This window comes from Mucilaginibacter sp. P2_A4 (assembly GCF_056405015.1).
In genome coordinates this window covers 115344-230686 of sequence record NZ_JBFUCX010000008.1, presented here as the reverse complement: position 1 = coordinate 230686, position 115343 = coordinate 115344, and the positions used below count along the sequence as shown (strand labels likewise).

Below are 115343 nucleotides of genomic sequence, written 5' to 3'. Positions count from 1 at the left end.
GGTTCTCCGGCAAAAACAATCATTTGTTCTATGAATTTTGTCCATTTTGTTTTGTCGGGTGCTACTGCGTCATAGGCCACTTGCAGAGGAGTATTGTTAAAAAATTCAGGCTTAAAACCTTTAAACCCGTTATTTACAACGGGCAGCCAGCCACTGGTTTTGTAGGTAGAAGAAATGATCACTAATTTTTTTACCCGTTTAGGGCTTTTTACTACCAACTGGTAGGCCACCGAGCCACCCATGCTATATCCTGCAACATCGGCACTGTCAATTTTTAAGTGGTTCATTACTCCTTCCACATCACTTGCCAGGGTAGCAATGTCCAATTTTCTGTCCGAAAACGGGGTGTGCCCATGTCCCTGCAATTCAATAGCAATCACCTTTCTTGTTTTTGATAATTCGGGTATTAATTGTCCCCAATTCATCTCAATGGTCATAAAAGCACCATGCAGCAAAACGAGGGGTTTACCCTCGCCATATACCTCATAGTAAACTTTGATGCCATTAACAGGCGCATAGCCACTGTTTGCAGGTTTAAGCTGTTGGCCTTTAGACTGAAACACCGTAAAAAATAGAGTAGCGATTAATAGTCCCGGTTTGAGGATATTAAGCCCTTTAATTGCTCTTTTCATAATGCGTTATTTAAATTGTTTTGATTTTATTGACAATACAAATATCGAAGGAATAAGAGGATTATAGGCGGTGTAAAAACGACATTTTGGAGGCGGATTATGACAGTAAACTGAAAAGGAAGTCATCCCGAACTTGTTTCGGGATCCCACAGGACAGGTAATCCGCATGAAGTACACTTAGCATGTGGGGTGCCGAAACAAGTTCGGCATGACATTGGGGATTAAATCGATGGCATTCCCCCTTCAGAATCAGCTTCTAAGATATAGGCAAAGTAATAATAATCCCGGAAATACTCATAAAAAAAAGGACCGCTCGATTAAGCAGTCCTTTTATAATTAAAAACGAATAGTATCTTTTAGTCAACCTTATTTACTCTTCCAGATCCTGCGTAGTGTGTAGTTCCAGTTGTAGCATTGCCGGAATATAGTACACTGCCCGAGCCTGCAATACTGGCTGAAACGGTTTTATCAGCAATTATATTTACACTGCCCGAGCCTGAAATTCTGGCTTCAACGGTTTGTGTTTTCAAATCTTTCCCGTTCACTTCGCCCGAGCCTGCAATATGTATATCGGCCGTGCTGGCGCTTCCTTTAATATCAATTGAACCCGATCCGCTGATGCTTAAATCAAGCGTGCTGGATTTAACCGCTGTTTTGATATTGCCCGATCCACTTAAGGCTACCCTGGCGTTTTGAGCGCTCATTACACCATCAACCGTAGTATTGCCCGATCCGCTGTTGCCCAGGTACGCTAATGTTTTTGCAGTAATATAGATATTGGCCCTTTGAATATTACGGTGATTTCTCCAGTGATCTTTAAACTCCACCTTCAACACACCGTTTTCTACTTCTGTTTTAATATCGTTTACCACATTGGCGTCTACATCAAGCTTAATGCTTTCTGTACCATCTATCTTTATAAATACATTAAATGGGCCGCCACAACTAACGCCGGTATAACCCGAAACATTTCTTGTAACTGTTTGTGCCGATGAATCAAAAGCCATGGACACTGTAAGCAGCAATGCCATTCCAGAGAAGATAAGTTTTTTCATGATCACCTTTTTTCTTTATAAGACGCAGCTGCTTATAAAACGTTGCAGGCTATATCATTTTCCCTTTTCTTCCCCAGTTCATCAACACTATTTATCTTTTACCGTTGATCCGTCCCTGATCTCGTCGCTGGCAACTTTTACCAGTTTTTCATCAGGACTAAGATTGCCGTAGATCTCTATCATATCACCAGAGGTAAATCCTTTTTTTACATCAACCCATTGCGCTTTGTGGTTTACCACCTTCACTACAAACACCTTTTCGGTGGAAGTTACTACAGCTGTTTTAGGTACCACAAAAGTACTATCGCCGGCAGGCAGGGGTACATTAACCTCGGCAAACATGTGCGGCAGCAGTTTTTTATCTTTATTGTAAACATCCATTTCCAAACGCTCGGCTCTTAGTTTTTCGTCAAGGGCGCCGGCCATACGTTTTACCTGGGCGGTAAATTTCTGGTTAGGTAATGCTTTTACTGTAAAATTCACTTCACTTTTATTGCTTAAAAAGCCGGTAGAGTTTTCTGGGATAGACACCACTAAACGGAGTCTTTTTTGATCCTGTAAGGTAAACAATGGGTCAGATCCTTTACCTCCGGGGCCAACATAAGCACCCAGGTTTACATTGCGGCTGGTGATCACGCCATCAAAAGGCGCCCTGATTTCCAGGTAAGCCAAATTAGCCGAAACTTCTTTCAATGCTGATTTAGCCGATTCCACGTTTGCCATATCGGCATTTTTCTTGGCTTCGGCCTGTTCCAGATCATTAAGCGAAATGGTGCCGGGGGTTTTGCTGGTATTTACCAACCGGTCATAAGTAGCTTTACTGGCATAATAAACAGCCTCGTATTGCTTGATGCGTGATTGTGCACCGGCTAATTGTGAGTTAATTTCCGGGGCCTCCAATACTACCAGCAATTGCCCGGCGTGTACTTCTGATCCTATATCAACAAGCAATTTTTTCACGTAGCTGTTAACCTTTGCATATAGGTCAACCTGCTGGTAAGGAATCAGCTCGCCCGGAATGGCAATACTGTTGCTCAGCTTGCCTTTGGTTACAGGTACAAGATCAACCGTTGGTGTTTCAACCGCCTGTTCTTGTTGTTCCTCTTCGGAGGGCTGCTCTTTTTCTTTAGCGCCCGACTGGCATGAGCTCAAGGAGCTGATGGTTATGGCTAACCCTGCAAGGATTAGTAATGATGTATTTTTAAATTTGTTCATGATGATGCAAAGGGACATAAAATTTACTTTCTTTATCTTCAGGGTCTAACGAAACAGATTGGGTGGTGGCATTGCCCTGTACCCAGGCAAAAACCAAAGGTAGTATTAACAAAGCCGCAAACGTAGAGGCTACTAAACCGCCAATAACAGCGCGGCCAAGTGGCGATGTCTGGTCTCCGCCTTCGCCTAAACCTGATGCCATCGGGATCATTCCCACAATCATGGCCAAACTGGTCATTAATATTGGGCGTATACGTAACGCAACTGCTTCGCGGGCTGATTTTAAGGCGTCGCCATTGTGCTTGCGTAACTCTTCGGCATTGGTTATCAGCAATACCGCGTTTGATATAGATACACCTACCGACATGATCATACCCATGTATGATTGAAGGTTGAGCGTAGCGCCTGTAATTTTAACCAGTAACAACGATCCAAACAATACAGCCGGAACAGTTGATAATACAACCAACGACATTTTGAAGGATTGGAAGTTGGCCGCCAGCATCAGGAAGATCACCAAAATGGCTACCATTAATCCCGATTGCAGGCTATCAAGGGTATCAGTTAAGGTTTGGCTCATACCGCGCATCTCTACAGTTAAACCACGGGGTGGCTTACCTAATGAGTTAATTGCTTTTTGCACATCGGTTGTGGCGGTACCTAAATCCTTGTTAAACAGGTTGGCTGTTACTGATAACGTAGGTATGGCACCTATATTATCATTTTCGCCATTGGTTACACCGGTTTTAATATCGGCCACATCACTTAACACCGGGCGGCTCTGGTTGTTTAATACAGGGATCTCGCGCACATCATTCAGGCTCGACATTTGGTATTCCGGTATTTGTACCTGTACCTGGTAGCTTAAGCCTATCTTTTGATCAAGCCACACATTCTTCTCGGTAAACCTTGATGATGACGTAGAGGCCACAAGTGAGCGGGAAATATCACTTAACCCAACACCTAACTGCGCCGCCCGTTGCCTGTCTATATTGATATCTATAGATGGGTAATTGAACGACTGGGCAATCTGCGCATCGCGTAAATAGTTGATGTCTTTTAATTTATCCAGTATTTTAAAGGCATACTCCTGGTTTTGTTTTTTGTTTTTGCCTGATAGTGCAATTTCAATAGGCGTTGGCGATCCCTGGCTTAAAATTTTATCGGTAAGTTCAATAGGCTCAAAAGAAAGCTTAATACCAGGTAGTTCTTTGTGAATCGCGATCCTGAATCTTTCTTTCAGATTATCAAGGTTGGGTACTTTATAATCTTCTGTTAAGCTTATCTGCATTACAGCCTCCTGTGGGCCCGCCATAAACAAATAAATAGGGTTAGTTGAAAACGACGAAGGGTGCGATCCTACAAAGGTAGAGGTTATGGCAATGTGGTTTTTACCCACCAGGTTGGCCAATATATGCTCGGCTTTAATTGCAATTACTTCTGTACGTTCTAAACGTGTACCATCCGGGGCGCGTAAACGTACCTGGAAAGTGCCGGAGTTAACCTTAGGCAATACATCGCGGCCAATAATGTTGAATAGGAAAAAGGCAAGTCCGAATGCTGTAATAACATATAGGGTTACCAGTAATTTGCGGTTGGGCAGCATCTTATCCATCAGGCGCATAAAGCTGTCCCGGAATTTATCAAAGCGGGTTGCTTTTTCGCCCGGATGTTCAAGTGCTATTTTCATGGCCTTTTCTTTCTGCTCCCATGGTTCACCTTCATCCTCCAGTGCAAATCCATCCGGATGGCTGTGATCTTCATGCTTGTTCACCATGATCCAGTTGGCCATGATGGGCACAAAGGTTTGGGCCAAAAAGTACGATATGATCATGGAGAAACCAATAGCCAAAGCCAGTGGCAGGAATAATGCGCCCGGTATACCTGTCATGGTGAAAGCTGGTGCAAATACCGCCAGGATACAAAACAGGATAAGCAATTTGGGGAACGCTATCTCTTTACAGGCATCCCATATAGCCAGTGCTTTGGGTTTGCCCATATCAAAGTGCTGGTGAATATTCTCGATGGTTACTGTTGATTCATCTACCAGGATACCAATGGCCAGCGAAAGACCGCTCAGCGTCATGATGTTAATGGTTTGATGAAACAAGGCCAGGAAGAATATGGCAGATATGATACAGGTTGGGATAGTTAATATTACAATTAACGCGCCGCGCTTATCGCCCAGGAACAGTAATACCATTAAACCGGTAAGTACCGCGCCTATAGCGCCTTCTTCGGCCAAACTTTTTACGGCGTTAATTACGTATACCGATTGATCAAACACAAACGACAGCTTAACATCAGGAGGGAGCAAAGCCTGGAAACGCGGAAGCGCTTTTTTTAGATTTTGAACTACTTCCCAGGTAGATGCCGTTGCCGATTTGGTGATAGGCAGGTAAACCGAACGTTTGCCATTAATAAGCGCGTAACCGTTTGTAATATCCGCGCCATCTTCAACGTTGGCTACATCACGCATAAATACGGTTTGGATACCGTTTTTATACAGTGGGATATCACCAAAATCCTTAATCTCCTTAATAGTAGTGTTGGATGGGGTGAGGTAATTGATATCGCCTATGCGTACGTTACCGGCTGGGGTGTTCAGGTTGTTTTCGCGCAGGGCGGCCACAATCTGGTCGGGCGTTAAATTATGCGAGCGTAACAAACCGGGATCAACCTTGATCACTACAGACCGCTGGTTACCACCAAATGGGGCAGGGGCAACCAAACCGGGTATAGATGTAAAGGACGACCGCACATATACCAGGGCATAATCAAGCAGTTCATTATTGCTCCGTTTGGGGCTGCTCAATACCAGCTGCCCAACAGGCAGGGTAGAAGCATCAAACCTTAAGATAAACGGTGGCTGCGACCCTGGCGGAAAGCTGGCCTGGGCCCGGTTGGTATAACTCGTGACCTCGGCCGCGGCCTGCGCCATGTTGGTTCCCTCGTAAAAAGTAACTTTTATTAATGTTAAACCCTGTATGTTTTTTGTTTCGATGCTTTTAACGCCCGAAACAAACAACAGCAGGTTAACATATTGCTTACCAAAGTAAGCCTCCATCTGGTTTGGGGTAAAACCGCCGTAAGGATGGGATACATAGATAACCGGCAGGTTAAGATCAGGAAAAATGTCGATCTTAATGGTACGTACCGCATTTATCCCGAAAAAAAACAACCCGGCTACTATAACCAATATGGTAATTGGTTTTTGAAGCGCCCCTTTTATCATTCCCATTATATATGTGTATCTGTTATTAAAAATTATTTATAAATAAGCCAAAGTCGCCGGTAGCGGCAGCTTTGTAAAGCAGCGCCTGCCATACGTTGTTTGATGCGATGTACTTGTCAATTTCGGCGCGGTTAAGGGTATAAAGAGCCTGCGTAAAATCAACAATGTTTGATAGCCCGTTTTTATACAAGGCATACTTTTGGGTATAGGCATCACTGGCGGCCCTAACTTCAACAGGTACTTCCTGGTAATTTTTAAGCGCGTTGCCGATGCGGGTTTCTGCTAATACCTGCTGGGCCTGTAGTTGCTGGGCAACCAGGTCGTAGTCATTTCTGTATTGTGCCGAAGTGTATTTTTGCGATTGCACCTGGTAATGTGTTCTGAATATGGTAGTTAAATTCCAGGCCATAGCCACACCTACAAGGTAATTGTAACGGGTTGGGTTGGCCCCAGCTCCGTAACTGCTGCTGAAACTTGACTGATCAGTGCCGTAATCAGAATTAAAGCCCGATCCCCGGCCCTGGTAAACACCAAACAGGCTAAAGGTTGGCAGTGCAAAGGTTTTTAAATATTTAACCTGCTCATCGCTCACCCCCAGGCGGTTCTGGAAATAACGTAACGACGGATGATCTGTAATGGCAACAGCGCTTTGCGCAGCCAGGTTCGCAGGTGCTTTGGTAATAAAAGCGCTATCGAGTACAAACTCCTGGGCGGGTATGCCCAGGTAAATAGACAGCTGGTTACTTTGTTCCTGCTCGGTTTGCTGGGTATTGGTTAACGCTATCCTCGCGTTGGATACCTCGGCGTTAGCTAAAGATGAATCAACGCCTGCGTTAAGGCCATTTTTTACCCGGGCAACAACAACCGCTTGCAGATCAATTGCCCGCTTAAGGTTATCCTGCTGTGCCTTTGCCAGCTGCTGAGCTGCCAATAAGTTAAGATAGGTGCTTGCTACACGTATTTGATGCTGGAATTGCTCCTGCGATAAGTCGCTTTCTTCGCGGGTTACTACAGAGCGCTGTACTTTCACTTTCTCTTTGGCTTTACCAAAGCTGAAAAAATCCCAGCTTACGTTGCTGAGGTAAAGTGAGCCAAAAGCCGAGTTCCAGTTCTGCTTAGGTAGTGCAGGGCCTGATGAGGCAACTGATAAACCATGGTAACCAAACAGCGGACCATTTTGTCCGTTTGCGGTTCCGTAGTCTTGTTGGGCCGAGATGCTTACATCTGGTAGATATTCTGTACGTGTTTCTTTTAAGTATGCCTTCGCAGCGTTTAGCTGGTTTGCTTTCGACTTAATGGTACCGTAATTAGCGAGTGCCATTTGTTCAGCGTCTTTAATATTGAGAACCTTTTGCTGAGCCTGAGCGTGTATGACATAAAAAACACCTAAAAACAGAAGTAGTTGTTTTGAAGGTATCTGTAACATTGTGGTGTAATTTGTACACCGCAAATGTAGATGTATAGCATATATTAGAAAAATGAATTAATTTTGTCATAATCATTAGAAAAACTAATATATGAATATTGCGCTACATCATTTTCGTTTGGTTGATACCATTTCGAAGGAGGGATCGCTCACCAAAGCGGCCGCAACTTTGCATCTTACACAGTCGGCATTGAGCCATCAATTGAAAGAATTGGAGCGCGAAATGGACATCGAAGTTTTTCATCGGCAGGGGAAAAAACTGCACCTTTCTGAGCACGGTTATCGCTTCCTGAGAAGCGCCGAAAAGATCCTCGCCGAGATCAATTCTTTGGAAGAAGATATCCAGAATTACAAGAACGGGAAGACCGGAAAACTGACCATCAGCATGCAATGTTACACCGCTTATCATTGGCTGCCCGGCATCATCAAATATTACAAAAACCGCTGGCCTGATATCAATATCCACATTTTATCGGATGCAACGCGCCGTCCGTTGGAGTATTTGATGCGTGGAGAATTGGATATTGGCATCGTGCGCACGCAGATGATCAACCCCAAAATAACCTACGAACACATCTTCGAAGATCACCTGGTAGCCATCATTTGTAAGGACCATCCGCTGGCAAAAAAGGACGTAATAAACGTGGCAGATTTTCAGGGTGAAGAGCTTATTTTGCCCCTCTATGATCCCTCTTACCAGGACACCCCGGTGATAGAATCATTGATCCAGGCGCAGCAGGTAAAGCCCAAAACTTTGCATCGGATCCATTACACCGACGCCACCATTGAGATGGTAAATGCCGGCCTTGGAATCAGCGTTATGGCCGACTGGATTGTGAAACCATACCTCAATGGTCGTAATATTGTTACAAAACCATTGCATCACAGCGTTGCAAAACGGGCATGGTACGCCGCAACTATTAAGCAAACACCCGCCATTCAAAACTTTTTAGAGTGTTTGAAAATGCATTTTTCTATCAATGGCATGATAGGGAAAGACGAAAAAGCTTTTGCGCCAATGGCAGAAGTGGTGTAAAACAACGGAAGGTTTTATCAACGTTTTTTAATTCCCTCCCAACGGGAGGGGTGCGGCTGAAATGCGCGCAATGGCAGGGAGGGGTTTCGCCGACGTGCCATCTGCAACGGTATTTGAATGCGTGATCTAACCCCTTCCTCCTCCTTCCCCGAGGAAGGAATCRCACATTGCCGCGCTTTTTTATATCAACGTTTTTTTAATTCCCTCCCAACGGGAGGGGGGCGGCTGAAATGCGCGCAATGGCAGGGAGGGGTTTCGCCGACATGCCATCTGCAGCAGTATTTGAATGCGTGATCTAACCCCTTACTCCTCCTTCCCCGAGGAAGGAATCGCACATTGCCCCCGCTTTTTTATATCAACGTTTTTTTTAATTCCCTCCCAACGGGAGGGGTGCGGCTGAAATGCGCGTAATGGCGGGGAGGGGTTTCACCGACATGCCGTCTGCAACGGTATTTGAAAGCGTGATCTAACTCCTTCCTCCTCCTTCCCCGAGGAAGGAATCACACATTGCCCCCGCTTTTTTATATCAACGTTTTTTAATTCCCTCCCAACGGGAGGGGKGCGGCTGWAATGCGCRCAATGGCAGGGAGGGGTTTCGCCGACATACCATCTGAGGCACAGCAAGCCTTAAGTGGGCTATTGAGTATTGCCCCAGGTTTTACTATACAGATATTTATACGTTCTTCACAGGCTCCAATCCGTGATGTTTCATAATGGCTAAAATCCTTGTAATGTCTGGCGGACCGCCGGTATTGATCACATCGGCAATTTCACGAAAATAGGCCGGGCCTATGGAAGCTGGTGACAATGCGCAAAGGACACGCGCTGTTTCGGTATGCGGGTTGCTAAAGCCATGCACGGTACCCCGTTTTATAAACAATTTATCACCTGCCTTTAGTTCAAGGGTTTCTGTGCCGTAAAGCTGGGTCAGGGTCCCTTCCATAATGTAGAGGGTTTCATCCACTTCCACGTGAAAGTGTGGCGCTGGTATTTTGGCCTGTGGGGGAACCAACATCTCAAATAATACAAGTGTTCCGTCGGTATCCTCACCGTCGACCAGGAAATTCAGTTGTAAACTACCTATAGTGATCTTTTCTTTAAATGAAGGAAACATAGTTTATTAGGTTTAACAGGCCAGGGACAGCCATGCACGTTTAAAATTAAAAATTTCAGCGGCATCTAACAAACCGCTGCCTCACCTTATTTTTTCAACCCTGCCAGCTTCGCTATCTTTAAAAGATCGTTCAACATCATTACATAAAAGGTTTTATCGCCGGTTGTTTTCTTTTGTATTATAAAACGCAGATCCCCCTTTGCAAAAAGCGTTTTTCCCGACTCGGGGCTTGTAGCTTCGCCTGGTGTGAATCCCAAATCCTTAATTATTTTTAAAGCTTGCGTATAATCATCTTCGTTGTAGGTAATAATTCCCGACCCGGCCACGCTGCCTGTTATAACTGTTAATAAATAACTATTCTTCAACTTATACTTATACAAATCCATTGTATAAGTGGCTTGGGGTATGCTTTGCTTGCTCAACAAAGTGTAACCCTGATCTGTAAAATATTTGCCTGCTTCGTCGGAGGTGAGGTTGTTTAATCCGAATAGGCGGGTTATTAAATTAGTTTCGTCAATCTTGTTTTGTGCATTTGCGCCGGTTTTTAAAACAAGGCAAAAAAGCAAAATGAGGCCAGCGCGTATAATTATTTTCATTTGGGAATGCTTATGAAAGTGTTTAAGGTTTGTCGAGGTAATATAGCGAATATCTAAATAATTTAACCTGCATAAATAAACTTTGCCTGGCATTTATTTAGCACGGGCGATTGCTTTAATTTTTTTTAAAAAACATTTATGGAATGTTTTTAATCCTTGCATCCTACAGGAAATAAGCAGTCCATGAAAAAACTAAATTCATTCCTTTTATCGGTATTTATACTCTTTACGTTACAGCTATCAACCGCCTTCGCCCAAACGCCGCAGCTTACTGTTGATGGTAAAAGTAATAATGGCGTAAAGCTGCAGCAGCTAAAAATTGATGTTGCTATTTACGGTAATATCAGCCGTACTACCTGGCAAATGACTTTCTTTAATTCTACTTCGCGTATTTTGGAAGGGACGCTCACCTTTCCGCTTAAGGATGGTGTAAGCATCAGCCGGTATGCTTTAGATATTAATGGAAAAATGCGCGAGGCCGTTCCGGTTGACAGGGGGAAGGGTACCGTAGTTTTTGAAGCTATTGAACGGCGGCGGGTTGATCCTGGATTGCTTGAAAAAGTAGAGGGTAATACTTTTCGTACCCGCATCTATCCCATTAATCCGCACAGTACCCGTACGGTAATTATTGGTTACGAAGAAGAGATGCCACTGGCAGATAATGGCAATCTTAAATTTACCTTACCGCTCAACGTAAAAGATACGGTAGATAAATTTTCACTAAGCGCGGCTGTAATTCAAAGCGTAACAGCCCCGGTTGCCGATAACTCCAACGATGATAACCTGCAGTTTGATAACCATCAAAATACCTACACGGCTTCTATAGAGAAGACTAACTATACTCCAAATCATCCCATTTCATTTTTGATCCCCAAACCATTGGATGCAAACGAGGTGATGATACAGGCACAAGGTAATAAATATTATTATTTCATCAATACTACCCTGCAATCGCAAACCATAAATAAGCCTGCTCCCCACCGTATAGGTTTATTGTGGGATGCATCCTTAAGTGGTGCCAATCGCGATAGCAAAAAGGAATTTGCGTTGCTGGAAGCCTATTTCAGAAAGATAAACAATGCCGAAATTACCCTGGTAACCTTTAGCAATACCATTTTAAGTACTAAAGCGTATACCGTAAGCAATGGTGACTGGGCGGCACTTAAAAACCAACTGGAGCATACCACTTATGATGGGGCTACCAATTTAGGGAACATCAATTTAACGCAATACCCCGCGGATGAGTTTTTACTAATGAGCGATGGGCATCAAACCTTTGGCGAAAAGACCATTAAATTGAATAATAAGCCCGTTTATTGTATTAATTCATCAGCAACAGCCGATTATAGTAACCTTAAACTGATTGCCCTGAAAACACATGGCGAATTGATTGACCTTACCGGGGATGATAACGCCAGGGCCTTAAAAAGTTTAACTACGCAGCCCCTGCATTTTTTAGGGATTAAGGCCGGGGCGTCGGTCGAAGAAAATTACCCTTCCTTACCGGTTGCAGTTGGTGGCACATTTTCAATAGCTGGGATTACCCGCAATCCTAACCAAAGCATTACTTTACAATATGGCTATGGCGATAAGGTAAGTTATGAAAAAGTGATTGCGCTTGACCTGGCAAAAAATACGGTTGATGATGTTAATGTGGCCAAACTATGGGCGCAAAAAAAGATAAGCGAACTGGATATTAACTATAACGCCAACCGGCAGGACATTGAATCATTAGGCAAACGTTTTGGTATAGTTACCCGTAACACCTCCCTCATTGTTTTAGAAACCGTGTACGATTACATCCAATACGATATTGAGCCACCAGCCGAATTGCGCGAACAGTATGATGCCATTATGAAACAAAGGGCACCCAATAATGTGCAAGCCCGGCAAAAAGACCTCAGCATAGCAGAATCCACACTCAAGGAATTAACCCAATGGTGGAATGCCGATATCAAGCTTGCGGTTAAACCCAAACCTAAGAGCAAGCAAAGAGTTCATCAAAGTGCACCTGCCGTGGTTGCATCTTTACAAATAGCTGAACCGGTAGGAAACTCAGACGTAAGGCTGGTAGCCTCAGACGATGCAGTAGAATATAAGGCAAACGCGGCTTCGTCAAATTCTAGTCAGCTTAATGAAGTTGTTGTAGTGGGGTATGGAGCACAAAGAAAAACTGCGGTTACAGGGTCTGCGTCAACTGTACAACCGGGCTTTTTACAAGGAAAGGTAGCGGGGCTTGGTGTCGGAAACTCAGGTGCTCCGGGCGCAAATGCAGAAGTACGTATCCGCGGGGCAGCAACAATGGGTAACGGCCAACCATTATACGTTGTAGATGGGGTGGCAAGCAGCACTCCGCCAAATATAGATCCTAACTATATTTCATCGATAAATGTAGTAAAGAATGCCAATACAACTGCTATTTACGGAGCCAGGGCAAGTAATGGTGTCATTATAGTAACTACAAAAAAGGGTAGAGCAGCCCATGCGGATTCTACGATTAGCCGTACAGATAAAAATGGAGGGATTAATATAGCCTATAACCCCGCTGCCGCCGATTACTTAAAAACTATCCAAAAAACAGACAAAGCTGGCCAATACCAGAAATACCTGGAGTTGCGGCAAGCCTTTAGCGGAAACCCCGTTTACTATTTTGATGTGGCCGGCTATTTTATGAACGCCGGGAACAAGGAACTGGGCGAGCGCATATTAAGCAATTTGGCCGAGTTGGACCTGGGGAGCTATGAGCTTTATAAAATGCTGGGTTATAAATTGAAGCAACTGGGCGATGTGGAGGGTGAGCTATTCGCGTTTAAAAAAGTTATGGAATTACGCCCTTTAGATCCGCAAAGTTACCGCGACTACGGGCTGGCCTTAGAAGATGCCGGCGAACATCAAAAAGCTTTAGATGTACTTTATGCCGCCATGAAAAGGACCTATACCCCCGAAGCAGAACGCCTTTACAATGGCATAGAGGAAGTGTTTTTGCCAGAGATAAACAGAATTATTGCCCTAAATAAAGCGGACCTTAAGCTTTCTGCAGTTTCAAAAACAGTGATAAAATCATTGCCGGCAGATATTCGCATTGTGATGGACTGGAACATGAACAACACCGATATTGACCTGTGGGTAACCGACCCTAATAACGAAAAATGTTATTACGGCCATAACCGCACCGAAATTGGCGGGCGCATCTCGCAGGATATGACCCAGGGTTTTGGTCCCGAACAGTTCCTGTTGAAAAAGGCGATCAAAGGAACTTACAAAATTGAGATCAATTACTATGGCGACAGGCAGGCAACCATTGCCGGCCCTACAACTATCATGGCCGAGCTGTTTACCCATTATGGAACCCCACAGGAAAAAAAGGAACTTATTGTATTGCAAATGAAAAAAGACGCCAAAGGGGCGGTATATATTGGGGACCTGGATTTTAAATAAATGAGTTTTGCTTTTCGTGGAGGGTTTTTAACCACAAGTGTTCCGAAGAGCCTTATTCGTTAAAATAACAAATAGTCGTGCTGAATTTATTTCAGCATCCCATCAGTAAGGTTGACGCTTTACGAGGCCATCATGCCGATGCAGATCGGCATGATGGCCTTTTTTAATTTTTTAGAACACATCAATATTATACTTTTAAATAAACCAGTGGCGTAGCCACGGCTAATATTGTAACAACGGATTTTAATCCGTTGAAAAGAAGCAGCCTATAAAAAGAACCATAGGTTCGGCCCATATACCCGGTTAACTGTTATTTAGCATCCCCTAAATGAAAATGTCGGTATCCTCTTAAAGCAAGATACGCCGTGCCTACGGCACTCATTTTTCATTTTGGTTTATGATCAACGGATTAAAATCCGTTGCTATAATATGTTCGAGCCTATGGCTCTATAAAAAATGATAATTAGCCTGACCCTTCAAATCGAGTATTGACCTAATGAAAAGGTGTGTCCTCAAGGCAGGTGCTCAACCGCCCGGTAGTTATTCATAGTGACGATTGAATGTTTTGAATATAAATATATATTATTTAGCCTAAACAGCTGTTTATTTGATATTTACATTTGCAGTTTAGTCTTTTTGTATATAGCTTTAGTTAATAAATAAGCCAGGCCTCTACCATCTTAACAATTATTGCGTGAACCCATTTGAAATTAGATTATCCAACAAGATGATAATAACCAGGATATAAAATATTGCTGTACTATCCCTTGCCGTAGCACTGTTCCCCTTTACAGTCCCAATTGGCCGGCAGGAAGGTACAATATCGAAATATCCTGCGTGATGTGGCTAAGCTGAACTTGATTTAAAAAGGTATTAAATAGCTGTTTTAAGCACGATAAAATGGCAACTGTTAATTTTATTATAAAACAATTAACACAGATACTAATAACAACAAGCTTTAAACTTTGCATCCTATGGAACAACAAGTAATTGACATCCACTGTCATCCGGCTTTAAAAACCTGGCTGTTTCCCTCGCACCATGTTTATGACGAAGTGAATCCTACAAATTATGAGTTTAGCGAAAATTGTTTTGTAAACATTGATCAGATGCAGCGGGGCAATGTGGGTATAGCGGTATCTGTTTATTACCTGCCCGAAGCCGAGCTGGAATCAGATCAAATGCGAAACGTGTTGTTTACGTTGCTGCGCGGTTTATTGCGGATTGTATGCAGCAGGCTGCCACAAATTATCGAAGATAAATCAACCCCCACGGCTTCGTTTGAGCAAATGAAATCCTATATCAACATGTTTGCGGAGGATATTAATGTTGCTATCAGGAGCGGTAAAAATGTAGCCATTGCAACCAGTTATAGTGATATACTGAATAAAATAAATAATGGGACAACTATTTTTCTGCATAGTATTGAGGGGGCGCATTGTTTAGGTAATAACCCAATTGCTTATGTTACTGTTGAAAATAACCTCGAGTATTTTTTTAACATAGGCGTTTGCCAGATAACATTAGGGCACTTTTTTGAAAATATATTGGTATCCTCATCAGGGGGTGTACCGCCCAAACTGGCCTTTGAACTGGATTATGAACCCGATAAGTATAACACCTACCCGCTGGGGTATAACGGTGATTTAGCGATTGGCATTATTGACAAAATGCTGGAACTGGGGATTATTATTGACCTTGTGCATTGCCACCCTAAAGCCAAGCAAATGATTTACGACAGAAATAATTTACGGCTTGATAAAAAGCGGCCATTGGTATTTGCACATACGGGGGTTAGGGAGGTAGCAAAAAAACATAATCCGGATATGCCCGATAATTATGCCGCATTTCTGCCCGATGCAAGCGATATCAGGGCCATAAAAGATTGCGGGGGTGTTTTGGGCGTAATTTTTATGGATTACTGGCTTACCGGCGATGACGATTTCAGGCCTGGTATACAAGCCGTAATTGAAACCATGGTATTTATACGCGATGTGCCCGATAGTAATGGCGTTAAAGGAACCTATGATCATATTGCTATTGGGTCTGATCTGGATGGATTTACCACCATTCCGAGTGACCTTGGCGGGGCAAGAATGATGAAGGACCTGGTAAATGCCATTAGTCATATCCCCGGTATTAGCCGCGATGATATCGACAAAATTGGCTGGGCAAATTATATGAGGGTATTAAAGAACGGCTGGGGTAAAAAATAATTAATATAACCACAGGCCCTTAACGGCATATATAAAAATGGAACTGAACTAAGGAAATTGCGTAGCCGGTATTACTTCCTTTTACAACCTGGCTGTCCATATATAACGGTGATACGTAAAGCACATTAATATGAGAGATAAAAACGAACTTTTAGGGTTAAGCGGTACAACACCGCTGGCCAATAATTTGCGGTCTATCAAGGAAAGCGTTGTAAAGGCGCCGCCGGCATACAACATGGATGGACTTATAGCAGAAAATAAATGGGCGTGGATAAAAAAGAATGTTAGCAGCATTGGCAAAAACAAGTTTAAGCCCTATCCTTATTACCATGATCCCGAAAGTAATAATGGCATCTTTAAAATTCAAAAGCCCTCTGCAGATCCGGTTACCGTTGCACTGCTGAGCGATTGGGCCGCAGATACCGCCGAAGCGCAGCTGATTGCACAGCAGGCGGGCATCCAGGATTACAGCATCCACCTGGGAGATACTTATTATGTAGGCAACGAAAAGGAGATTGCCGAAAATTTTAATACCGATGAGGGCGGTACCTGGCCTTACGGCACCCTGGGCAGTTTTGCTATGGTTGGTAATCATGAAATGTACTCAAACGGGCAAAGTTATTTTACCCAATTGCTACCCTATATGGGCACCTATGTAGAAAATCAGGATTTGCCGGTGCAGGTACAGCAAGCGAGTTTCTTTTGCCTTGAAAATGACCACTGGCGCATTATAGGGCTTGATACAGGTTATGATTCACTAACCGGGTTCCTGGGCCTTAGCCCAAATAAAAAGCTTGATCTTACTCCGGAACAGAAGGATTGGCTGCAGAATACGGTTAAACTTAACGAGGATAAAAGAGGGATCATCATCCTGTCTCATCACCAGTGTTTTTCGGCATTTGAAGATGAATTTCCAAATCCGGCTAAATTTATTTCGTCCCTGATGTCGCCCGGCCGGGATATACTGTGGTTGTGGGGGCACGAACACTGGTTTTCGGTATATGGCCCCAACAAGCTTGATAATGGCTCAAACATTTTTGCCCGCTGTATAGGCAACGGTGGCATGCCGGTTGAACTTTATAATCCCGATGGGGGCATCAAAAAACCACGGAATAATGTTCCAGCCAGTCACGAAAACCGTAACCTCGTTCTTTATGATCAGCGTAAACGCCAGGTAGTTAAAGGCAATATCGCTTTGGGGCACAATGGTTATGTCATCCTAACCCTACAGGCCAACCAATTAACCATCGGCTATTTTGATGATAACGGGGGCAGTGGCGCCGGCCGAAAAGTACTTGACGAAACCTGGACAATAGATACCACCACCGGAATCCTGAAAGGAACCAGCATTACAGATCATACCATCAACGGTAATCAACCGGCAGCATTGCAGTTGTCTCTTTTTGGCGCATGGCTAAAGGATGCTATCGGTGGTTGATAATGGAGGTTTGTGCTTAGTATGTTAACTGTTTTTTAATGCCGATAAGTCGCATTGAAGGTTTTTGTCCCAGTTACCGGTTTTGGCTGCCGCGTCATAAGTGGATTGCATAAATTTCAGCAATGTTTCTTCTGGTTTGGCAGATCGCTGTACAGATTCATAGGTTAATAAAAATTCACCCATTTCGGCGCTATAAAATGCTTCGGGTGGTGCTATCTGCTGGTTTTTAAAATCATCAGGAGTAGGATAGCAGTATGCATAAAACACAGCATGAGGAAATTCGGCCGAGCCGGGCCAAAAGCCACATGAGCTTACCTCCTGCGAATAAGCTTCCTGCATAACAGCCTTGGGTATATTGGGCATTCCTCCGGGATGTTGAGGGGCCGGTCTGCCAGAAAACCGGGTAACAGCCAGGTCAAACGCGCCCCAAAAAAAGTGTACCGGGCTGTTCTTCCCCTGAAACCCTGCCCTGAAATCAGTAAACACATTATGGATCCTGACCAGCGCCTGCCAAAAATTATGCATTAAGGCAGCATTGTAACCGCAGGGTGTATGATTTTCTGCAAAAGGCACGGCAGGGTCAACCTCGTTGGGCACGGGGTAAATAGCTACATTTACGCCGGCTTTTTGTATATTATCCATCAGTTGGCCATAAAAGCCGGCTACCGTTTGGGTGCCAAGTGCAAAATGGAGTTTTATTCCCGTACTGGTGATGATCTGCACCTCATGACTGATAAAATCCAGATCGATCTGGAAAACGCCGCCATCATATGGCATACTACCCGTAGTTAAACCTGTGGGGCTTACATACAGCGTTACCTGCCACGAATGGTTTATCCAGGGCATCTTCTGCAGCCTTATTTTGCCAACTATTTGAGTATACATGTGTACCGTAGCAATGGTGTCTTTAATGGCATGAAAATCCAAAGCTGGCCAGGTTGAGGTGGTATGATCTGTCATGAGAAATAGTTTAAAGGTAAACAGTGGGATGGGGTATTATGTTTTTGTCTTTTGGCTTGTGTTTCATGGTGTTGTGGCTGCGTTTGTTAAATAAAAGTATTTATTAACACCCTTGCAAATATCCACCAAAAACCTATATTTTGGTACATATATTACATGATCAGTGTAGGAGGTTTTTATGAATAAAATTTTTACCAACTTTTTACTGTTTTTAGTTAATATAATTTTCTTCTTTGATACCTATGCGCAGTCACCAGATAAAAATTACCTGTATTTACAAAGCTACAGTGTTAATAATAAAGCCCAATTATCGCCTAAAATAAATGCTGCGATAGCCAGCATTAAAGGCAATGCATTACCAACTGTTTTGGCCCCCGACATTAAATATCAAAGTCCCCAGGCTTATGTTATTAATAACCCCATTGTACCTTTGCTGCCTGTAAATACTGGTGGTCCGGTGCTGCCGGGAGTTTATGGACAGGTAAGCACATTTGCAGGCGGGGGGGCGCCCGTTACTCATGATGCTCAGGGCTTGGATGCCGGTTTTAATTTACCATCGGGAATTGGCGCCGACGCGGCAGGTTATATCTATGTTTCAGATTATGGCAGCGGAGCTATCAGGCAAATTTCGCAGGGGGCTGTTGTACATACCATTTCGCACACCCGTAACCCATCGGCATTAATAGTTGATGACCAGGGCTATATTTACGTTTCTGATTTCGCCAGTAATGATATTCTCAAAATTACTCCGGCTGGAGTGGTATCGGTTTTTGCAGGTAGCGGCACTGCGGGTAATACGGATGGAACCGGCACTGCTGCTTCATTTAATTCGCCGGGCGGCCTGGTAATTGATAAGTCCGGGAATATTTATGTTGCCGATCAGCTAAATAACAGCATCCGTATGATCACTCCTGCCGGCGTGGTTAAAACAATTGCGGGCAGCGGCATTGCCGGGTCAAATAACGGACCCGGCATGACAGCCAGCTTTAATAATCCCGATGGTTTGACAATTGATAAGCAGGGCAATGGGTATATAGCCGATACCAAAAACAACCTGATCAGGAAAGTAGCCCCCGATGGTACTGTTACAACATTTGCGGGCAGTGGTGCGGCAGGTAAAAGTGATGGTTTTAAAACAGCTGCAAGCTTTAATTACCCCACAGGCATAGCGATTGATGCAACCGATAATTTGTTTGTAGTCGATAATAAAAATCATTCCATCAGAAAAATTACCCCGGCCGGCGATGTAACAACCTTTGCAGGTACCGGAAGCCCAGGCTATGCAGACGGAATAGGTCCTGCGGCAAGCTTTAATTTTCCAGTAGGATTGACTTTTGATGTAAACGGGAATTTATTTATAACGGATTACGCCAATTATCAAATCAGAAAAATAACTTTAACGGGGTATAGCATTGATAAGCCTGTGCCCGCCGGCTTAGTATTTAACCCCCAAACGGGAGCTATCACCGGCACGCCTACTGCAATATCACCTGCTACCGATTATACCATTACCGCGCATAATGCAGGGGGGAGCAGCAGCACTGTGGTAAACATACAGGTAAGTTTAACCACACTTAAACCATCAATAATTACTTTTCCTCCGCTTGGCGACGCTGTTCAAAATTTGATAACCCTAAATGCCAGTAGTACCAATAAAGAAACCCCGCTTATTTATACCAGCAGTAATCCCGCTGCGGCGATAATTACTGCCGATGGGCACATCCAGTTGATAGGTGTAGGTTATTCAACCATTACCGTTAGCCAGGCGGGTAATGGTAATTATAGCACAGCCGCTCCTGTATCCCGAATACTTACGGTTTACCAGAAGGAAGAGATCGCCTTTGTAGCACCACCAGTTAAACACCTGAACGATGGCGATTTCAGTCCCGGGGCAACCAGCAATGTTTCTGCTTTTCCGGTTACTTATACAAGCAGCAATCCGCAGGTAGCAACCATTGTTAACGGGAAGGTCCATATTACCGGGATCGGCACTACACTTATTACTGCTTCGCAGGCGGGTGATGCATTGCATGTTGCGGCAGCTCCTGTTACGCAGGAGTTTACAGTAACTCCCTTATTGGCATTTGGCGGCATCCCATTAAAATTAACCTGCGATAATGATTTTGATCCCGGTGCAACAAGTACCAAATCAATTGCCTATGTAAGCGGCAATACCGCCGTGGCAACCATCATCAACGGTAAAATTCATATAGTTGCCCCGGGTACAGCAACTATAACTGCAACCAGTAATGGCGAGGTGCTTACCCAGGAGTTAACTGTGGGCGCGGTGCCACAGCCTGCCATAACCATAAGTGCTTCAATACCTACCCCCAATTGCGCGGGCACCCCGGTTTTGTTTACAGCGTTACAAACAGATGCAGGAACAAATCCAACTTACCAATGGCGGGTAAACGGTTTAGATGCCGGTACAAATACGGCAACTTTTACAAGTAATACCCTTGCCGATGGCGACCAGGTATCCTGCACACTCACTAATAACAGTAGCTGCGCCGGTCCGGTGCCGGCAAAATCGAATGTTATAACTGTGGGGGTATTATCAGCGCTTGATCCGGCACCAACTGTGGCAATAGCAGCATCTGCTAATGATGTTTACTCGGGCACAGCCATTACTTTAACGGCTACTACTCAAAATGCGCCATCGGTTACGGCCTATCAATGGAAAGTGAATGGCGTCAATGCAGGTTCAAACCAAAGTACATTCACCAGTACAATCTTTAAAAACGGGGACGAAGTTACCTGCACCATTACGGTAAGTAATGCCTGCACGCTGCCTGCTACGAGCAATATTGTAACAATTAACGTATTGCCGCCGCTTGCCATAACCGTTGCCAATATTTTTACGCCCAACGGCGATGGCGTTAATGATACCTGGAGTATTCCAAATCTTTCTTATTATCCGGATTGCCTCGTAAGTGTTTTTAACCGCTATGGCAACAGGATCATGCAATCCACAGGCTATGCTAAACCCTGGGATGGTACTTATGGCGGTAAACCATTACCACCAGGCGTTTATTATTACATCATTAATATTAAAGATGGCAACCAAAAACTATCCGGCAATGTTACTATTTTAAGATAGCCGTTTTAGCACTTGGTACCGGGTGTTGGCTTTTACCGCTTTTGGAGACGGTATGGTTTTGTGTAGATAACAGACTAAGTGAATTTGGGTAGATACTGAAAAGTACTCCGCAGGGTTCCCTCAATGAGAAGCCTGCGGAGATGAAGCTTTTTAAACCTGCTTGTGTTGCTTAAAACAATTTTTCCTGTGGTGGTTTAACACCGGCCAGGCGTAAGTAAACGGTAGTTTGTCCCCTGTGATGCGTTTGGTGCTCAAAAGCTTTGGTAAACGCCATTCTCCTTGTAAGATCCATACTGCCGAAAAGTTTAATTTGCTCATCCAATTGTTGGGGCGTTAACTTTTTAAGCGCGTTTATGGCAAAATCATAACTTTCCATCACGGCTTTAGTAACAGCTGCTTTTGATTTGTCGGTTGATTTTTCCAACGCGCCGGGGGCATAAGGGCTTTTTTCGCCTGATGCACCTGAAGCAAATCCAAAGTTGGCATCGCTAAGGTGAAGCATCTGCTCGGCAAATGAACGCATTTCGGGCGTGGGCTTTAAGGCATAACCAGTTTCGGTCATGGCATCCAGGTACTCTTTGGTGTAGGTTTTTGCCCGTTCCCATTCTTTCACCAAATCGGCGGTGCTTGTTTGTGCTTTAGCAAAGCCCGTGAAGCCTAAAATAAGGCACAACGTAGTTAGTAGTTTTAAAGTTCTCATAATCATGGTGGTTTATGAAAACAAAGTTCGACTATTTAATGTAAAACAACCAAATAGGCAGGTTAATAAATCATAAAAGATTGACCTGCGGGCAGCTTGGGGGACTTTGGCAGGTGAGGCAGAAAATTGATTGGTCAACATTTCGTCTCCTCGGGGTCTCTCGCAGAGGACCCTGAGGGATCCAAATGGTTGTATATTTACGCATGGACATCAGAACTAAACATGAGCATGAACACGATACCTGGTTTATTTCATTTACCTGTTTTCGTCCCCTCGGGGTCTCTCGCAGAGGACCCTGAGGTATCCGAATGTTTGTATATTTACGTATGGCCATCAGAACTAAACATGAGCATGAACACGATACCTGGTTTATTTCATTTACCTGTTTCAACTGGATTCCGCTGTTTGAAATAACAAAATCGTACGATATGGTATATAAGTGGATTAAACTCATTCAGGATAAATACAAGGTACAAACCCATGCATTTGTGATAATGCCTAATCATGTGCATATCATTGTGCGAACTCCTGATACAGGTGTCGATCTTAACAAGATGATGGGGAATGGTAAACGTTTTATGGCTTATGAACTTGTGGAACGACTAAAATTGACCAATAATTTAATCATCCTTGATCGCCTTGCTTCCGCCTGTACCGACCGCGAGAAAGCGAAGGGACAAATACACAAAGCATTTGAACCCTCGTTTGATGCTAAGCCTATTTTTACTACGGCTTTTTTATATCAGAAGATTGATTATATCCATCATAACCCGGTAAGTGGTAAATGGAGTTTATGCCCCGATTTTACAACCTATCCGCACAGCAGCGCCGCCTTTTACCACCTGGAGAAACCACATGATTTTGTGGGGATAACAGACTACCGGAACTTCTGGGTAGATACGGCTTTAGTGCTACCGCAGGGTCCTCTTTGAGAGACCCCGCGGGGACGGTGAATGATTGACCTGCGGGCAGCTTGGGAGACTTTGGCAGGTGAGGCAGAAAATTGATTGGTCAATATTCGAAACGTTAACTCTTCCCCGCGGTGGCTGCATCAAACACACGGCAGAAGTTACCGCCGCCTACTTTACCTATTTCATCGGCAGTAAAGCCGGTTTTTAACATGGCATCAACCACGGTGTAATAGAAACCGGATTTCTGATCTGCCCAGACCTGGTTTGTGCGCTCGCCGATCCTGCCGCCATTTTGACCGTTGCCGCCTGTACCGTCGTGACCTTTATCCATGGGCGGCCCATCATGGTGATCATCAGGATCAACACCAGGTTTAGGGCCTAAGTTACTGGCTGGCCTATATGGCGAGGTCAATTTGGTATCGGTGCCGATGCAAACATGGTCGATACCTGCAACATGTACCAGGGCACGAATATTTTGAGCGTATTCCAATGCGGAGTCGGCTAAATGTGTCCATACACCAATCACGCCGCCCGTGTCTGCCACAATTTTAGCCTGCTCCTTGCTGATGAGCCTTGGCTTCATCATTCGGGCCATATTTGGGTTTTGTCCCAGCTGGGTATCAAGTCCTGTATGGGAGATGATCACCGGATGTTTCGCCACTTTGAGCGCGGCGGCCACCGTCTCTGTGCTGGCGTGCCCAAGGTCTACAAGAATGCCCAGGCGGTTACATTCCCTAATCACGCTGGCACCGAAAGTGGTGAGGCCGCCCCAACGCGCGGGGTTGGTGAAAACATCGCCCAGTGGTGCTGATGCATCGCTGTCATGAAGCAGTGTGAGGTGGCGTAATCCCCGGTCATAAGCTTCGCTAAGGCGCTCCAGCTGGCCTTCAAGAAAGTGACCGCCCTCTACTGATTGGATCACGGTGGGTTGGTGTTTTTTGTGGGCCGCAAGGAGATCGGCAAGGTTCAGAGCGCGCTTCATGCCGTTGCGGGCCAGCTGCTGGTCCATAGAAGCCAGGCCATTCTTAAACCGTTCGTAGGCTTCTCCGGGGTTTTGTAATTTTTTATAATCTACAGCGAATGTCATGCAGATGGCCGATAAACCCGAACGCTTCATCTCACCGGTAAGGTCGATATCCGGACCGGGAACTTCAGCCGCGGTGAGCGGTACGTCGATATGATTGTGTGCGTCGATGCCGATGGTGGCGGCTACAATTCTGGCTACCTCCGGGTCTGATCCGCTGATGGCCCATGCTGCCAATGGATTCATTAATGTAGTGCCTGCCCCGGCTATAGTGATAGCGGCCAGGAACTCCCGTCGAGACCATTTTGGTTGAAAGTTCATCATAATTTACAATTAAGGGAATTGCCGGCAGGTTGCTATCCCGCCGGCCCGCATTATATTTTCTTTGATCTGTATAGCTTAAAGGTAGTAACAGTTGGGGATATCACTTTGTGTAATCGTCGTTGAGCCGCAATCAATAGACGAATTGGCGAATACAGCCGATAAGGGAACGGTAAATATTTTACTTCATTTTAGCGCAGGCGTTGCAGATGGCTTTTTTGGCGATGGCTAACCTGTGCTCTACAATATAATGCGCTTCGCTAAAGGAAGGGCGTATACTTAGCATGCGGTCGACAAGCCGGGGAGGCTTGCGCCAAAGGAGAGGACCGCACTTTGTAGTTTTAATGGTTTTTATTTTACGGTGATCTGATTGGAAAATAATGATAAAGTCTCGCCGCTGCCGCGGCTGGCTGTAACTTCGAGCGTTGTTGTGCCGCTTCCCTTTGCGGTAAACGTCCAGATATCCTTACCAAAATCGCCAATATTATTTGTACCATTTTGGTGTGTATGGCTCTGCAATGTTAATACCGAACTTTTATACTGAGGGGTGTTAAACTGGTAGCCGCCATCACCGGGGTTTCCTAAAATTAATGAAATACTTTGCCCCATGGTAACCGAAGCTGTGCTGCCTGCGTCGGCTGCGGTTAATTGCTTAACGGTAGTTTTATCTCCGGTGTTTTTATCTTTATGGCAACTCATTATGAACAGGCAAGTTATGATACAGGTACAGTTGTAAATTAACTTCATGACAAGTTTAGTTTATTGGTTTATAAATTTAAGCGTATTTATTGAATAACCGCTACATATCATATAACGTAGGGGCACTGGTAAACGCTACAATTGTTTAAAAAATAAAGATCGTTGTGAAAAATCTACAATTAATTATTTTCAACCTCATTGTCTAATCCGGGGGGCTTTTATTTTTAGCCAAGTTTTTTTCGCAGCCATTTACGAACCGGCTCATCGTACCATTTCAAAGCGATATACGCCAGGATAATTGCACCAATCAAAATAGCTAACGCATAAGGCCAGGCCTGTACAATAGTTACGCCTTTGTGATTGCTGATCCATGCCACATAAAAATAAACCAGCGGATAATGTACCAGGTAAAGAGGATAGGATATATCGCTGAGAAACCTGCATATCCTACTCTCCGTTTGGGTATGAACCTCACCGCTGGCGCCAATGTAAACGATAAGCGGAAAAATGATAATGATGCAAACAGATTCGTATATCCCGTTCATCCAAAGATGGTGAGCACCGCCGATGCGCGGCATATACAATACCATCGCTAATAAAACGCTGCACCATAAAAAGGCATTCCTGATGCGGGCGGGCTTAGCAATACGCGAAAGCAACAGGCCGGCAAAGAACGGGTATATCGTACGGGTAATGCCCACGCGCACCTGCTCCACGTTAAATGTCCAGCCTCCGCTCACATCCCCATTGGTGATCGCCAGGTGCGCAAGTGCTACAGCTGCAACGCATACCAATACAGCCAATGTTGTTTTTGAAAATTTTCTTATCCAAACCGCATAAAGGATGTTGGCGATGTATTCAAAAAATAAAGACCATCCTACGCTGTTAAGCGGATGCATTTCCTGCCAGCCGCGTATATCCAGGGATAGCGGTATAGGCAGAATAGTGTAACCGATGAGCATAACCAGCAGCATTTTCCAAACTGGCACGGTATGGATAAGCGGCCAAAGCGTTGAATCTGTGAAGTAAAAGCCGATAGCACCCAATGTCATGCCCAGAACCACGAGCGGCTGAAGGCGCTCGATACGGCGTTTAAAAAAGCTGCCAATCGTCATTTTATGCCAGCGGTCGTCATAAGCATAGCCGATAACAAAACCCGACAGCAGGAAAAAGAAATCGACAGCCAGGTATCCGTGATTAACTATGATATCCAGATGACCACTCCCCAGCGGTTCGGTTAAGTGAAAGGTAACTACGATGATGGCTGCAACACCGCGTAAACCATCCAGTATCTGGTAATGCGGTTTGGTGATCAGTTTATTATTGTCCATGTATAGGATTAGAGTTGTTGAGTTGGCCGGTATTTGACCAGATGCTAAAGTAGATGTTGTGGGTGATCAGCGGGTAAGCAGGTGCTTATCTATCCTGTGCATGCGCAGGATAGGTCAAACATGTATAGGCCAGTAAGACCGATGACTTAAGTCGGTTAGATTGGTTCATGGATGGTATATAATTATTTATTCAGATCGTAAAAGTAAGTAAAAGCGTTGCCGGGATATCTTCATATTGTATCAAAGTCCACGCATATCGTCTCATTTTTGCGTGTTTTTGCCTTCCGGTGCTCGCGCGTGTTATGTTCAGATAGCAAAAAAGCCGCTTTACTTTTGTAGAGCGGCTTCGTAACCCATAGTGGAATCGGACTCCTAATCTAAGGCACCTTGAAGAAAGCTAATTCCTTATGTCCCCTCAGGGTCTCTCGTAGAGGACCCTGAGGACAAAACAAGCATTACGCTACCGCAGGGTCCTCGTTGAGAGACCCCGCGGGGACTGAATTTTTCATCCTTAATTAACCTTAGCTAAGGTGATAGTTCCCGATCCGGTAGGATCAGGCGAATTTTTCCAGGTGCCATGTAACCCGCCGGTTTTGTCAACAACAGCTACGGCAACTTCCGTTACGCCAACGTTACTGGCAATGCCGTAAACGCAGGTGTAGGTACAGGTAAGGGTATCGGCTTTTAAAGCCCAGGTGCCTGGCGCTAAATGCTGCTGACCAGCCCCCTTCGTATCGGCAATCATGGTACCGTCGGGCTTAATGATGAGACTGAAATATTGCTTACCAAGGCTGGCGTTGGCATTATCGGTATAGGTGCCAATCCACAAACCATGTATGGATGACACTTGTGGTACATCGGCAATGGCCCCTTTCTGACAACTTATTTGAAACAACATCATCGATAGTGCGAAAACGGTTAATACAACCGCGCTCATTAAAATTTTTTTCATGATAATTTTTTTAACAGTTTAGGCGTGGTTTTGGGCCTCATTAAAGTTAAGCGGAATCATAATAAAAAGCAAGAGGTAGCAAATATCAGGTAGTTAGTGCCAGGTTGCAATGCTTTTTGCAGGCAGACCGCAATACACAAAGCATTGGCCGCTGCGGTGAAAACACCAACCAGCGGCCAAACTTTTTTACTTATTCATTTTATAACTTTCCTTAATAACGGCCTCATTAACTTCTTTTATCCTTTGAAGTTCCATTTTTTCAACGGCGCGGTCATAGGTAAGTACACCGTTCACTTCATGTTCCACGTCGGTGGTTTGGGTATATATGGCTACGCTGAGGCCCTTGTATTTCATGAGCTGTTCTACCTGATCAAGCAATAAAACGTAACGGTCGGTAAGCGAGCTTTTGGTGGGTTGTAAATCATAGGCATTGTTTTCTACCGGCCACATATGTCCACGCACAAACAGGCCAACACCACCAAATTCTCCTAATGATGCTGCACGGTGGGCATCCGGTTCCGAAGCACCGTTAGGGCCTATGTAAATATGGGTATCTACATAATCGCCGTTGCCCGGGTCGCCGTAAGCTTTCTGATAGCCGGGGTTATTGTTAAAACCCGAGTTGCCGTTCACCAACCGCGACGGGTCATATTGCTTTACCCAATTGGTGATATTTTTAACATCAAAAGCTCCCCAATTTTCATTAAAGGGTACCCATGTTATTATTGATGGCGAATTGTAATGATCGTCCATAATGGCTTTCAACTCCTGGCGGTACACGCGCCTGTTTTTGGTGGTGTCTTCATGCTGATACCAGATGGCAGGCATATCCTGCCAAACCAACAAACCCATTTTATCGGCCCAGTAGTAAAAGCGCTGCGGCTCGGTTTTCATGTGTTTACGGATGAGGTTGTACCCGGCCTTTTTGGTGTACTCCATATCATATTTCAGGGCTTCTTCTGTTGGGGCAGTTAAAACACCGTCGGGCCAGTAACCCTGATCAAGCAGGCCAAGCTGCATCATAAATTTACCGTTTATCAGCGGCCTTACCACACCGTTAAGTTTGCCCAGCTTAATATTGCGCATTCCGAAATAGCTTTTAACTTCATCGGCCTCACTGCCGTCTGCATTATAAAGGGTTAATTTAAGATCATATAAAAAAGGCGCGTCCGGCGACCACAACATAGGTTTATCTATCGGCAGATAAAAGGTTGTCCCCCCGGTTGCATCAGCTTTTGAAACTATTTTTCCGTTATTGAGCGCAACAGCCGAGATCCTGGCGTTGCCATCTGTATTAACCAAAACTTTTAGGCGACTATTGTCCAAATCGGGCAGCAGGCGAATACTTTTTATGTAGGATTTACTCACCGGCTCCAACCAAACTGTTTGCCAGATGCCCGAGGAAAAAGTGTAATCGCCGCGCGGACCGTTTTTACCGGATGGTGTTCTGCCATCATTTAAATCATGTGCTGCAACAACAAGGCTGTTTGACCCTTTTTTTAGATATGGGGTGATGTTGAAGCTGAATGAATCATATCCGCCCGCGTGCGTACCCGCTTTTTTACCATTTACAAAAATGGTGGCATCATGATCTACCGCTTCAAAATGAATAATTACCTGCTTACTCTGCCATTTTGCAGGCACATCAAAAGTACGACGATACCACATATTAATCTCCTGTTTCCGCTGCACACCCGATAGTACAGATTCGGGACAGTAGGGCACCAGGATCTTATCGGGCGTAGCGTTAAAAGATGCCGGTTTTTCGGGGCTCAACGCATCTGGAGCGGTTTTGCCACCTAAATAATCCCACTTACCATTAAGGCATAGCCAATCGTTACGCTGCAACTGCGGTCTCGGATATTCGGATAGTGGAACAGCGGCTTGCATGGCAGCGGTTGTCCACTGCGTAGGCAGTTTCGCCTCCTGGGCAAATAAGCTACAGCAGCTAACAACAAACAGAAAAAATGCAGGAATAGTCTTTTTATAAGGATTCATAATACGTGTTATTATTCACAGGGTTATTATCGCCTAAAATAGGTATTTGATATAGATTATGACAATTTATTAAGATGGGGGAGGGTTACGCCATGGTAATTGTGTGCCTAACAGTTCCATAAACCCCTGCCTTCCCTTCCCCGGGGAAGGAATCGCACGTAGGCCGGGCTTTTGGATGGTGGGGATGCGTGGTTTTTACGAAATTACCCAGTGCAAGTCTCAAAAATCGAAGTCGTCCCGAACTTGTTTCGGGATCCCACAGGACAGGTGGCCTGCATGATGTATACTTACCTTATGGTCAATGTTTAGCTTATGGTCGGTGTTTTCACCGCACTATTCTGTCGAAAGGTATCGGTTTTCCGAAAAAACCTGATCACTGCTATTCGGTACATATGCATGTCTTACTTTGTATGGAGTAAGCCAATTGCATTAGCTGGTGCGGTGAAAACGCCGAACAGAGATTGAACGGTGGTAACCAGGAACAGCCTAAATTACTTACCAGTTAATTGTTCAGTTTGCCAGCCAAATGCCACGAAAACTTCTTTCATCACATTGATTTCATCTGCAGTATATGGTTCGTTGAGCATTGAATAACCAAAAGTAAAGGATTCGGTGGTACGTGACATACCCAGAGCGCCTACTTCTTTACATTTGAAGTTATGCAAGAAGTGATGATGGTGAAGACTCATATCCACAATTTCTGTTAACTGGTTTCTTGGATAATCATCATCATGATAGATAAAAACCATATTAATAAAAGGAAGCACCACATGGCTGCGATTTAGTTTGATGTGTACATCGCCCATGACGTAACCTTCGTGATAGTTCAAAAATGCTCGTGCAAACTCTGCCCTCTGTATGCGGTTAAGACGAAAAAACATAGCCGCTAAATGATTTCCGTTCTGCGTAAGGATAAGAAATTCTTTAACCAGCCTATCAATAAAATAGCTTTCTTTTTCGTAGTGGTCTTTTTGACTTGCTATTTTTGACTTTAAAAATTTATCCCATTCGCCGTCAAGTTTAAGCAGCAAACTATCTACTTCGTTGTGATTCAAACTGTCTGGGAATTTATAAGCATGAAGTATGTATTGAGCAATCAAATCAAGCTCTGATCCAAGAACCATAGTAACTTTGCCACCGGATTTAGCAACTTCTTCAATTTCGTTTTGGGCACTGATTTTGTCGTTGGTAGAAAAATCATACTCTGCACGTGGGAACATAAACGCCGGATAACAATTAAATAGTTTACATCTTGCTGTAAGATATGCAGTAATGTCGGGCAAGGTATTGAGTTCTTCCATTGCAGTGTACCAAGCAGCCGCATCCATAATAGTATAATTTTTTCCTTGATCGAAGTGCGAAGTCTGATAATACTTTACATCCTCGTTTAGATTGATAATTATTCTATATATCTCCGTTACTCTATCCTTTTCAAAGAGTTCCGCATCACGGTCAGGATGTTTTAAAAGTAAAGGAATATTGCGAAAAAGCTTACGCTCAGCCCCATCGATCTGCCGGATCGCTTTGTTCACTGTCTTTTTAAAATATCGCCCATAGTCGCCTTTAAATGTATAATTCTTTACTGAAATAATCATGCAGATATGATCAAAAACAACCAGTAAATCACAAATTTCCTTATTATCTCCTGTAATATCCAGAGGGCTGGGGAAACACCAATATTTTATAAAAGATTTAAAGGCGATGTGATTTACAAAATCCTCTCCCGACTTCCCTTTAGCATCTGCATTTTCCATAAAATAGCTTCAATTCGCCAGGGCTATGAAGTTTTTCTTTTCAATACCTCATTATATTTTACCTTTAGAAAGCGGTTTCCCTTAGTAAACCTGGCGCGTATGTGTTCCTCCACATTGAAATTTAATGATTGCTTTTCTTCCAAAGATTCAATCATGTCCCGATTGATCGTTAAGATATATTGAAATTCCTCGCCTCGGTTTTGTTCTTGTTGATATACATAGTTTAAGCTTTTTTCAAGGGAATCATTATCAACGTTAAATAGATTATCATGAACTAAGAATTGAGGATGATACAGACGTGTGTAATCATTGAACATTAAAGCCATATCGTAAATAAAGACTTTTATGCGTTCTGTGCTCCAACTGTGGTCATCGTCAGTTCGCAAATCAAACATTATGAACTCTTTAGCTTGATTGCTGGTCTTCGTATTGATCTCGAAATGCGATTGTTTATTACCAAAAATTTTATCGTGAATATCTAAAATAGATTGCTCAAAGCTGTCAATCACAGCTTCATGCTCGGCGACCTGCTGGTCAAATTCAGATATCTTTAGGTTTTTTTGGTTATTAAGGTATTTCTTCTCCCGCTCAGCCTGATTGTATTGGCTGATTAAAGAACGTAGCGTACTTAGCTCTTGATTCTTTTCGTTAAAAATTCGAATTGCTGTTTTTAGGTTTCCTAGTAATTCTCCGTTATCGAGAATAGCGATCTTTTCTGAATACTGGTCATCAAGTTTCCGTGAACGTTCATTTAAAACCTGCAAATCAGCTTTCAATTTTACCAGATTATTATTAACGATAGTATTTCGAAAATTATCTATTTTGCTTTTAAATTCAACTACGTCATCAAGCGATTTTTTTATCATATCACCCAAGCCAGACTTGAACTGATTAAATAAAATGGTAATATCCCTTTCACTAATGTTCTCTGGCTGCGGTAAAATGTCTATTTGCTTAATCTTGTATTTAATCGACTTTTGCTGATCGCGTACCTCCTTCAGTTGAGCATCAAGGGTAACCAGTTCATTTTGCACAATTTCAAACGAATCATTGTTTCGTAATTGCTCAATTGATGCATTAACACGGCTAACTTCACTTTCCAGTTCGTTCAATTTAGCCTTGGCATCACTGACCTTGATCTCGCTATTGTTCGTTAATAGCTTAGTCGTTTCACTTAAGTATTTTGTTTTTTTATGCAATTCATCAATCAACTTGACCAAGTCATTATAAAGGCCCAACCCAAACCCAAGGAAAAATAAGTGCGGCTTAAAATCACGGGGGATGTTTTTATCAGTGTCAAAACACTTAATGATGTCTTTAAACTCTGATCGCTCGTCGCGAATTATAGGTGCCAGCAGATTTCTGAAACTGATACGTTCGGTATAGGCGGGGTATTGCTCAAAATAGAGATTGCCTAAATAATCCGACGCGGCATCCAGACTGTCAAAATCAATAACTTCACTACCCTTTATTATTACAACGCTGTCAGGTGTTTTAATGCCTCTTGAAATAATTACTAATATTCCATTAATTGTTAGGTTCAGAGATATTACAGCGCTCTGATCAATCAAATTGGCAGGTATGAATGAAACACGGCTTTCAGCTGTTTTTTTCAACAAGCAATAATTTAGAAACTCTATACAAATCGACTTACCAACCCCATTGGTTTTATTGCTGTCATCAGATTTTTCACCCACAATAAGGTTTAATCCCGCTTCAAAAGTAACCGGATCAAAAATTTCAGGAGTGCTATGTAATTTTAACAGCCTAATCATTTAATACATAAACATATGGTTCACTAAACTCAACAATTCCGGTACTGTATAAAAACGCCAAGCCGAAAAATAGTTGGCGGTATTGCTGAATATTTTGTTTTTTCAATGCTGCGGCCAGCTGAAATATGGTTAAGCGACTGCCCTTTTGGTTCTTAAACTCCTTAAGAATCAAGGAGGCTACGTACACCGATGAGGTCTTTATATTTTCGTCTTTATTAATCAGCATACTCAATTTGGAAATACGTTACACTTTATCATTTCATCTAATAAGTAAAAACGAATCGCTTGCTTGTCAAACCTCACAAACCCATTAGTTGACAACTTATTGTAAAAATATTCAACCAGTTCGCTTAAAGCTAATTTGGGGTCATTATTATTTTTAGTTAACAAGACATCGCTTTCATCTTTCAGGTAGCTGGAAATTATAACAGACATTACACCATCCATTTTTTCACCGGCTGTTGTCAAAGCTGTATTATATACTGAAAAAAGCGTACCATATTGACCGGTTAGATAGTTGGCGTGATCAGCAAAACGATTATATATTTTAAAATCAGGATCAACGTTATCCTTTTTCTCTGTAAGCTGCCTGTTTTCCTCTTTACTTAAAAAATCAATCAATGACATAATTGTTTCGACCTCTGTAGATTCGGTCGAAGATCTTTCTTCCAATATTTCACTTTCTAAAAAGTCTGCAACGGTTGCGATCCTTTCTGTTTCAAAATTATTTACGATTGCCAGTAAGCGCTTCACATCCAGAACATCTTTTTCATGGTCAAAATTGTGACCAAAGGTAGTAGTATAATCTTTAGCGTCCTTCCCTATTAAAAGCACTTGTAATTTATAATCCTTGTAGTCTTCATTTTTGTAGAAGCCATCCAACGCCTCTTTAATTTTAGTACTATCGTTTTGTGAGGTAATTTGAATAGACTGCTTGTTGGCAGTATCTATCAAATCTATATGAGCAGTATTTTGTGCGTTGAAATTGGTATTGGTAAACGTAAAGCCTAATTTATTAAATAAATCCCTGTAAAAATTCTCCGCATGAATATTTACGTCAGTCAAATTTAGAGAGTTCGCTAAGGTAACCCTCGTTTTTATGTAACTGAGCCACTTTTCAACGATATTATATTTTATATTCCGACGATCCATAAGGCAAGGTACAAATCTACTGATTCAGCACAGGTTAAATGTAATAATTATACGGATACCTTAAACTATATTGTAGAATAACTATGGCATAATTGATTATAATATCCCCATCGCTGGCGCCCGCGTGTCGCGGGTGCCCCGCTGATAGGTGAACGCTCTGCTAAGTAATGAATTTGTAAATCCCGGACGTTTAACCGCGCACTTGAAGCGCCAATTATATACCCAGATTAATTAGAAGCCCCCTGCGTAAGGGATAGCAACGAATACCGGCCTCGCGCTTAATGCCTGAAGCCGTATAAGTGAATAGCCCGGCCCGACCTAAGGAGGGTTACGCCATAATTAATTTTGTACCTAAAAAGTTCCATAAACCCCTACCTTCCCTTCCCCGAGGAAGGAATCGCACGTGGGCCGTGCTTTAAAAATTATTGGGGTAAGGTAATGCAAGTACAAAAGTCAGTTTTTATGAAGATTTATTTTATGATTAAAAACCAAATTTCAATAGCGTTTTCTACCTGTATGGAGAATAATGTAGGAAATTTATAAACTTTTATGGAGTAATTAAAACTATAAGTTGATGGACTATATAAATTAAGATTGTGTTCTCTATTTATTTCTTCACATTCAGTTTTTAATTTATTTAAACCTGCAATGCCAATTACCGAGATTAGTTGTTTATATGATTTAATATGAATAGGAAATACTTTCATTTGATAACTTTTAAGTTAATATGAATAGTAAGGTAAAGGGTGAAAAACAATGGTTCTACACCTTAACTTAAATTAAGGTGGGTGACGCTGATCTGATCAGAATAGGTGGGAAGATTTTAAATGCTACTTCGAAATGGGCTAATAACTACCATGACAACAACGACTAATGGTTTATGTTTTTTTATTTATGTAGGTGTTGAAAGTTCACTCCTTTAACGGTACTATTTTTTACTAAAAGATAAACCCCTTCCCTCCGTTTCCCGGGGAAGGAATCGCAGTGGCTGGGGCTTTAAAAATATTGCGGTAAAAGTAATTAATTAGCCCATTTGATCATTGTGGTATCAATTTCGAATATTTTAGGATCGACAGGTTGTTCCTTAACAGATATAACATCGTATATTTTGGCTGACAAAGCATTTTTGTGCGTACTATCAAAATGGACGGCTTTTAATCTCAAATAAAAGACGCCAGTTTCATCTGCAATTTTGTTAAAAAAGCCAAGGTTCCAGTTTTTAAAGTGTTGTTTATCTATTTTTAAATATCCCCTTGAAATTATAAAGTTGAAATCGGTGTACGTGGTAGAATCCTTTTGGGGATAACTAACGTTGACCTCGATATTTTCGCAGTCTCTTGAAAGTATTTTGTCGTTTATTTTTTTCACTTTAAAACCGTCGAGCTTTTGAACAGGGAAGTTTAAATTCAATTGGTGCAAAGTATCCGAGGTATTATAAAGAAACAATCGTAAAGGTTTACTTTCAAGGTAATAATCTTTAACTACGTGAAATTTTGCAGATTTCTCGGAATGTATGCCAACGTAATTGCCATGAGAGTAAAAAAGCTGCACCGTGTCGTTTAAAAAAGATTTGCCATCGGGGTAATTAATAAATTCAACTTCATGGTAAGTGATCACACCTTCAAACTCCTTTTGGGATGTTTCTTTAGGTTTTGCTGCGGATTTACACCCAAACTGGGAGATAGAAAATATTGCTGAAAGTATGATGGTTAAGGTTTTAAGCATAGGTTTAATTGGTGTTTGTGGTATCTGCATTGTTTAAACCCCTACCTTCCCTTCCCCGAGGAAGGAATCGCACGTGGGCCTTTGCTTGTATGGTGGTGAGGCATGGTTTTTATGAAATTAGCTATTACAATTCTCAAAAACTGAAGTCGTCCCGTCCGTCAGCCGACGGATCGGGATCCCATGGGACAGGTGGTCTGCATGATGTATACTTAGCATGTGGGGTGCCGAAACAAGTTCGGCATGACTGTTTGGGGGGGCGTCGACGCTCTTTGCCCTCCCTTGCTCTATCGAAATGACAATTTTTTTTTGGGCTTTCAGCCTTAAGCCTTCGGCTTTCCGCTTAAATTCCCAATACTTGTTTCAACTTTACATAGCCTGTTTTACTCACCGGTATTTTGGCGCCGGATTTTAGGATGGCCAGGTGGGCGTCTTTTTCGTAGGGATCTATACGGGTGATTTGTTGTATGGCGATGATGTAGGAGCGGTGCACGCGGACGAATTGGCGTGGATCGAGCGTTTGCTCAAAGAAGCTCATGGTTTTGTTTTTGAGGTAGGAGCCTTCTTTGGTGATTACGCTTACGTAGTCGTCGTCGGCCATCAGGTAGTCAACATCGGCAACGGGGATGATTTTTACTTTGGTGCCGGTTTTAACTACAATACGCTCGTGCTGTGCAGGCGAATGGGCGGCAACGGCTTCCAACAAATCTTCGGTATGTTTTTGAGCCTGTTTCTCGGGCGCGGCAGCCAGGAATTTTTCAACGGCTTTGTTAAAACGCTCCTTGCTGAAAGGTTTCATGAGGTAATCAACTGCGTGAGCTTCAAATGCTTTAATGGCATATTCGTCAAAAGCGGTAGTAAATATTACTGCAGGAGGGTTCTCCACCAGTTCAAGCATCTCAAAACCATTGATCTTGGGCATCTGCACATCTAAAAAGATCAGGTCGGGCTGGTGCTGCTGAATGGCTTTTAGGCCTTCAAAGCCATCATTACATTCCTGTATCAGTTCAATCTCTTTAAAATTTTGCAGGTATTCCATTACAACCATGCGTGCTAATGGTTCGTCATCAATAATTAAGGCTCGCCTCATAACTGTGGTACTTTTATTATGGTTGTAAATATATTATCATTTGCGTGAGTTTCCATCAGATCGTTACGGGCAAATAATAAATAAAGGCGTCGTTGTACTCCCCGTAAGCCAAAACCGGTGCCTTTTTTAGGGCGCGAGGTTTGCGGATCATACGGGTTTTGTACCATGATGACCAGGTAATGCTCTTCAATTTCGCCGCGGATGCTTACGGTTACGTCGCCGGTGGTATCATATAAGCCAAATTTAATGGCGTTTTCTACCAGGGGCTGCAGTAGCATGGAGGGCAGCAGGGCCGCGCCGCATTTGGTATCGCAGCTAATTTCGGTTTGCAGGCGATGACCAAAACGCACCTTTTCAATATCGAGGTACAGGTTTAAATGGGCCAGTTCTTCTGATAGGGGTACCTGTTGTTTATCGTCCTTTTTTAAAGTGCCGCGTAAAAAATCAGATAACTGGTGAATCATCCTGCGGGCCTCATCGGGTTTAAAGCCGATAAGGGCGTTTATGGAGTTAAGGCTGTTGAATAAAAAGTGGGGTTGTAATTGCTGACGCAGGTTGTACAGCTCGGCATCGCGGGCCAGTTGTTCGGCTTCGTTTTTGCGTTTCTGGGTTTCTTTTTGATCAAGCTGCGAGTACCACAGCAGGCTGAGCATGGCCATCCAGCCTACGGCTAAAAAGTTGATGAAAAACCTGATGGTGAGGGATTGAATTACAAAGTTGATAAAAACTTTATCGGTATTGAGCAGGGGTAACAGGTAGCGGCAACCGGCGGCGCAGATGCCCGCCAGGGCTACAACCCAGATAAACAGGTTGATATAACTGCCCTTGCCGGGCTGGTAATAGCGCAGGTTATTGTTGATGAGCCAGCAGGCGCCCGACAATAAAACGGCGCTCAACATACCATCTACCGAGGCGGTGAACCATAAAAAGCCAAAACTATGGATGATATAGGTTTGCAACGCGGCCCATAAAAAGCCGCATGCAACTAATGCACCGTATAATTTTGAAGTAGATGAAGGTATGGCCAATGTTGTTTTTGTTTACTTTATAATCTTTTGTCATTTGGAACGAGGTACGGGCGCTCATGCTTACCATGTGCATTGTGGCTTAGCGGGGCGTATAAGGTTTCTCTTTCGCCTCCACCGCTCATTGCCCTCTCCGGCTCTATCGAAATGACATTTACTTTTATTTATTTTATTCTTCCACTCACCATTCACTCCTCACCACCACTCAATTCCTAATCCCCAGCAATGCCGCTTTATGGTGCGCCCAGGCAATGTAAAGGTCGGCATCGGGAGTTTCGTGAATGTTGTAATACAGTTCGGCTCCATCGGTAGGTTCATTAATGCGGTTTAGTTCGGCCACATCAATAAACTGCCATTTAACGGTTTGTTTTTCTATGTTTTTAAAGCTATCCTGGTTGGCATGGCCAATCTTGTTAGCTTTTTCAAAGGCATTTAGTTCGGTTTCGGCACTTATAAGTCGTAATTGCTCATCAAATTGCGCCTGATGATCTCCATCACCGCTTATTACCCTGAAAACTAATTTTGCTACGTACCAGTTCATGATTGTTTTGTTGTTTATTATTAATAACTGCGGATATCAACTCCCGCAAAAATGGAAACTCCTTTTAGCACCAGTATTTTACCGTTTACGCTTGATGCGGTGCTTTTTATCCTTTTATCATCCACACTGGCAAAAACCGCTGCCAGGTCTGATACCACCTGCCAGTTGGATGGCACAATAATTTTGGTGCCGCCAAATATTTGGGTAATATCAAGGTATACACGCCCGTCAATATCGGCCTGGGTAAAATCAAGTTCGGCACCGCCAAAAATGTTTACTATATCGCCGCCCTTAAAATCTTTACTCAATATGGTTTTGTTAACGCCGCCAAATATGGAAACGGTATCCAGGTAATCGTCGCCATTATGGTGACCAAATGGGGGAGTGTACGGCGGTGTATTAGGCTCAGTTGGCGGCACATCATCACCTTCTTTTACCACGTAATCAACTTCGGCGTCGGTGGCTTTTTCAAAGTTAAATTTGGGTTTTTCTGCCTTGCCCCAATTTTGGGGATCGGCATAATTTTTTTCCCATTTTGTTTTGTATTTGCCTTCCCATTGCTGGTCGCCGTGTTTGCCACGCTTCACTATCAGCCACATACCGAAAGCGATAATGGCAATAGGCCATACCACCCTGCCAGCATCGGGAATGTTATTATTGAATAAAAACAAGACACCTAAAAACACCAGGATAGCCCATGATGAATTTTTGTAATTGTGTTTGGCGCCGATGTACAATCCCCAGCCAATAAGCCACATTGGCCAGCTGAACAGCCAGCCGGGGATAAGAAAAGATGCAAACTGCCTCAAAAGCAGTACCCCACCAACGGCAAGCAAAATGATGCCGGCCATTGCTTTGCCTTTATTTGGGTTTTGCGGAGAATTTATATCGTTGTTCATTTGTTATATGCCTTTTAAATCATATTCAAAACTAAGGTAACATTATAGTTGAGCCAAACAAAAACTGGCGATATATTTAAAGAAATCGGTAAGAGTGGAAGTTTTGTCGGTGAAAAAGTTTGGGGGTTTTAAGTAATTGCTAATTATTAGATTAAAGTTGAGCGAAAGCTGTTAAATCCTCGAATAAATTATCATATTTTTAGGCTCCTTATTACATTAAATTGAACAGAGAATATCCTATAAGCCCTGGCTGGAAAATAGTTATTTATATAACTATTGTTGCAGTATTTGCAGGGGGGATTTACCTATATACTACAGTACCACCTACAGGTAAATTACTTCATTTTTTAGTGGCAACTTTATTGGTTAGCTGGGCTGTTTACCTGGGAGTTTATGTTAAAAGAAAAAGGGTGATCATTACCCCGAACAGCATAATAGATCAGGCGGTTTTTACAAAGAGGGAGCTCTTAAAAAACGAGATAAACGGCTATAAGATTGTGAAGGATAATCTTATTTTAGAAGTTGATAAGCCTGCTAAGTCGCTATATATCAGTAATTATACAACCCTTGTTAATAGTGGTGAAATTTTGGTTTGGGCTTGTCAGTTTAAAGATATTTTTGCCAAAAAATACCAAAACGAATTTGATGCGATGCTGCATGACGAGGCTATTGGCAGCACACCAAAGGAAAGAAAATTAAATATTGCCCGGGCTAAAAAACTGAGCGCGTATGCCAATTACATAGGGATAGCTATAGCAATATGGGTGTTTGCTTATCCACATCCTTATAAGTACGCTATGGTATCCGGATTGGTATATCCGTTACTGGTGATAGGCCTGTTTTACGCAAAGCGCAATATCATGATATTTGGCAGCGACATATCTGGTAGCAGCGGAGGTAAAGAGTCGGTTTATCCTAATTTAACAAGAGCGCTGATAGCCACTCCGTTCGCCTTATTGTTAAGGGTTATTTATGACTGGGACCTGCTAAGCTATATGGCCATCTTTTTACCGACCCTGGTCATCGCGGTTGTTTTATGTGTTGTTTTTGTGTTTATATTAAATGATGCCAATATTAAAACCCGGAGCAATGAATTTACAAAATTCAATCTCGTTTGTTTTGTTTTATTATATAGTGGCGTAGCAACGGTAACAACAAATTGCGAGTTCGATAACGCCCCGGCCCGGATTTATAAAACTACAATATTAGATAAAAGATATACCACTGGTAAGCACTCGGCCTATTACCTAACCCTTGATAAATGGGGGGCAAAGCAAAATTCGGGGGAGATTACGGTGGCTAAGGATTTCTACAACAAGGTGTCAACAGGGCAGGCAGTTAAGGTAAATGCAAAGCCCGGTCTACTGTGGATTCCCTGGTTTTATGTAGATCAATAACCGCCTGAAAATTACGCTTACTGACAAGGTTCTGTCAGTGTTCGGGTTTACAAAACCCCGGTGTTCGGGCACCTCCGCCCGAACACCGGAATAAAAATAAATCGCTTATTATCAATACTTTAGTTTTATGTATAAAACACAGGCGAACACTTAAGTTGGTTATTTTCAATGGCTTAACTTTTGCTCCTTTTTAAAACACCCGGTCCTCTCCAAAAAGCGAACACCCGCAAAAAAGGGAGAACCGATACCGGCCCTCCCTCATACTTAAATCAAACTATTAAATCAATTAAACTTCCGGCTCAGCGGTTTTATCAAAATGGAATGGCTTTTTAGCCTCTCCAAAAAAGTGTTCTTCTTCTTTCTGCCTGCGTGGTTTTAATACCAGCCAGGTACCAAAGCCCATGATGGCTATTGGCCAAACTATACGGTCGGCATCGGGTACGTTGTTGCTAATTAAACAGGCTACGCCTATGAGTATGATGATGATCCATGATGGTTTCCTGAAATTATATTTAGCACCCATATAGGCACCCCAGGCTATCATCCACATTGGCCAGCTAAACAACCAATCTGGTATAAAAAACAAGTGAAATTCGTTTATCAGTAAAATACTACCTATTACCAATAAAATTACGCCGGCAGCAGCTTTGCTGTTGTTTGGGGTAATGGCGGTGTTTATGTCGTTGTTCATTGTTGTAAGTTTTAAATAATACCTAAAAGTACAGCGGTATATAGGTGCCCACAAGCCTATATTGGCGACTTGGGGTGATTAACCCGGTAAGGGATGGGGTTTTCTCGGTGAAAATAGTTAGTGTTTTTACCGGAACTTTGATGCTGTAACACTTCCGGTTAATCCCTGCAAATCGTTATATTGCTTTATCAAATTATAATCATGACAGATGCCGATATACTTATCATAGGTGCCGGTGCGGCCGGGCTGATGGCTGCCCGTACACTGGCAAAATCGGGCAAAAAAGTAACCGTACTGGAAGCCCGTGACCGGGTAGGAGGCCGCATCCATACACTGGAATATGGCTCATCCCAGCAACCTTTAGAGATGGGGGCAGAGTTTATACATGGTGATTTGCCCGTTACCCAATGCCTGCTGGACGAGGCCGGGATAGTCTATCATCATGCAACTGCATCTATGTGGAGGTACGACGAAGGTGATTTTAAAAATGACGGAAGTTTTGTTGAACACTGGGATCTTTTGATTGATAAGCTGAACGCATTGCAGCAGGACACAAACATCAGTGCCTTTTTAATTGAGGAGTTTAAAGGTGATGAATACCAGGGTTTAAGGGAATCGGTAAGGAAATATGTATCGGGCTATGACAACGCCGACCCTAAGAAGGCGAGCGCTTTTTCCTTAAGAAAAGAGTGGCAGTGTGAAGATGAAAATGCGCAATACCGTATAGAAGGCGGGTATATCAGGCTGGTTAAATTTATGGCTGATGAACTGGTGCAGGCCGGGGGCAATATTTATTTAAATGCCGTAGCACGGGATATTGACTGGCAGCAGCACCAGGTTAAAACAACTACCGATGCGGGTATTACCTACACAGGGGAGCAATTACTTATTGCCTTGCCGTTAGGTGTTTTGCAGGCCGGCAAGGATGCTATTGGAGCTGTAAATTTAAATCCTCCGATACCTGTTTACATCAACGCTATCAATACCCTGGGTTTTGGAGCTGTGATTAAAGTACTATTGGAGTTTGATAAGGCTTTTTGGAAAACCATGGAAACAGAAACGCTGCCGGTCGGCAGCCTGGAAAATATGGGTTTCCTGTTTAGTGAAGAACAGATCCCCACCTGGTGGACTCAAATACCCAACCATACAACCTTGTTAACCGGTTGGCTTGGTGGCCCCGAAGCAAGCGAGAAAGTTGACACGCCGGATGAGGAGATATTACTCCAAAGCCTGCAGTCATTAAGTAATATCTTTAAGCGCGATCCTCAGCAATTGAAAGATAGCCTCCTAAGCTGGCATGTAGTAAACTGGACGGCGGATAAATACACCAGGGGCTCATACGCGTATGATACCGTGGAGGCTAACCAATCCAGAAATGTTTTGTGTGAACCTGTTCAAGATACCATCTTCTTCGCCGGCGAATACCTTTACGAAGGTACTGCCATGGGCACTGTTGAGGCGGCGCTTACCAGTGGTTTAAGAATGGCAGAGCGGATATTGGATTTTAAATAAAGGGTGGGTAAATGTGCAGATTATAGATTTCAGATGTGCAGATTAATTTTGTCTGAACCTTGATTTACACCATTAAAGGATTATTTAGATCTACTGAAAAAATCGGAGAAATCTCTCAATCCAATGAATCCCGGTTCAGACAAAACATCATCTGCACATCTGGAATTTGAAATCTGCACATCTAATCTCCTATCAATAACACCATGAAGGCTTCTTCAACCCTGCCTTCATCAAGTAATTGTTTAGCTTTTAAATGGAGTTGCAATTCGCGGGTGTTGCTATCGCCGATGGTTGCATCAAGCAGGTCCTTAATTTCGGGGACCTGGGCATAGGTTTCAATGGCTTCGTCGGCGGGGATGAGTTCCAGGTTGCCCAATTGGCCCAGGTTATTCCCGGTTAATATCCTCGAATTGCGGATGGCATGCGGCAAAGCGTCCACCCCGATGCCTATTTTTACGTTCGGTTTAGCTACTTTAAAAAGATTATCGCGGGTTACCCTGCAATACCAGTCGCCACCAAGGCGGGCTACCTGGTCTGTTTTAGTTTGATCTATCTTTCCATCAGCCCCCAAAATACTTTCACTGATGTGGATCAGCTTTATTTCGGCCAAAATTAAATTTCCGGCACCGGCGTTTTTTCCGAGGCTTATCACCTCATTTACCACGCACTCCAACTGTACAGTTGATTCTGCTACCCGTGGCGGTTTTACCAAATGGGAGGCAATGGGCGTTAGTCCCGATTTAATAAATTCATTTATCCCTTTACCGTACTCCACGCTTGATAAGGAAACCTGCTGCACCATATCGTAATTGACAATATTTATTACGCATTCCGGTACTTCCAGTATATTATCCAAGGTGTGCTTGGTGGTATTATCGCGTACCCTGCGCGACGGCGAAAACACGCATATAGGCGGGTTAATGCTAAAAACATTAAAGAAACTAAAAGGGCTCAGGTTTATATTACCAGCCTTATCAATGGTTGATGCCAGGCATATAGGGCGAGGGGCAACTGCATGGTTAAGATAGTTTTGAAGCTCTAAGGTTGTTAGGTCTTTAATATTTATAGATAGCATATGGGATAAAACTTATTTCTTCAGGCTCAAAATGGAAAAGTTATCCTTAGCCTTGGTGATGATATTGCCCAGCATACCCAGACCGGTTATTTCCATCTCTACCAGGTCATCGGCTTTAAGCCATTGGGTTTCGTAGTTGGGGTCATTCAGTAACCCTGTTCCGTTAAGTTCCAGGAAGCAGCCGGTACCAACCGTGCCTGATCCTATAACATCACCGGGCAACACATCGCAACCGTAGGCACACCGTTCAATGATTTCGGCAAAGGTCCAGTCCATATCAGCCATATTACCTGCCGATACCTGCTTGCCGTTTACCACACATTTCATTTCTAAATTATAGGCATTGCCGGTATGGCCTGGTTTGGCGGCCACCTTAAAAGCTTCCAACTCATCAGGTGTTACCAGCCAGGGGCCAATCACAGTTGAAAAATCTTTTCCTTTTGCCGGCCCGAGGTTCAGCAGCATTTCCTCCATCTGCAGGGTGCGGGCACTCATATCATTCATGATCATATAGCCTGCTATAAAGCTATCCGCATCAGCTGCCCTAATGTTGCGGCCTTTTTTGTTGAGCACAACGGCCACTTCCAGTTCAAAATCAAGCTTATTAAAATGATCGGGCATGCACTCAATTTCGCCGGGGCCCTGTATGGCATTATGATTGGTGAAATAAAATATAGGGTATTGGTCAAATTCGGGTATCATATCAACCTTTCGGTTGCGACGTGCGGCGGCCACATGCTGCCTGAAGGCGTATCCGTCCCGGCATGATGTAGGGTGGGGCACGGGGGCTATCAGTTCAAAAAACAATTCCTCTTTAGCATCCATTTTTCCTAAACTTATGGCCTCATGAACCTTTTGGGCATGATCCATCAGCTCGTCGCCACCCCACAAAAACTCGTTCATGTTATTGGGGATCAGCTTATCGCACGAGTTCAGGTTATAAATGTGTCCGTTTATAAAAATACCTAAATGCTCGCGGTCTTCGGTTTTATAGGATACTAATTTCATAAATTGAGGTGTTGGTTGTGTCAAAACTAATAAAATTTAGTTGAATGCTGAGTGTATGATGATGTGTGTGATTATTTAATTGAAAGCGTTAGGCATACGGATTTTAACCAACCGCTCAACAAGTCGCCTCGCCAATCATTCATCCAAACTAAAACTTGCATCACAATAATATTCCACCTAACTTCGTATTCAATAAACCATGACCATACAAAAGCATTTTTATTTTTCCCTGGGGCTTACCTCAATGAGCGATGCATCATCGTTCAGGGATGCCATGCTTGCCAAAATTGTATTGGCTCAATACTAATTACCTTTCCAACTCTTCTTTTTTAAAATATTACTGAAGTCATTTTTAGCCGGCTTATTCATACCGTTTTTGGGCAATTTTTGATTGCTTATGAAACTATCCGGATACTTTAAACGTTTTATTTTCAACCAATTAAAACACTATGCCTGTTTATCATTCATTAGGAGCTATTCCGCCTAAGCGGCATACGCAGTTCCGTAAGCCCGATGGTACATTATATGCCGAAGAGCTGGTTTCCACCGAGGGTTTTTCCAGCCTTTACTCGTTGGTTTATCATGCTTACCCGCCCACTATTGTAAAAACATTAGGCGAGCCTTATAGTGTTGAGCCTAAAATAGCGCGCGAAAAGCACCTGAAGCATACCAGCCTAATCGGCTTTAACATTGAGCCCGAAGATGATTACCTGCAAAGCCGTAAACCTGTGTTGGTAAACAGCGATCTGCATATTTCGCTTGCTGCCCCGCGCCAAAGTATGACTGATTATTTTTACAAGAACAGCCAGGCCGATGAAGTAGTTTTTATACATGAGGGAACAGGAACATTAAAGACCGGTTTCGGTAATATTAAATTTCAATATGGCGATTATTTGGTGATACCACGTGGTACTATTTACCAAATGGAGTTTGATACAACAGCAAACCGCTTATTCATTATTGAAAGTTTTAGCCCTATCCGCGCGCCAAAACGTTATCGCAACCAATACGGGCAACTGATGGAACACTCGCCTTATTGCGAGCGCGACATTAAGCGGCCAACAGATTTGAAAACCCACGATGAACATGGCGATTTTAAAATACTGATTAAGAAGCAGGGACTCATCTACCCATATATTTATGGTACTCACCCTTTTGATTTTATTGGCTGGGATGGTTTTCATTACCCATGGGCGCTATCCATACATGATTTTGAACCTATTACAGGCCGCCTGCACCAACCACCGCCGGTACACCAAACCTTTGAGGGCAATAACTTTGTGATCTGCTCCTTTGTACCCCGTAAGTTTGATTATCATCCCTTATCAATCCCGGCGCCATATAACCACAGTAATGTAGATAGCGACGAGGTTTTATATTATGTCGACGGCGACTTTATGAGCCGTAAAAGCGTAGTAAAGGGACAAATTACCCTGCACCCGGGCGGTATTCCACATGGGCCACACCCAGGTTCTGTAGAGAAATCAATAGGTAAAGAATCAACCGATGAGCTGGCCGTGATGATAGATCCTTTTCGCCCGCTGATGCTGACCGAGGATGCTATTAAAATAGAAGATGAAAATTATTATAAAAGCTGGCAATAATACCTTTTGTCATTGCGAGCACAGCGTGGCAATCGCATACTATACAGCGCGAATACGCAAAGTTCGCGATTGCTTCGTTCCTCGCAATGACATGATTAAATTTTTTTAAATTAAGAAACAATGAATACACAAACCATAGATAAGCAAACAACCGCAACTGATTTTTTACCACTTAATGGTACCGATTATGTTGAATTTTATGTTGGGAATGCAAAACAGGCGGCCCATTATTACAAAACTGCTTTCGGTTTTCAAACGCTGGCCTATGCCGGACCGGAAACCGGGGTCAGGGACAGGGCATCTTATGTTTTAAAACAGGGTAAAATAAGACTGGTATTAACTACCCCCTTGCACTCCAGTCATCCCATTGCAGAGCATATTAAAAAACACGGCGACGGTGTAAAGGTACTGGCCCTTTGGGTTGATGATGCTTACGACGCCTTTGAACAAACTACCAGCCGCGGTGCCGAGCCTTATCAGCAACCGCTAACACTTAGTGACGAATATGGCGAGGTGCGCACCAGCGGGATTAAGCTTTATGGCGAAACCGTTCACCTTTTTGTGGAACGTAAAAATTATAAAGGTTTATTTTTACCGGGTTACAAAGCGCTGGAAACCACCTATAACCCAACAGAAACTGGCTTATTATATGTTGATCATTGCGTGGGCAATGTTGGCTGGCATAAAATGAACGAATGGGTGAATTTTTATGAGGAAGTATTGGGTTTCAAAAACATTTTAACATTTGATGATAAAATGATCTCGACTGAATACTCGGCCCTTATGAGCAAGGTAATGAGCAATGGTAACGGGTACGTTAAATTTCCTATCAATGAGCCCGCAGAAGGAAAAAAGAAATCGCAGATTGAGGAATACCTCGACTTTTATGAGGGTGAAGGCGTACAGCATTTGGCTCTTGCCACACATGATATAGTTGCAACGGTAACCGAATTGCAAAACCGTGGTGTGGAGTTTTTAAACATACCAACTTCTTACTATGATGAACTAACGGACCGGGTTGGCCATATAGATGAAGATTTGGAGCCACTTAAAAAGTTGGGCATTTTGGTTGATCGGGACGATGAAGGATATTTATTGCAAATATTTACCAAACCTATTGAAGACAGGCCTACTCTTTTCTTCGAGATCATTCAGCGTAAAGGTGCTAAATCATTCGGTGCCGGAAATTTTAAGGCGCTTTTTGAAGCTATTGAACGCGAACAAGAGTTGAGAGGGAATTTGTAATTCTGATGTTCAATTTTCATAATCGATAATTTCCAATGATTTGATATCTAATCAGCCGGGCCATTTGCCCGGCTTTTTGTTTATATAACAATGCCTATATTTGATATGACTAAAACCTCAATCAGATGAAAAAGATCGTTTTGCTACTGGCAATTATTACCCTGGGTTTTAACTGCTTTGCTCAAACTACCTCCAAACCTGTTTATAATGCCGCATTGGCCAAAAAATTAGGGGCCGATAAATATGGAATGAAAAAATATGTAATGGCATTTTTAAAAGATGGGCCTACCCAAATTAAAGATTCTGTTGCAAGGGCTAAATTGCAAAACGCGCATCTGAAAAACATTATGAAGCTTGCTGCCGAAGGTAAGTTGATTGTTGCCGGTCCGTTTTTGGATGATCAGGCTATAAGAGGTATATTTATTTTTAATGTGGAAACGGTTGAAGAAGCTAAAATATTAACAGAAACCGACCCGGCGATAAAGGCGGGAGAATTAACAATGGAACTACACCCCTGGTATGGCAGCGCTGCTTTAATGGAAGTAGTTAATATTCATCATACTATTGAACGTAAAAGCGTTGCCGATTAACCAATGCAAACAGAAGATATTATTGACCTGCTAAAACAGAAGGCCAAGCCTGCTTATCTTGCCGGGATGCTCCGCTTTGGGGTAGATAATTCACATGCATTGGGAGTTAAGCTCCCCGATTTGCGAAAGTTGGCAAAAACAATAAAAAAAGACCACGCCCTGGCCCAGGAACTTTGGGACAGCGGCATTCATGAGGCCCGCATTATGGCTTCATTGATAGATGACCCGGATTTAGTTACCGGAGAGCAAATAGATAGCTGGACAAAAGATTTTTATTCCTGGGATCTGTGCGACCAGGTTTGCGGCAATCTCTTCGATCGTACGCCATTTGCTATTGACAAAGCTATAGCGTTTAGCGCCCGTGAAGAAGAGTATGTAAAACGTGCCGGATTTGTTTTAATGGCCGAATATGCGATACGTAGTAAAAAGGCACCAAATGGGGCATTTATCCCTTTTTTTGCCATTATGGAACGTGAGGCCTGGGATAACCGCAACTTTGTTAAAAAGGCAGTGAACTGGGCCTTAAGGCAAATTGGCAAAAGAAACGACTTTTTAAGGCTTGAAGCAATAGCCACCTCCCGGCGTATGTTGCTGCAAAATCATAAATCGGCTAAATGGATAGGCAATAATGCATTGGCCGAATTGCTAAATAAGCAATGATTGATCAATAAACTTAAATAATTAATATAGAAGAGTAATATTATTATTCTTTATTAAAAAATTTCAAATAATGCAGGCTACCCCAGTTTTGATGTTTGAACATTAAAGAATAACACATAAATTACATAACGAGAGAGTATTGTAAACATACTTTTGGTATAAATAATTTACTTATAGTTATAAGTTGTTGTAATTGTCAGTATTTGAGTGGTTTATATCCTATCAAATACTATATTTGGAATCCCATAATTATTAAGAAAAAATAAAAGTTCATCAAAATATAAAACAACCTCGGGTTGTAAATGGGATAGTTTTCTGATTGTGGCACGTGATTTATTATTAGCATGTGTCATTAACAAAGTAAATGAAGAGGTTATTTATTGTATGAGTTTTTCTATAGGGCATAAATTTTCTGATGATAGCAAGCGGCATCTTGCTCAAATTATCGATAATATTAATGCCGGTATATGGGAATATAATATTACAACTAAAGACATTAGGTGGTCATCCGGCTTTTATTTGCTCTTGGGATATGAACCGGGCGAAATAGAGTGCTCAAATCACATGTTTTTTGAACACCTGCTATACCATCAGGATAAACCAGCTTTTCTGGCCGCTTTAAGTAATCAGCAATCGGCTATTACTCAGCCTTTACAAATAAGACTGCTAACCAAAACATCAGGCTATCATTGGTTTGAAAGCACTATAAGGAAATATAACGACGAAACCGGACACATCATTTACGGTTCTCTCATCAACATTAATCAATATAAGCAGGCTCAGATACAGGCAGCGCATAATGATGCCATTTACAGGGATACCCTTAAAATTGCAAAGTTGGGCAGTTGGGAAATCAATGCTGCTTCTATGGGTTTATCGTTATCAAAGCAATTATATGATATTTATGAGCTGCAAAACCACGTTAAGCTTTCGTTGGATGAGGCTATAAGTTTCTTTGAACCCCAATATCGCCACGTAATTAAAAATGCTATTGATAGCGCCATCGCCTTTTGCCAGCCTTATGATCTGGAACTGCTTTTCAGATCGGCAAAAAACAATGTAATATGGGTACGGGCTAAAGGAATACCTATTATAGATGATTTTGGTAAATGTGTAACCGTACATGGCATTATCCAGGATATCAACAATAAAAAGCGAAAAACTCTTGGATTGGAATCCTCGTTAAATTTGCTGACAGATCAAAACCGGCGGCTGCAAAATTTTGCTTATATAGTATCTCACAACCTGAGGTCGCACACTGGTAATCTGCAGTTTATGGTCAAATTACACGATGATACCGCGGTTGATGAGGATCGAACTGAAATTTTTTCGCACATTAAGTCTATCAGCGATAGTTTAAGCACCACCATTGAGCACTTGAATGAAATAGTTGCCATACAAACCGAAATTACCCGTGAAAGAACGGTAATTGATTTTCAAGCGCTTTTCAAAAATATTTTATCGGCACTTAAAAGTAATATAGAAGCACTTGATGCTACAATTGAGCTTGATTTTAGTAAATGCCCGCAAATAAGCTATATCCCGGCTTATATGGAGAGCATTCTGCAAAACCTGCTTACCAACTCTTTAAAATACAGCGACCCGGCGAGGAAACCGCTAATAAAATGCCATACGCTGAAGGACCGCAATCATATATACCTCATTTTTGAGGATAACGGAATAGGTATAGATATGGAGCGCTACGGCGATAAAATTTTCGGGATGTATAAAACATTCCATCAAAATCCAGATGCAAAAGGTATTGGTTTGTTTATAACACGTAACCAGATAGAGGCTCTTGGGGGCACCATCAAAGTGGAGAGCACTGTAAATATTGGCACAAAATTTACTATTAGGCTAGTATAAAAAAATTCTAAATATACTATCAATAGATGAATGTAGAGAAAGATGCCGTGCGTGTTTGCTTAATTGATGACGATCAGATTTATGCTTTTGGATTTAAAACACTAATAAAATTAAAGGGACTTAACAGCCAGGTAACTCATTTTAGCAATGGAAACGCGGCAATTGCCTGGTTGAAAAATTCACTAAACCGCGATAATTTGCCAGATGTGATATTCCTGGATATTAATATGCCTGTTATGGATGGCTGGGAATTTATGCACGAGTTTGCAGAGATAAAACCCCAACTGGGAAAAATAATCACAATTTATATGCTCAGTTCCTCAATTGATCTGAACGATATTTACCGGGCGAGAAAAATTGCCGGCGTTGAAGATTATATATTTAAACCGGTAAACGGGTACCAGTTAAGTGAGATCATCAATTTGTTGCAGGAGCAACGGGAAACCAAAAATTACAAGTACAGATCCTGATAGTTCAGGACCTGTACTTGTAATAAATTTTATTATTCAATATAGCTTTCCAGTATTTTAAAGCCGCCTGTAGTTTCCAGTTCAACTTTATCAATGCTTTTTGGCAGCAAAATACACTCGCCCATCTTTACCGGGTAAGTCTCGCCATTATAAGTAACATTGTAGGCTCCCTCAACACAAACATGTATCACAAAAGAATCAAGTGAAGAGTAGTCTTTTGAAGTGCTTTTATCAAAATCCAATAAATTGGTAGTGAAATATGGGCAGCTCACCAATTTAACAGTCTCGTCCTTTGCTGGCTGGTATTTGGTTTTATATTCGGGATAATGCTTGTAATCAATAGCTGCAAGAGCTTCCTGGGTATGCAGTTCGCGCTTGTTACCTTTATCGTCAACCCGGTCAAAGTCGTAAATGCGATAAGTGATATCTGATGTTTGTTGTATTTCGGCAATTAGCAGGCCTTTACCAATGGTATGTACACGGCCGGCCGGTAAAAAGAAAACATCACCTGCTGCAACATTTTCTTTATTTAAAATATCCATGATATGGCCGCTATTTAGCTTATCAAGGTAAGTTTGTTCATCCAACTCCTGGTTAAAACCGGCTATGAGTGTTGAACTCGGATCAGTTTCAATAACATACCACATCTCTGTTTTACCGAAAGAATTGTGGCGTTTTTTAGCCAGCTCATCATCAGGATGCACCTGTATAGAAAGGTCATCATTGGCATCAATAAATTTTACCAGCAAGGGGAAAATATTACCAAAATGGTCATAAACCTTTTTACCCACCAATTCATCTTTATATTGCTCAAGCAGGTTGGCAAGTGATTCGCCTTCCAGGGCACCGCCTGCCACTACAGATACATCAGATTTTACGCCCGATATTTCCCATGTTTCACCACAGTTTGACAGATCGCCAAAATCTTTATGCAGATAGGTCTTGATTTTTTGACCACCCCATATTTTATCTTTATATATGGTTTTGAATTTTAATGGATATAATGCCGACATAGTATGAATGATTTTTAAACGCTAAGTTAAAAGTTAAATAGAAAAAGCCCTAAATAACTTTCAAACTATAATTGAACCCTGCAAATAAGGCTGTTGATTTACCGGTTCCGGTGCTTTTTAATTGAAAATATTTCCAAAACAAAAAAACTGCCCTTTTTTGAGGCAGCTTCTTTTGTTAATTATATAATGCTCAATAACTAAAAGTCACTTAGCAGGTCCAGTTTTTTATTGTTATATTCTTCCTGCGATATCAAACCATTATCAAAAAGCGTTTTCAGCTTCTTTAATTTTTCGGTAAGCTCATCGGGCTTTGGTGTTTCATGAACTATTGGGGCAGGTGCCGGTGGTGCAATAGGTGCCGGTGCTGGCGGCGGTGGTTGAGGCGCAGCTACGGGCGCTTGCGCGGCATATGCCTGTTGAGCGGTTGAAGCATGTGCTGCAGTTGGGTTCTCAAATTGAATAGAGCCAGATTCGGCACGTTTTTGTTCCAGGTCGCGCAGGCGGCGGGCTTCACGCTCAACCTCTTTACGTTCCTGGGCATATTGGTATAATTTACGGCCTTGTATTTTGGGTAGGTAATCAACAGCCATCTCTGCACCGTTGGTGGTTTTTACACTAAATACTGCACCAATGATTTCTTCTTTAGTATATACATCAACTATATCCTTCCATACAAAATCAACAAATTTAATAGAAAGGCCCAGGTTTGCCGGGGTAAAAAACAATATACGCTTGTTGGTTATAGCAATACAATCAGGAAATAAATTCACCAATGGCTTTTTCTGAACGGCAATATATATTACCTCTTCACCTGAAGAAAGCAGGTCGACCAAACGGGAATAAACTTTTTCAACCGTTTTTGGATCTTGTTCTTCGTTTAAAAATTTCTCAATCATGTTTTTAGCATTTATGATGCGCGCAAAAATAATAATAATACTTCAGTTGGCTATAAGTTTTAAGCAATCAGCAAATTACAGCCACGAATATCGCTCTGGTCAAATCTGCCTAATACCTCAAAGGAGCCGTCGGCATAAGTTTTACCCAGGTCCTGTGTCGCAATAAACGAGCAGGAATTGATATTAGCCAGGTCAATAACGTTAATACCTCCGGTTTTACCTGTGGTTAACGTACTGATAGGGTCGTTAGTATCACGGATGATGATCTTCATCCAGGGTGGGCAGTCAAAAATACCTTCGCCTTTTGAATAGGCCTGTGAAAGCAGTTCGGTCATGCCATACTCCGAATGAATGGTTTTAACCCCGAAACCCTTACATAACACTTCGTGTAATTCCTCCCGTATCATTTCCTTACGGCGGCCTTTCATCCCCCCTGTTTCCATCACAATCAGTTCGGGGAAATCAATATGGTGATTTTCAATAAAATCAAGTAATCCAAAAGTAACGCCAATTAATAATGTGGGTTTTTTAGCATCCTGCTGTTTTTTTAGCTGATGGTGAAGCTCGTCATGGTTGTATAAAAAGAAGCCGCTATCCTGGTTGCCAGATAACTTAATCAGTTCATCAACCATATAAATCAGCGATGATCCTTCCCGCTCCAGGTAAGAGGGCAGCAGCGCCAGCACCGTATAATTTTTGATGTCGCCATAAAACAAATGGAAGGCATTACGGAAGCTGTCTTCATACCAGGTTTTATCGATTACATAATGGCTGCTGGTTACCATCCCCGTAGTGCCCGAGCTGGTGAACGTTACTTGAACCGGCTCCTTTGTGCTGAGGATTTGGTGCGATTTAAAGAACTCGATAGGTAAAAATGGAATTTGATCTACAGCGTTAATTTTATCAGGATTGATTTTTAACCCCGATATAAACTGCCCGTAAACCGCGCAGTTTTTGGCCTGGTAGTTAAAGATCTGTAGAGCTGCCTCTTCAAACTGCTCCTTATTATTTATTGAAAATACCTGTTTTTTATCCGGGATACTCATTTGATGCAAAGATAGGGAAATGTGTAGATGTGCAAATTTCAGAATGTCTGAACCGGAATTTATAGAATTAAGGAATCAACCGAATTTTAAAATACTGCAATGGGAAGCTATACATAAATTCTCAAAATTCTTTAATTCGAAGAATTCCGGTTCAGACAAAATTCCTCTCCTCAGACAAAATCTCCGCAAGTTCCGGGTTTTAAACCAGCCATGATAGCCAGACCTTTGATTTATAAAAATATAACACCATGAATAAATTTAAAATACTACCACTTTCAAAAGCTTGTGTTCAGCGGATAAAAGCAACCATGACCGATGATTTTGGTAACCCGGTTGTAGAGCAACTAGCTACGGGGCTGGGACCTTGCCGCATATCTTTAAAACCATTTAACAAAGGCGTGGATATGCGTTTATTATTTAAGCATTCGCCTTTTGAGGTAGAGAACGCCTATAACCAGCCCGGTCCGGTTTTCATAAATGCTGCCGACGTGGAGGAATACAGCGATGTTTTTCGTTTCCCGCCCGAGATTAAGGCCAACAAACAAAGCTTTCCATTGTCGCTTATCGGGTATAGTCATGAACAAATGATGGTTTTTACCCGGCTTGTTGGCGATGCGGATGTTGATGAGCTGATAGAGGAGATATTTGATAAAAACGAGGAGGTTGCTTATTTACATGCCCGTAACGCCCAAGCTTGCTGCTTTATCTGTAAAATTGAGCGAATTAACTGCGTAGTTAAATAATTTAATTGAAAAACAAAGCGTCCGGTTTTGGGGTTGATAATGTGATGATAATCAAGATGTATAATAAATAATCGATCCCATGAAAACAATCAAATTTTTAATAACCCCGCTGATATTGAGTCTCTTTCTTGTGCTGATATCGGCAAAAGCAGGAGATAAGGAAAATGAGCGCGTGCACAGCGCTGCAAATGTGATGAAGGAATTTGGCAAAATGAAGGAAAGTATTCCGGGCGAGTTATTGAAGCAGTATGAAGGTATTGTTATTATTCCCAAACTGATTAATGCCGGTTTAGGTATTGGAGGTAAGCACGGCAAGGGAGTTGCCATGGTAAAACTGGCTGGTGGTAAATGGAGCGACCCTGTATTTGTAACTTTAACAGGTGGAAGTATTGGTTTACAGATAGGCGTACAATCAGTCGATTTGGTTTTGGTGTTCCGCCATAAAGGCGTGCTCACCAAAGTTAAAAACGGCGATTTTACCATAGGTGGCGATATCTCGGCAGCAGCTGGCCCGGTTGGCCGCAGCTCAACCGCCAGCACCGATTATAAATTGGAAGCAGAAGTGTATTCATATTCGCGTAGCCGTGGTTTGTTTGCCGGTATCACCATAAATGGCTCAAACCTGGGCATAGATAAGAAAGGCAACGCTAATTTTTATGGTAACTATGCTACTTCGGCCGATATATTTGCGATGTCAAAAAGTAACAAAGAATCAGTTGCAGTGTTAAAGGAAACTTTGAAAACATTTTAAAGTTCAGATCCTCACACAACAGAGCATAGATCTTTAAAAAAAGGCGATGGGTTGTTTAAGCTCATCGCTTTTTAAAATGTGGGTTTTTTCGGCTACCCAATGTTTTGCCGCCTTTCCATAATTACTTATATCTATATCATGCAAAGTTGCAGGCAATTGCAGGGTAACAAAAAAAGCTCTCGGTAATAAATGTATACTACCCTATAATTTAATTCATAAACAGCGGCACTTTTTAGGGAGTGATTACGTTGATAACTCTTATAATTGTAATTTATTTACTCCATGAAAACAATGAGATTTTTGAAATTTCCGCTGATATTAAGCCTGTTTTTTGTACTGATATCGGCAAAAACAGATGATAAAGAAACAGAGCGTGTGCACAATGCAGCCAATGTGCTAAAGGATTTTGGCCAGATGAAGGAAAGTATACCGCCGCAATTGTTAAAAGATTATGAGGGTATCGTAATTATCCCAAAACTGATCAACGCCGGTTTTGGTATTGGCGGCAAAAGGGGCAAGGGTGTAGCTATGGTAAAGTTGGGCGATGGCAAATGGAGCGATCCTGTTTTTGTAACCCTTACAGGCGGTAGCGTTGGTTTCCAGATAGGCGTACAATCTGTAGATCTGATATTGGTATTTCGCCATAAAAGGGTGTTAACCGATATCAAAAAAGGTAATTTTACTATCGGGGGCGATATCTCTGCAGCAGCAGGCCCAACTAATAAAAACAAATCGGCCACTACCGATTATAAACTGGAAGCCGAAATTTATTCCTATTCGCGCAGCCGTGGATTGTTTGCCGGTATAAGTTTAAATGGCTCAGGTATTATTATTGATAATAATGCCAATAGCAATTTTTACGGCAACGATGACACCTCACAGGAAATATTTGCCGCGTCAAAAAATGATTCGGAAGCAGTTACTGTATTGCGGGCCAGTTTAAAAGATTTTAAATAATTGATGTTTATATCGTCATTGTGATGATGAAAGCGATCTCCATGCTACACAGATCAGCTCTGTAAGCCGGAGATTGCTTTTATCCTTGTAATTGATAATTACTTATTTTGCGGCTTCTCCAAAGCTCTCTTCACCAATAAGCCCGATAGGGCAGCAAACCCGGCAACTAAGCCGCCAACAAGGCCGCTGATCACCAATATAAATCCCCATGAGGGTAAATGGAAAAGCTCAGCTATGCGTTTAGCCAATATGTGATCGTTGGGGATACTTTTGAATAGTGCCAAAACTATCCATACAATAAATACAGCGCTAAATCCTGATACAAAGGCTTGTCCGGGTGTTTTGCCCGCAAAAAAAGCGGCTAAAAATGCCGCGATGGCCACCACCCACCAGGGTAAAAAGAAACCGCTTGCAAATGAAAGTATGAGTATAATGAGGAATAGCATGATCTTTATTTTTTGTTGCTAATGGTTAAGGTTGTTTTGATGCGATTTGATTTTTCATCTGCAGATTGCATGAAAAGCAGTTCTTTAAGCTGCCCGTTTTGCCAGGTTTTTAGCATGTCATCATAATAAAAACTGCCTGGGTTGCCACTTTCTCCGCCGGGTAAAATACCATATCCTTTTACTGTTGGTCCCATTTGTACCACCATACGCCATGATGGACCATGCCCGTTGTTCAACGCGTTAACCGTTGAGCCGGTACCGCCTGATGCAAAATTTCCGGAGCTTAATGCTTCCTGGTTGGTAAGATGCGAGATCTCCATTTTTTTAACAGATCCCCATTGCCAGCTTTTGCCGGGTTTGCCATATTTATGTGTCAGATCGTCAATAGTACTTGTAAACGCATTGTTGATAATATCGGTGCATGTTTCTTTTGCCGGGGTACGGATATCATCAAACCATTTTGAATTGGGCTCCTGCAGGATCAGTTTTTCAGTACGATCCATCGATGGGTAATTGGCCTGCAAGTTTTTCGCAGCAAAATCATCACTCCATACCATATCATAAACCTTAAGCCACCAGTTACTAAAAATAGTTGCACCAATTGAGTTTATCGAAAAGTTTTTATCCCATGTTTTTACAGCGTTTAAAGCGGCAAGTTGTGTTTGATCGAGCTTTGATGCATCAACATATTTCAACATTGCCGGCATGATATCCTGTGCCCTTATGCTGTATACATCGGTTTGCAAAATACGCATGCTATCAACTGTAGCTTTTTGCATTGCGCTAAGTCTGTCATTAATGCGTTTACCGCGCTGGTATGGCGCAAACGACCAATTGATGTAATAAGGATAAGTTTGATCTGTTGATGATTGATTTGCCGAACTTACAAATCCCCTCGGCGGATTTTTAACAGTAGGGTCTTGATCAAAGGGGATCCAGCCATGCCAGTCGTTTGATGGGTCGCTGCCATCCAAAATGAATTTCCCCTGGTCTTTAAATTTCAGCGGGAATTTGCCGTTAGGGGTAATCGCGATATCATTATCCCTGCTGGCAAATACAAAGTTTGATGCCGGAGCATTAAAATAAGTAAGTGCTTTGCGGTAATCATCATAGTTTTTACCCTTGTTCAGGATATACATGGTCATCAGCTCGTCCGATTCATCATGTGCTATCCACCTTAAGGCGTCGCCAACAGGAACAAAATCTGGTGTGTGCGCTGTTGTTTTACTTTTATCCTCATAAACTACAGGGCCGTGGTGGGTATAAATAACGGTATCATACAATGGTTTTTGGCCACGAATGCCGATCACCTCAACCCTTCGGCTGGTTTTGTTCCATTGGTTATTATACCAGTATTCGTTCTTTTTATCATCCTTAAATTTAACCTGGTACCAATCCAGCACATCGGCGTCAACATTGGTAATACCCCAGCTGATGTTATTATTAAAACCAAGGATAACGCAAGGCGCACCCGGTAAACTCACCCCGTAAACATTTATACCCGGTGCAGAAAGCTGTACCTGGAACCAAATGGATGGATAGGTTAAATTCAAATGCGGATCATTGGCCAAAATAGGATAACCGTTGGCTGTTTTACTGCCGGCAACCGCCCAGTTATTGCTGCCTATACCTTCTTCTTTTACCGCCCGCCGGGCACTATCATTCATTGACGCTAAAAAGCTTGCAGATGGTTTTGGAATAGGTAGTGGTTTAAAGCTCCATTTGGTGCCTACCGGGATAATAGGGTCTTCCCTCATCGGGTAATCAGGGAAAAGGTCATTGGTAGCGTTAGCTCCAAAGTGCTTCAATATATTGCTCATGGCAAACTCGTTTGAGCCGCCTGCCAATGTTTCTGACATCAGCTTTAATAAAAATGCACAGTTGATGGGCTTAAAATCTTCCGGGGCATAATCCAGTAACTTAAATTCAAGCGGGTATTGCCGCGGACCAAGCTGGTGTATATATGCGTTTACACCTTCAGTGTAAGCTGTTATTATATCAGCTATCGGCTTATCGCGCATCATGGCTTTCAGCGTTTTTTCGGCGCCATAAACCATGCCCATGCGGCGGTGGTAACGGTCTATTTCCAATGCCTGAGGACCGGCAACCTCTGCCAATCGTCCGGCCGCGCTGCGGGTTTGGATATCCATTTGCCAAAGCCGATCGGTTGCGGTTACATAACCTTGCGCATAATAAAGGTCATGCTCGTTTTTGGCAAATATGTGCGGGATGCGGTTCTCATCGTACTTAATAGTTACCTCATCCTGCAGGCCTGGCAGGTTTAACTTATTGGTAGTTAAAATATGCTTGCTCTCGGCGTTTTGCCAAAAGCCATCTGCCGGACTTAAAAACTTACCCAATGGGGGCACCGGACCAAATTTTGTTTGTAGCACCCAAATAAGGGCTAACGTAAGGGCAATTGATAAAAATGCTTTTATAAACTTCATTAGTTTAGGGAGATATCGCCTATAAAGTTAGCGTTTTAATATACTTCTTCAAGCTTTGGTTTGCGCTTCCTGTAATGTTTTTTAGGTTTATTTTGCAGGCTATCGGATTTGGTTGCACGGTTGCCCGATTTTTTTTCGCGCCTGTATTCCCAGGGAGGTGTTGGATTGGCATCCAGCCACAGGCCAAGTTTGCTTTCCCGGGCTTGTTGTTCCAACCGGGCGAGCTCTGCACTTTGCGAATATTGTTTGTATTGCCAGGCGAAACCATTTTTTACCAATGCATAATTTACATTAGTACCATCCTCCAAAATTACCAGGGCTACAGTGCGGCCGTAACGGTCATGTACATTACCAATCAGCTTCACATACTTTCCAAAGCAAATATCCGAAGTGAACTTTTTAGCTGCCTGCCCAAATGCTTGTGTTTTTTCAGGGCAATCAACCTCGGCCAGCCTGACGGTCATTTCCTGGTTATCACTACTGAGTAAACCAATGGTATCGCCATCTTTAATTTTTACAACTTTATATAAATTATCGGGTTTGCGGTTACAACCCCACAGGGTAAAAAGAATGATCAGGAGGAGGGAGTAGTACTTTTTTAACATCTGTTACAAATGTGCAGATTAAAATTAGATGTGCAAATTGAAGTCAGATGTGCAAATTTTAGGTTTCAGATGTGCAGATGATTTTGTCTGAACCGGGATTATTCGGATTAATGGATTCCTCCGATTTTAATAAATAGGCAAGTCAAATCCAAAAAATCGGATAAATCAGTTTAATCCCGGTTCAGAAAAAAACAAAAAATCCCTTCCATCATCTGCACATCTATCTATCTCCATGCAAACTCACCACATTCCCGTCCGGGTCTTTGATGGCGAGGAATTTGCCCCATGGTGTTTCATCCACTTTGCCTAATTCGATGCCTTTAGCCGTAAGATCTGTTATATCGGCGTTAAGGTTATCTGTTTTAATCACCAGGCCGCGGGTGCTACCGGCCTTCATTTCGGGAAACCAGTTGACCAGTGTGATGGAAACCGCCGAACCTGGATAAGCCATCTGGATCCATTGCGATTCACCGGGACCAAAAGGCGCTTCAACCAGGACTTCGAAGCCGAGTTGGAGGTAAAAATCCCTCGCCTTTAACTGATCAGTAACCGGGATGGAGATAATTTCAATAGCTTTCATGTTATTTGGTTTTATGTTTTTGGTTTAAAAAATTCAATTGCGGGCTATCAAGTTTATGGGTAACTGATGGCTTGCGCAAATATTTTTTATTTTTTTTGATCCCAGCTTAATTGGCTTTGGTAATTATAAAAAATCAATAATATTCGCTGTCAAAAAGGTAATTTAGTGTTCAGGTTCAATTGGTTATAATCATAGTTTTATAAATGTAGTTATAAATCCATGTTGGCAAATAACGATCACTTTTACGGCAACCTCCTGGTTAACAACATGCCCCTCGGCGAGCTTTTTATTAAAGAGGAGCTCTTTATGGATGTTCCTGATGATTGGCACGTTGTTATTACCGATATTAAAAACTCAACCCTTGCCGTGCTTGAGGGCGGATCGCAAAACGTAAACCTTATTGCTACGGGTAGCATCATATCTGTGCTTAACATTGCTTTAAAGGCCCGCATAACGGTTCCATTTTTTTTTGGCGGGGATGGCGCAACGTTCCTGGTGCCCTCTTCAATTATCAACACTGTTATGAGTGCCTTGCTTTTGTACAAGGATAACACGATGACAAATTTTGAAATGGAGCTACGTACAGGTACGGTACCTGTTAAACAGGTTTATGAGCAGGGATATAAACTGCGGATAACCAAGTTTTGCATGTCCGAAGCATTTTCTATTCCGATTGTTTTGGGCAACGGTTTAAGTTTTGCCGAAAAGCTGATTAAAGGAAATGAAATTGCACTAAACTATGCCGCGCAATTGGGGGAGGTTGACTTAACGGGGATGCAATGCCGCTGGGACGCAATTGCCCCGCCGCAGAACAGCCACGAGGTTCTTTCATTATTGGTTGTGGCGGCGCATGAAGGCGGGCAGGCCGACGTTTTCAGAAAAGTAATGTGCTACATCGACGAGATTTACGGCGATCCCAAAAAAAGACAACCCATTTCGGTAGCCAAACTGCGACTTAAAACAACCTTTGACAGGATTGAGACAGAGCTACGGATAAGGATAGGCAACGTTCGCTTTTTTGAGCTGATGCAAACGTGGTTTGTCAATTTATACGGGTTTATTTATTTCCGCACCGAAAAGGGAAAGCACTATTTGACTAAGCTGGTAGAAATGTCGGATACGCTGGTGATAGATGGTAAAATAAATACGGTTATAACCGGCACATCATCCCAGCGCAAACAATTGCAGGACGCTTTAAATAAACTGGAAAACGAAGGAGAACTGTATTATGGTTTTCATGTAAGCAGAGAGTCCGTAATGTCATGTTACGTACGAGATTGGGACGATGGCCATATTCATTTTGTGGACGGGGCCGAAGGAGGATATACCAAGGCGGCCAAATTGATAAAGGCTAAACTTTTAACAAATAAGTAAGATAAGCCTGCACAAATCACGGATTTGTATCATGAGGCATCGAAATTACGATAATTAGACAAATCGCTGATTCAGATTACTTTAATGGAACTTTATTGTTTTAACTTTGTTATAGCTTAACATTGTAATAACATACCTCATATGAGTAAGTTCACAATACCCGATAAGGTACTGTATGTATGCACCGGGAGTAAATGCGGCAAAAGAGGCGGTAAGGAAATGTATAAACTTGCCAAATCATACATTAAACATCACCACGGAAAAGAAGAAATTGAAGTAATAGAAACGGAGTGTACGGATAGATGCAAATTTGCCCCCGTTTGCAGTATCCAACCCGGCAATACCTGGTTGAGTGAATACAGGGCCAAAGATGTGCTGAAGCTGATGGATTTAATAGAGTAGAGACTCGGCCCCCTCTAAATCTCCCCCGGTAGGGGAGACTTTTGAATAAAGAGTCCTGACAAAAAAGTCCTTCTGCAATCAGCAAAAGGACCTTTTTTTGTTTCGTCCCCTCGGGGTCTCTCCAAAGGAGGACCCTGAGGCACCATGCAGGTCAAATATACATGGTATATACCTTAGCAAGCGGCCTCAGGGTCCCTTTTCAAGGAGACCCTGAGGGAACAGAAAAGTCCCTCTGCAATCAGCGAAAGGACTTTTTTTTGTTTCGTCCTCTCAGGGTCTCTCCAAAGGAGGACCCTGAGGAACCACGCAAGTCAAATACGCATGGTATATACTTATCAAGCGGTTTCAGGGTCTCTTTTCAAAGAGACCCTGAGGGAACAGGAAGCGGCGAAAGACTTACGAAGTTTTTAAAACTTCGTAAGTCTGGGGTTCAACAACTTGTCATTCTGGCACGTAGTGAAGCATCTATTCTACGCCATGCCTCTTCGCCCTGTATAGTCTGTAAATAGATCCTTCGCTATCGCTCAGGATGACAGAAGTTTTTTTGCAACACATCATAGCTCCCAATAGGACGACAAATGAGATAATAAAAAAAGTCCTTCTGCAATTAGCAAAAGGACTTTTTCTTTTCAAATCTTTCCCTTAGGGGAGATTTATAGGGCGTTACGCCCCTGCGTTATATTTTATTTCGCCAACATGTTTATCAATCTGCCAGCGGCCGGTTCCTTCTTCACCTATCACTTCAAATAATTCCAGCGCACGGCGTGCTTTATATTCTTCTTCGCGTTGTTCTTTCAGGAACCAGTTTAAAAATTCCATGGTTATAAAATCCTGCTCTTTCATGCAGCGGGCATATATGTTTTTGATGGCGTTGGTAACGCTGATCTCCTGGTCTAAAGCTTCCTCAAAAACTTCACGAAACGAGTTATATTCCTGTTTGATGCCGGTGATTTCCGGGGAGATGGAATTGCCACCCATATCAAGAATGTATTTATAAAATTTTAACTGGTGTAGTCTTTCCTCTTCTGCTTGCTTAAAAAAGTAGTCGGATGAGAAATCATAACCATTACGGTTACACCATGATGCCATTGAAAGGTATACCGATGAAGAGTAGGCTTCTTTTTTTACCTGTTGATTTAAAAGCGTTTCTATCTCGGTAGAAATTAGGCTTTTTATGCGGAGTAAATCTTTCATGATTGGGTTAAATTGAGTTTTTCGAACCTACAGCAGAATTATATACAATAATAATGCTATAAATTCAAATTAGATCAATATTAAAACAATATGAATTTAATCTAAATAACTATACGGAAACAGTAAAAAGCCGCTCATGGAGGATGCGGTTCAATTCCAGCATTACAAAAGTGCCTTCTAAAATTTCTTTAAGGGCGATGATCTGTAAAAGGGACAAAACGTAGCAATGATCGCAGGCGCAGATGAAAATGATCTCCACATCAGGATCTTTGGTGGTGTTTAACAGGGCGTGTTCAATATCTATATGATAAACTGCTTTACGGAGTTTTAGCAAACAACGGTAATCAAATTTGGCAACCTTCCCGGCAAAATCAACATACCAGCAGCGCTCTTCATCGCATTGATAAACGGCTCCTTTTGCTGTTTTAAAAACATCGGTCCATTGGGTTGTTGGGCTAAGCGTTGCAATCATATAATAGTACAAATGTCGCTATTATTTATAATTAATCCAAATAAGATTAATTTTTTTTGACGGCTGATTTATCCCCCTTAATAATATTTAACTTTTTCATACAACAAATCATTTTTATTATAAATTTGAAACGCGGATACTGGTCACAAACCCGTTACGCAACCAATTATTTTTTTTGACCTGTTAAATATGAAAAAAACTTTACTATTTACCTTTTGCTGCTTAATGCTGGCATTGGGAACAATGGCTCAAATACCGGCCCTGGAGCGCGTAGAGCCCATGTTTTGGTGGGTGGGCATGAGCAACCCCAACCTGCAGTTAATTGTTCACGGCGATAATATTGCAGGCCGCAATGTGGTATTAAATTACCCTGGTGTGAAGCTTAAAGCAGTGCACAAAGTTGAAAATTCAAATTATTTATTCCTCGATCTGCAGATTTTTTCATCGGCACGTCCGGGAACGTTCCCGATAAAATTTACAAAGGCCGGTCAAAAGGACCTTGTTTACGAATATGCGCTCAAAAATCGCGATAGATCAGCAGGCCGGGCCCAGGGTGTAACCAGCAAGGATCTGATCTATTTGATCATGCCCGATCGTTTCTCCAATGGCGATGAAAGCAACGACTCATTTGATAATATGCGCGAAAAAGGTGTTCACCGCGATTCTATGTACAGCCGCCACGGTGGCGACCTGCAGGGTGTCATGAACCACCTGGATTATTTAAAAGGTTTGGGCGTTACCGCCATATGGTTAACCCCCGAAATTGAGAACGATGAGCCACATGCATCATACCATGGCTATGCTGTAACTGATTATTATAAAATAGACCCACGTTATGGCACCAATGACCTGTACAAAAAATTTGTAGAAAAATGCCATGCAATGGGATTGAAGGTTATCAAAGATCTTGTTCATAACCACGCCGGTACAGAAGGCTATACCATTATGGATATGCCGATGAAAAGCTGGGTACACCAATGGCCAAAGTATACCAAATCAAACTTCAGGGATGCCGCGGTGATGGATCCTCATGCTTCACCAATGGATCGCAAGCTGATGGCTGACGGCTGGTTTGACCACCGGATGGCCGATATGAACCAGAATAATACCTACGTGCAAAATTATTTAACCCAAAACCACATCTGGTGGGTAGAGTATTCGGGTTTAGATGGTTTCCGTTTGGATACCTACCCGTATAACGATCCCATTTATATGGCCAAGTGGGCGCAGGATGTTAAAACCGAGTTTCCTAAGCTTTCCATATTTGGCGAAACGCTGGTATGGTCGGCAGCTAACCAGGCATTTTTTACGCAGGGAAATACCGTTAACCGCGGTATGGACACGCACTTGCCGGGCGTAACCGATGGCGTATTGAAAGATGCCATTTACGAAGCTTTGAACGGCAATGATGGCTGGACGGATGGTGTTGGTCGCCTTTACTCAGTGATAGCACAGGATTTTTTATACCAGGATGCTACCCGCAACACCATATTTATGGATAACCATGATATGAGCCGCCTGTTATCCATGGTGAAAGAAGATTTTACCAAGTATAAATCTGCCGTGGCTATGTTGCTTACCATGCGCGGTGTACCACAATTATATTATGGCGATGAGATCCTGATGAAAAACTATTCAGATCCGGATGGTTTGGTGCGTGAAGATTTTGCCGGCGGATGGAAGGGCGATAAGGACAATAAGTTTACAGCTAACGGTCGCAGTAAAAAAGAAAATGAAGCTTATGATTATGTAAGCAAGCTGGCTAATTACCGTAAAAGTACAACCGCTTTGCAAACCGGCAAAATGATGCAGTTTGTACCAGAGAAAGGCATTTATGTATATTTTAGGTATGATGCGCAAAAAACGGTGATGATTATATTCAACAGCAGCGATAAAGAACAAACTACCACTACCGAAAGATACTTTGAACGGATAGGTGATGCTAAAAAAGCCCGTAATGTGATTACAGACGAACCGGTTGATTTGGCGCAACTTACTATACCAGGAAAAGCCACATTAGTGCTTGAAATTTTACCGGGCGTTACTCATTAAAAATTATATCTTAGTGGCTTTGAGCCATGTATCTAAAAAGTTACAATGAACAATATTAAAGCTTGCATTTTTGATCTGGATGGTGTAATTGTAGATACAGCCATTTATCACTATAAAGCCTGGAAAAGGCTGGCCAACTCATTAGGTTTCGATTTTACCGAGCATCAGAACGAACAGCTGAAAGGCGTGAGCCGTGTGCGCTCGCTTGAACTTATTTTGGGCTGGGGAGGCGTAACTAAAACCGCCGCAGAGCAGGAAGTATTGGCCACCCAAAAAAATACCTGGTATATGGAGATGGTAAACCAGATGAAACCCGATGAGATACTGCCCGGGGCTAGGGAGTTTGTAGAGATCTGCCGCAAAGCCGGTATTAAAATAGCATTAGGATCGGCCAGTAAAAACTCCATGACCATACTTAACAAGATTGGGATTACCAACCTGTTTGATGCTGTTATTGATGGCAACAAAGTAAGCAAGGCCAAACCAGATCCTGAAGTGTTTTTGCAGGGCGCAAAGGAGCTGAGCGTTGAACCCGAAGAATGTGTGGTATTTGAGGATGCCATTGCAGGTGTTGAGGCAGCCAAAGCCGGCGGTATGAAGGTAGTTGGCATAGGCCAGCCCGGCGTACTGGATGCTGACCTGGTAATCAGCGGGCTGGATAAAATGACGTTAGATAAGTTATTTAAATTATAGAGCCTCGATATGTCATTGCGAGGAGGAACGACGAAGCAACCGCGAACCATGCAGGCCCGCTCTGTAAGTTCGCGATTGCCACGCTGCGCTCGCAATGACATGTAAAGGCTTAAACATTATTACAATTGGAATTAAATGAAGGACTATATTAAAGTTGATGAATGGAAGATATTTGAAGAGAGCTTTGATCCGCATCATCATCAAATATCTGAGAGCATATTTAGTTTAGGAAATGGCCGCATGGGTCAGCGTGCAAACTTTGAGGAAGCTTACAGCGGCGAAACCCTGTTGGGTAACTATGTTGCGGGAGTTTATTATCCCGATAAAACCCGCGTTGGCTGGTGGAAGAACGGATATCCCGAATATTTTGCCAAAGTGCTTAACGCCGCCAACTGGACGATCATTGATATTGTGCTTGATGGCGAGCAGCTTGACCTGGCCAAATGCGTGGTAAGCAATTTTCGCAAGGAACTCAACATGAAAGAAGGTTACCTGAAACGTAGTTTTACAGCCAAAACTGCATCAGGTAAGCAGGTTGAGGTTGAGGCATGTCGCTTTTGCAGCATGGTTGATGATGAAACCGCTGCTATAAACTATACCATCACCCCGATAAATTTTAGCGGTACTATTACCATTACCCCGGCTATTGACGGTGATGTGATGAACAAGGACTCCAACTACGATGAAAAATTTTGGGACGAGATAAGTAAAGAAAACCAGCCCGATGGCGGTTACATTGTAATGCGCACCAAAAAAACAGGTTTCGAGGTGGCAACCGGCATGAAGTTCAGTGTAGTGCAAAATGGGGAGGCTATCCAACCCAAAACTGAATCTATCCAAAAAGAAAAATACGTTGCCTCAAAAATTGAATTGCAGGCACAGCAGGGGCAAGGCATCAGCATTATAAAATATGTGGCTAACCTGTCCTCACAAAATTACAAGCCCGAAGAGTTGGTTGAACAATTAGCTTCAACATTAAAACGCATCACTGCCAAAGGTTTTGATACCATGCTGGCCGAACAAGCAGCTGCCTGGGCCGAAAAATGGAAGCATAACGATATCATCATCGAAGGAGATGTATCTGCACAGCAGGCTATCCGTTTTAATATTTTCCAGTTAAACCAAACTTATACCGGCGAAGATGATCGTTTAAATATTGGTCCTAAAGGCTTTACCGGCGAAAAATACGGAGGCTCAACTTATTGGGATACCGAGGCTTACTGTGTGCCTTTTTATTTGTCAACTGCACCGCAAAAGGTTACCCGTAACCTTCTTTTATACCGCTATAAGCAATTGGGTAAGGCTATTGAAAACGCGGCCCTGTTGGGCTTTAAAAACGGTGCAGCTCTGTACCCAATGGTTACTATGGATGGCACCGAATGCCATAACGAATGGGAGATCACTTTTGAGGAGATTCACCGTAATGGTGCTATAGCGTATGCCATTTTCAACTATGTGCGCTATACTGCCGATGAAGCTTACCTGGCCGATTATGGTTTGGAGGTTTTGATCGCGATAGCCAGGTTCTGGTCGCAAAGGGTTAGCTGGTCGCAGGATAAGGGGCAATACGTGATGCTGGGCGTAACCGGGCCTAATGAGTATGAAAACAACGTTAACAACAACTGGTATACCAGCAAACTAGCCACCTGGTGTATGCAATATACCATGGAGGTTATTGATAAGGTGAAAGCTGCAGATAATGCCAAATACAATGCGCTGGTAAGCAAGATCAGTTTTGATGAGGCTACCGAAACATCGAGGTTTGCCCATATTATTGATAAAATGTACTATGGCTACGATGCAAAGCAACAGGTATTTTTACAGCAGGATGGCTATCTTGATAAAGAGCAGATACTTGTTAAGGACCTGCCCGCTACAGATCGCCCGTTGAACCAAAAATGGAGCTGGGACAGGATTTTGCGTTCATGCTATATTAAGCAGGCCGACGTTTTACAGGGGATCTACTTTTTTGAAGACCAATATGATATAGAAACCATCCGCAGAAACTTTGATTATTATGAGCCCCGTACGGTGCATGAGTCATCACTATCGCCATGTGTGCATGCTATATTGGCTGCCAAACTGGGCGATGAGGCGCGTGCCTATGAGTTTTACCTGCGTACCGCCCGTTTAGATCTGGATGATTATAACAACGATACAGAAGATGGCTGCCACATTACATCAATGGCCGGCACCTGGATGGCTGTTGTTGAAGGTTTTGGGGGGATGCGTGTACGGGATGGGAAATTGCTTTTCCAGCCGTTTATACCAGAGAAGTGGGCATCATTCTCGTTCCATATCGGTTTCCGCGGTGCATTGCTGAATATCAAGGTAAGCAAGGAGGGTGTAATGATCAAAAATCTTGCACCTGTTGAAATCACGGTATCGGTTTACGGCAAGGACCAGTTGGTAAAAGCCAATAGCGAATTATTGGTTGAGGCATAATGAAAAAAAATAAAATTATTGTCTGTTTTATAGCGGTATTTATAATCATGATACCGCTAATTTCGTTTGCACAGATAAAACATCACCGGAGATTAAAAAAAATGGAAGAATCTAAAGCAGATCATAAACTTATTATATACCAGTTACTGCCACGTCTTTTTGGCAACACTAAAACCCTCAACAAAACCAATGGCTCCATTGAAGAGAACGGCGTTGGTAAACTGAACGATATCAACGATAAGGCCCTGCAGGAAATCAAAAAAATGGGATTTACATACGTTTGGTATACCGGCGTTATTGAGCATGCAACCATGACAGATTATTCGGCCTTTGGAATCAAAGCAGATGACCCGGATATTGTAAAAGGACGCGCGGGTTCGCCTTATGCTATTAAGGATTATTATGATATTGATCCCGACCTGGCTGTTGATGTTAAAAACCGCATAGGTGAGTACGAAGCACTGATTAAACGAACCCACAGCAATGGCTTAAAAGTACTGATGGACCTGGTGCCAAACCATGTTGCCCGTACCTATGCATCTGATGTAAAGCCGGCCGGTGTTCGTGATTTTGGGCAGGATGATGATAATACGCAGGCTTTTAGTGCCAAAAACGATTTCTACTATATGCCGGGGCAGCCATTTGTTGTTCCTTCGGGATACAATCCCGGTGGTGATGAATTTAAAAGCCCCCTAAAAGACGGCAAATTTGATGAGAATCCAGCCAGGGCGACAGGTAACGACGTGTTCAGCGCATCGCCATCCATCAACGATTGGTTCGAGACCATGAAGTTGAATTATGGGGTCGACTACATCGATCACCGCCACGGGCATTTTGATCCGGTGCCTCCGCTTTGGAATAAGGTTTATGATATTTTGCACTATTGGAGCCAAAAAGGTGTGGATGGCTTTCGCTGTGATATGGTGGAGATGGTACCTCTCGAGTTTTGGGCGTGGGTGATCCCTAAAATGAAAGCAGAGCATCCGGGCATTGTTTTCATCGGCGAAGCTTATGATAAGGGAAAATACAGCGATTATATTTTTAAAGGGCATTTTGATTACCTGTACGATAAAGTTGGTTTGTATGATACCATCCGCAACCTTACCCGCAACGAGCATAACACCACCACCTGGGGTATAAACAGTGTTTGGAATCATGATAGTAAGGGTATTGATGAGCACATGCTTCGCTTTATGGAAAATCATGACGAGCAGCGCATTGCCTCGCCCGATTTTGCAGGTAACCCATGGCTGGCCGTACCGGGCATGATTGTAACTGCTACGCTGAACACCGGGCCGGTGATGATTTATTTTGGCCAGGAAGTGGGCGAACCGGGCGCAGGTAACGAAGGCTTTAGCGGTAATGATGGCCGCTCATCTATTTTTGATTACTGGGGAGTACCCGAGCATCAGAAATGGATCAACAACGGCGCTTATGATGGCGGCAAACTATCAACCGCCCAAAAGAACCTTCGGGGTTTTTACCAAATCCTGTTAAACGCTGTACACAACAATGAAGCCCTTAAAAACGGCGAATTTTATGAGTTGATGATGGCTAATGAGCATCAACCGGGTTTTGATACCAGGATGTACATTTATCTTCGGTATACCAATAATCAGCGTATATTAGTGATAACCAATTTTAACCGGGAAGCGCGCAAAATCAATGTAAAACTCCCGGATGACCTGTTATATAAATTAAACATAAACGGCAAAAAGCAATTTACCGATCTGCTGAGCGGCGGCAAATTCAGCACCGGTGATATTAAAAACGGCGTTGAGGTAACCGTAAGTGCAAGCAGCGGCTTGATGCTGGAGTTTTAATTGTCAGAATCAGAATTTACAGAATATTAGAATAGGGAGAATTTTGAATAGACCGGCTTTAGAAATTAATGAAAATATTAAACTAATTATTGTTATTGCTTAGTCGTATGCGCCCAAATAAGGGTATATGACAAGTAATGAACACGAAAAATAATTCTGAAATTCTTTAATTCTGAAAATTCTGATTCGGACCGAAGAACCAATAAACCAATTGAACCAATGAATAAAATATTACAAAAGCCAAGATTAAGTTTCTGGCAAATCTGGAACATGAGTTTTGGCTTTTTAGGCATCCAGTTTGGCTTTGCTTTGCAAACCGGTTATGCAAGCCGTATACTGCAAACCTTTGGTGCCGATGTGGGTAATTTATCCTTGTTTTGGCTGGCAGCTCCGTTAACAGGGATGATCATCCAGCCTATAATTGGTCATTACAGTGACAGGACCTGGAACCGACTGGGCAGGCGCAGACCTTATTTTTTAACCGGCGCGCTGTTATCCGGCCTGGCTCTATGCTTTTTACCTAATTCATCCGGTTTGGCATTCCTGATACCGCCAATTATTGTTGGTGCGGGTATGCTTATGTTAATGGATGCATCATTTAATGTGGCTATGGAGCCCTTCAGAGCTTTGGTGGCCGATAATTTGCCTGATAGCCAACATACCGCAGGGTTTTCAATGCAAACTTGCCTCATAGGTGTGGGTGCCATTATGGGGTCGGTACTGCCATCTGTATTAACCAATTGGTTTCATGTAACATCTGTAGCGCCAAAAGGCATTGTTCCTAACAACTTATTATACTCCTTTTATGCAGGCGGTTTAATATTAATTGGCTGTATTGTATGGACGGTAGTAAAAACAAAGGAATACCCACCAGAGGAGTATGCCAAATTTCATGAACCCGATGTTGAAGTAGTTAAAAGAAGCGGTATCAGGGAGTTTTTGCACGATTTATGGAACATGCCTAAAACCATGAAGCAGTTGGGTTTAGTGCAATTTTTTTCCTGGTTTGCACTGTTTTCCATGTGGGTGTGGACAACCCCTGCCATTGCTACACATGTGTATCATTTACCATCCAATGATACTGCTTCAGTGGCATTTAATAAAGCCAGCAGTTGGGTAGGGATCATGTTTGGGGTATACAATGGAGTTTCGGCTCTTTATGCCCTGTCGTTGCCATGGATAGTTAAAAAACTCAACCGTAAAAAAACGCATGCTTTTTCATTAACCATGGGAGGCGTAGGTTTAATATCTGTGTTTTTTATCCAGGATCATTACCTGTTACTATTGCCAATGGTTGGCATAGGTTTGGCCTGGGGCAGTATTTTGGCAATGCCTTACGCTATATTATCCAGCTCGATACCACCAAAAAAGATCGGGGTTTATATGGGGTTATTTAATTTCTTTATAACCTTTCCGCAGATAGTGAGCAGTCTTACAAGTAGTTTGATTATCAAAAATCTGTTTAATAGCGAGGCAATTTACGGTTTGGTAATGGGCGGCGTATTTATGTTTATCGCAGCGATAATGGTGTTTTTTGTACAGGATGGTAAAAAAATTCAAATAATAGAGGCCACTAATTAAAAAAAACGTTACAAACTGGCACGGTTAATGATTTTTCCTCAAATCAAATGTTGTATATTGCGTAGTAAGTACACATTATACATATTTGCAGAAACCCCTTTTTTAATAATTTGAATGGAAAGTAATAAGCCGAATCCGGAGGAGATAACAAGTAAGATAGTTGAAGCTGAGAATTTATTGGAAGTGGAAGAGGAGTTTCACCACCTTAATAATCCTGCAGATGGCATAAAACCTATCATTAAGAAATACCTGGGTATACCCAACCATGCAGATCAAATAGGAAATAAATTTTTCTTTTCTGATGGTGATGCCAAGGTTGAAGTAGTTGTAGTGACCGATGAGATCATCCGGGTGAGGCTTGCCCCGCACAGTGTATTTTTGGAAGAATTTTCATACGCGGTTCCCAAACTGGAACATAAAGCGGCAGCATTTACCCTATATGAGGATGCCAGTGAATTTCGCGTTGCCACTAAATCGATAAACTGTCATATCCGCAAAAAAGATTTCTTTATCTCTTTTTCTGATTGCAATAACCACATTACCAGTGCAGATGCAGTGCCTATGCACTGGGAAGAGAATGTGCAATTTGGTGGTTACTACGTTTTTTGTACCAAAACCTGCGGGCCCGACGAAAGCTTTTTTGGCTTGGGCGATAAGCCAACCGAGCTTAACCTGCGCGGTAAAAGGCTAAAAAACTGGAATACTGATGCCTACTCTTTTGCCTGGAACCAGGATCCGCTGTACCGGAGCATTCCTTTTTACATCAGTGTAAATGAAGGCATAGCGCACGGGATATTTTTTGATAATACTTTTAAGGCGCAGTTTGATTTTGGTGCCGAGGATAAAACCAAAACCAGTTTTTGGGCCGATGGCGGCGAACTGCAATACTATTATATCCATGGTCCGCATATGATGGATGTGGTAAAAAGCTACCATATTTTAACAGGTACTCACCCAATGCCACCGCTTTGGGCGCTTGGCTATCACCAATGCCGCTGGAGCTATTATCCTGAGGCAAAGGTGAAGAAGATAACCAGGGGTTTCCGCGAAAATAAGATCCCCTGCGATGGTATCTACCTGGATATCGATTACATGGATGGCTACCGTTGCTTTACCTGGAACCGCAAATACTTCCCTGATCCAAAGAAGATGATCAGCGAATTGGCTGCTGATGGATTTAAAACCGTTGTAATTATTGACCCCGGTATTCGTGTGGATGATAATTACGAGGTATTTAAACAAGGAAAAGAGAATAGATATTTTTGCCGCCGCAGCGACGACTACTTTATGGAGGGCCACGTTTGGCCGGGCCGTTGCCAGTTTCCGGATTTTACCAACCCCGAAGTTCGTGAATGGTGGGGCGGTTTGTTTGATGAGCTGGTGCAAATGGGCGTGGCCGGTGTTTGGAACGATATGAACGAGCCAGCCGTTTTTGGAGCTGGAACCTTCCCCGATGATGTACGCCACCAATATGATGGGCATCGCGGATCGCACCGGAAGGCACACAATGTTTATGGTATGCAAATGGTACGCTCAACCTACGAAGGTTTGCGCAAGATCATGAAAAATAAACGCCCTTTTACCATTACAAGGGCAGGCTACTCTGGCGTACAGCGTTTTTCATCCGTTTGGACGGGTGATAACGTGGCCTCATGGGAGCATTTAAAATTAGGCAATATTCAGTGTCAGCGCTTATCAGTATCAGGTATCTCTTTTTGCGGTACCGATATAGGAGGTTTTAGCGGCGAGCCCGATGGTGAGCTGTTTACCCGCTGGATACAAATGGGAACTTTTTCGCCGTTCATGCGCGCGCACTCTGCCGGTGACACCAAAGAGCGTGAACCATGGAGCTTTGGCGAGCCTTTTACAGCCATCAACCGTAAATTTATTGAGCTGCGTTACCGCTTAATTCCTTATTTATACTCTACTTTTTGGGAGCACCACCGTTACGGTTTCCCTATTTTAAGACCGATTGTGATGCATGAGCAGGATTTGCTGTTGAATCATTTTCGCCAGGATGAATTTACTTATGGGGATAAAATACTGGTTTGCCCAGTGATGGAGCCAGGTCAGTTAAAACGGAACGTTTACCTGCCAAAAGGCAAATGGTTTAACTTTTGGACGTTTGAAGTACTGGATGGCGGTAAGGAAGTAACGGTTGATACCCCGTTGGAGACTATACCATTATTTGTTAAAGCCGGCTCGGTAATACCAGAATACCCGGTAATGCAATACATTGGCGAAAAGGAAATTGAAGAAGTAAAACTGAATATCTATTACACTGATTACGAAGTTAACTCCTTCCTGTTTGAAGATTACGGCGAAACTTTTGCCTACGAGCAGGATATTTACCTGGAGAAAAAATTTGTAGTAAATGGTGGCTCAAGAACACTTACTATTAGCCAAAGTATGGAGGGGTTATATACGCCACGATATGAAGGTTATCATCTTAACATCATCGGCTTGCCGTTTAAACCTGGCAGAATTGTAGCCGACGGTAAATTGGTAAAAGATTTTTATATCAACAGCGATGGAACGGTAGAGTTCAAGTTCAGTAAAAACTTTAAACACATAGAAATAATAAAATAATTTAAAGGCCTCAATAAAATGGGGCCTTTTTTATTGAGCTTAAAAGGAAAGTCGGGATTTTTAAATAAATTCTTAAATCTTGCATAATCCTTTAATCGTGTATAAATCCTGTTATATTTGATTACATAAACCAAAACTCAATCCTGTTATTTGGGTTATTCTTACAAGCCCCAACAGGTTATCTATATCATGGCCAAACAAACTAAGAAAACCGAAACCCCGTTACCGGAAGCAAAGCCAGTAAAAGAGAAGAAAACACCAAAGGCAAAAGCTACAGCAACACCTGTACCCGCGCCCGAAAAGGTTACAAAGGCAAAAGCCGTTAAGGTTGAGCCCGAAGCTTTGGCTGCTAAAGCCAAGAAAGCGGGTAAAGCGAAAGCTGCTCCTGCAGAAGAAGTTGTTGTGCCCAAACCCAAATCTGTAAAAGCAAAAGTTGCAGAAGCCGAACAGGCCGCTCCGCCTGTAATATTAAAGGCGGTGGAACCATATAGCAGGTTTACCGATTTTGATATTGGTTTATTTAAATCGGGTAAGCATTTTAAACTGTACGAGAAGCTTGGTTCGCACGTGGTGGAGTTTAATGGGGTTGTAGGAACCTATTTTGCAGTTTGGGCGCCAAATGCGCAGTATGTGGCGGTTATAGCTAATTTTAATGGCTGGAACAGGGGTTCGCATAGTTTAAATGCCCGTTGGGATGCATCGGGTATATGGGAAGGTTTTATCCCGAACATTGGCGTTGGCGAAACCTATAAATATTATATCAAATCATCAACAGGCGAAGACCTGGAAAAGGCCGATCCCTTTGCACTGCGCTGGGAAGTACCGCCAAGTACCGCATCTATAGTTGCCGATACTTTTTACGAATGGACAGACAGCGACTGGATGACCAATCGCCATCAACATAACGCAATAGATAAACCATATAGCGTTTACGAGGTGCATTTAGGCTCATGGGCCCGTAATATCGAAAGTCCGGATGAGTTTTTAACTTACACACAGCTTGCACATAAACTGGTGCCTTACGTTAAGGAAATGGGCTTTACGCATGTAGAGTTTATGCCGATTATGGAGCACCCGTACTATCCAAGCTGGGGATACCAGATCTCGGGCTATTTTGCAGCAGCTTCGCGCTACGGCTCGCCGCAGGAACTCATGTACCTGATTGAAGAATTTCATAAGGCGGAAATTGGTGTGATACTGGATTGGGTGCCTTCGCACTTCCCCGGTGATATTCATGCGCTTTATAAATTTGATGGTACACACCTGTATGAGCATGCTGATGCCCGTAAAGGCTTTCACCCCGATTGGAAATCATACATATTTAACTACGGGCGTAACGAGGTTAGGGCATTCCTGATCAGTAATGCGCTGTTTTGGCTGGATAGATACCATGCCGATGGTTTACGTGTAGACGCGGTTGCATCTATGCTTTATCTGGATTACTCACGTAAACACGGCGAATGGGAAGCCAATATTTATGGCGGCAATGAAAACCTGGAAGCCATATCATTCCTAAAAGAATTTAATGAAGCTGTTTACAGTCATTTCCCATCAACCCAAACCATTGCCGAAGAATCTACATCGTTCACAGGCGTTAGTCGCCCGGTTTATTTGGGCGGTTTGGGCTTTGGAATGAAATGGATGATGGGCTGGATGCACGATACCATTGATTATTTTGCACAGGATCCAATCCATCGTAAATATCACCATAACGAGATCACGTTTAGTACCATATACGCCTTTACAGAAAACTTTATGCTGCCTTTCTCTCATGATGAGGTGGTATATGGCAAGGGGAGCATGCTACGTAAAATGCCGGGCGATGAGTGGCAGCAGTTTGCCAACCTGCGGTTGATGTATAGTTATATGTTTACCCATCCCGGTACAAAACTATTGTTTATGGGGGCCGAGTTTGGCCAGGGCGATGAGTGGAACTACAGCCAGTCGTTACAATGGCATGTGCTGCAGTATGCCAATCACCAGGGCATGTCAGAAACGGTAAAAACGCTTAACCACTTATACCGCGATGAGCCTGCGCTTCATGAAAAGAGCTTTGATTTTACAGGTTTTGAATGGATAGATGGCGGCAATGCCAATGATTCCATACTTGTTTACGGTCGTATGGGTCACAACAGCAAGGATGACCTGGTTATCATCCTGAACATGACACCTGTACCGCGTTACAATTATCGCATAGGTGTGCCCGGCGGTGGTAACTGGAAAGAGATCTTTAACTCTGATGCTCAAAATCTTTGGGGCAGCGGTCTTATTAATTACGATCCTGTAAAAGCTGATCCCGAAAAATGGCATGGCAAAGAGAATTCTATCCGTATTACTATACCTCCATTGGGTGCTACCATATTTAAAAGAGCGCCGGAAGCGCCTGCTAAATATGAATTGAAGCGGTAATACTTAAAACATAAATAAAACTATTTAACCATTTCATAAACTTTTACGTTTAAGGGATGGTTAAATAGTTAATTATAGATTTACCAGCCTATGAATCCCAAATTCCGCAACCTGTTTTTAATAGGTGGAACTATTGCTTTGCTGATACTTATTATACAGGTTATTATGACATACCCATATATGAGTGCCGAAGGAATATTGCTAAATGCTATACCTGCATTGTTGCTTTACTACCTGGCTTATAAAACCTACCATGAGCATAAGGATGGGGAGTTAATGTGATTTTTTGGATTTTGAATAAAAGCTAAATTTGTTTTATGAACGAATTGAATAATTATAACGGGGATAAGCAGCCCGAAATTTATCCTGACTATGTAATTAAAGGTGTAAAGGATTCTTTAAAGCAAGCGGAGAAAGGGTTGTTAACCCCATTCACAAATATCAAGGCAATGCTTAACCTCGAACAAGATCAAAATTCAAATCCTCAATCCAAATAAATGTTTAACCTGATCGTATTTGGCGTTATTGCGATGGTGATGCTTTTATTGGGCTACCAGATAAAGTATAAAAAGAAGGCCAACCTCATATCTGGTTTTAATGAAGACCTCGTTACCGATGTTAATGGCCTGTGCAATTGGGTAGGCGGGCTGATGCTCATCAACGCCGCGATAGCCCTTTCTACCGGTATTTTAATGGCTTATTTCCCCGCAAAAATGGATCTCGTGCTCATGTTTTTTGTTTTGGGGATAGTAATTACTTGTGTATTCGCGGTTGTGGGTACACGCAAGTTTAAAAGAAAGTAGCTATTAATATCCAGCCGGTTAGCGGCGTTCGCCTGCCCGTTAACGCACATGAATTGTAACGTATCCGTACAGTAGAGTAAATTCAAAGTCGATATAATATATTGAATGTCAGTTAATTAAATTTAAGGCATGTAGTTGGTTGTCTTTCAGGCATAAACACAATTGTTATGCTTAAAAATTACCTGTTGGTTGCTTTTAGAAACTTATCTAAAAACAAAGCCTTCTCGTTCATCAACATTGTTGGCCTGGCTATTGGTATGGCTGCATGCCTGCTTATTTTGCAGTATGTAAGTTATGAATTGAGTTTTGATAATTTCCACGTTAAAAAAGATCGTGTATACCGCATAAACCAGGACAGGTATAACAATGGTAAACTAAGCACCCAATGGGCGGGCGGAGCCTTTGCACCGGGCAGCGCATTCAAAAACGCTTTACCCGAGATAGAAGATTTTGTAAAAATAGTAGGTGCGGGGCAGGCCCTGGCCAATTATAAAGATCAGAAGATGGTGATCAAAAACGATTACTATGCGGGCGCATCCTTCTTTAATATCTTTTCGTTCCCGTTAATTAGCGGCGACCCCAAAACTGCATTAAAGGAACCAAACACCGCGGTAATATCAGAAGAAATGGCCCACAAGCTTTTTCATAACACAGATCCTGTTGGGCAAACACTGTATCTTAATACCGATAAACCCATGAAAATTACCGGTGTTATGAAAAAAATACCGGCTAATACCCACTTTAAATTCGACTTTTTGCAATCATATAGTACCCTTTTAAAGGAGAATCCACCTAATAAAGATTTTAACCTGGATGATGCCTGGCTCAATGATGGCTGCACAACCTACCTCTTGCTTAAGCAAGGTGTCGACCCGAAAATATTGGAAGCTAAGTTTGTGCCGGTGGTAAAAAAAATATATGACAAGTACAAAAGCGCAGGCGAAGGAGGAGTATATACTTTACAACCTGTACAAAGCATTCACCTGTACTCCAACCGGATGCTGGAGTTTCAACCCAATGGTGATGGCAAATCTGTTTATTTACTATTGGGCATAGCCATATTTGTCATCGTTATCGCCTGGATCAATTATATCAACCTGGCAACGGCCCGCGGCATTGGCAGGGCCAAAGAGGTGGGTGTGCGTAAAACTTTAGGTTCGGCGAAGGCGCAATTGGTGATGCAATTTATGCTGGAGGCTATGCTGCTCAATGGGCTGGCTATAGTTGCCGCCATTTTGCTTATTGTTATCTGCCTTCCGGTTTTTGCCAATATATCGGGCTTGCAAATGGGTTTTGTTTTGTTTAACGAGCCTGCTTTTTGGGTGGCGGTTTTGAGCATATTCTTATTAGGTTCGTTCTTCTCCGGCTTCTATCCTGCTATTGTGTTATCTGGTTTCAGGCCGGTAGAGGTGATGAAGGGGAAAATATCGGCATCTCCCAAAGGTATTATTTTGCGTAAAAGCATGGTAGTATTCCAGTTTGCCGCATCTATATTTTTGTTGATCGGCTCGCTCACCGTTTTCAAACAACTGCAATTTATGCAGAGCCAGAAGCTGGGCTTAAAGATTGACCAGACATTGGTAATTAAAGCGCCATTGGTTAAAGTAGATTCCTTTTACCGCAGCATGAGCGCCTTTAAGCAGGAGGGCCTGGTACAATCAACGGTTAAAAATATAACCGTCTCTACATCTATACCCGGCGAACCCGTATTTTGGAACGCGGGCGGTATTAAACTGGTAGGGGCCGACCAAACCAAGGGTAAGCAATACCGCATCATCGGCACTGATTATGATTACCTTAACGGCTATGATATTAAATTGCTGGCCGGCAGAAAGTTCTCTAAAGATTATGGTGATGAGCCGCACAGTGTGGTACTCAATAAAAAGGCTACCGAGCAAATGGGTTTTAATAAGCCAGATGAAGCCATAGGTAAACGCATTGATTTTTGGGGACAGGTTTACACCATAGTTGGCGTGGCCGATAACTTTCACCAACAATCTTTGAGGGATACTTATGATGCGCTGATATTCAGATGTATTCCGGATGTAAGGGGGTATGTATCGGTAAAAATAAATTCCAGTAATATTACCCAAACTGTTGCCGGGCTAAAGCAAACATGGTCTGCCTTTTTTCCCGGCGATCAGTTCGATTACTTCTTTTTAGATCAGTATTTTAACGAGCAATACAAGGCCGACCAGCGCTTTGGGCAGGTGTTTGGTGTATTTACCGGCATCGCCATTTTTGTGGCCTGCCTTGGCTTATTTGGCCTGGTATCCTATACCATAGTGCAGCGCACCAAGGAGATTGGTATCCGCAAGGTATTGGGAGCTACGGTAAACAATATATTAACCCTGCTTTACAGAGATTTTGCCTTACTGGTTATAGTATCATTTGTAGTATCGGCACCGCTTGCCTGGTATGCCATATCCAAATGGTTACAAACGTATGCCTTCCGGGTTGATATTAATCCGTTGCTGTTTGGCATTCCGTTTTTGGTAGTGATGGTTATTGCCTTTGCCACAGTTTCATTTTTAAGCATAAAGGCCGCGTTGATGAACCCGGTGAAAAGTTTAAAAACAGAGTAAATTAATCAAAGGGGCTTTCTGCGGATGGGTATGTCGGCTGTGTGTCTTGTTTTTAGTGTTATATCTCCATTGCCTATTTATTTTGTTATTTTGTGGCATGCCAGTTTTAACAGCTCCTGATAAATCCGTTTTGCGAACCTATCCATTGCTGCAAAGTGATGGTGAGTCGGCATCAATGATTGAAGTGCGGGCGGCCGAAACCGGTTGTGGCGAGTTTAAACTCGATCCGGCATTTTTAATCCCTCACCGTAAAGATTATTACCTGTTTGTGCTGGTAAAGAAAGGCAATAATCGCCATTGGGTCGATTTTATGCCCTACACCATAAAGCCCGATACTTTTTACTTTACAGTACCGCAGCAGGTGCACCTTAAAGAACATTCGGGCCCCATGGAAGGCCTGTTTGCCAGCTTTACCGAGGAGTTTTTGCAACTGGAGGAGAACCGTATGCTAAAACAGCTGCCCATTATCCAGAATCCTGCCGGTGCGCATGAACTTTTACTCAGCCAGCAAGATATGGCATTTGTTGAAGATGTAATGACCAAAATGCTGGCTGAATTTAATACCGATGGCAGCTGGCGCAACCACATGCTTACATCGTGGTTGCGTGTATTGGTAATATACCTCAGCAGGTTGTATGCCGAGCAGTTTAGTGAAACCTGCTTTACCCTAAACTATTGCCTGCTCAAAAACTTCCAAACGCTTATTGGCGAGCATTATGCCACCCAGCATGATGTTACAGCCTACGCCGAAAAACTCAACATAACACCCGGTCACCTTACCGAAGTTATTAAACAGCAAAGCGGTAAAACCGCCATTACCCATATTCATGAGCGCCTCATTGTGGAGGCCAAACGCAGGCTGTTGCATACCGATCTGTCGGTTAAGCAAATTGCCGATGAACTTGGTTTTGAGGATGCCGCGTACTTTAACCGCTTTTTTAAACGCCTTACAGATACCACGCCGATAAACTACAGGCAGCAAATCCGGGAAATGTACAGTTAATGCCCTGCTATGTGCAGTGGTATTAAAATGGCGCCGCCGTAGCTTTGCTTTATGAATAAACAAACAGTTTTAATAACCGGTGCCAATAAAGGCATTGGCTTCGAGACCGCCCGCCAGCTGGCCAGGGCAGGTTACCATATATTTTTAGGAGCACGCGATAAAACTAATGGCGATAAAGCCGTTGAGCAGCTAAAAGCAGAAGGATTTGCAGATGTGGAATTGTTGCTGATTGATGTTGCAGACGAACAATCGGTTCAGCAAGCGCATACCAACCTTGCCAAACGAATTGATCATTTAGATGTGCTGATCAATAATGCAGGCATCCCAGGCGCTTTCCCGCAGCCGGCAACAACCGTAAGCGACGATACTATGAAACAGGTTTTTGAAGTAAATTTCTTTGGCGTGATACGCACCGTAAGGAATTTTATCGACCTGCTTAAAAAAGCCGAAAACCCAAGGATAGTAAATGTAACCTCAGATTTGGGTTCGCTCACTTACCATAACGATCCGGACTGGGAGTATTATCACTTTAAATCTGCAGCTTATGGTCCGTCAAAAACGGCTTTAAATGCCTACACCGTTGCGCTGGCTTTTGAATTGAAAGACCAAGTGAAAGTAAACATGGTTAACCCCGGCTACACCAATACCGAATTTAACGGTAACCAGGGCCCAAAACCGGTAGAAGATGGCGCAGCACCAATTGTGGAATATGCTATGATTGATAAGGATGGCCCAACAGGCAAATATATCAGTGATAACGGCGAAACGCCCTGGTAGGTTTTTGGAGCAAGGATTTTTGGATTAAGGACTAGAAGATAAAGGAGCAAGGACTTTTGGACGAGGGATTAATAAGAAAGAAGTCATGCCGAACTTGTTTCACTGTTGTCCGGTAAAATCTCCTTTGATATATAAAAACATCTCTTAAGGCCTAAAAAAGGCCTTTTTTTGTGCATTTTCAAAACCAAGCCCCCTAAAAACTCAATAATTCATTTCTTTTTTAAGAACCGGCTGTCCGGTAAAAAAAGCACGCAATCTTCGATATTTTTGCCATTTAACCTGTTCTGAATGCGCTATAGCTTCAAAAAAAAGTTTTTACTGGAAATATCGCAGCCATTTCTCAACCGGCTGTCCGGTAAAGTTTTATTCAAATCTTTTACCGGACAACAGTGAACTTGTTTCGGCATCCCACAGGACAGGTAAACCTGCATGAAGTATACTTAGCATATGGGGTGCCGAAATAAATTCGGCATGACTTTTAGATTTTTTGGACAAAGGAGCAAGGATGGAATTAATATTTATTTAATGCACTCATAACCATGTGTCATTGCGAGGAACGAAGCAATTTCCGGGCTATACAGGGTGAGAGGCATGGCGTGCTAAAGGATGCGATTTATTTACAATATTTGGCAATCATGGCATTGGTGGTGTCGTCTGCTCCTAATGCCTTAATCTTATTCCAGTCCTCACACGCTCCGGCGGCATTGCCCATATACCACTTACACATTCCTCTTTTATATAGATTAGTTTTATCCGTCGGCACATTTTTCAAAGCTTTATCATAGTAATAAATAGCCAGGTCATAGTCTTTATTGTTATAAGCTTCATTACCCTTTTGCGCTGATAAGTATGCGGGCAACATGGTTTCTGAGGTAGAGTAACCCAAGCTTATTGTTGTATATACCGCAACAGGTTTTCCGTTCAATGTGGCGGCTTTCCATTTACCTTTTGCTTTGTTAAAAACTTTAACGAATTGTTTTTTAAAGCCTTCATCAATACCCTCATAAATTTTTAAACTATCGGCTATGCCCTGTTTAGATACGATAAACCCGGCACTAAAATATCCAGCCCTGCCGTCCATACTAATTTTATCCCTGATGCCGTCATAAATATATCTTTGAAAACTATCTTCATTAAATTGGGCATAAATTTTAGCACTTTGCTTAAAAACGGTATCTACACCTTTTACCGCGTAAACATCTTCCGGCTTCAACACAATTGAGTTTTGATATACATGCTCCGGAATAAAATAAAGTTTTACAGAGTTTGGATCATCGGCACCGTCGCGGCCGTATTGCACCAAAATAAGTGTATCCTTAATTGCTTCTATTTTAAACCTGTTTATCATTCCCCCCTCGGGCGATTTAAATACCAACATCCCATAATTTATTTCAAACAACATGGGCGCATTAAATTCAAAATAACTAACGGTAGCCTGTGCTTTATCGGGGTGCTCAAACTTATATTTAAAGTAAGTGTACTTCATAACATGGTCGTCTGGCAACTCCACGCCATCACTATAGGTAGCTTTGCATTTTACCCATGTACCATAAATTACCTGCGCCTGAATTGAGCATGCTGTTAGCAGCAAAAGGAGAACAAAAAAATATCTCATTGAAAAAGTTTAGATGGATAAAGATAGTTTTTTTTGCAAATATTTAGTCCCGATATTCGTCCCCGGTTGTGTGGTGTAAGGTTGGGCGGACAAGGTGTTTACCTGTTAAGTTATATACTATATTTGAACCTTTAATAGCTGATTGTGCCCTGGGTTATCGTACTGGTAATATCAGAGGGACGCCATTAGCGTTAAAAATACGGCTTATGTGGCGATGGCCTTGTTTGGTTATTATAACTGCCCATCCCCGCCACGTTATTGCGAGGCGAAGCAATCTCCGGGAATGGCGGCGCATACTTAGCACGCTAACCACAAGGGTGGTTATTTGTAGCGGAGGAAGCAGAGGATTTGCACGCGTGCACCAGCGATGGGGGCATTTGGGATAGCGATTTTGACACACGCGGCACGCGTGCGCCAGTGATAGAAAGTCAATAAAAAAAATAAATAATCAATGGAAACATTATTTGAAGTAATAGGTATTTTTAAAACATTGGCTGGTGAAATAATCATACTTAGACTTCCCAATAGTAATTCAACGATTAGTCAAGGAACCATACTAAGAAATGATACGGGTTCAAAGTTGAAAATTTTAGGAATAGGAAATGGGAAAAAGCCAAACTTGGAAAATTCAAATAATGATGATTTACGAGTTATGAATTTTAGAATTGAGTGGATTTATGGCAAAAACATATTGGCTGTTGGTGATTTGCTTTATTTGGATTAAGAAATGGCTTCCCCAATACGCATGTGCCGTGTTGTTATCATAGACATTTAGGATGACGATTTTGACACACGCGACACGCGTGCGCCAGCGATAGCAGGTATTTATTTTTTTGCCTCTGGCAGGTGTTTTCACTGCACAAGCCTGAGGTCTGGATATCGCATCTAATAACCCGATTACAACTGTAACAATTTTACAGGATAACAGCAGCTGTTATGGCCTTTTGGAAAACGAAATCATCAACCAATGGTGAAAATATCAATCACAAATTGCGTAAGTAATATTTTAGATTAATTTTTTTTCTTTTTGAGAGAATAAATTATATAGTTTTGCGCGCGTTCTGCGGGCCGAATAGGCCTGCAGGGCAACACTATCTAATCTACAAACATATCAACTATGAAAAAAACACTTCCATTTTTATCCTTACTTGCGGTTATGGCTATGGCAGGCTGTAGTAAAAAAAACAACGTAACACCGGTAACCAGCCACCAGGTTACCTTCAGTACAAATGCAAGCGGCTACAAAACCGTGATAAGCCTTCAGGCAAAAGGAACTGCTGCCGAGGATGCCAAAGTATTAACATCGGCAACCAATACCGGTACCAGTTTTGCTTATAACACCACCATCACCACCGGCGATCATTTGCTTATCAGCATCACCCCCGATGGCGCCAAAGATGTGTATCATTATCAAATTGACGATAATGCTGCAAAAGCTGAGGGCGGCGACTTAAGCGTGGCAGCAGGCACATCATTAGTGCTGCATTACCCTAAAAACTAATTTGCTGTATTTTACCGCCCTTCAATAAAAAGGGAGGTAATAAAATAAGTTAACAAGGCCGCCTTGGGTGGCCTTGTTTGTTTTTGGGATAGCCTATCATCACAACTTTATTGCGAAGAACAAGGCAATCGCAAGCTTTACAGAGCAGCTTTACACAGTACGCGATTAGCCGCGCTGCGCTCGCAATTGACATAGTGGAGAAGCAATATAGTGCAACCAAAAAGCCCCGGCTAATGCCAGGGCTTTTTGGTATAAATTAAGATTGATGATCTGGGATTAGATTTTGCCTAATTCCTGAACAAGGTCGATCAATTTGTTTGAATAACCCCATTCGTTATCGTACCATGATACTACTTTTACAAAGTGATCATTCAGGCCGATACCAGCTTTTGCATCAAAAATTGATGTGCGTGCGTCGCCTTTAAAGTCTTCAGATACTACGTCATCTTCAGTGTAGCCAAGAATGCCTTTTAATTCACCTTCAGAAGCTGCTTTCATAGCTGCTTTGATGGCATCATATGAAGCACCTTTTTTCAAACGTACAGTTAAATCAACAACAGATACGTCGGCAACAGGAACACGTAATGACATACCTGTTAATTTACCTTTTAACTGAGGTAACACTAAACCAACTGCTTTAGCAGCACCTGTTGATGAAGGAATGATGTTTTGATAAGCGCCACGGCCGCCTCTCCAGTCTTTTGCAGACGGGCTATCGACGGTTTTTTGAGTAGCTGTAACAGCGTGTACAGTAGTCATTAAACCTTCTTCGATACCAAAGTTATCATCCAATACCTTAGCGATAGGGGCTAAACAGTTGGTAGTACATGAAGCGTTTGAAACGATAGTTTGATCTGCTTTTAATTCTTTATGGTTAACACCCATTACAAAAGTAGGGGTATCATCTTTAGCTGGCGCGCTCATTACTACTTTTTTAGCACCGGCATCAATATGTTTTTGAGCAGATTCCTGAGTTAAGAATAAGCCAGTTGATTCGATGATCACTTCGGCACCTACTTCACCCCATTTAAGGTTAGCAGGGTCCTTTTCAGCAGTAACACGGATGGTTTTACCGTTTACAACCAAATGTCCGCCTTCAACAGCAATAGTGCCTTTGAATGCTCCGTGAGTTGAATCATATTTCAACATGTAAGCCATGTAATCTGGCTCAACCAGGTCATTAATACCAACAACTTCAATATCGGATCTTTCAATTGCGGCCCTGAATGCCAGACGGCCAATACGGCCGAAACCGTTAATTCCTATTTTCATGATTTTTTTAATTTTTATTAGAATAGTAGGTTAATAAATTATTTATGGGTTCTTTTATAATGTTTGCAATTTGAAGGTTAGCCTCGGCAGCGCTCTCATATAAAAGTTCCTGAAAGTTGGCAGCAACCGTGCCCACAAAATGGATGGAGGCTTCTGGATGTTGCTTACTCAAAGGTACTAAATATGTGGAAATTAGCGTGCTAAATCCTTTTTTTATGACACCCTGTAGATGGTTGTCCAATTTGTTCTCGATGTAAAATTCGGTAAACGAGCTAAGGAATAATGCCGGTTGTTTTTGACGATAAACCTTCTCTAAGAGCGTTTTTCTATCGGCATCATATTTATGGATGAATTTTTTGCGGATGTTTGGCGGCAGGGTTTGGTTCATGAAACCTTTAATAAGCTGCCGGCCCAGCCAGTTGCCGCTTCCTTCATCGGCCAGTATATAACCAAGGCCATAATTATTCGGCGCAACTTTTTTACCATCGTACCAGCCGGCGTTTGAGCCGCTGCCGCAAATGCTCACAATGCCCGGCGAGTTTTTGCAACAGGCGATGGCCGCAGCGGTAATATCATGCTCAACAGTTACCTTACCAAACTTGAAAAATGCTGACAGGGCGTTATGGATCACCTGCTTGCGTTCATTAGATGAGGCACCAGCGCCAAAAAAATAGATGCGTTTTATTTGTTCTGCGTGGTGTATAAGGTTGATGTTTTTGTTGAGGAGCTGCAGTATGTGCTTTTCGTCGTTAAAATAGGGATTGATGCCATTGGTTTTAAAGGAAGCAATAGTTCTTCCTTTATCGGCCAGGCGCCAATGTGCAAAATACGATCCGCTATATACTACTGCAATCATTAATTATATCGATAATATATCTGCCATAAGTAAAAGATCTGGTTCCAGTTTAAACTCATGATGGTTAAGTGCTTCCTCTAAAGTGGTGAGCACAATGTTATTGGCTTGCAAACCTACCATTTTTTGTGATTCTCCCGCTATCAAAGCGTTAACTGCTGCAAAACCTAAACGGCTGCCCAAAATACGGTCAAAACTGGATGGGCTGCCGCCTCTTTGCAAGTGGCCTAATATAGTTACTTTAATGTCGTAGTTCTTAACTTCTTTTTGCACCGCTTTGGCTACGTCATAAACGCCGCCGTTTTTATCACCTTCGGCCACAATAACAATGCTTGATGATTTTTTATTCATATGCCCTTCCTTTAGGTTTTGAATAAGATCTTCTATAGCGGTTTGTTTTTCGGGCAGTAAAATGGCTTCGGCACCGCATGAAATTCCGGCACGCAGGGCGATAGCGCCCGAGTCGCGACCCATCACTTCAATAAAAAACAGGCGGTCGTGCGCATCGGCAGTGTCGCGTATTTTGTCAATAGCTTGTATAACAGTATTGGTAGCGGTATCAAAACCAAGGGTATAGGTTGAGCCGCAAAGGTCATTATCAATAGTGCCGGGAACGCCCATTACGGCTATATCCGGATATTTTCTTGAAAAACGCAGGGCACCGGTAAATGTACCATCGCCACCAATTACCACCAGGGCATCAATGCCGTGCTCTTTTAAATGCTTGTAAGCCGTGGCCATACCTTCATCTTCTTTAAAGGGCAAACAGCGGGCTGTTTTTAAAATGGTACCTCCTAAATTCAATATATTACTTACTGAGCGTTTGTTCATGTCGTACATGTCGTTCTCAATAAGTCCTTTATAACCTTGTCTTACACCTACAACCTCAAGGCCGTTATATATAGCTGTTCTTACAACCGCACGGATACATGGGTTCATTCCGGGGGCATCACCACCAGAAGTTAAAACAGCAAGTTTTGAAATTTTATGCATTTTTACACCACTAAATTTGTGCTACGAAGATACAGTGTGTAAATTACACCATTAAATTTATTTGTTTTTTTTTAGATTAGAAATTAAGGACCTATATTTAAACCATTAACTTAAATCTCAACAACTATTTTGGAAGTAATGCTACCTAAGTTCGATTCCGTATTCTCTATAGACTGCGTAATTTTTGGTTTTGAAGCCGGCGAACTTAAGATTTTATTGATAGAGCGAAACGAAGAACCATATAAAGACTGGTTTGCGCTACCTGGCTATATAGTTGAGCAGGATGAGAGTATAGATGACGCGGCAGAACGTATTTTATATGAACTTACCGGCCTGCGCGATTTGCACATGCAGCAGTTTCATACTTTTGGTGAGGTGAACAGGCACCCGCAGGGACGCGTGATCACGGTGGCTTATTATGCGCTTATCCGTATTAACGGGCAAAAAGAACTGCGCCCCGTAACCCAATTTGCAAAGAAAGCTATCTGGCACCCGGTTAATGATTTGCCAAAACTGGCCTTTGATCACAGCGAGATTTTCAATACCGGCTTTAACAAAATCCGCAGGAGGTTGCACTATCAGCCAATAGCGTTTGAATTGCTGCCAGAAAAATTTACACTAACCCAACTGCAATCGCTTTACGAGGCGGTGCTTAATAAAAAGCTGGATAAAAGAAATTTTCGCAAAAAGATGCTCAGCTACGGCTTTTTAAAAGAGCTGGACGAAAAGCAAAAAGGCGTATCATACCGCGCCGCAAAACTCTACAAGTTTGATAAACGCAAATACGGCAAGATTTTTCAGGGCGAAATGAATTTGGGATAGGAGGAGAAGTAAGAATCAAGAGTCAAGAATCAAGGCAGCTGCACTTGGCAGGGTTAATATAAACCGGGCCGGAAATATTTCCGGCCCGGTTCTTTTTTTGCTTTTTGGCGACTCTACTTAATATAAAAGGGCTGGAATTTTTACCTCCAACCCTTTTTCTTTTGTCTTGATTCCTGACTCTTAATTCTTGAGTCCCGCAGCTACAAAGAGCTTGGCGATAACTCTAAATGGTATTTTACCAGGTTATCTATAGGCGAGCGGATGATGTTACCTACAACCATTCCGTTTTCGGTAACTACTTCTTCCAGTACGTTACGGAAATTGTAACCAACCGAACCTATGCAGTTAAAAGTATATTTCTGATAATCAGGGTAATGTGTAACCAGGTTGCGGAAGAAATCCTCAAACGAGGTACGTACCAGGTTGCGTGAGTATTCTATATGCACATTGTTATCATAAACAAACTTGCTGAAACTCGCGCAAAAGCGGTTTGCACGTGGCTGGGTATAAACCTGCTCGTTGATATCATCGGGCGTAAGTTTAAAGGTTTCCCAAAACAGGTTACGTACCGGCTCGGGCATATAACCGCGTAAATAATCAACCAGTAATTTTTTGCCGATGTAGCAGCCGCTGCCTTCATCGCCAAGGATGTAAGCACCCGAATCGATGTTTTGAACAACATCCTTACCATCGTAGAGGCAGGTATTTGTACCGGTGCCCAATATAGCTGCAAAGCCTTCGGTGTTACCCAAAAGGGCACGTGCCGCCGCCAACAGGTCATGGCCAATATACACCTTTGATTTGGTGAAAACCGCTTCCATAGCTTCTTTCACAATGTTACGCATATCGGGCGTTGAACAACCCGCGCCGTAGTAATTAACTTCGGTTATTTCATCTTTCTCAAGATCGGTAGGCAAACTTTCGTTTAACGATTGTATGATGTACGCGGTGCTCGAAAAATAGGGATTGTAGCCCTCAGTGTTAAAATACACTTTTTTACCCTCTTCAGTAACCAGACACCAGTTTGTTTTAGTTGAGCCACCGTCAGCAATTATGATCATAAATTAAGTTTTTAAAAAAAAATTCGGTTAAAAGTAGGATTAACTTATTGTAAAAAAAACACTTTGTAATCTAAAAGATAAAAATTGCCATTTTCACCTCAAGAACAGTTTCTTTTTACACAAAATCTAACTTTAATGGCATAACGTATCATTATTAATAACGCTTTATTATAAAATTAGGGTATTATAATAAATGTAAAACTAACATATAATTAAGGATCAGGCCATTGAAGCAAGCTTTTCTGCAATTGTACGTAATGTTAAATAATTTAACAACACCTATTAACAATACTTGAATATAATTATGCTAAACCAATTTAGTTTACATAAAAGAAAGCGAGTTTTTTGGCGAAATATGAACTGATTTAATAGCCGGAAAATTACTCTTCAACCAACTCACCATAAATTCCGAGCCGGGTTCTTCACTGGCGATGTGCCCCAACACAATCAGCGATAAATTATCCCCCTTCGCACGGGCATCGCGCACATATTCTGCAGTTTCCCATTCCTGTATTTCGCCCACTATTAATACATCAGGCTTTATCTTACTGGCTTCACCTATCTGCCTTTTACCACCTGCCGCTCCGGGTAAAAATAATACCTTTTGGCAGCTTTGCGCCGGATCGCCGATGTATCTTAACATACCAATAGATAGTTTTGTTTTAAGGTACGCAATCAATGAACTTAAGGTAGTAGTAGGCAGTACAAGTACGTTGCCCAACTCGGGTTTAAGATAAGCACCCCAGTTTAACTGCTTCAGCACTCCTGCACCGACACCATCAGGCCTTAGGCTGTGAATATAATCGTGGTTTCGCCATACGGCTATGTTATGTTCTTTAAGTAGTTGAGCTTTGTATTGGTATACATCGTCATTAGCCAGCCATTGGGTTTCATCGGCATGGTTATAAAAAGTAGGCTCATGTGCAATAATGAAATTGGCGTTTAAAGCTATGGCCCGTTTAATAACTTCGATGGTGGCAAACATGGTGGTAATAATGCCGGTAACTTTAATGTCCCTGCTGCCGCTTTTAAGTGTATCAACAGTTGAGGGGAAAGGTGCGCCTGCAATTTGACTAATAAATTTATCGATGATCTGCCCTACAGTAACATCATCATTTACCTCAAAGAAACTGGCAGCGTTCCCGGCAAAGGGCATGGTTAAAAAAGCAGTAGCTGCCGTCACTTTGCTTAGGTTGAAAATAAATTTGCGCCTGTTATGGTTCTCAGTTAAGGGAAAAAGATCTTTTGTAGGGTTCATAATGGTTGATTGGGTAGATCAAATATAAAGAATAGGGGGGAATTGGTTTCTGATTATAGAAGATTGTTTAAAATGCATAGTTTAGGGTTGCAAGCACTTTAAACATTACCTTAAATAAAACAGATGCCACTCACCTTTGCTCATCCCGCTATAATTTTACCTTTAAGATATCTTCCGAAACGATGGGTTTCGTTAACGGGCCTGGTCATAGGCAGCATGGTGCCCGATTTTGAATACTTTATGCGAATGAGGGTGAAAAGCATTTACAGTCATACCTTGTTCGGGTTATTTTGGTTCGATCTCCCTTTGGGGCTTATCTCAGTGCTTATTTACCGGCTACTCATTAAAGATAAACTTATAGATCATCTTCCCGAAACATTTAGCAGGCGATTTTCGGCTTATAAGGGCGACTCTGCTTCAGAACTATCATTTGCTGTTATCGCGATCGTGTGTTTATCGGTCATCATCGGTGCTGCGTCGCACTTAATTTGGGATGGCTTTACACATCCCCATGGATATTTTGTAGTCGCTATGCCTGCGCTGTCAGCAATCGTTCGTTTGGGTAGTCAGCAGGTGTATGTTTATAAATTGATGCAGCATAGCAGCACCCTCATTGGGTTGGCTGTTATTGTTGCAGGGATATTACTTCTGCCTGAAAGAAGTAGCACAAAAACTGCTCACATAACAAAATATTGGTTAACTATTGCCTTGGTAAGCATATTAACCACTATAGCCAGGTTGATAACGGGGCTTACCTTTCATGACTATGGAAGCTTAATAGTTACCGCGATTGCTGGGGGAGCAATAGGTTTAGTTATCGCTTCTTTTACTATTGTGAACTATAAAACAATGAATTAACTTGAATGATATATTTATAATGACTGTGTCCTTTTTACACATAGGGGTTGCAGGATTTAGTAAAGTGCCCTATATTTGCCCCCTCATAAGGTAAGTGGTTCACACTTATTAATTGTGATAAGGTTTAGGTTTAAAGCCCCAAGCAGCGAGTGCGAGGGGCTTTTATTTTGAACCTGATTTTTTGATTGGCGGGCTGGCATGACGGTTTTTTTATTGACTTTTTATTGTAGCCGGGTAATTGAAATAAAAAACTTATTCACTACTTGGAGAAATTCATAACCATTTGTCAATAATTTCGTATTAGTTACAAATCACAAATTGATATGAATTTTATAATTGCGTTTGGGGCAATTTTGCTCTCGCTTGGTATTTTTTTGATAGTAGCAATACTATTCTTCAGTCTCTTAAAATACATTAAAAAGAAGTATTACCCTAACTGGAAATTTCCCGACTATATAAGTGTTGGATATGCCGAATATCTGTACAAAAAGTATATAAAAAGGGAGCGTCTGTAATCAATAAAAAAAATTGATTGATATTTAACCATAATTTTGCATCTTTGCACCGCGAAAAATACGATGGTTTCCTTAATAGTGCTATTGTTTAAAACGCAGATGGTCCCATAGCTCAGCTGGATAGAGCAACAGATTTCTAATCTGTAGGTCTTAGGTTCGAATCCTAATGGGATCACAAGCATTACCCAAAACAGCCTTTACGATAACGTGGAGGCTGTTTTTTTTGTTTCACAAATTGCTTCAGATGTTGCCTTTTGGCCGGTTTCAGGGCCTTTGTTTTATATCTGTATCACAACGTTTCATAAGCTTTATGAATACTAATGATTTTTGTCAATGCGTTGCTTATAAGTATAACCTCAGGCGGCTTCTATTGCCTATGTAACTACCGGAGGTATAACTTATCCGTTTATAAAAAAACACTTAAATCCACGTAGTTTATTTAACAATACCAACAATGACTGGTATATTTATCGATATTCGGAAGTTTTACTTTTGTTAAGAGGCTTTAAACGAGGAGGGTAAGACAGGCGAAGTATTACCCTATATTACACAGGTCTGCACCAGTGCATTTGGCGGAAGTTCAGCTCCTGCTATTGCCGCGAATCAGACCGGGTTGAGAAACGCTGTTATGCACGAAAGGCAGGTATTGCTCGCTTTTGAAAATAAGAGGTGGATCGATCTGGTTAGTACCGGGCAGGCAAAGCAAGTGCTGAATGCGCGGGGTGTAGAAATCAAAGCAGATCAACAAAGCTTATTATTATCCGTTACCAACTTCTGTTATGGCTGGCTTTCTTGCGTCTTTTTATAACGTTATGGATATCAGGTTTTTGTTTCTTGGTCCGCAGTCAGAAATTTTGGTCGATCCTGCGGTTAAGCAAAACCGTGGTTATTAAAAAATATTATTTTACTATTTTAAAAAGCGATCCTATCTTCATGCAATTATTACCATCTGTGCAAAGATCGGGGCTGCTTTGGAAAAGGTACGGTCTGCAAAATATCAGATCGGCAATGCAGGCTGATATTTGATCTGAATACATACTTATTATACACCTAATGATGATAAAAAAAATCGCTTGTATGCCTAAAACGGCTGTTCTGTTTTTGTTGCTTTTGTTTTTATTTGCTCATGACGTTTTGTTAGCTGCCGATAAGGGTGCTTCAATAGTCGGCTTGGAAGTTGAGTATACCAGCACACCGATTGGTATTGACGTTAAAACGCCCCGGTTTAGCTGGCAAATGTTGGCGCCCGAGGGATCCCGGGAGTATAGTCAAACGGCCTACCAGGTAACGGTCAAAGATGCCACGGGCAAGTTAGTTTGGAACAGCAATAAAGTAAAAAGCGGCATAGCTTTAGGGATTGTTTACACAGGAAGCCCGCTTAAAGGCACCACGAGGTATACATGGACAGTAAGAGCCTGGGACCAGACAGGCAGGGTATCTTCAGGTACTTCATGGTTCGAAACCGGGCTCATGGATACTGGCATGTCTGGCTGGAATGGTGCTCGATGGATAGGAGGAGGGGATGGTGATTTGGTGCTTTACGCGCATTACCTGCCTTTATTTGACCTCAAATATAAGCTGACCATAACTCCTGGCAGCAAGAGAGCGAGTGTGATTTTCGCTGCTAACGATCCCCGCTTGATGGATAGCAATAAAAATATCTTTCAGATAGCGAACAAGAAAAATGAAGCTTACTTTAAAGTTGAATTGGATATTTCAGCACTTGAAAATGGTGGCAATGCACAAATCAATATTTACCGGGCTGGTTATTCCAATGGGGATATCGCTGGTAAGGTAATTAAAAGTTTTCCTGTCAAGCCTGATGTGATCAGCAAGGGTAATCAAAACAAGGCGCATCAATTTCTGGTTCATAATGAATATGGTACCCTAACGTTGTCTGTAGACAACGATAAATCATTCTTTATACCAGAAGAGGTAAAAAATGAACCTGCCCCCGGAGGGTTTCCCACCGGAAATCGTGGTGCCTTTGTAACCTTAAATCCCCTGGGCGCCGGCCATGATGTAATCTCCTATGGCATGCTCGGTGATATTGGTTTTTCTGCTGATGCCGGGCAAAAAGCCTCTTTCTCTGATCTCGCGGTATCTAATATTCGCATGCCGGGGAATACTTTATTTAAAGAAGATCTTAGTAGCTCCGGATATAAGGGGATATTTAAAACTGATGCCAGCGATCCAGGATCGGGTTTAACCGTTAAAGACGGAGCATACCAAATTAACGGTGGAAGTAATGGTGCTTTTATAGTTGCAGATCCAAGCCATAACGCCATGCCTATGCTGAGGGCCAAATTTGACGCAGCGAACAAAAGCATAGCCACTGCACGGCTTTATGTTACTGCGAGAGGCATTTATGAGATTTACCTGAACGGTAAACGGGTGGGCAATGATTATTATAACCCCGGCCTTACGCAATACAATAAAACCCATCTTTATCAAACCTATGATGTAACCGGTATGGTTAGCAAGGGACCTAATGCCATAGGCGCTATGCTGGGTGAGGGCTGGTGGAGTGGTATGCTCAGTTATGGCGCTATCTGGAACCATTTTGGTGACCGGCAATCGTTATTGGCAAAACTGGTCATTACTTATGCTGATGGTTCAAAGGACGTAATCACTACGCAGGACAAAAACTGGAAATATTACAATAAAGGGCCAATCATATATAGTAGCCTCGATATGGGAGAAGTAGATGATGCCACACGGGAACAAGCAGTGAAAGATTGGAGTACGGCGAATTATGATGATCGAAACTGGCAGAAAGCAGTAGAAATTGCTTTGAAGGGAACCACCTATTCGGGAGATTCTCAGGATTTTGCGGGTAACCGGCAAACGCTTGATTTTGATCATGTTTCACTGATAGGACAGATCGGTAATTCTGCCGGTATTTATAAAATACTAACGGCAAAAAGCATGAAGGAAATTCGTACAGGAGTATACGTGTATGATATGGGGCAGAATTTTGTAGGTGTGCCTAAGATAAGTATCAAAAATGGAAGAGCCGGGGAGAAAGTCACTTTGAGATATGCTGAAATATCATATCCTGATTTAAAGGAGTCAGGTAAAAACGTAGGTATGATTATGACGGAGAACTACCGTGCCGCTTTAAGCCAGGATATTTACATCATGAAAGATGGCGACCAGATTATACAACCACATTTTACCTCGCACGGATACCAATATATTGAAATTACAGGTGTTAAGGAACCCCTGGCGCTGAATGCCGTTCAGGGCTTAGCCATCAGTTCGATAAAAAAACTGACTGCTGATTATGCTACTTCCAATCCGAAGGTAAACCAGTTATGGTCGAACCTGACCTGGTCAAACATAGATAACTTTCTGACTATCCCCACCGATTGCCCCCAAAGAAATGAGCGTATGGGCTGGTCGGGTGACATTAGTATTTTTTCGCCAACGGCCACCTATGTTTCCAACGCAGATCAGTTTTTACGGCGGCATATGATAGCTATGCGTGACCTGCAGACGGATAAGGGACGGTTCACGGATATCGCTCCGGTAGGTGGGGGTTTTGGCGGGATTATCTGGGGCAGCGCGGGCATCACGGTGGCCTGGGAAGCTTATCAGCAATATAATGATATATCATTACTGGCCGAACATTATGATGCTATGTGCAGGTATATGGCTTATATAGAGTCGACCATTGACCAGAAAACTGGCTTGAGCTCGGATGGGGTATTGGGCGACTGGCTTGGCCCGCAATATCTTCAGCTTGGCACAGCATTCCCGGTTACTGCTTATCATGTATATGACCTGGGCATCATGGCAAAGGTTGCGGGTATCTTAGGCAAAAAGGAAGATGCGCAAAAATTCAGAGAAAGATATAATGAACGCAAGGATTTCTTTAACCGGACCTTTGTAAACACCGATAAAAAAGCCGTTGGATTGGTAGGGGGAGGATTATTTGGTGGCCCGGCGAAACGGGAATTTAAGGTTTCAGATACACAAACGGCTTACGCCGTAGGCCTGGCGCTTGGAACATTCGCTGATGAAAACATATCTTATATGGTGAAAAACCTGGCTGCTGCTGTTGAACGCGAAAACAAAGACGACCAGGGCATTGTACGGTCGCCATATTCACTGATGACGGGATTTGTGGGTACAGCGGGTATCAGCAAGGCCTTGTCTGATCATGGATATAGCGGGTTGGCATACAAGATGTTGCAGAATGACCATTATCCGTCATGGCTTTACGCTATTGACCAGGGTGCCACAACCATTTGGGAAAGGTTGAATGGCTATACCGTTGAGCATGGTTTTGGGGGCAATAACAGTATGAATTCGTTTAATCATTATTCATTTGGAGCGATAGGGCAGTGGATGATGGCTTATTCCATTGGGATACAACGTGATGAGCCTGGATTTAAAAAGTTTATACTGCAACCCGAACCAGACCTAAGTGGCCAAATGACCTGGGCCAAGGGTTATTATGATTCTCCTTACGGTCGCATTAACAGCAGCTGGAAAGTAGATGGTAAAGTGTTGATTTATAAGGCAACGGTACCGGCGAATACATCGGCTACTTTATATCTTCCCGCTGTTAATGTAAAATCCGTATCTGAAAGTGGTAAACCAGTTTCGGGTATAAAGGGTATCAGCTTTGTAAGGTTTGAAGGAAATAAAGCGATATATAAATTGGGGCCTGGAAGCTATGATTTCAAATCGAAGCTATAGGGCTTTTCAGATCAGGGGATTCGAGGTCAGAAGTATCTATTTGTCGTCGTATGGGGGATAGGAAAATCAGTAAAGAGTCATTTGATTAAAGGCAGGTTTAAATAACTGCCTTTAATACTGCTTTTGCATTTAATCACTTTCTACCCATGAACAGAGAATCCAATCTGCGCACGTTGATTAGTACGATGAAGCCAACGCTTAATAGTGGCGACTACTATGAAAAAGACAATTGCAATTATCATTAACGTATTTATCGCTGTACCGTTTATTGTTTTACCTGCTGTTAAAGCGCAGGAAACACAAGCTAAAATTACCTGAGCAAGGTCAGGAAAGGGTAAAGTCATGCTGAAGGTATTCAAAGACCGGGCAGGTTACATGTGATCCGAAAGCTTGCATATATACGTCAGCTTTCAACCATTCAAAATGTATGCTTTCAAAATCTGAGGGCAGTTGGAGTGAAGGGATTGCGTGTAATTACAGGAATTCTTGATATAACATTTTATTATTAAGCTGAATGACTATATTCGGTTCCCAAATTATTCAATGCGAGTAGCACATTATAAATACAGCGCCGGGCAAATATTTTTCGATTTAATCATACTACCGCTTATCATAGTTGCATTTTATATGCTTTTTATAGCGCGCTTTCCCGATCACAAACCCTGGCTTGTTTTTAGTTTTCTTTCGTTAATAATTATTGTAAGGTTCATTTATATTATGACTGCGTATTTGATCCCTTATTTAAAAGGTGAAACAGTTCTGGAATTGGATAATGATAAGCTGCAGCTTTTTCTAAAAGGGAAATTGCTGCTTCAAGTTCCCAGGGATGTTGCCTATTGGAAAGATATAGCCGAAATTAACTTTACCTCTCCGGATAAGGGGGCGCCTGTTATAAGTTTTATAATGAAGGACAAAAACACTTTCGGTTTTCGCACCAGGTATATTGCTGCAGATGCAAGCGATATTTATGGCACGATAATGTGGTATTTCCGAAATCAACAAAATGCATCTTCCGGGCAGGCGATTACTAATGGTGAATGATGTGGCTTTTGCCTTTCTCTTACATTTTCAGTTGAGCTCGCAGGCAAAGTATCATTAAATAAAAAAGCTTCAAATCTTTCAATTTGAAGCTTTTCTTTGTGGTGCCATTTGGATTAGAACCAAATACGTACTATTACTTCACGCCAGCTCCCGCTTGCACAATTGACGGCACATTGGCAGCAGGATCAAGAATAGCGCTATAAGAATAATCCGGAACCCAATCTGAAATGGCGGATGTGATGTTGTTGAGACCGCAATTTAAATAAATATTGGTGGTAACGCCGCTGAAATAACCTACAGGATCACCATCAAGATTTGTTGTAAGCGGTTTATTACATCCTGAAAAATATTCATTATCTGTTCTTACAGTGGCGCCATATCTCGCACCTATTGAATAGCCTCCGTTATTTAAATGGTAATTGTTAAACATGTGTATGTTGCCAAAAATCAATGAAGGCTCTCTTTCGCTTACATTATACCAAAAGTTATGATGCATAGTTACATGTAACAGATCTTTATTAGCGGCGACTGCGTCAGCTGTTAAAGCTCCTATAAGAACAGACAAGTTGGTATCGTGAAATTTACACCAGGATATGGTTATCAAATCAGCACCTTCGGTAACAACTATATCCTTACCCCAATAATCCCAGCCATGACTACGATCAGTTGAAAAATCACAATGATCTATCCATATATGGTGAGACCTGAACTTTACACAAACGGAGGATTCAGTTACGTAATTTTTCAGGATTAAGTTCTGTAAAATAACGTTGTTTACAGTAAACAGATATAAATTCACACCTTCTAATGTGCCCCCTGATTCGCCAATAATAGATGTATTGGAGCCGACGTAAACGGGGTCATATCCTGCACCTTTAATGATGCCACTAACGTAAACGGTTTTTGGAGTTGGACCTGCAACAGCCGCTCTAAAGTCTGCCAAGTTTGTTACGGTTACAGCTGGGCCGATAATACCACCTGTAGTTGGTCTGTGAACGTTGGCATATCCCAGTACCTTGGAAGTTATTTCAGTTGTAGGAGTACCAACTGCATTACCTGGTTGCGTTACTGGTCCTTTTGCTATGCCTGCTATAATATAAGCGTATTTTCTGCCATTGGTAAGTGGGTTGGTGTTGTCGGATGTAGAAAAGTATATATCTGTTCCCCAATGACTAAAACTCCCTCTTCCAATTTGACGGATGTCCTCGTGAAAAGTATGGGCCGGGCCTAATTCAACATCGTTTTCAAAAACCCTGAGCGTAGATCCGGTTGGTTGCTGATTGGAATCTCCTGAGAATGGGATTGGTCCTGCTTTATAGCTATTTAAGGTGTCCAACCTTATAGTAGATTCATCGATGGGGTAAATTGCTAATGCAGCTAAAGAGCTGGTAGCGTTTCCCGTTGCGTTTAATACAGGGGCTGAGATGTTGGGTTCTTGCTTTTTACTACAAGTACCCATAATGACAGCTACACCTACTACTAAGCACAATAATATCACTTTTTTTATTGTTTTTTTCATTTCCATATTTTTTTTAAAGAATGTTGTTATCAAAGGAACTCCCACTTAAAAAAATTACTGTGTAAAAAACACAGTTGTAAATGTAAAACACAGTTGTGAATGTGAAAACACAGTTGTGAATGGTTTCAAAAGTACAAATAGTTCAAAAACAACGTGTATGAAACTGCTAAAGCTCTTTTTATTGTGAACTTTGGTTGTAAAACAGGTGTAAAACCTACACACTTCATGGCGCAAAATTGGACAATTTGTCCTCTCTGATCCCTTTTCAAATTTTTTTATCCACATAGTTTGACACATTTTTGGTGCGGCGAAGAGCTCAGTAAGCAAAAAAACGGCGAAGTATGTGCAAACTAAATAGGGGCAATCCACCAGGTGCATGTAAAGATTGGAAAGCAGCCAGGGCATTAGGCAGCAGCGACGCAATAGATGCTATGCTGGCTAAATATGATAAATAAAAGCTCTTCTGTAAACTGTGACTGATTTTGAAACCAAATTGTTGATATTATCGTTTAAAAGATTAGTTGAATACCCGCAGCCTGCTCCTATCGATTAATATCACGTATTCATCGATACTATAATGTTTTATTTTATCAGGACTTGTATGTTAGTTTTATATAATATAGATATACTGATGGCCCTAATTATATTGGCGATAATAATTTTTTGCAGTTGTGTGGTATGTTTAATTGCAGTTCGGTTTCTTCCCGGTGCCGACGACCGCGATTGATGATATTCTGATTCCTGCCCGCTTCCTTTTTTTAACTGAGCTTCGGCCGGTGGGTTATTCCACCTATTTCCCTGTTGTAAATAAAGATATTTTAATTGCATTCCTGGAGTTGCCTGAAAGCTATTGATGCAAAGGGGTAAGTTATAAGGGTTTTGCATCTATGCATAATCGTTCCTGTGTTGATATTTTCAAACAAGTATTCATTGTGGGTAATTTTAGTAATTAGGTTTTGTTTATAAATAAAATTAGGTGAGACTAATTATTTTTATTTGTTATATATTTGCAAATAAACAAGCCTTGTAAATAAAATGAAAGTACTATACCTGCTATTAATGTTATGTATACCAGCCGCACTTAAAGCCCAAAATGGGGTGTTAAAAGGCAGGTTGGTAACCGGAAGCGAACCCCTTGCTTATGCAAGCATTGTATTAACCGGCACAACAATAGGTACAACATCTGATGAAAAAGGCTATTACAACCTTAAAAATATTTCTCCCGGCAACTATGAAGTTTCTTTTTCGGCAATAGGATACCTTCCCGAAAGACTTAAAATAGCCATCCATACCGGCCAAGCCACAGTTTTGCACGTCAATCTAAAAGAAAATAGCTCTAAACTAAATGAGGTAGTTATAACAGGGGTATCACGGGCTACAGAACTGCGCCGCAACCCGGTGCCAATTGCGGTAATGACCAAAAAGGAAATGAACGAAAACGTTAATAATAACATTATTGACGCTATAGTAAAAGGTGTGCCCGGTGTAAACGCGGTTACTACCGGGCCAAATATTTCCAAGCCATTTATAAGGGGACTGGGCTATAACAGGGTATTAACCTTGTATGATGGCATCAGGCAGGAGGGGCAGCAATGGGGAGATGAACACGGCATCGAAATAGATCAGTACGGAATTGGCCGCGCTGAAGTGATCAAGGGGCCAGCAAGTTTAACCTATGGCTCTGATGCTATAGCCGGAGTGATCAATCTGATACCCGCAATACCCGCCGGGGCCGATAGCGTATTAAAAGGAGATTACGTTACAGATTATCATACCAATAATGGCATGATTGGCGTATCGCTGGGTTTAGCCTATAAAAAAGTAGACTGGAAATATGCATTAAGGGCCACGGCTAAAATGGCTCATGATTACCGCGATAAAATTGATGGACTGGTATACAATACCGGTTTCAGGGAATATAATTTATCGGCGATGGCAAGGGTTGATAAAAAATGGGGTTATTGGCAAATAGCCGCTACGCTGTATGATAACCGGCAGGAGATACCCGATGGTAGCCGCGATTCGCTCAGCAGGCAATTTACCAAACAGGTAAATGAAATTGCTTATGACGATATTAAAAACAGACCTATAGTAAGCCCTGATGAATTAAGCTCCTATTCCATTGCGCCGCTTCATCAGCGTATTCAGCATTATCGCGTTTATACGCATAACCAGGTAAAATTAGGCAACGGCAGCCTTGATGCCTCGTTGGGTTTGCAGCAAAGCATCCGCAGGGAATATAACCACCCTACCTTAGCGCAGCAGGCAGGTTTATATGTAGTGCTTAACACCCTTAATTATGATCTGAAATACAATTTGCCCGCCATTGGCGGTATTGAAAGTACTATTGGGGTTAATGGTATGTACCAGGCCAACCGCAGTAAAGCAGCTACAGATTTTCCCATTCCCGATTATAATTTATTTGATGCCGGTACATTCCTGTTCGCCAGGAAAAGCTTTGGCAACCTTGATGTATCCGGTGGTATCAGGTATGATAACCGCCACATCCGGTGGAAAGATTTTTATGTTGGCCCGAATCCGCAAAACGGGTTTGAACAGCAGGTTAAATTACCCGATACCGCCGGCGCGCATTTACAATTCCCGGCATTTAAACATGTTTACAAAGGTTTTTCGGGCAGCCTGGGGTTAACCTACAACATCAGCGAGCGGTTGCTGGTAAAAGCAAATATAGCCAGGGGGTATCGCGCACCAAACATTACCGAGATAGGCTCAAACGGGCTTGATCCGGGTGCGCATATTGTTTACCTGGGCAACCGTGGCTTTAATCCCGAGTTTAGTCTGCAGGAAGATATCGGCATTATTTCCTATTTAAAAGATGTTGACCTCATAGCGGAGTTTTTTAACAATCACATTGATCATTACATCTACCAGGCAAAACTCACCGATGCCGATGGTAAGCCGGTGGTTATTGTTGCGGGCAACAGCACTTATGTGTACCAGCAATCAAAAGCACGGCTTTACGGCGCGGAATTTACCGCTAACCTGCACCCGCGTAACATTAAGTGGCTGGCGTTTAATAACAGCCTGGCTTATGTTACCGGTATTAACCAAAATGAGCAGTTGATCAGTAAATCAAACGGTGCGGCAAAATACCTGCCTTTTATCCCGCCACTACACATAAGATCTGAGTTAAAGGTTACTTTACAGAAAGCGTACGGTGTTTTTTCAAAGATCTGGTTTAAAACAGAAGCTGACGCCTATATGGCTCAAAACCGTTTCTATGCTTTGGATAATACAGAAACAGCAACACCTGGTTATACCCTTATTAATATTGGAGCTGGTACAACCATCAAGGGGAAATCAGAAAAAACTTTCTGCGAGCTTTATGTCCAGGTTGATAATTTGTTTGATACGGCCTATCAATCCAACCTGAACAGGCTAAAGTATTTTGAGTACTATACAAGTTCGCCCAACGGGCGCCTGGGCATTTACAACATCGGCCGCAATATGAGCTTTAAAGTAATATTCCCTTTTTAAGTGGCCTTAAAAATGGGAGAGAGCAATTCTAAAAAATTTCGGGATTTAATTTAACTGGGCTATAATTTACAATAACTGTATCTTTATAGTGATAAGGGTCAATTAATTACCAAAATGAAAAATTCCGATATCACAGATCCGCTATTTCGCGAGGCCGTAGAAGCTATTGACCGGGGCGATGTAATGTTGTTGAAAGATCTTATAACCAAAAATCCACAATTGGTAAGTGACAGATTGAACTACCCCGAACCCGGGTATTTTAAGGATCCATACTTGCTTTGGTTTATTGCAGACAATCCTATCCGTAGTGGTAAATTACCTACTAATATTGTGGAGATTACCCAACTGCTCATTGGGTTTTTAAAAAAGGAAGCCAGCGATACCATGCAAATGCAACTGGATTATACGCTGGGGCTGGTTGCAACCGGGCGAATACCCAAAGAGTGCGGAGTGCAAATTGAACTGATAGATTTGCTGATTGACGCGGGCGCAAAACCCGGCGGTGGTTTAGGCGCGCTGGCACACGGAAATTTTGAAGCAGCCGCGCACCTTGTTGCACGCGGAGGCAAACTTACCCTGGCCGTGGCAATTGGTCTTGATAGGATGAATGATGTGATGAAGATGACGGCAACCGCAGGTAAAGAAGAATTGTTGCTGGCATTGGCCGTGGCCGGTTTTTATGGCAAGCCCAAAATGATAGCTTATTTATTAAGCTTGGGGGCCGAACCCAACGGCTATCCTAAAAATAATGCAGGCTTTCATACACATGCTACCCCCTTACATCAGGCTGTATCATCGGGCTCGCTGGATGCTGTAAAACTACTTGTTGAAGCAGGCGCACGCCTTGACGTAAAGGATTTGATTTATGACGGTACACCACTTGACTGGGCAGAACACATGCAAACGGGCGAAAACCTGGATGATGAGGCAAAACAGGATTTTAAATTAATTGCCGATTACCTGAAAGAAAAGTAAGCATCAGGATACAAAGCATCCTCCCAACATCGTGCTTGCTTTATATGAAGATTGCTTTATTGGCCAATAAAACTAAAGTATTGGATGCGAATTATTGTCCGCTAATCCCATATTCCTCAATTAGCTTCAGCGCTTTTTCATGATCCTCTAAAGCTACTACAACTTTGGCAGCTACAGATCCTCCGGCTTCTACCAGCCATGGGGCAATACTGCTCATGAACTCATCTTGTACAAAAGCCTGGATGCCTTCCTGTTCAAGCATGCCCTGTATCATGCCGGCATCAACTGGCGAACCTGCAAATACTATTACTGGGTCCTGGTTATTATTGGTTTTCATTTTTAGATTGGTTTATCAAATGTTAGGGTTTATTAGCATAGGTTAATAACTTTTATTAGCCTGTAATATTGTTAAATTTCTCCCCGTATCCACTTTTACTATTACCTTTATGGCACTTGATAAGCTATATTTATGCCGTTCCCGATAAAAAAAGTTGTGTTAAAAACGCTCAAAATATTTGGCGTTACCCTGGTGAGTTTGTTAGCCTTAATGTTTTTGCTACCCTATCTTTTCCCGCAAACAATTACCAATAAAATAAAGCAATGGGCGGGTGGCAGTATCAATGGTAAGCTCAATTTTTCGGGAACCAGTCTTTCATTCTTTAAAAAATTCCCGGCGCTTACCCTTACGCTGAATGATTTTTCGCTCAACGGCAGCGCGCCTTTCCAAAACGATACGCTGGTAGGCGCTCAGGAGGTTTCATTGGCTATTGATCTGTCGTCGGTTTTTAAAAGCAAGATCAATATCAACCGCATTTATTTAAGCAAGGCAACCATCAATATCCAGGTAGATAGTGCCGGTCGTGCCAATTACAATGTATATAAAGCAAAAAACGCGCAGCCTGCACAGGCGGCAGATACTGCAAGCGCTTCGTTAGGTATTGAGCAAATATTGATAGAGAAAAGTCATTTGGTTTACAATGACAGATCAATGCCCATGCTGCTTGATGCCCGGGACTTTAACTACAAAGGCAGCGGCGATCTTACCAAAGATGTTTTTGACCTTTATACGCATACCGAGATCGGCTCTGTTGATTTTACTTACGCCGGGCAACCTTATATCTACCACAAAAAAGTAAATGCAGACCTGGTTACCAGCATTAATACCAAATCACTGGCGTTTGTATTTCAAAAAAACAACCTGCTAATTAACCAGTTGCCGGTTGATTTTAAAGGCCGGTTTGAGTTTTTGAAAGATGGTTATGATATGGATTTCAGGATCAGGAGCGATCAAAGCGACCTGAGTGATATTTTTACCGCCCTGCCTGCCCAATACGCCAAATGGACGGATGATACCGAACTAAACGGTACCGGTAAAATAACCATGTCGCTCACAGGTAAATACATCGCCTCAAAAAAACAAATGCCCGATCTGGATTTCAGTATGAAGATCAGGGATGGTTATATCGCCAATAAAAACACGCCCGAGCCTGTAAAGAACCTTTTTCTTAATATGAACGCTAAGTTGCCCGGTTGTAATCCCGATAGCCTTAACCTCAATATCGATTCGGTATATTTCAACATCGGGAAGGATTATTTTGGCTCGGTGATTAAGGTAAAAGGGATCAAATCGCCAACTGTTTTTGCCAAGATCAATACCGAGATTGACCTGGAGAAATGGAACAAGGCCTTTGGTGTTAAAGCATTTGATGTAAAGGGCAGGTATTCGCTGCACATGATAGCCGAGGGTAAATATGCCACCGGGATAAGAAAGACCGGCATAAGGCATCATATAGATACGGTGATTACCAGCATCCCCAAATTTACGCTGCACTCAGGTTTCAGGAATGGATATTTTAAATACGCCAAACTGCCCGAAGCTATGAAAAACGTCAGCTTTAACCTTGATGCCAATTGTCCCGACAGTAACCCGGCGCATGCCACCATGGCCATGACTAACCTTAACATCAATGCTTTAAATAACTACATTAAAGGTTATTTAAAAATGAGCAATACTGCCGGCGCTATGATTGATGCCGACTTGAAAGCCAAATTTAATTTAAGCGATATCAAACAGTTTTACCCACTTGATAGTATTGACCTGCGCGGCAACCTGGATGCTGATGTACAAATCAGGGGCAGGTATATCCCGGCGCGAAGGATTTTCCCGGTTACCAACGCGCAGATAGATTTGCACGGCGGCTATATCCAAACCAAATACTACCCGCATCCACTGCAAAATATAGAGGTAAGTACGGCTATCAGCAATAATACGGGTTCATTAAAAGGATTGAAGGTGAACATTAAACCTGTTTCATTCACTTTTGAGGGGCAGCCATTTATGCTTAAAGCCAACCTGAAGAATTTTGATGACCTGGATTACAGCATCAAATCGCAGGGATCGCTGGATATTGGTAAGATTTACAAGGTGTTTGCCATAAACGGTTACAACGTTAAGGGGGTGATCACTACCAATCTATCTTTAAAAGGTAAGCAAAGTGATGCCACGGCGGGCAGGTATGATCAGCTGGCTAACTCTGGCACAATGAAGGTTAAGGATATCGCGCTTACTTCAGATCTGTTCCCTAAACCGTTCCTGATTAAAACTGGCCTCTTCAGCTTTAACCAGGATAAAATGAAGTTTGATCAGTTTACGGCCAACTATGGTAAATCGGTTATTGTGCTTGATGGCGCGTTATCAAACGTGATAGATTACGCCCTTAAACCAAACTCGCCGTTAAAAGGTGAATTTAAACTAACAAGCGGACTTATTATCGCTGATGATTTTATGGCCTTTGCGAGCGGGCCTTCAACGCCCAAAGCTGCAAAACCGGGCGTGATCCTGGTACCCGCCAACCTCGATTTGAATTTTACTGCCGATGTAAAAAAAGTAAAATACAATGGCCTTGATATTAATGATGCCAAAGGGCAGATGAGTATCAGCAATGGGCAGATTGTTTTAAAACAAACAGGCTTTACTTTGATAGGCGCACCGGTAGTAATGGATGCTACCTATGGAAGCATAAGCCCGCAAAAAGCTTATTTTGATTATCATATTGATGCTAAAGAGTTTGATATAAAACGGGCATACCGTGAGGTGAAACTATTTCATGACATGGCCACATCCGCAGCAAATGCAGAAGGTATTGTATCCTTGGATTATAAGCTGAGCGGTAAACTTAACAGCGATATGAAGCCTGTGTATCCGTCACTAAAGGGTGGGGGCGTACTATCTGTTAAAAAGGTAAAAGTAAAAGGCTTTAAACTGTTTAGCGCGGTAGGTAAACAAACCGGGCGCGATAGTTTGGGCGGTAAAAATGATGTGAGTAAAGTAGATATTAAGTCAACCATTGCCAATAATATTATCACCATTGAACGCACCAAAATGCGTATGGCCGGTTTCCGCCCGAGGTTTGAGGGGCAGGTAAGTTTTGACGGCAAGTTGAACCTGCAATTCCGCCTTGGCCTGCCGCCGCTGGGTATTTTCGGCATCCCGATGACCATTACCGGCACAAAGGATAAACCAATTGTACACCTGGGCAGAGGGAAAAAAGAGGATGAGCTGAAGGAAACGGAGGAGTAGATTTTGGATGTGCAGATTTCAGATATGCAAATGTGCAGATATGCGGATTTCAGATGTGCGGATTTAGGTGTGCAAATGATGCTGTGGGTATCAAAGAAGCACGTCATTGCGAGGTACGAAGCAATCTCCAAATAGGCAGATCGAACTTACATAGCCTGCTCTGTATAGCTTAGAGATTGCTTCGTACCTCGCAATGACGGGGTGTTTAACAGTTTCCTATCCTGGCTTTTAGCTCCCCAATCTTACATCCCGGCTATGATTCGTTTACGGTGTTCTTTGCCCCATTTGTACAATTCAAGAATTACGTTATCCAACGAATGTCCATATTCGGTAATTGAATATTCAACCACCACCGGTACCGAATTATAAACAGTGCGCTTTATGAGCTGGTTCATTTCAAGCTCGCGCAATTCTTTGGATAGCATCCTGTCTGTTATTTTCGGGATCTCTTTTGCCATCTCCCCAAATCTTTTGTTCCCGAATGTTAGTGAGATCAAAATTGGCAGTTTCCATTTGCCGTTTAATACTTCTATCGCATCTGTTACCGGCAATAACATACTGGTGCACTTGCCGTGAGTTTTAACTTCTCCTAATTCCATTTCTTCCTGTTCAAGGGTTAACTATACCAAAGGATAGCGCTATCCTTTGGTATAGTACTTACTATTGTATAGCAAATGTAAATACCTTTGAGTTATAAATGAAAAATAAAATATCATGAAAAAAATTCTGAACATCGTTACCAGCGTTAAGGGTAACGAATCTTTTAGCATCAAATTATCAGCTGCCATATTAGAAAAACTATCATCGGTTTATCCAAACAGTGAAGTACATACCCGTGATTTGGCCAACGCTCCTTTGCCGCACCTGGAAGAGACGCAATTTGCCGCCTTTCAAACACCAGGAGAAATGCGCACGGATGAGCATAATGAAGCCGTCAAACAATCGGATGAGGCTATAAAAGAGTTGATGGAGGCTGATATTATTGTAATTGGTGTGCCTTTATACAATTTTGGTATTCCATCAACCTTAAAGGCCTGGATTGATCATATTGCAAGGGCTGGTGTTACCTTTAGCTATGCAACTGGTGCGCCCAAAGGATTGGTCATCAATAAAAAGGTTTACCTGGCTATTTCATCAGGTGGTGTATATTCAGAGGGGCCGATGAAAAGCTATGATTTTACAGAATCATATTTGAGAGCAGTTTTGGGTTTTATAGGCATGACAGATGTTTCTGTTTTTAGGGTAGAGGGGATATTTGTGCCGACGCTTGCGGCTACAGCAATGCCAAAAGCTTTGGAAAGTGTTACAGCTCACGCTTTTTAAAAACAGGGCGATTGGAAACCCGCTGTGCTATGTCAAAGATATTGAACAGCGGGTTCTTTATTTTAACCCGCTTTATGCTTTAAAAGATTCATCAGTTTGCAATGCCCATTTTTCGAGCTTATTAACCACGTCGTCTAATTTAAAGGGCTTGCTTATATAATCATCCATACCCGCATCCATACAAATCTTTAAGTCGGTTTGGAGTGCATTTGCGGTCATGGCTATAATAAATGGGCGTGTTGGGAAACGTTTCTTTATTATTTGGGTGGCTTCCAGCCCATCCATTTTGGGCATTTGTACATCCATCAAAATAATGTCGAATGTTTTTTTATTAACTAAATCCAGGGCTTCAAGTCCATCTCCCGCCAAATCTGCCTCATATCCTAATTTACTCAAAACCTTCAGGATCAATTTTTGGTTCATCGGGTTATCTTCGGCAACCAAAATATTCAATGGATACCTTTTTGAAAAATTATCAGGTAGTTTATGTTTTGTAGCATCAACGTGCAACTGGTCGTTAGTAGTTGATGTTATATGCTTGCCCAATTCTTTTACAATGTGCTTGTATAAATTATTTTGTTTGGCAGGTTTGGTTAATATGGAACAAAATAAACCGGGATTATCTTTATGGAAAATGTAGCTTATCGAGCTCAAAAGCATAATAGGTAATTCGGGATATTTGCCGCGGATTAAGATTGCCAGTTCAATACCATCCATAAACGGCATTTGCATATCGGTAATAACCAGCTTGAAATCATTATTCTGCAGTAATATATTAAGCGCCTGCTCGCCAGAGTTGGCTATTACCGGGCTTAGCTTCCACTGCTCCAGCTGGCCTTTTAAAATTCGGCAGTTGGTATCATTATCATCAACAATCAAAATTTCACTGTTTTCAAAACCATCCATATTATGGTTTACGTGGGATTTATCTGGCTGTAAACTTTTTTGGGAGTGAATAGAAAACTGGAAAGTACTCCCTTTGCCAATTTCGCTTTCCACACTAATTTTTCCGCCCATTAACTTTACCAGCTGTTCACTTATTACCAGGCCCAGGCCTGTACCTCCGTATTGACGGGTTGTTGAAGAATCAACCTGCGAAAATGCTTTAAACAGCCTGTGCAGCTTATCGGCAGATATGCCAATTCCGGTATCCTTTATCTCAAAACCTAACTCAATTTGGTTATCTTCTAAAATGCTGATTAAGTGCACCGCTACATAGATTTCTCCCTTCTTGGTAAACTTAATGGCGTTACTTATTAAATTGATCAATATCTGGCGAAGCCTTAAGCTATCGCCAATGATTTGTGCCGGCACATCGTAGTCTATCTCGTAAACCAGGTCGAGTTTTAAGTGGGCAGCTTTTAAAGCAAAAACATCAAAAACTTCTTCGATGCAGGTTCGTAAACTGAAATCCTTTTCCTCCAGCTCCATATTGCCCGATTCTATTTTAGAAAAATCTAAAATATCATTGATCACCGCCAGCAAATCTTCACCACAGGTTTGGATAGACTCGGTAAAAGTTCGCTGTTCTTCATCTAAAGAGGTTTCGCCGAGTAAGGAGGCCATCCCGATTACGCCGTTCATTGGCGTGCGGATTTCATGGCTCATGGTAGCCAAAAAGATGCTTTTGGCCCGGTTTGCCTCCTCGGCTTCACGAACGGATTTCTTTTCAACTTCTATTGCCCGGGCTAATTGTTCGGTACGTTCTTTAACCTGGCGCTCAAGTTCGGTTTTCTGTTTTCTGATTGCACGCGTGCGAATGAAGTAGAATGCGGGTCCGCTACCAGCAAAAATTAAAACTACCACCAACTTAAACCACCAGGTAAGCCAAAAAGGAGGTTTTATATAAATGATTATAGATGTGCCCTGGTCATTCCATCTGCCATCGTTATTTGATGCCTTAACCCTAAAAGTATATTTTCCTGCATCCAGGTTGGTGTAAGTGGCCGTCCGTTTATTGCTGATATAATTCCAGTCTTTATCAAAGTTTTCCAGCTTATAAGCATATTTGTTTTTTTCGGGAATGGTATAATTGAGGGCCGCAAATTCAAATGTAAATACGGATTGTTTGTAAGAAAGATTGATAGCGCTTGTTTCGCTGATATCTTTTGGGAGGATGGAGTTTTTATTTCCCGAGGTTACAGGTCTGTTAAAAATCTGGAAACCTGTAATATAAACCGGGGGAATAAAGTCGTTGTCTTTTAAACTATCGGGATAAAAAGTGCTGAATCCGTTTACGCCGCCAAAAAACATTTGCCCATCTTTAGTTTGAAAACAGGAATGCCCTTTAAATTCATTTCCCTGCAATCCATCAGAAATGCCATAGGATCTGATAGCTTTGGTTTTGGGGTTAAAGCGGGCGAGGCCCTTGTTGGTGCTTAGCCAAAAATTACCTTTATGGTCTTTCAAAATGGTGTAGATCACATTATTGGGTAGTCCATTTTTTTCGGTGTATGCTGTAAATGTTTGGGTTCGTCTGTTAAAATAGTTTAGTCCTCCGCCATTTGTGCCCACCCATATATCGCCGTTCCCGGCCTCGGCAATAGATTCTACAGTATTGCTTGATAGGCTGTGCTTGTTTTCCTCATCGTGCCTGTAATGAGTAAATCGGCCACTTTTAGGATCAAGCATATCCAGACCGCCATCTGTACCCGCCCATATATTACCCTGTTTATCCTCAAACACGGTGGTAATAATGTTGCCCCCTATGCTGTTGTTATCCGAAGGGTTATTCTGGTAGCGCGTAAATTTATCGGTTTTAACGTTATAATAATTGAGGCCGCCTTTCCAGGTGCCTATCCAAATATTGCCTTTGCTGTCCTTGTACATATTATTGATATCAGAAAGGGAAAGGCTATGAGGATCGTTTGCCTGGGGCATATGGTGCTTAAAAACACCTCTTTTTTTATCAAACACATCAAACCCGCCGTTGTGATAACCAAGCGCGATAAGGTTCTTATCTATTGGTACAATTGCCAGGATATAATTATTACTGATGGTATTAGTGTTTTTATCGTTATGCAGGTAATGAGTAAAGGTTTTTTTCTTTTTGTTGAATAAGTTAAGGCCGCCGCCATCGGTACCAATCCAAATGTTTTCGTCACTTTCGTCGCCAGAGATGGAGAGTACATTGTTATTGCTTAAACTATTAGGATTGTTTGGGATTTGGCTATAGGTAGTAAATTTATCACCAAACCTGGGCAAAAAATTAACCCCGCCCGAGTATGTGCCTATCCAGGTATTCCCGGTATCATCTTTATATAAACAATAAACAGAATTACTGCTAAGGCTGGATTGATCGTTTGCATCAAATTTGTAACAAACGAACTTATTGGCAGTATAATCAAAAACACTTATTCCACCGTTTTCCGTACCTACCCATAGCTTTCCATCGGCGCCTTCCATTATCGAAAGAATATCGTTATGGCTGATACTGTTACTGTTTAACGGGTTGTTTTTGAAATTTATAAAAGAGTCGTCTTTACTGTTATATAATGCCACTCCGCCGCCAAGCGTGCCGATCCAAATATTGCCTTTACTATCTTTATAAACAGCTTTTATCCAACTGGAGCCAATACTTTTATTGTTTGCAGGATCATGCGCATACCGGATAAACTTATTGTTTTGCGGATTAAAATGATACAAACCATCATCGGTGCCAATCCACAACCAACCATTATTATCCTGGGTAATTTGGTATATAAAATCGTTAATTAAACTGTTGGCGTTTTTACCCGGATGGGTATATTTCTTAAATGAGCCATTGGCTGCATTAAATAAATACAGGCCCTTACTGGTGCCCAGCCAGATCCTGTTTTTATTATCGAGGAAAATAGATCTGACAGAATATGTTATATGATTGTTGGAGTAATGGATAAACGTATTTGTTGCGCGGTCAAACCTATCGAGCCCGCTATCGGTTCCTATCCATAAATTACCGGCCCCATCTTCCATCAGGGCTAATACATAATTATCAATAATGCTGGCTTTATTATTCTGATCGTGCTTGTAGTGCGTAAACTTATAACCATCATATTTATTCAGGCCGTCTTCGGTTCCAAACCACATAAAGCCCCGGCTGCCTTTAATAATGGCACACACATGGCTTTGGGAAAGCCCTTCGTTTGTGCTAAGCCGTTTAAATTTTGGATTTTGGGTTTGCGAATAAGACAGGCCAGGATAAAGCAGGTATAAACACGAAATGAAAAGAAATATTTGCCTCATTTTATCGTGTCAATGCTTTTAATGGTGAATGTATTGTTAATCTATAGTTAAGTAAGCGCTGCCTGTTATAATATTTTCGCAGTCTGTATGGCTTTTGATTTAAATGGATAAGTACTTATGCTGATACGTAAATAATGGGGAAATTGTTTCCTTGTATTACTTTTTAGTTAAGAAAATTGATGCGTTGCCTGTTCCCCGTTTTTAGAATCAAGTCTTTAAACCAATAAACAGGTTTGTTGCTTGCTCCCCATAAGGGGAACACTATTTATTACTGCAATTCAATAATCAGGTAAGTTTAATTCCGGCATAAATTACCCGATCCCTGCTTTCGGAATTCCAGGCAAAGTTAAGCGGCGTGTTCTTTTTGCCAATGCTTCCTAATTTTCCCCAGTAGGCCGTGGGGTATTTATGGTGGGAGCCATCTAAAGGGCCGCTTACTACTACAACCACATGGCCATGGCTTTGCGGGGGATTATTATCATGACCTTTTAAGCCACCAATCACAAGCCATCCTTCGTCGGCCTTGTTTTTTGCATCTATACCATCATTTAAGCTAACCCATTCGCCGG

Annotated in this window: 91 protein-coding genes, 1 tRNA gene and 1 pseudogene (2 of these 93 cut by a window edge); 45 read left to right on the top strand and 48 right to left on the bottom strand. The window is 42.2% G+C overall.

The window, feature by feature from the left end:
- From AC1DYB_RS16435 to AC1DYB_RS16415, 5 genes are all read right to left on the bottom strand, one after another.
- Nucleotides 1-632, bottom strand: the 5' portion of a protein-coding gene (locus tag AC1DYB_RS16435; RefSeq protein ID WP_477436511.1) for an alpha/beta fold hydrolase. Its footprint begins 244 nt before the window's first position; 632 of the gene's 876 nt are visible here — the first part of the coding sequence; the start codon lies at nt 630-632; its stop codon lies off the left edge, out of view.
- Between the two features lie 356 nt (nt 633-988).
- The gene (locus AC1DYB_RS16430; protein ID WP_477436509.1) at nt 989-1687 is read right to left on the bottom strand and encodes a head GIN domain-containing protein; all 699 of its coding nucleotides are present in this window, start codon (nt 1685-1687) and stop codon (nt 989-991) included.
- Nucleotides 1688-1774: 87 nt separating this feature from the next.
- Nucleotides 1775-2902 carry an efflux RND transporter periplasmic adaptor subunit gene (locus AC1DYB_RS16425; protein WP_295714232.1) on the bottom strand — a complete coding sequence of 376 codons (1128 nt, stop codon included), beginning with the start codon at nt 2900-2902 and terminating at the stop codon, nt 1775-1777.
- Nucleotides 2889-6143 carry an efflux RND transporter permease subunit gene (locus AC1DYB_RS16420; RefSeq protein WP_477436507.1) on the bottom strand — a complete coding sequence of 1085 codons (3255 nt, stop codon included), beginning with the start codon at nt 6141-6143 and terminating at the stop codon, nt 2889-2891. Before AC1DYB_RS16420 ends, AC1DYB_RS16425 begins: the two co-directional genes overlap by 14 nt.
- A gap of 19 nt (nt 6144-6162) precedes the next feature.
- A complete protein-coding gene (locus AC1DYB_RS16415) occupies nt 6163-7563 on the bottom strand; it encodes a TolC family protein (RefSeq protein ID WP_477436505.1) in 1401 nt (466 codons plus the stop codon).
- 91 nt (nt 7564-7654) lie between these two features.
- Between AC1DYB_RS16415 and AC1DYB_RS16410 the strand changes: the two genes are divergently transcribed.
- Nucleotides 7655-8599: a LysR family transcriptional regulator gene (locus tag AC1DYB_RS16410; protein ID WP_295714225.1), complete on the top strand. Its 945-nt coding sequence runs from the start codon at nt 7655-7657 to the stop codon at nt 8597-8599.
- 673 nt (nt 8600-9272) lie between these two features.
- Here AC1DYB_RS16410 and AC1DYB_RS16405 read toward each other — a convergent pair.
- Complete coding sequence (locus AC1DYB_RS16405) at nt 9273-9713, bottom strand: cupin domain-containing protein (RefSeq protein WP_477436502.1); 441 nt, start codon at nt 9711-9713, stop codon at nt 9273-9275.
- 86 nt (nt 9714-9799) lie between these two features.
- Nucleotides 9800-10309: a hypothetical protein gene (locus tag AC1DYB_RS16400; protein WP_477436500.1), complete on the bottom strand. Its 510-nt coding sequence runs from the start codon at nt 10307-10309 to the stop codon at nt 9800-9802.
- 183 nt (nt 10310-10492) lie between these two features.
- Between AC1DYB_RS16400 and AC1DYB_RS16395 the strand changes: the two genes are divergently transcribed.
- The 3 genes from AC1DYB_RS16395 (at nt 10493) to AC1DYB_RS16385 (ending at nt 17401) form a co-directional block, all read left to right on the top strand.
- Nucleotides 10493-13747, top strand: a complete 3255-nt coding sequence (locus AC1DYB_RS16395) for a VIT domain-containing protein (RefSeq protein ID WP_477436498.1) — start codon at nt 10493-10495, stop codon at nt 13745-13747.
- A gap of 974 nt (nt 13748-14721) precedes the next feature.
- Nucleotides 14722-15963 (top strand): dipeptidase, encoded by a 1242-nt coding sequence (locus AC1DYB_RS16390; protein ID WP_477436496.1) that lies wholly within the window; start codon nt 14722-14724, stop codon nt 15961-15963.
- A gap of 130 nt (nt 15964-16093) precedes the next feature.
- The gene (locus AC1DYB_RS16385) at nt 16094-17401 is read left to right on the top strand and encodes a metallophosphoesterase family protein (protein ID WP_477436494.1); all 1308 of its coding nucleotides are present in this window, start codon (nt 16094-16096) and stop codon (nt 17399-17401) included.
- Nucleotides 17402-17425: 24 nt separating this feature from the next.
- Here AC1DYB_RS16385 and AC1DYB_RS16380 read toward each other — a convergent pair whose 3' ends face one another.
- Nucleotides 17426-18361: a DUF5996 family protein gene (locus AC1DYB_RS16380; protein ID WP_477436492.1), complete on the bottom strand. Its 936-nt coding sequence runs from the start codon at nt 18359-18361 to the stop codon at nt 17426-17428.
- A 178-nt stretch (nt 18362-18539) separates the two neighbouring features.
- On the opposite strand from AC1DYB_RS16380, the gene AC1DYB_RS16375 reads away from it, so the two are divergent.
- Nucleotides 18540-21461, top strand: coding sequence for a T9SS type B sorting domain-containing protein (locus AC1DYB_RS16375; protein ID WP_477436489.1), 2922 nt, complete (start codon nt 18540-18542; stop codon nt 21459-21461).
- A gap of 169 nt (nt 21462-21630) precedes the next feature.
- On the opposite strand, the gene AC1DYB_RS16370 is transcribed toward AC1DYB_RS16375, so the two are convergent.
- Entirely contained in the window at nt 21631-22161 is a 531-nt protein-coding gene (locus tag AC1DYB_RS16370) for a DinB family protein (protein ID WP_477392486.1), read from the bottom strand.
- A 326-nt stretch (nt 22162-22487) separates the two neighbouring features.
- Here AC1DYB_RS16370 and AC1DYB_RS16365 point away from each other — a divergent pair, with 326 nt between their 5' ends.
- On the top strand, nt 22488-23093 hold the full coding sequence (locus AC1DYB_RS16365; protein WP_477436487.1) for a transposase: 606 nt from the start codon (nt 22488-22490) through the stop codon (nt 23091-23093).
- A gap of 94 nt (nt 23094-23187) precedes the next feature.
- Here AC1DYB_RS16365 and AC1DYB_RS16360 read toward each other — a convergent pair whose 3' ends face one another.
- Nucleotides 23188-24342 (bottom strand): dipeptidase, encoded by a 1155-nt coding sequence (locus tag AC1DYB_RS16360; RefSeq protein WP_477436634.1) that lies wholly within the window; start codon nt 24340-24342, stop codon nt 23188-23190.
- 169 nt (nt 24343-24511) lie between these two features.
- Between AC1DYB_RS16360 and AC1DYB_RS16355 the strand changes: the two genes are divergently transcribed.
- Complete coding sequence (locus tag AC1DYB_RS16355; protein WP_477436485.1) at nt 24512-24649, top strand: hypothetical protein; 138 nt, start codon at nt 24512-24514, stop codon at nt 24647-24649.
- Nucleotides 24650-24768: 119 nt separating this feature from the next.
- Here AC1DYB_RS16355 and AC1DYB_RS16350 read toward each other — a convergent pair whose 3' ends face one another.
- From AC1DYB_RS16350 to AC1DYB_RS16280, 15 genes are all read right to left on the bottom strand, one after another.
- Nucleotides 24769-25164 carry a protease inhibitor I42 family protein gene (locus tag AC1DYB_RS16350; protein WP_477436483.1) on the bottom strand — a complete coding sequence of 132 codons (396 nt, stop codon included), beginning with the start codon at nt 25162-25164 and terminating at the stop codon, nt 24769-24771.
- A 176-nt stretch (nt 25165-25340) separates the two neighbouring features.
- Complete coding sequence (locus AC1DYB_RS16345) at nt 25341-26447, bottom strand: acyltransferase family protein (RefSeq protein WP_477436481.1); 1107 nt, start codon at nt 26445-26447, stop codon at nt 25341-25343.
- On the bottom strand, nt 26437-26490 hold the full coding sequence (locus AC1DYB_RS16340; RefSeq protein ID WP_477436632.1) for a hypothetical protein: 54 nt from the start codon (nt 26488-26490) through the stop codon (nt 26437-26439). Before AC1DYB_RS16340 ends, AC1DYB_RS16345 begins: the two co-directional genes overlap by 11 nt.
- A gap of 468 nt (nt 26491-26958) precedes the next feature.
- Nucleotides 26959-27399: a hypothetical protein gene (locus AC1DYB_RS16335; RefSeq protein WP_477436479.1), complete on the bottom strand. Its 441-nt coding sequence runs from the start codon at nt 27397-27399 to the stop codon at nt 26959-26961.
- A gap of 186 nt (nt 27400-27585) precedes the next feature.
- A complete protein-coding gene (locus AC1DYB_RS16330; protein WP_477436477.1) occupies nt 27586-29397 on the bottom strand; it encodes a glycoside hydrolase family 2 protein in 1812 nt (603 codons plus the stop codon).
- 491 nt (nt 29398-29888) lie between these two features.
- Complete coding sequence (locus AC1DYB_RS16325) at nt 29889-31151, bottom strand: hypothetical protein (protein WP_477436475.1); 1263 nt, start codon at nt 31149-31151, stop codon at nt 29889-29891.
- A 23-nt stretch (nt 31152-31174) separates the two neighbouring features.
- Complete coding sequence (locus AC1DYB_RS16320) at nt 31175-32926, bottom strand: DUF2326 domain-containing protein (protein WP_477436473.1); 1752 nt, start codon at nt 32924-32926, stop codon at nt 31175-31177.
- Complete coding sequence (locus AC1DYB_RS16315; RefSeq protein WP_477436471.1) at nt 32919-33152, bottom strand: ABC-three component system middle component 6; 234 nt, start codon at nt 33150-33152, stop codon at nt 32919-32921. The genes AC1DYB_RS16320 and AC1DYB_RS16315 overlap by 8 nt, the downstream gene beginning before the upstream one ends.
- Nucleotides 33153-33154: 2 nt before the next feature.
- Nucleotides 33155-34078 carry an SMEK domain-containing protein gene (locus AC1DYB_RS16310; RefSeq protein ID WP_477436469.1) on the bottom strand — a complete coding sequence of 308 codons (924 nt, stop codon included), beginning with the start codon at nt 34076-34078 and terminating at the stop codon, nt 33155-33157.
- 470 nt (nt 34079-34548) lie between these two features.
- Nucleotides 34549-34785 carry a hypothetical protein gene (locus tag AC1DYB_RS16305; protein ID WP_477436467.1) on the bottom strand — a complete coding sequence of 79 codons (237 nt, stop codon included), beginning with the start codon at nt 34783-34785 and terminating at the stop codon, nt 34549-34551.
- Between the two features lie 313 nt (nt 34786-35098).
- Nucleotides 35099-35833: a hypothetical protein gene (locus tag AC1DYB_RS16300; RefSeq protein WP_477436465.1), complete on the bottom strand. Its 735-nt coding sequence runs from the start codon at nt 35831-35833 to the stop codon at nt 35099-35101.
- 310 nt (nt 35834-36143) lie between these two features.
- Nucleotides 36144-36890, bottom strand: a complete 747-nt coding sequence (locus AC1DYB_RS16295) for a LytR/AlgR family response regulator transcription factor (RefSeq protein ID WP_295714122.1) — start codon at nt 36888-36890, stop codon at nt 36144-36146.
- A complete protein-coding gene (locus AC1DYB_RS16290) occupies nt 36887-37918 on the bottom strand; it encodes a sensor histidine kinase (protein WP_295714119.1) in 1032 nt (343 codons plus the stop codon). Before AC1DYB_RS16290 ends, AC1DYB_RS16295 begins: the two co-directional genes overlap by 4 nt.
- Before the next feature lie 202 nt (nt 37919-38120).
- Nucleotides 38121-38456, bottom strand: a complete 336-nt coding sequence (locus tag AC1DYB_RS16285) for a DUF4288 domain-containing protein (protein ID WP_295714116.1) — start codon at nt 38454-38456, stop codon at nt 38121-38123.
- A 20-nt stretch (nt 38457-38476) separates the two neighbouring features.
- Nucleotides 38477-39355, bottom strand: coding sequence for a LiaF transmembrane domain-containing protein (locus AC1DYB_RS16280; protein WP_477436463.1), 879 nt, complete (start codon nt 39353-39355; stop codon nt 38477-38479).
- A gap of 221 nt (nt 39356-39576) precedes the next feature.
- Here AC1DYB_RS16280 and AC1DYB_RS16275 point away from each other — a divergent pair, with 221 nt between their 5' ends.
- On the top strand, nt 39577-40752 hold the full coding sequence (locus AC1DYB_RS16275) for a hypothetical protein (protein ID WP_477436461.1): 1176 nt from the start codon (nt 39577-39579) through the stop codon (nt 40750-40752).
- A gap of 286 nt (nt 40753-41038) precedes the next feature.
- On the opposite strand, the gene AC1DYB_RS16270 is transcribed toward AC1DYB_RS16275, so the two are convergent.
- Nucleotides 41039-41443, bottom strand: coding sequence for a LiaF transmembrane domain-containing protein (locus tag AC1DYB_RS16270; RefSeq protein ID WP_477392510.1), 405 nt, complete (start codon nt 41441-41443; stop codon nt 41039-41041).
- 201 nt (nt 41444-41644) lie between these two features.
- On the opposite strand from AC1DYB_RS16270, the gene AC1DYB_RS16265 reads away from it, so the two are divergent.
- Complete coding sequence (locus tag AC1DYB_RS16265) at nt 41645-42955, top strand: flavin monoamine oxidase family protein (protein WP_477436459.1); 1311 nt, start codon at nt 41645-41647, stop codon at nt 42953-42955.
- A 181-nt stretch (nt 42956-43136) separates the two neighbouring features.
- On the opposite strand, the gene AC1DYB_RS16260 is transcribed toward AC1DYB_RS16265, so the two are convergent.
- Nucleotides 43137-44030, bottom strand: coding sequence for a flavin reductase family protein (locus tag AC1DYB_RS16260; protein WP_477436457.1), 894 nt, complete (start codon nt 44028-44030; stop codon nt 43137-43139).
- A gap of 12 nt (nt 44031-44042) precedes the next feature.
- A complete protein-coding gene (locus AC1DYB_RS16255; RefSeq protein WP_477436455.1) occupies nt 44043-45038 on the bottom strand; it encodes a fumarylacetoacetate hydrolase family protein in 996 nt (331 codons plus the stop codon).
- Between the two features lie 449 nt (nt 45039-45487).
- On the opposite strand from AC1DYB_RS16255, the gene AC1DYB_RS16250 reads away from it, so the two are divergent.
- The 6 genes from AC1DYB_RS16250 (at nt 45488) to AC1DYB_RS16225 (ending at nt 51473) form a co-directional block, all read left to right on the top strand.
- Complete coding sequence (locus AC1DYB_RS16250; RefSeq protein ID WP_477436453.1) at nt 45488-46642, top strand: homogentisate 1,2-dioxygenase; 1155 nt, start codon at nt 45488-45490, stop codon at nt 46640-46642.
- Between the two features lie 120 nt (nt 46643-46762).
- On the top strand, nt 46763-47887 hold the full coding sequence (hppD, locus tag AC1DYB_RS16245) for a 4-hydroxyphenylpyruvate dioxygenase (protein ID WP_477436451.1): 1125 nt from the start codon (nt 46763-46765) through the stop codon (nt 47885-47887).
- A 125-nt stretch (nt 47888-48012) separates the two neighbouring features.
- Nucleotides 48013-48477, top strand: coding sequence for a YciI family protein (locus tag AC1DYB_RS16240; RefSeq protein ID WP_477436449.1), 465 nt, complete (start codon nt 48013-48015; stop codon nt 48475-48477).
- A 3-nt stretch (nt 48478-48480) separates the two neighbouring features.
- A complete protein-coding gene (locus AC1DYB_RS16235) occupies nt 48481-49137 on the top strand; it encodes a DNA alkylation repair protein (protein ID WP_477436447.1) in 657 nt (218 codons plus the stop codon).
- Nucleotides 49138-49521: 384 nt separating this feature from the next.
- Complete coding sequence (locus tag AC1DYB_RS16230) at nt 49522-51003, top strand: PAS domain-containing sensor histidine kinase (RefSeq protein WP_477392523.1); 1482 nt, start codon at nt 49522-49524, stop codon at nt 51001-51003.
- A gap of 26 nt (nt 51004-51029) precedes the next feature.
- The gene (locus AC1DYB_RS16225) at nt 51030-51473 is read left to right on the top strand and encodes a response regulator (protein ID WP_477436445.1); all 444 of its coding nucleotides are present in this window, start codon (nt 51030-51032) and stop codon (nt 51471-51473) included.
- A 32-nt stretch (nt 51474-51505) separates the two neighbouring features.
- On the opposite strand, the gene AC1DYB_RS16220 is transcribed toward AC1DYB_RS16225, so the two are convergent.
- The 3 genes from AC1DYB_RS16220 to AC1DYB_RS16210 all read right to left on the bottom strand — a co-directional run bounded on the left by AC1DYB_RS16220 (nt 51506) and on the right by AC1DYB_RS16210 (nt 54428).
- Nucleotides 51506-52486, bottom strand: coding sequence for a type I phosphomannose isomerase catalytic subunit (locus tag AC1DYB_RS16220; protein ID WP_477436443.1), 981 nt, complete (start codon nt 52484-52486; stop codon nt 51506-51508).
- 197 nt (nt 52487-52683) lie between these two features.
- Nucleotides 52684-53382: a PH domain-containing protein gene (locus AC1DYB_RS16215; RefSeq protein WP_295714076.1), complete on the bottom strand. Its 699-nt coding sequence runs from the start codon at nt 53380-53382 to the stop codon at nt 52684-52686.
- A 59-nt stretch (nt 53383-53441) separates the two neighbouring features.
- On the bottom strand, nt 53442-54428 hold the full coding sequence (locus AC1DYB_RS16210) for a LuxE/PaaK family acyltransferase (protein ID WP_477436441.1): 987 nt from the start codon (nt 54426-54428) through the stop codon (nt 53442-53444).
- 248 nt (nt 54429-54676) lie between these two features.
- Here AC1DYB_RS16210 and AC1DYB_RS16205 point away from each other — a divergent pair, with 248 nt between their 5' ends.
- The 3 genes from AC1DYB_RS16205 to AC1DYB_RS16195 all read left to right on the top strand — a co-directional run bounded on the left by AC1DYB_RS16205 (nt 54677) and on the right by AC1DYB_RS16195 (nt 56879).
- On the top strand, nt 54677-55171 hold the full coding sequence (locus tag AC1DYB_RS16205) for a DUF1203 domain-containing protein (protein ID WP_477436439.1): 495 nt from the start codon (nt 54677-54679) through the stop codon (nt 55169-55171).
- Between the two features lie 79 nt (nt 55172-55250).
- Nucleotides 55251-55922: a lipid-binding SYLF domain-containing protein gene (locus AC1DYB_RS16200; RefSeq protein WP_477392533.1), complete on the top strand. Its 672-nt coding sequence runs from the start codon at nt 55251-55253 to the stop codon at nt 55920-55922.
- A gap of 282 nt (nt 55923-56204) precedes the next feature.
- On the top strand, nt 56205-56879 hold the full coding sequence (locus tag AC1DYB_RS16195) for a lipid-binding SYLF domain-containing protein (RefSeq protein ID WP_477436437.1): 675 nt from the start codon (nt 56205-56207) through the stop codon (nt 56877-56879).
- A 98-nt stretch (nt 56880-56977) separates the two neighbouring features.
- Here the strand turns inward: AC1DYB_RS16195 and AC1DYB_RS16190 are convergent, their stop codons facing one another.
- The 4 genes from AC1DYB_RS16190 to AC1DYB_RS16175 all read right to left on the bottom strand — a co-directional run bounded on the left by AC1DYB_RS16190 (nt 56978) and on the right by AC1DYB_RS16175 (nt 60957).
- Nucleotides 56978-57325, bottom strand: a complete 348-nt coding sequence (locus AC1DYB_RS16190) for a hypothetical protein (RefSeq protein WP_477436435.1) — start codon at nt 57323-57325, stop codon at nt 56978-56980.
- A gap of 5 nt (nt 57326-57330) precedes the next feature.
- Nucleotides 57331-59772 carry a penicillin acylase family protein gene (locus AC1DYB_RS16185; protein WP_477436432.1) on the bottom strand — a complete coding sequence of 814 codons (2442 nt, stop codon included), beginning with the start codon at nt 59770-59772 and terminating at the stop codon, nt 57331-57333.
- 35 nt (nt 59773-59807) lie between these two features.
- Nucleotides 59808-60377 carry a thermonuclease family protein gene (locus AC1DYB_RS16180; RefSeq protein ID WP_477436430.1) on the bottom strand — a complete coding sequence of 190 codons (570 nt, stop codon included), beginning with the start codon at nt 60375-60377 and terminating at the stop codon, nt 59808-59810.
- Nucleotides 60378-60597: 220 nt separating this feature from the next.
- Nucleotides 60598-60957 (bottom strand): VOC family protein, encoded by a 360-nt coding sequence (locus AC1DYB_RS16175; protein WP_477436428.1) that lies wholly within the window; start codon nt 60955-60957, stop codon nt 60598-60600.
- A 219-nt stretch (nt 60958-61176) separates the two neighbouring features.
- Here AC1DYB_RS16175 and AC1DYB_RS16170 point away from each other — a divergent pair, with 219 nt between their 5' ends.
- A complete protein-coding gene (locus tag AC1DYB_RS16170) occupies nt 61177-62331 on the top strand; it encodes a DUF3095 family protein (protein ID WP_477436426.1) in 1155 nt (384 codons plus the stop codon).
- A 141-nt stretch (nt 62332-62472) separates the two neighbouring features.
- Nucleotides 62473-62733 carry a (2Fe-2S) ferredoxin domain-containing protein gene (locus AC1DYB_RS16165; protein WP_295714049.1) on the top strand — a complete coding sequence of 87 codons (261 nt, stop codon included), beginning with the start codon at nt 62473-62475 and terminating at the stop codon, nt 62731-62733.
- Nucleotides 62734-63396: 663 nt separating this feature from the next.
- Here AC1DYB_RS16165 and AC1DYB_RS16160 read toward each other — a convergent pair.
- The gene (locus tag AC1DYB_RS16160; RefSeq protein WP_295714047.1) at nt 63397-63927 is read right to left on the bottom strand and encodes a ferritin; all 531 of its coding nucleotides are present in this window, start codon (nt 63925-63927) and stop codon (nt 63397-63399) included.
- A 109-nt stretch (nt 63928-64036) separates the two neighbouring features.
- Complete coding sequence (locus AC1DYB_RS16155; RefSeq protein WP_477396667.1) at nt 64037-64399, bottom strand: hypothetical protein; 363 nt, start codon at nt 64397-64399, stop codon at nt 64037-64039.
- Nucleotides 64400-64588: 189 nt separating this feature from the next.
- Between AC1DYB_RS16155 and AC1DYB_RS16150 the strand changes: the two genes are divergently transcribed.
- The 13 genes from AC1DYB_RS16150 (at nt 64589) to AC1DYB_RS16090 (ending at nt 83159) form a co-directional block, all read left to right on the top strand.
- Entirely contained in the window at nt 64589-66451 is a 1863-nt protein-coding gene (locus tag AC1DYB_RS16150; protein ID WP_477436423.1) for a glycoside hydrolase family 13 protein, read from the top strand.
- Nucleotides 66452-66496: 45 nt separating this feature from the next.
- Entirely contained in the window at nt 66497-67144 is a 648-nt protein-coding gene (gene pgmB, locus AC1DYB_RS16145) for a beta-phosphoglucomutase (protein ID WP_295714039.1), read from the top strand.
- A 135-nt stretch (nt 67145-67279) separates the two neighbouring features.
- Nucleotides 67280-69589, top strand: coding sequence for a glycoside hydrolase family 65 protein (locus AC1DYB_RS16140; RefSeq protein ID WP_477436420.1), 2310 nt, complete (start codon nt 67280-67282; stop codon nt 69587-69589).
- A 101-nt stretch (nt 69590-69690) separates the two neighbouring features.
- Entirely contained in the window at nt 69691-71412 is a 1722-nt protein-coding gene (locus AC1DYB_RS16135) for an alpha-amylase family glycosyl hydrolase (RefSeq protein ID WP_477436418.1), read from the top strand.
- A gap of 150 nt (nt 71413-71562) precedes the next feature.
- A complete protein-coding gene (locus AC1DYB_RS16130) occupies nt 71563-72993 on the top strand; it encodes an MFS transporter (RefSeq protein WP_477436630.1) in 1431 nt (476 codons plus the stop codon).
- 114 nt (nt 72994-73107) lie between these two features.
- Nucleotides 73108-75582 carry a glycoside hydrolase family 31 protein gene (locus AC1DYB_RS16125; protein WP_295714031.1) on the top strand — a complete coding sequence of 825 codons (2475 nt, stop codon included), beginning with the start codon at nt 73108-73110 and terminating at the stop codon, nt 75580-75582.
- A gap of 189 nt (nt 75583-75771) precedes the next feature.
- Nucleotides 75772-77991 (top strand): 1,4-alpha-glucan branching protein GlgB, encoded by a 2220-nt coding sequence (glgB, locus tag AC1DYB_RS16120; RefSeq protein ID WP_477436416.1) that lies wholly within the window; start codon nt 75772-75774, stop codon nt 77989-77991.
- 90 nt (nt 77992-78081) lie between these two features.
- Nucleotides 78082-78273 (top strand): hypothetical protein, encoded by a 192-nt coding sequence (locus tag AC1DYB_RS16115; protein WP_295714026.1) that lies wholly within the window; start codon nt 78082-78084, stop codon nt 78271-78273.
- A 35-nt stretch (nt 78274-78308) separates the two neighbouring features.
- Nucleotides 78309-78488 carry a hypothetical protein gene (locus AC1DYB_RS16110; RefSeq protein WP_477436414.1) on the top strand — a complete coding sequence of 60 codons (180 nt, stop codon included), beginning with the start codon at nt 78309-78311 and terminating at the stop codon, nt 78486-78488.
- On the top strand, nt 78489-78794 hold the full coding sequence (locus AC1DYB_RS16105) for a DUF3784 domain-containing protein (protein WP_477436412.1): 306 nt from the start codon (nt 78489-78491) through the stop codon (nt 78792-78794).
- A gap of 167 nt (nt 78795-78961) precedes the next feature.
- Nucleotides 78962-81379 (top strand): ABC transporter permease, encoded by a 2418-nt coding sequence (locus AC1DYB_RS16100; RefSeq protein ID WP_477436410.1) that lies wholly within the window; start codon nt 78962-78964, stop codon nt 81377-81379.
- Between the two features lie 97 nt (nt 81380-81476).
- The gene (locus tag AC1DYB_RS16095; RefSeq protein ID WP_477436408.1) at nt 81477-82382 is read left to right on the top strand and encodes a helix-turn-helix domain-containing protein; all 906 of its coding nucleotides are present in this window, start codon (nt 81477-81479) and stop codon (nt 82380-82382) included.
- 51 nt (nt 82383-82433) lie between these two features.
- Nucleotides 82434-83159, top strand: a complete 726-nt coding sequence (locus tag AC1DYB_RS16090) for an SDR family oxidoreductase (protein ID WP_295714016.1) — start codon at nt 82434-82436, stop codon at nt 83157-83159.
- A gap of 613 nt (nt 83160-83772) precedes the next feature.
- Here the strand turns inward: AC1DYB_RS16090 and AC1DYB_RS16085 are convergent.
- Nucleotides 83773-84774: a hypothetical protein gene (locus tag AC1DYB_RS16085; RefSeq protein ID WP_477436406.1), complete on the bottom strand. Its 1002-nt coding sequence runs from the start codon at nt 84772-84774 to the stop codon at nt 83773-83775.
- A 451-nt stretch (nt 84775-85225) separates the two neighbouring features.
- On the opposite strand from AC1DYB_RS16085, the gene AC1DYB_RS16080 reads away from it, so the two are divergent.
- Together AC1DYB_RS16080 and AC1DYB_RS16075 are read left to right on the top strand one after the other, a co-directional pair.
- Nucleotides 85226-85498, top strand: coding sequence for a hypothetical protein (locus tag AC1DYB_RS16080; RefSeq protein ID WP_477436404.1), 273 nt, complete (start codon nt 85226-85228; stop codon nt 85496-85498).
- Between the two features lie 393 nt (nt 85499-85891).
- Nucleotides 85892-86275, top strand: a complete 384-nt coding sequence (locus AC1DYB_RS16075) for a hypothetical protein (RefSeq protein ID WP_477436402.1) — start codon at nt 85892-85894, stop codon at nt 86273-86275.
- Nucleotides 86276-86551: 276 nt separating this feature from the next.
- Here the strand turns inward: AC1DYB_RS16075 and gap are convergent, their stop codons facing one another.
- The 3 genes from gap to pfkA are packed head-to-tail and all read right to left on the bottom strand — an operon-like array spanning nt 86552 to nt 89393.
- The gene (gene gap / locus AC1DYB_RS16070) at nt 86552-87547 is read right to left on the bottom strand and encodes a type I glyceraldehyde-3-phosphate dehydrogenase (RefSeq protein ID WP_295714012.1); all 996 of its coding nucleotides are present in this window, start codon (nt 87545-87547) and stop codon (nt 86552-86554) included.
- A gap of 7 nt (nt 87548-87554) precedes the next feature.
- The gene (locus AC1DYB_RS16065) at nt 87555-88403 is read right to left on the bottom strand and encodes a hypothetical protein (RefSeq protein ID WP_295714010.1); all 849 of its coding nucleotides are present in this window, start codon (nt 88401-88403) and stop codon (nt 87555-87557) included.
- A 3-nt stretch (nt 88404-88406) separates the two neighbouring features.
- On the bottom strand, nt 88407-89393 hold the full coding sequence (gene pfkA / locus AC1DYB_RS16060; protein WP_295714008.1) for a 6-phosphofructokinase: 987 nt from the start codon (nt 89391-89393) through the stop codon (nt 88407-88409).
- Nucleotides 89394-89522: 129 nt separating this feature from the next.
- On the opposite strand from pfkA, the gene AC1DYB_RS16055 reads away from it, so the two are divergent.
- Nucleotides 89523-90215, top strand: a complete 693-nt coding sequence (locus AC1DYB_RS16055; RefSeq protein ID WP_477396694.1) for an NUDIX hydrolase — start codon at nt 89523-89525, stop codon at nt 90213-90215.
- Nucleotides 90216-90415: 200 nt separating this feature from the next.
- Here the strand turns inward: AC1DYB_RS16055 and AC1DYB_RS16050 are convergent, their stop codons facing one another.
- Both AC1DYB_RS16050 and AC1DYB_RS16045 read right to left on the bottom strand, forming a co-directional pair.
- Entirely contained in the window at nt 90416-91276 is an 861-nt protein-coding gene (locus AC1DYB_RS16050; protein ID WP_295714004.1) for an N-acetylglucosamine kinase, read from the bottom strand.
- Nucleotides 91277-91598: 322 nt separating this feature from the next.
- The gene (locus AC1DYB_RS16045) at nt 91599-92534 is read right to left on the bottom strand and encodes a Nif3-like dinuclear metal center hexameric protein (RefSeq protein WP_477436399.1); all 936 of its coding nucleotides are present in this window, start codon (nt 92532-92534) and stop codon (nt 91599-91601) included.
- A 123-nt stretch (nt 92535-92657) separates the two neighbouring features.
- Between AC1DYB_RS16045 and AC1DYB_RS16040 the strand changes: the two genes are divergently transcribed.
- The 5 genes and pseudogenes from AC1DYB_RS16040 (at nt 92658) to AC1DYB_RS16020 (ending at nt 99655) form a co-directional block, all read left to right on the top strand.
- Entirely contained in the window at nt 92658-93392 is a 735-nt protein-coding gene (locus AC1DYB_RS16040; protein WP_477436397.1) for a DUF4184 family protein, read from the top strand.
- Nucleotides 93393-94008: 616 nt separating this feature from the next.
- Nucleotides 94009-94082 (top strand) — tRNA-Arg (locus tag AC1DYB_RS16035).
- A gap of 336 nt (nt 94083-94418) precedes the next feature.
- Nucleotides 94419-94715 (top strand): annotated as a pseudogene (locus tag AC1DYB_RS16030) (RagB/SusD family nutrient uptake outer membrane protein); the annotation flags it as partial.
- A gap of 245 nt (nt 94716-94960) precedes the next feature.
- Nucleotides 94961-98614 carry a family 78 glycoside hydrolase catalytic domain gene (locus AC1DYB_RS16025; RefSeq protein WP_477436395.1) on the top strand — a complete coding sequence of 1218 codons (3654 nt, stop codon included), beginning with the start codon at nt 94961-94963 and terminating at the stop codon, nt 98612-98614.
- Nucleotides 98615-99331: 717 nt separating this feature from the next.
- Nucleotides 99332-99655 carry a hypothetical protein gene (locus AC1DYB_RS16020; RefSeq protein WP_477436393.1) on the top strand — a complete coding sequence of 108 codons (324 nt, stop codon included), beginning with the start codon at nt 99332-99334 and terminating at the stop codon, nt 99653-99655.
- Between the two features lie 133 nt (nt 99656-99788).
- Here AC1DYB_RS16020 and AC1DYB_RS16015 read toward each other — a convergent pair whose 3' ends face one another.
- Complete coding sequence (locus AC1DYB_RS16015) at nt 99789-101174, bottom strand: pectate lyase family protein (RefSeq protein ID WP_477436391.1); 1386 nt, start codon at nt 101172-101174, stop codon at nt 99789-99791.
- A gap of 1035 nt (nt 101175-102209) precedes the next feature.
- Between AC1DYB_RS16015 and AC1DYB_RS16010 the strand changes: the two genes are divergently transcribed.
- On the top strand, nt 102210-104672 hold the full coding sequence (locus AC1DYB_RS16010; RefSeq protein WP_477436389.1) for a TonB-dependent receptor: 2463 nt from the start codon (nt 102210-102212) through the stop codon (nt 104670-104672).
- Nucleotides 104673-104786: 114 nt separating this feature from the next.
- Nucleotides 104787-105647 (top strand): ankyrin repeat domain-containing protein, encoded by an 861-nt coding sequence (locus tag AC1DYB_RS16005; RefSeq protein ID WP_477436387.1) that lies wholly within the window; start codon nt 104787-104789, stop codon nt 105645-105647.
- Between the two features lie 91 nt (nt 105648-105738).
- Here AC1DYB_RS16005 and AC1DYB_RS16000 read toward each other — a convergent pair whose 3' ends face one another.
- Entirely contained in the window at nt 105739-105984 is a 246-nt protein-coding gene (locus tag AC1DYB_RS16000; RefSeq protein WP_295713238.1) for a putative signal transducing protein, read from the bottom strand.
- A 132-nt stretch (nt 105985-106116) separates the two neighbouring features.
- Between AC1DYB_RS16000 and AC1DYB_RS15995 the strand changes: the two genes are divergently transcribed.
- A complete protein-coding gene (locus AC1DYB_RS15995; protein ID WP_477436385.1) occupies nt 106117-109227 on the top strand; it encodes an AsmA family protein in 3111 nt (1036 codons plus the stop codon).
- Nucleotides 109228-109469: 242 nt separating this feature from the next.
- Here AC1DYB_RS15995 and AC1DYB_RS15990 read toward each other — a convergent pair whose 3' ends face one another.
- Complete coding sequence (locus AC1DYB_RS15990) at nt 109470-109826, bottom strand: winged helix-turn-helix transcriptional regulator (RefSeq protein ID WP_477436383.1); 357 nt, start codon at nt 109824-109826, stop codon at nt 109470-109472.
- 115 nt (nt 109827-109941) lie between these two features.
- On the opposite strand from AC1DYB_RS15990, the gene AC1DYB_RS15985 reads away from it, so the two are divergent.
- Complete coding sequence (locus AC1DYB_RS15985) at nt 109942-110550, top strand: FMN-dependent NADH-azoreductase (protein ID WP_477436381.1); 609 nt, start codon at nt 109942-109944, stop codon at nt 110548-110550.
- Nucleotides 110551-110622: 72 nt separating this feature from the next.
- Here the strand turns inward: AC1DYB_RS15985 and AC1DYB_RS15980 are convergent, their stop codons facing one another.
- Both AC1DYB_RS15980 and AC1DYB_RS15975 read right to left on the bottom strand, forming a co-directional pair.
- Nucleotides 110623-114774, bottom strand: coding sequence for a two-component regulator propeller domain-containing protein (locus AC1DYB_RS15980; protein ID WP_477436379.1), 4152 nt, complete (start codon nt 114772-114774; stop codon nt 110623-110625).
- Nucleotides 114775-115059: 285 nt separating this feature from the next.
- Nucleotides 115060-115343: the 3' portion of a hypothetical protein gene (locus AC1DYB_RS15975; RefSeq protein ID WP_477436377.1), read on the bottom strand. The gene runs 151 nt beyond the window's last position; only the last 284 of its 435 coding nucleotides appear in the window; the start codon falls outside the window, past its right edge; the stop codon is at nt 115060-115062.

Excerpts from the sequence above, each read along its gene's own strand:
- AC1DYB_RS16375 (WP_477436489.1), top strand. The coding sequence starts at position 18,540 with ATGAATAAAATTTTTACCAACTTTTTACTGTTTTTAGTTAATATAATT.
- AC1DYB_RS16190 (WP_477436435.1), bottom strand. The coding sequence starts at position 57,325 with ATGCTATTCCTCATTATACTCATACTTTCATTTGCAAGCGGTTTCTTT.
- AC1DYB_RS16430 (WP_477436509.1), bottom strand. The coding sequence starts at position 1,687 with ATGAAAAAACTTATCTTCTCTGGAATGGCATTGCTGCTTACAGTGTCC.
- AC1DYB_RS16045 (WP_477436399.1), bottom strand. The coding sequence starts at position 92,534 with ATGAACCCTACAAAAGATCTTTTTCCCTTAACTGAGAACCATAACAGG.
- AC1DYB_RS16020 (WP_477436393.1), top strand. The coding sequence starts at position 99,332 with ATGACTGCGTATTTGATCCCTTATTTAAAAGGTGAAACAGTTCTGGAA.
- AC1DYB_RS16310 (WP_477436469.1), bottom strand. The coding sequence starts at position 34,078 with ATGGATCGTCGGAATATAAAATATAATATCGTTGAAAAGTGGCTCAGT.
- AC1DYB_RS16075 (WP_477436402.1), top strand. The coding sequence starts at position 85,892 with ATGAAAAAAACACTTCCATTTTTATCCTTACTTGCGGTTATGGCTATG.
- AC1DYB_RS16345 (WP_477436481.1), bottom strand. The coding sequence starts at position 26,447 with ATGGACAATAATAAACTGATCACCAAACCGCATTACCAGATACTGGAT.
- AC1DYB_RS16280 (WP_477436463.1), bottom strand. The coding sequence starts at position 39,355 with ATGAACAACGATATAAATTCTCCGCAAAACCCAAATAAAGGCAAAGCA.
- AC1DYB_RS16415 (WP_477436505.1), bottom strand. The coding sequence starts at position 7,563 with ATGTTACAGATACCTTCAAAACAACTACTTCTGTTTTTAGGTGTTTTT.
- AC1DYB_RS16320 (WP_477436473.1), bottom strand. The coding sequence starts at position 32,926 with ATGATTAGGCTGTTAAAATTACATAGCACTCCTGAAATTTTTGATCCG.
- AC1DYB_RS15995 (WP_477436385.1), top strand. The coding sequence starts at position 106,117 with ATGCCGTTCCCGATAAAAAAAGTTGTGTTAAAAACGCTCAAAATATTT.
- AC1DYB_RS16315 (WP_477436471.1), bottom strand. The coding sequence starts at position 33,152 with ATGCTGATTAATAAAGACGAAAATATAAAGACCTCATCGGTGTACGTA.
- glgB (WP_477436416.1), top strand. The coding sequence starts at position 75,772 with ATGGCCAAACAAACTAAGAAAACCGAAACCCCGTTACCGGAAGCAAAG.
- AC1DYB_RS16085 (WP_477436406.1), bottom strand. The coding sequence starts at position 84,774 with ATGAGATATTTTTTTGTTCTCCTTTTGCTGCTAACAGCATGCTCAATT.
- AC1DYB_RS16095 (WP_477436408.1), top strand. The coding sequence starts at position 81,477 with ATGCCAGTTTTAACAGCTCCTGATAAATCCGTTTTGCGAACCTATCCA.
- AC1DYB_RS16390 (WP_477436496.1), top strand. The coding sequence starts at position 14,722 with ATGGAACAACAAGTAATTGACATCCACTGTCATCCGGCTTTAAAAACC.
- AC1DYB_RS16080 (WP_477436404.1), top strand. The coding sequence starts at position 85,226 with ATGGAAACATTATTTGAAGTAATAGGTATTTTTAAAACATTGGCTGGT.
- AC1DYB_RS15980 (WP_477436379.1), bottom strand. The coding sequence starts at position 114,774 with ATGAGGCAAATATTTCTTTTCATTTCGTGTTTATACCTGCTTTATCCT.
- AC1DYB_RS16260 (WP_477436457.1), bottom strand. The coding sequence starts at position 44,030 with ATGCTATCTATAAATATTAAAGACCTAACAACCTTAGAGCTTCAAAAC.
- AC1DYB_RS16105 (WP_477436412.1), top strand. The coding sequence starts at position 78,489 with ATGTTTAACCTGATCGTATTTGGCGTTATTGCGATGGTGATGCTTTTA.
- AC1DYB_RS16110 (WP_477436414.1), top strand. The coding sequence starts at position 78,309 with ATGAACGAATTGAATAATTATAACGGGGATAAGCAGCCCGAAATTTAT.
- AC1DYB_RS16300 (WP_477436465.1), bottom strand. The coding sequence starts at position 35,833 with ATGCAGATACCACAAACACCAATTAAACCTATGCTTAAAACCTTAACC.
- AC1DYB_RS16170 (WP_477436426.1), top strand. The coding sequence starts at position 61,177 with ATGTTGGCAAATAACGATCACTTTTACGGCAACCTCCTGGTTAACAAC.
- AC1DYB_RS16235 (WP_477436447.1), top strand. The coding sequence starts at position 48,481 with ATGCAAACAGAAGATATTATTGACCTGCTAAAACAGAAGGCCAAGCCT.
- AC1DYB_RS16380 (WP_477436492.1), bottom strand. The coding sequence starts at position 18,361 with ATGACAGATCATACCACCTCAACCTGGCCAGCTTTGGATTTTCATGCC.
- AC1DYB_RS16425 (WP_295714232.1), bottom strand. The coding sequence starts at position 2,902 with ATGAACAAATTTAAAAATACATCATTACTAATCCTTGCAGGGTTAGCC.
- AC1DYB_RS16010 (WP_477436389.1), top strand. The coding sequence starts at position 102,210 with ATGAAAGTACTATACCTGCTATTAATGTTATGTATACCAGCCGCACTT.
- AC1DYB_RS16215 (WP_295714076.1), bottom strand. The coding sequence starts at position 53,382 with ATGATTGAGAAATTTTTAAACGAAGAACAAGATCCAAAAACGGTTGAA.
- AC1DYB_RS16420 (WP_477436507.1), bottom strand. The coding sequence starts at position 6,143 with ATGGGAATGATAAAAGGGGCGCTTCAAAAACCAATTACCATATTGGTT.
- AC1DYB_RS15985 (WP_477436381.1), top strand. The coding sequence starts at position 109,942 with ATGAAAAAAATTCTGAACATCGTTACCAGCGTTAAGGGTAACGAATCT.
- hppD (WP_477436451.1), top strand. The coding sequence starts at position 46,763 with ATGAATACACAAACCATAGATAAGCAAACAACCGCAACTGATTTTTTA.
- AC1DYB_RS16175 (WP_477436428.1), bottom strand. The coding sequence starts at position 60,957 with ATGAAAGCTATTGAAATTATCTCCATCCCGGTTACTGATCAGTTAAAG.
- AC1DYB_RS16100 (WP_477436410.1), top strand. The coding sequence starts at position 78,962 with ATGCTTAAAAATTACCTGTTGGTTGCTTTTAGAAACTTATCTAAAAAC.
- AC1DYB_RS16405 (WP_477436502.1), bottom strand. The coding sequence starts at position 9,713 with ATGTTTCCTTCATTTAAAGAAAAGATCACTATAGGTAGTTTACAACTG.
- AC1DYB_RS16225 (WP_477436445.1), top strand. The coding sequence starts at position 51,030 with ATGAATGTAGAGAAAGATGCCGTGCGTGTTTGCTTAATTGATGACGAT.
- AC1DYB_RS16200 (WP_477392533.1), top strand. The coding sequence starts at position 55,251 with ATGAAAACAATCAAATTTTTAATAACCCCGCTGATATTGAGTCTCTTT.
- AC1DYB_RS15990 (WP_477436383.1), bottom strand. The coding sequence starts at position 109,826 with ATGGAATTAGGAGAAGTTAAAACTCACGGCAAGTGCACCAGTATGTTA.
- AC1DYB_RS16350 (WP_477436483.1), bottom strand. The coding sequence starts at position 25,164 with ATGAAGTTAATTTACAACTGTACCTGTATCATAACTTGCCTGTTCATA.
- AC1DYB_RS16180 (WP_477436430.1), bottom strand. The coding sequence starts at position 60,377 with ATGTTAAAAAAGTACTACTCCCTCCTCCTGATCATTCTTTTTACCCTG.
- pfkA (WP_295714008.1), bottom strand. The coding sequence starts at position 89,393 with ATGCATAAAATTTCAAAACTTGCTGTTTTAACTTCTGGTGGTGATGCC.
- AC1DYB_RS16365 (WP_477436487.1), top strand. The coding sequence starts at position 22,488 with ATGGCCATCAGAACTAAACATGAGCATGAACACGATACCTGGTTTATT.
- AC1DYB_RS16185 (WP_477436432.1), bottom strand. The coding sequence starts at position 59,772 with ATGAAGTTTATAAAAGCATTTTTATCAATTGCCCTTACGTTAGCCCTT.
- AC1DYB_RS16400 (WP_477436500.1), bottom strand. The coding sequence starts at position 10,309 with ATGAAAATAATTATACGCGCTGGCCTCATTTTGCTTTTTTGCCTTGTT.
- AC1DYB_RS16160 (WP_295714047.1), bottom strand. The coding sequence starts at position 63,927 with ATGAAAGATTTACTCCGCATAAAAAGCCTAATTTCTACCGAGATAGAA.
- AC1DYB_RS16220 (WP_477436443.1), bottom strand. The coding sequence starts at position 52,486 with ATGTCGGCATTATATCCATTAAAATTCAAAACCATATATAAAGATAAA.
- AC1DYB_RS16150 (WP_477436423.1), top strand. The coding sequence starts at position 64,589 with ATGAAAAAAACTTTACTATTTACCTTTTGCTGCTTAATGCTGGCATTG.
- AC1DYB_RS16285 (WP_295714116.1), bottom strand. The coding sequence starts at position 38,456 with ATGAACTGGTACGTAGCAAAATTAGTTTTCAGGGTAATAAGCGGTGAT.
- AC1DYB_RS16205 (WP_477436439.1), top strand. The coding sequence starts at position 54,677 with ATGAATAAATTTAAAATACTACCACTTTCAAAAGCTTGTGTTCAGCGG.
- AC1DYB_RS16125 (WP_295714031.1), top strand. The coding sequence starts at position 73,108 with ATGGAAAGTAATAAGCCGAATCCGGAGGAGATAACAAGTAAGATAGTT.
- AC1DYB_RS16090 (WP_295714016.1), top strand. The coding sequence starts at position 82,434 with ATGAATAAACAAACAGTTTTAATAACCGGTGCCAATAAAGGCATTGGC.
- AC1DYB_RS16195 (WP_477436437.1), top strand. The coding sequence starts at position 56,205 with ATGAAAACAATGAGATTTTTGAAATTTCCGCTGATATTAAGCCTGTTT.
- AC1DYB_RS16395 (WP_477436498.1), top strand. The coding sequence starts at position 10,493 with ATGAAAAAACTAAATTCATTCCTTTTATCGGTATTTATACTCTTTACG.
- AC1DYB_RS16295 (WP_295714122.1), bottom strand. The coding sequence starts at position 36,890 with ATGAGGCGAGCCTTAATTATTGATGACGAACCATTAGCACGCATGGTT.
- AC1DYB_RS16140 (WP_477436420.1), top strand. The coding sequence starts at position 67,280 with ATGAAGGACTATATTAAAGTTGATGAATGGAAGATATTTGAAGAGAGC.
- pgmB (WP_295714039.1), top strand. The coding sequence starts at position 66,497 with ATGAACAATATTAAAGCTTGCATTTTTGATCTGGATGGTGTAATTGTA.
- AC1DYB_RS16360 (WP_477436634.1), bottom strand. The coding sequence starts at position 24,342 with ATGAATCCATTGGCAGCATGGGCCATCAGCGGATCAGACCCGGAGGTA.
- AC1DYB_RS16325 (WP_477436475.1), bottom strand. The coding sequence starts at position 31,151 with ATGGAAAATGCAGATGCTAAAGGGAAGTCGGGAGAGGATTTTGTAAAT.
- AC1DYB_RS16255 (WP_477436455.1), bottom strand. The coding sequence starts at position 45,038 with ATGAAATTAGTATCCTATAAAACCGAAGACCGCGAGCATTTAGGTATT.
- AC1DYB_RS16005 (WP_477436387.1), top strand. The coding sequence starts at position 104,787 with ATGAAAAATTCCGATATCACAGATCCGCTATTTCGCGAGGCCGTAGAA.
- AC1DYB_RS16165 (WP_295714049.1), top strand. The coding sequence starts at position 62,473 with ATGAGTAAGTTCACAATACCCGATAAGGTACTGTATGTATGCACCGGG.
- AC1DYB_RS16385 (WP_477436494.1), top strand. The coding sequence starts at position 16,094 with ATGAGAGATAAAAACGAACTTTTAGGGTTAAGCGGTACAACACCGCTG.
- AC1DYB_RS16370 (WP_477392486.1), bottom strand. The coding sequence starts at position 22,161 with ATGAGAACTTTAAAACTACTAACTACGTTGTGCCTTATTTTAGGCTTC.
- AC1DYB_RS16240 (WP_477436449.1), top strand. The coding sequence starts at position 48,013 with ATGAAAAAGATCGTTTTGCTACTGGCAATTATTACCCTGGGTTTTAAC.
- AC1DYB_RS16410 (WP_295714225.1), top strand. The coding sequence starts at position 7,655 with ATGAATATTGCGCTACATCATTTTCGTTTGGTTGATACCATTTCGAAG.
- gap (WP_295714012.1), bottom strand. The coding sequence starts at position 87,547 with ATGAAAATAGGAATTAACGGTTTCGGCCGTATTGGCCGTCTGGCATTC.
- AC1DYB_RS16330 (WP_477436477.1), bottom strand. The coding sequence starts at position 29,397 with ATGAATCCTTATAAAAAGACTATTCCTGCATTTTTTCTGTTTGTTGTT.
- AC1DYB_RS16210 (WP_477436441.1), bottom strand. The coding sequence starts at position 54,428 with ATGAGTATCCCGGATAAAAAACAGGTATTTTCAATAAATAATAAGGAG.
- AC1DYB_RS16115 (WP_295714026.1), top strand. The coding sequence starts at position 78,082 with ATGAATCCCAAATTCCGCAACCTGTTTTTAATAGGTGGAACTATTGCT.
- AC1DYB_RS16015 (WP_477436391.1), bottom strand. The coding sequence starts at position 101,174 with ATGAAAAAAACAATAAAAAAAGTGATATTATTGTGCTTAGTAGTAGGT.
- AC1DYB_RS16305 (WP_477436467.1), bottom strand. The coding sequence starts at position 34,785 with ATGAAAGTATTTCCTATTCATATTAAATCATATAAACAACTAATCTCG.
- AC1DYB_RS16250 (WP_477436453.1), top strand. The coding sequence starts at position 45,488 with ATGCCTGTTTATCATTCATTAGGAGCTATTCCGCCTAAGCGGCATACG.
- AC1DYB_RS16065 (WP_295714010.1), bottom strand. The coding sequence starts at position 88,403 with ATGATTGCAGTAGTATATAGCGGATCGTATTTTGCACATTGGCGCCTG.
- AC1DYB_RS16335 (WP_477436479.1), bottom strand. The coding sequence starts at position 27,399 with ATGAAAAAAATTTTAATGAGCGCGGTTGTATTAACCGTTTTCGCACTA.
- AC1DYB_RS16265 (WP_477436459.1), top strand. The coding sequence starts at position 41,645 with ATGACAGATGCCGATATACTTATCATAGGTGCCGGTGCGGCCGGGCTG.
- AC1DYB_RS16040 (WP_477436397.1), top strand. The coding sequence starts at position 92,658 with ATGCCACTCACCTTTGCTCATCCCGCTATAATTTTACCTTTAAGATAT.
- AC1DYB_RS16230 (WP_477392523.1), top strand. The coding sequence starts at position 49,522 with ATGAGTTTTTCTATAGGGCATAAATTTTCTGATGATAGCAAGCGGCAT.
- AC1DYB_RS16000 (WP_295713238.1), bottom strand. The coding sequence starts at position 105,984 with ATGAAAACCAATAATAACCAGGACCCAGTAATAGTATTTGCAGGTTCG.
- AC1DYB_RS16135 (WP_477436418.1), top strand. The coding sequence starts at position 69,691 with ATGGAAGAATCTAAAGCAGATCATAAACTTATTATATACCAGTTACTG.
- AC1DYB_RS16050 (WP_295714004.1), bottom strand. The coding sequence starts at position 91,276 with ATGATCATAATTGCTGACGGTGGCTCAACTAAAACAAACTGGTGTCTG.
- AC1DYB_RS16025 (WP_477436395.1), top strand. The coding sequence starts at position 94,961 with ATGATGATAAAAAAAATCGCTTGTATGCCTAAAACGGCTGTTCTGTTT.
- AC1DYB_RS16155 (WP_477396667.1), bottom strand. The coding sequence starts at position 64,399 with ATGATTGCAACGCTTAGCCCAACAACCCAATGGACCGATGTTTTTAAA.
- AC1DYB_RS16270 (WP_477392510.1), bottom strand. The coding sequence starts at position 41,443 with ATGAACAACGACATAAACACCGCCATTACCCCAAACAACAGCAAAGCT.